This window comes from Roseibium sp. QJM3NY_11 (assembly GCF_056173175.1).
This window is the reverse complement of the sequence record NZ_CM149660.1, coordinates 5,335,584-5,450,926: the sequence shown is the minus strand read 5'-3', so window position 1 is coordinate 5,450,926 and position 115,343 is coordinate 5,335,584. Positions and strand designations below refer to the sequence as shown.

92 protein-coding genes, 1 tRNA gene and 1 pseudogene (2 of these 94 cut by a window edge) are annotated in these 115,343 nt (G+C 60.3%); 64 read left to right on the top strand and 30 right to left on the bottom strand.

The window, feature by feature from the left end:
- Positions 1–1,657 carry the 3' end of an FtsK/SpoIIIE domain-containing protein gene (locus tag AC0VX3_RS24920; RefSeq protein ID WP_475522767.1) on the top strand. 3,476 nt of this gene lie to the left of the window's left edge, so the window shows 1,657 of its 5,133 coding nt (coding positions 3,477–5,133); its start codon lies beyond the left edge, outside the window; it ends in the stop codon at positions 1,655–1,657.
- A 20-nt stretch (positions 1,658–1,677) separates the two neighbouring features.
- Here the strand turns inward: AC0VX3_RS24920 and AC0VX3_RS24915 are convergent, their stop codons facing one another.
- Complete coding sequence (locus AC0VX3_RS24915) at positions 1,678–3,210, bottom strand: DNA cytosine methyltransferase (RefSeq protein WP_475522766.1); 1,533 nt, start codon at positions 3,208–3,210, stop codon at positions 1,678–1,680.
- A gap of 67 nt (positions 3,211–3,277) precedes the next feature.
- Here AC0VX3_RS24915 and AC0VX3_RS24910 point away from each other — a divergent pair, with 67 nt between their 5' ends.
- Entirely contained in the window at positions 3,278–3,715 is a 438-nt protein-coding gene (locus tag AC0VX3_RS24910; protein ID WP_475522765.1) for a very short patch repair endonuclease, read from the top strand.
- A gap of 66 nt (positions 3,716–3,781) precedes the next feature.
- Here AC0VX3_RS24910 and AC0VX3_RS24905 read toward each other — a convergent pair whose 3' ends face one another.
- The 3 genes from AC0VX3_RS24905 to AC0VX3_RS24895 form a co-directional block, all read right to left on the bottom strand.
- On the bottom strand, positions 3,782–4,003 hold the full coding sequence (locus AC0VX3_RS24905) for a hypothetical protein (protein ID WP_475522764.1): 222 nt from the start codon (positions 4,001–4,003) through the stop codon (positions 3,782–3,784).
- 207 nt (positions 4,004–4,210) lie between these two features.
- Positions 4,211–7,183 carry a DEAD/DEAH box helicase family protein gene (locus tag AC0VX3_RS24900; RefSeq protein WP_475522763.1) on the bottom strand — a complete coding sequence of 991 codons (2,973 nt, stop codon included), beginning with the start codon at positions 7,181–7,183 and terminating at the stop codon, positions 4,211–4,213.
- Positions 7,183–10,146, bottom strand: a complete 2,964-nt coding sequence (locus tag AC0VX3_RS24895) for a hypothetical protein (RefSeq protein WP_475522762.1) — start codon at positions 10,144–10,146, stop codon at positions 7,183–7,185. Before AC0VX3_RS24895 ends, AC0VX3_RS24900 begins: the two co-directional genes overlap by 1 nt.
- A gap of 118 nt (positions 10,147–10,264) precedes the next feature.
- Between AC0VX3_RS24895 and AC0VX3_RS24890 the strand changes: the two genes are divergently transcribed.
- The 16 genes from AC0VX3_RS24890 to ptsN all read left to right on the top strand — a co-directional run bounded on the left by AC0VX3_RS24890 (position 10,265) and on the right by ptsN (position 31,176).
- Positions 10,265–12,640, top strand: a complete 2,376-nt coding sequence (locus AC0VX3_RS24890) for a UvrD-helicase domain-containing protein (RefSeq protein WP_475522761.1) — start codon at positions 10,265–10,267, stop codon at positions 12,638–12,640.
- A gap of 29 nt (positions 12,641–12,669) precedes the next feature.
- Positions 12,670–15,828: a helicase-related protein gene (locus AC0VX3_RS24885; RefSeq protein ID WP_475522760.1), complete on the top strand. Its 3,159-nt coding sequence runs from the start codon at positions 12,670–12,672 to the stop codon at positions 15,826–15,828.
- Entirely contained in the window at positions 15,825–17,645 is a 1,821-nt protein-coding gene (gene drmB / locus AC0VX3_RS24880) for a DrmB family protein (protein WP_475522759.1), read from the top strand. Before AC0VX3_RS24885 ends, drmB begins: the two co-directional genes overlap by 4 nt.
- Before the next feature lie 2 nt (positions 17,646–17,647).
- Complete coding sequence (locus tag AC0VX3_RS24875; RefSeq protein ID WP_475522758.1) at positions 17,648–19,324, top strand: NERD domain-containing protein; 1,677 nt, start codon at positions 17,648–17,650, stop codon at positions 19,322–19,324.
- Positions 19,325–20,376: 1,052 nt separating this feature from the next.
- Positions 20,377–21,018, top strand: coding sequence for a hypothetical protein (locus AC0VX3_RS24870; RefSeq protein ID WP_475522757.1), 642 nt, complete (start codon positions 20,377–20,379; stop codon positions 21,016–21,018).
- A gap of 410 nt (positions 21,019–21,428) precedes the next feature.
- The gene (locus AC0VX3_RS24865) at positions 21,429–23,801 is read left to right on the top strand and encodes a heavy metal translocating P-type ATPase (protein WP_475522756.1); all 2,373 of its coding nucleotides are present in this window, start codon (positions 21,429–21,431) and stop codon (positions 23,799–23,801) included.
- Positions 23,798–24,256, top strand: coding sequence for a Cu(I)-responsive transcriptional regulator (gene cueR, locus AC0VX3_RS24860; protein ID WP_475522755.1), 459 nt, complete (start codon positions 23,798–23,800; stop codon positions 24,254–24,256). The genes AC0VX3_RS24865 and cueR overlap by 4 nt, the downstream gene beginning before the upstream one ends.
- Positions 24,253–24,693: a c-type cytochrome gene (locus AC0VX3_RS24855; RefSeq protein WP_475522754.1), complete on the top strand. Its 441-nt coding sequence runs from the start codon at positions 24,253–24,255 to the stop codon at positions 24,691–24,693. Before cueR ends, AC0VX3_RS24855 begins: the two co-directional genes overlap by 4 nt.
- A gap of 15 nt (positions 24,694–24,708) precedes the next feature.
- Complete coding sequence (locus AC0VX3_RS24850) at positions 24,709–25,164, top strand: c-type cytochrome (RefSeq protein WP_475522753.1); 456 nt, start codon at positions 24,709–24,711, stop codon at positions 25,162–25,164.
- Positions 25,165–25,320: 156 nt separating this feature from the next.
- Positions 25,321–25,941, top strand: coding sequence for a ribonuclease D (locus AC0VX3_RS24845; protein ID WP_475522752.1), 621 nt, complete (start codon positions 25,321–25,323; stop codon positions 25,939–25,941).
- 54 nt (positions 25,942–25,995) lie between these two features.
- Positions 25,996–26,661 (top strand): LPS export ABC transporter periplasmic protein LptC, encoded by a 666-nt coding sequence (gene lptC / locus AC0VX3_RS24840; protein WP_475522751.1) that lies wholly within the window; start codon positions 25,996–25,998, stop codon positions 26,659–26,661.
- 3 nt (positions 26,662–26,664) lie between these two features.
- A complete protein-coding gene (locus tag AC0VX3_RS24835) occupies positions 26,665–27,249 on the top strand; it encodes an LptA/OstA family protein (protein WP_475522750.1) in 585 nt (194 codons plus the stop codon).
- 68 nt (positions 27,250–27,317) lie between these two features.
- On the top strand, positions 27,318–28,142 hold the full coding sequence (gene lptB / locus AC0VX3_RS24830; protein WP_475522749.1) for an LPS export ABC transporter ATP-binding protein: 825 nt from the start codon (positions 27,318–27,320) through the stop codon (positions 28,140–28,142).
- An 89-nt stretch (positions 28,143–28,231) separates the two neighbouring features.
- Positions 28,232–29,782, top strand: a complete 1,551-nt coding sequence (gene rpoN / locus AC0VX3_RS24825) for an RNA polymerase factor sigma-54 (RefSeq protein ID WP_475522748.1) — start codon at positions 28,232–28,234, stop codon at positions 29,780–29,782.
- Positions 29,783–30,061: 279 nt separating this feature from the next.
- Positions 30,062–30,649: a ribosome hibernation-promoting factor, HPF/YfiA family gene (gene hpf / locus AC0VX3_RS24820; protein WP_342891397.1), complete on the top strand. Its 588-nt coding sequence runs from the start codon at positions 30,062–30,064 to the stop codon at positions 30,647–30,649.
- 59 nt (positions 30,650–30,708) lie between these two features.
- A complete protein-coding gene (gene ptsN, locus AC0VX3_RS24815; protein WP_342891396.1) occupies positions 30,709–31,176 on the top strand; it encodes a PTS IIA-like nitrogen regulatory protein PtsN in 468 nt (155 codons plus the stop codon).
- Positions 31,177–31,316: 140 nt separating this feature from the next.
- Here the strand turns inward: ptsN and mdoH are convergent, their stop codons facing one another.
- Positions 31,317–33,092 (bottom strand): glucans biosynthesis glucosyltransferase MdoH, encoded by a 1,776-nt coding sequence (gene mdoH, locus AC0VX3_RS24810; protein WP_475522747.1) that lies wholly within the window; start codon positions 33,090–33,092, stop codon positions 31,317–31,319.
- Between the two features lie 147 nt (positions 33,093–33,239).
- Here mdoH and AC0VX3_RS24805 point away from each other — a divergent pair, with 147 nt between their 5' ends.
- From AC0VX3_RS24805 to AC0VX3_RS24765, 9 genes are all read left to right on the top strand, one after another.
- A complete protein-coding gene (locus AC0VX3_RS24805; RefSeq protein WP_475522746.1) occupies positions 33,240–34,262 on the top strand; it encodes a zinc-dependent alcohol dehydrogenase in 1,023 nt (340 codons plus the stop codon).
- A gap of 39 nt (positions 34,263–34,301) precedes the next feature.
- Positions 34,302–34,700 carry a 6-pyruvoyl trahydropterin synthase family protein gene (locus tag AC0VX3_RS24800; RefSeq protein WP_475522745.1) on the top strand — a complete coding sequence of 133 codons (399 nt, stop codon included), beginning with the start codon at positions 34,302–34,304 and terminating at the stop codon, positions 34,698–34,700.
- Positions 34,701–34,707: 7 nt separating this feature from the next.
- The gene (locus tag AC0VX3_RS24795) at positions 34,708–35,763 is read left to right on the top strand and encodes a glycosyltransferase family 4 protein (protein ID WP_475522744.1); all 1,056 of its coding nucleotides are present in this window, start codon (positions 34,708–34,710) and stop codon (positions 35,761–35,763) included.
- Positions 35,760–36,569, top strand: a complete 810-nt coding sequence (locus AC0VX3_RS24790) for a class I SAM-dependent methyltransferase (RefSeq protein WP_475522743.1) — start codon at positions 35,760–35,762, stop codon at positions 36,567–36,569. The genes AC0VX3_RS24795 and AC0VX3_RS24790 overlap by 4 nt, the downstream gene beginning before the upstream one ends.
- 282 nt (positions 36,570–36,851) lie before the next feature.
- Entirely contained in the window at positions 36,852–37,100 is a 249-nt protein-coding gene (locus AC0VX3_RS24785) for an acyl carrier protein (RefSeq protein WP_475525245.1), read from the top strand.
- A 3-nt stretch (positions 37,101–37,103) separates the two neighbouring features.
- Positions 37,104–38,285 carry an acyl-CoA dehydrogenase family protein gene (locus AC0VX3_RS24780; RefSeq protein WP_475522742.1) on the top strand — a complete coding sequence of 394 codons (1,182 nt, stop codon included), beginning with the start codon at positions 37,104–37,106 and terminating at the stop codon, positions 38,283–38,285.
- Positions 38,286–38,287: 2 nt separating this feature from the next.
- Positions 38,288–39,196 carry an amino acid--[acyl-carrier-protein] ligase gene (locus AC0VX3_RS24775; protein ID WP_475522741.1) on the top strand — a complete coding sequence of 303 codons (909 nt, stop codon included), beginning with the start codon at positions 38,288–38,290 and terminating at the stop codon, positions 39,194–39,196.
- Between the two features lie 16 nt (positions 39,197–39,212).
- Positions 39,213–40,238: a DUF1839 family protein gene (locus AC0VX3_RS24770; protein WP_475522740.1), complete on the top strand. Its 1,026-nt coding sequence runs from the start codon at positions 39,213–39,215 to the stop codon at positions 40,236–40,238.
- A gap of 32 nt (positions 40,239–40,270) precedes the next feature.
- The gene (locus tag AC0VX3_RS24765) at positions 40,271–42,727 is read left to right on the top strand and encodes a glycoside hydrolase family 2 protein (protein WP_475522739.1); all 2,457 of its coding nucleotides are present in this window, start codon (positions 40,271–40,273) and stop codon (positions 42,725–42,727) included.
- A 29-nt stretch (positions 42,728–42,756) separates the two neighbouring features.
- Here the strand turns inward: AC0VX3_RS24765 and AC0VX3_RS24760 are convergent, their stop codons facing one another.
- Positions 42,757–44,529, bottom strand: coding sequence for a hypothetical protein (locus AC0VX3_RS24760; protein ID WP_475522738.1), 1,773 nt, complete (start codon positions 44,527–44,529; stop codon positions 42,757–42,759).
- Positions 44,526–46,040, bottom strand: coding sequence for a lipopolysaccharide biosynthesis protein (locus AC0VX3_RS24755; RefSeq protein ID WP_475522737.1), 1,515 nt, complete (start codon positions 46,038–46,040; stop codon positions 44,526–44,528). Before AC0VX3_RS24755 ends, AC0VX3_RS24760 begins: the two co-directional genes overlap by 4 nt.
- Before the next feature lie 241 nt (positions 46,041–46,281).
- Between AC0VX3_RS24755 and AC0VX3_RS24750 the strand changes: the two genes are divergently transcribed.
- From AC0VX3_RS24750 to AC0VX3_RS24715, 8 genes are all read left to right on the top strand, one after another.
- Complete coding sequence (locus AC0VX3_RS24750; RefSeq protein ID WP_475522736.1) at positions 46,282–47,250, top strand: ATP-grasp fold amidoligase family protein; 969 nt, start codon at positions 46,282–46,284, stop codon at positions 47,248–47,250.
- Positions 47,247–48,374 carry a GumK N-terminal domain-containing glycosyltransferase gene (locus AC0VX3_RS24745; protein WP_475522735.1) on the top strand — a complete coding sequence of 376 codons (1,128 nt, stop codon included), beginning with the start codon at positions 47,247–47,249 and terminating at the stop codon, positions 48,372–48,374. The genes AC0VX3_RS24750 and AC0VX3_RS24745 overlap by 4 nt, the downstream gene beginning before the upstream one ends.
- Before the next feature lie 114 nt (positions 48,375–48,488).
- A complete protein-coding gene (locus AC0VX3_RS24740) occupies positions 48,489–49,667 on the top strand; it encodes a glycosyltransferase family 4 protein (RefSeq protein ID WP_475522734.1) in 1,179 nt (392 codons plus the stop codon).
- 154 nt (positions 49,668–49,821) lie between these two features.
- The gene (locus AC0VX3_RS24735) at positions 49,822–51,111 is read left to right on the top strand and encodes a hypothetical protein (RefSeq protein WP_475522733.1); all 1,290 of its coding nucleotides are present in this window, start codon (positions 49,822–49,824) and stop codon (positions 51,109–51,111) included.
- Positions 51,111–52,172 carry an acyltransferase family protein gene (locus tag AC0VX3_RS24730; protein ID WP_475522732.1) on the top strand — a complete coding sequence of 354 codons (1,062 nt, stop codon included), beginning with the start codon at positions 51,111–51,113 and terminating at the stop codon, positions 52,170–52,172. The genes AC0VX3_RS24735 and AC0VX3_RS24730 overlap by 1 nt, the downstream gene beginning before the upstream one ends.
- Before the next feature lie 50 nt (positions 52,173–52,222).
- Positions 52,223–53,275 (top strand): glycoside hydrolase family 5 protein, encoded by a 1,053-nt coding sequence (locus tag AC0VX3_RS24725; protein ID WP_475525244.1) that lies wholly within the window; start codon positions 52,223–52,225, stop codon positions 53,273–53,275.
- Between the two features lie 289 nt (positions 53,276–53,564).
- Positions 53,565–55,295 (top strand): GumC family protein, encoded by a 1,731-nt coding sequence (locus tag AC0VX3_RS24720; protein ID WP_475522731.1) that lies wholly within the window; start codon positions 53,565–53,567, stop codon positions 55,293–55,295.
- A gap of 203 nt (positions 55,296–55,498) precedes the next feature.
- Positions 55,499–56,278: a WecB/TagA/CpsF family glycosyltransferase gene (locus AC0VX3_RS24715; RefSeq protein ID WP_475522730.1), complete on the top strand. Its 780-nt coding sequence runs from the start codon at positions 55,499–55,501 to the stop codon at positions 56,276–56,278.
- Here AC0VX3_RS24715 and AC0VX3_RS24710 read toward each other — a convergent pair.
- On the bottom strand, positions 56,275–57,027 hold the full coding sequence (locus AC0VX3_RS24710) for a cobalt-precorrin-6A reductase (RefSeq protein WP_475522729.1): 753 nt from the start codon (positions 57,025–57,027) through the stop codon (positions 56,275–56,277). The two genes, AC0VX3_RS24715 and AC0VX3_RS24710, sit on opposite strands and share 4 nt — an antisense overlap.
- On the bottom strand, positions 57,020–58,120 hold the full coding sequence (locus AC0VX3_RS24705) for a cobalt-precorrin-5B (C(1))-methyltransferase (protein WP_475522728.1): 1,101 nt from the start codon (positions 58,118–58,120) through the stop codon (positions 57,020–57,022). Before AC0VX3_RS24705 ends, AC0VX3_RS24710 begins: the two co-directional genes overlap by 8 nt.
- A gap of 130 nt (positions 58,121–58,250) precedes the next feature.
- On the opposite strand from AC0VX3_RS24705, the gene cobA reads away from it, so the two are divergent.
- Both cobA and AC0VX3_RS24695 read left to right on the top strand, forming a co-directional pair.
- Positions 58,251–59,117, top strand: coding sequence for a uroporphyrinogen-III C-methyltransferase (gene cobA, locus AC0VX3_RS24700; protein ID WP_475522727.1), 867 nt, complete (start codon positions 58,251–58,253; stop codon positions 59,115–59,117).
- The gene (locus AC0VX3_RS24695) at positions 59,107–60,426 is read left to right on the top strand and encodes a cobyrinate a,c-diamide synthase (RefSeq protein ID WP_475522726.1); all 1,320 of its coding nucleotides are present in this window, start codon (positions 59,107–59,109) and stop codon (positions 60,424–60,426) included. The genes cobA and AC0VX3_RS24695 overlap by 11 nt, the downstream gene beginning before the upstream one ends.
- A gap of 1 nt (position 60,427) precedes the next feature.
- Here AC0VX3_RS24695 and AC0VX3_RS24690 read toward each other — a convergent pair whose 3' ends face one another.
- The 9 genes from AC0VX3_RS24690 to AC0VX3_RS24650 all read right to left on the bottom strand — a co-directional run bounded on the left by AC0VX3_RS24690 (position 60,428) and on the right by AC0VX3_RS24650 (position 68,185).
- On the bottom strand, positions 60,428–61,057 hold the full coding sequence (locus AC0VX3_RS24690; RefSeq protein WP_475522725.1) for a class I SAM-dependent DNA methyltransferase: 630 nt from the start codon (positions 61,055–61,057) through the stop codon (positions 60,428–60,430).
- A 308-nt stretch (positions 61,058–61,365) separates the two neighbouring features.
- Positions 61,366–62,142: a precorrin-4 C(11)-methyltransferase gene (cobM, locus tag AC0VX3_RS24685; RefSeq protein WP_475522724.1), complete on the bottom strand. Its 777-nt coding sequence runs from the start codon at positions 62,140–62,142 to the stop codon at positions 61,366–61,368.
- A complete protein-coding gene (gene cobJ / locus AC0VX3_RS24680) occupies positions 62,139–64,040 on the bottom strand; it encodes a precorrin-3B C(17)-methyltransferase (protein WP_475522723.1) in 1,902 nt (633 codons plus the stop codon). The genes cobM and cobJ overlap by 4 nt, the downstream gene beginning before the upstream one ends.
- The gene (cobI, locus tag AC0VX3_RS24675; RefSeq protein WP_475522722.1) at positions 64,010–64,735 is read right to left on the bottom strand and encodes a precorrin-2 C(20)-methyltransferase; all 726 of its coding nucleotides are present in this window, start codon (positions 64,733–64,735) and stop codon (positions 64,010–64,012) included. The genes cobJ and cobI overlap by 31 nt, the downstream gene beginning before the upstream one ends.
- Positions 64,732–65,931 (bottom strand): precorrin-6y C5,15-methyltransferase (decarboxylating) subunit CbiE, encoded by a 1,200-nt coding sequence (gene cbiE, locus AC0VX3_RS24670; protein ID WP_475522721.1) that lies wholly within the window; start codon positions 65,929–65,931, stop codon positions 64,732–64,734. Before cbiE ends, cobI begins: the two co-directional genes overlap by 4 nt.
- Positions 65,928–66,173 carry a hypothetical protein gene (locus AC0VX3_RS24665; RefSeq protein WP_475522720.1) on the bottom strand — a complete coding sequence of 82 codons (246 nt, stop codon included), beginning with the start codon at positions 66,171–66,173 and terminating at the stop codon, positions 65,928–65,930. Before AC0VX3_RS24665 ends, cbiE begins: the two co-directional genes overlap by 4 nt.
- Position 66,174: 1 nt before the next feature.
- Positions 66,175–66,816 carry a precorrin-8X methylmutase gene (locus tag AC0VX3_RS24660; RefSeq protein WP_475522719.1) on the bottom strand — a complete coding sequence of 214 codons (642 nt, stop codon included), beginning with the start codon at positions 66,814–66,816 and terminating at the stop codon, positions 66,175–66,177.
- A gap of 11 nt (positions 66,817–66,827) precedes the next feature.
- A complete protein-coding gene (locus AC0VX3_RS24655; RefSeq protein ID WP_475522718.1) occupies positions 66,828–67,946 on the bottom strand; it encodes a sirohydrochlorin chelatase in 1,119 nt (372 codons plus the stop codon).
- The gene (locus AC0VX3_RS24650; protein WP_348145927.1) at positions 67,943–68,185 is read right to left on the bottom strand and encodes a DUF6732 family protein; all 243 of its coding nucleotides are present in this window, start codon (positions 68,183–68,185) and stop codon (positions 67,943–67,945) included. Before AC0VX3_RS24650 ends, AC0VX3_RS24655 begins: the two co-directional genes overlap by 4 nt.
- Before the next feature lie 438 nt (positions 68,186–68,623).
- Between AC0VX3_RS24650 and AC0VX3_RS24645 the strand changes: the two genes are divergently transcribed.
- Together AC0VX3_RS24645 and AC0VX3_RS24640 are read left to right on the top strand one after the other, a co-directional pair.
- Complete coding sequence (locus AC0VX3_RS24645) at positions 68,624–68,995, top strand: hypothetical protein (RefSeq protein WP_342891364.1); 372 nt, start codon at positions 68,624–68,626, stop codon at positions 68,993–68,995.
- An 86-nt stretch (positions 68,996–69,081) separates the two neighbouring features.
- Positions 69,082–70,488, top strand: a complete 1,407-nt coding sequence (locus AC0VX3_RS24640) for a PepSY-associated TM helix domain-containing protein (protein ID WP_475522717.1) — start codon at positions 69,082–69,084, stop codon at positions 70,486–70,488.
- 134 nt (positions 70,489–70,622) lie between these two features.
- On the opposite strand, the gene AC0VX3_RS24635 is transcribed toward AC0VX3_RS24640, so the two are convergent.
- Positions 70,623–72,185, bottom strand: coding sequence for a PP2C family protein-serine/threonine phosphatase (locus AC0VX3_RS24635; RefSeq protein ID WP_475522716.1), 1,563 nt, complete (start codon positions 72,183–72,185; stop codon positions 70,623–70,625).
- A gap of 223 nt (positions 72,186–72,408) precedes the next feature.
- On the opposite strand from AC0VX3_RS24635, the gene AC0VX3_RS24630 reads away from it, so the two are divergent.
- Positions 72,409–72,927 (top strand): glycine cleavage system transcriptional repressor, encoded by a 519-nt coding sequence (locus AC0VX3_RS24630; RefSeq protein WP_475522715.1) that lies wholly within the window; start codon positions 72,409–72,411, stop codon positions 72,925–72,927.
- A 79-nt stretch (positions 72,928–73,006) separates the two neighbouring features.
- Here AC0VX3_RS24630 and AC0VX3_RS24625 read toward each other — a convergent pair whose 3' ends face one another.
- Together AC0VX3_RS24625 and AC0VX3_RS24620 are read right to left on the bottom strand one after the other, a co-directional pair.
- Complete coding sequence (locus AC0VX3_RS24625; RefSeq protein ID WP_475522714.1) at positions 73,007–74,299, bottom strand: Hsp70 family protein; 1,293 nt, start codon at positions 74,297–74,299, stop codon at positions 73,007–73,009.
- A 287-nt stretch (positions 74,300–74,586) separates the two neighbouring features.
- On the bottom strand, positions 74,587–77,256 hold the full coding sequence (locus tag AC0VX3_RS24620) for a M10 family metallopeptidase C-terminal domain-containing protein (protein ID WP_475522713.1): 2,670 nt from the start codon (positions 77,254–77,256) through the stop codon (positions 74,587–74,589).
- Between the two features lie 325 nt (positions 77,257–77,581).
- Between AC0VX3_RS24620 and AC0VX3_RS24615 the strand changes: the two genes are divergently transcribed.
- From AC0VX3_RS24615 to AC0VX3_RS24545, 15 genes are all read left to right on the top strand, one after another.
- A complete protein-coding gene (locus AC0VX3_RS24615) occupies positions 77,582–81,904 on the top strand; it encodes a hypothetical protein (RefSeq protein WP_475522712.1) in 4,323 nt (1,440 codons plus the stop codon).
- A gap of 199 nt (positions 81,905–82,103) precedes the next feature.
- Entirely contained in the window at positions 82,104–83,159 is a 1,056-nt protein-coding gene (locus AC0VX3_RS24610; RefSeq protein WP_475522711.1) for a 4-hydroxy-2-oxovalerate aldolase, read from the top strand.
- Positions 83,160–83,176: 17 nt separating this feature from the next.
- The gene (locus AC0VX3_RS24605) at positions 83,177–84,613 is read left to right on the top strand and encodes a class I adenylate-forming enzyme family protein (protein ID WP_475522710.1); all 1,437 of its coding nucleotides are present in this window, start codon (positions 83,177–83,179) and stop codon (positions 84,611–84,613) included.
- Positions 84,610–85,410, top strand: a complete 801-nt coding sequence (locus tag AC0VX3_RS24600; protein WP_475522709.1) for a hypothetical protein — start codon at positions 84,610–84,612, stop codon at positions 85,408–85,410. The genes AC0VX3_RS24605 and AC0VX3_RS24600 overlap by 4 nt, the downstream gene beginning before the upstream one ends.
- A gap of 10 nt (positions 85,411–85,420) precedes the next feature.
- The gene (locus tag AC0VX3_RS24595) at positions 85,421–86,086 is read left to right on the top strand and encodes a cyclase family protein (RefSeq protein WP_342891354.1); all 666 of its coding nucleotides are present in this window, start codon (positions 85,421–85,423) and stop codon (positions 86,084–86,086) included.
- Positions 86,087–86,374 (top strand): phosphopantetheine-binding protein, encoded by a 288-nt coding sequence (locus AC0VX3_RS24590; RefSeq protein ID WP_475522708.1) that lies wholly within the window; start codon positions 86,087–86,089, stop codon positions 86,372–86,374.
- Complete coding sequence (locus tag AC0VX3_RS24585) at positions 86,371–87,159, top strand: AAC(3) family N-acetyltransferase (RefSeq protein WP_475522707.1); 789 nt, start codon at positions 86,371–86,373, stop codon at positions 87,157–87,159. The genes AC0VX3_RS24590 and AC0VX3_RS24585 overlap by 4 nt, the downstream gene beginning before the upstream one ends.
- A gap of 63 nt (positions 87,160–87,222) precedes the next feature.
- Positions 87,223–88,266, top strand: coding sequence for a UDP-N-acetylglucosamine 4,6-dehydratase (inverting) (pseB, locus tag AC0VX3_RS24580; RefSeq protein ID WP_342891351.1), 1,044 nt, complete (start codon positions 87,223–87,225; stop codon positions 88,264–88,266).
- A 45-nt stretch (positions 88,267–88,311) separates the two neighbouring features.
- Positions 88,312–89,529, top strand: coding sequence for a UDP-4-amino-4,6-dideoxy-N-acetyl-beta-L-altrosamine transaminase (pseC, locus tag AC0VX3_RS24575; protein WP_475522706.1), 1,218 nt, complete (start codon positions 88,312–88,314; stop codon positions 89,527–89,529).
- Positions 89,526–90,317: a cytidylyltransferase domain-containing protein gene (locus AC0VX3_RS24570; RefSeq protein ID WP_475522705.1), complete on the top strand. Its 792-nt coding sequence runs from the start codon at positions 89,526–89,528 to the stop codon at positions 90,315–90,317. Before pseC ends, AC0VX3_RS24570 begins: the two co-directional genes overlap by 4 nt.
- Positions 90,318–90,346: 29 nt before the next feature.
- Positions 90,347–91,390, top strand: a complete 1,044-nt coding sequence (gene pseG, locus AC0VX3_RS24565) for a UDP-2,4-diacetamido-2,4,6-trideoxy-beta-L-altropyranose hydrolase (protein WP_475522704.1) — start codon at positions 90,347–90,349, stop codon at positions 91,388–91,390.
- A complete protein-coding gene (locus AC0VX3_RS24560; protein WP_475522703.1) occupies positions 91,383–92,045 on the top strand; it encodes a formyltransferase family protein in 663 nt (220 codons plus the stop codon). The genes pseG and AC0VX3_RS24560 overlap by 8 nt, the downstream gene beginning before the upstream one ends.
- Positions 92,046–92,074: 29 nt before the next feature.
- Positions 92,075–93,142 carry a pseudaminic acid synthase gene (pseI, locus tag AC0VX3_RS24555; protein WP_342891346.1) on the top strand — a complete coding sequence of 356 codons (1,068 nt, stop codon included), beginning with the start codon at positions 92,075–92,077 and terminating at the stop codon, positions 93,140–93,142.
- A gap of 27 nt (positions 93,143–93,169) precedes the next feature.
- Entirely contained in the window at positions 93,170–94,471 is a 1,302-nt protein-coding gene (locus tag AC0VX3_RS24550; protein WP_475522702.1) for a DUF4910 domain-containing protein, read from the top strand.
- A 242-nt stretch (positions 94,472–94,713) separates the two neighbouring features.
- Positions 94,714–96,195, top strand: a complete 1,482-nt coding sequence (locus tag AC0VX3_RS24545) for a hypothetical protein (protein ID WP_475522701.1) — start codon at positions 94,714–94,716, stop codon at positions 96,193–96,195.
- A 39-nt stretch (positions 96,196–96,234) separates the two neighbouring features.
- Here the strand turns inward: AC0VX3_RS24545 and AC0VX3_RS24540 are convergent, their stop codons facing one another.
- The 4 genes from AC0VX3_RS24540 to AC0VX3_RS24525 all read right to left on the bottom strand — a co-directional run bounded on the left by AC0VX3_RS24540 (position 96,235) and on the right by AC0VX3_RS24525 (position 100,200).
- A complete protein-coding gene (locus AC0VX3_RS24540; protein ID WP_475522700.1) occupies positions 96,235–97,332 on the bottom strand; it encodes a capsular polysaccharide export protein, LipB/KpsS family in 1,098 nt (365 codons plus the stop codon).
- A gap of 87 nt (positions 97,333–97,419) precedes the next feature.
- Positions 97,420–98,724: a KpsE/RkpR family capsule polysaccharide export protein gene (locus tag AC0VX3_RS24535; RefSeq protein ID WP_342891342.1), complete on the bottom strand. Its 1,305-nt coding sequence runs from the start codon at positions 98,722–98,724 to the stop codon at positions 97,420–97,422.
- 31 nt (positions 98,725–98,755) lie between these two features.
- Positions 98,756–99,415, bottom strand: a complete 660-nt coding sequence (locus tag AC0VX3_RS24530; RefSeq protein ID WP_475522699.1) for an ABC transporter ATP-binding protein — start codon at positions 99,413–99,415, stop codon at positions 98,756–98,758.
- Complete coding sequence (locus tag AC0VX3_RS24525; RefSeq protein ID WP_342891340.1) at positions 99,412–100,200, bottom strand: ABC transporter permease; 789 nt, start codon at positions 100,198–100,200, stop codon at positions 99,412–99,414. Before AC0VX3_RS24525 ends, AC0VX3_RS24530 begins: the two co-directional genes overlap by 4 nt.
- Positions 100,201–100,597: 397 nt before the next feature.
- On the opposite strand from AC0VX3_RS24525, the pseudogene AC0VX3_RS24520 reads away from it, so the two are divergent.
- Positions 100,598–100,892 (top strand): annotated as a pseudogene (locus tag AC0VX3_RS24520) (transposase); the annotation flags it as partial.
- A gap of 255 nt (positions 100,893–101,147) precedes the next feature.
- On the opposite strand, the gene AC0VX3_RS24515 reads toward AC0VX3_RS24520, so the two are convergent.
- Positions 101,148–101,237 (bottom strand) — tRNA-Ser (locus tag AC0VX3_RS24515).
- Positions 101,238–101,612: 375 nt separating this feature from the next.
- On the opposite strand from AC0VX3_RS24515, the gene AC0VX3_RS24510 reads away from it, so the two are divergent.
- From AC0VX3_RS24510 to pabB, 5 genes are all read left to right on the top strand, one after another.
- Positions 101,613–101,885, top strand: coding sequence for a hypothetical protein (locus tag AC0VX3_RS24510; RefSeq protein ID WP_475522698.1), 273 nt, complete (start codon positions 101,613–101,615; stop codon positions 101,883–101,885).
- Between the two features lie 175 nt (positions 101,886–102,060).
- Complete coding sequence (gene msrA / locus AC0VX3_RS24505) at positions 102,061–102,735, top strand: peptide-methionine (S)-S-oxide reductase MsrA (RefSeq protein WP_475525243.1); 675 nt, start codon at positions 102,061–102,063, stop codon at positions 102,733–102,735.
- Positions 102,736–102,770: 35 nt separating this feature from the next.
- Positions 102,771–103,757, top strand: a complete 987-nt coding sequence (locus tag AC0VX3_RS24500; protein ID WP_475522697.1) for a class 1 fructose-bisphosphatase — start codon at positions 102,771–102,773, stop codon at positions 103,755–103,757.
- 643 nt (positions 103,758–104,400) lie between these two features.
- Positions 104,401–105,891 (top strand): methyl-accepting chemotaxis protein, encoded by a 1,491-nt coding sequence (locus tag AC0VX3_RS24495; protein ID WP_475522696.1) that lies wholly within the window; start codon positions 104,401–104,403, stop codon positions 105,889–105,891.
- Positions 105,892–106,107: 216 nt separating this feature from the next.
- Positions 106,108–107,949: an aminodeoxychorismate synthase component I gene (gene pabB, locus AC0VX3_RS24490; RefSeq protein WP_475522695.1), complete on the top strand. Its 1,842-nt coding sequence runs from the start codon at positions 106,108–106,110 to the stop codon at positions 107,947–107,949.
- Positions 107,950–108,022: 73 nt separating this feature from the next.
- Here the strand turns inward: pabB and AC0VX3_RS24485 are convergent, their stop codons facing one another.
- Positions 108,023–108,676 (bottom strand): nucleotidyltransferase family protein, encoded by a 654-nt coding sequence (locus AC0VX3_RS24485; protein WP_475522694.1) that lies wholly within the window; start codon positions 108,674–108,676, stop codon positions 108,023–108,025.
- A gap of 214 nt (positions 108,677–108,890) precedes the next feature.
- Between AC0VX3_RS24485 and AC0VX3_RS24480 the strand changes: the two genes are divergently transcribed.
- Complete coding sequence (locus AC0VX3_RS24480) at positions 108,891–109,211, top strand: hypothetical protein (RefSeq protein ID WP_475522693.1); 321 nt, start codon at positions 108,891–108,893, stop codon at positions 109,209–109,211.
- A 482-nt stretch (positions 109,212–109,693) separates the two neighbouring features.
- Positions 109,694–109,939 carry a hypothetical protein gene (locus AC0VX3_RS24475; protein WP_475522692.1) on the top strand — a complete coding sequence of 82 codons (246 nt, stop codon included), beginning with the start codon at positions 109,694–109,696 and terminating at the stop codon, positions 109,937–109,939.
- Positions 109,940–110,057: 118 nt separating this feature from the next.
- On the opposite strand, the gene pheT is transcribed toward AC0VX3_RS24475, so the two are convergent.
- The 3 genes from pheT to pheS form a co-directional block, all read right to left on the bottom strand.
- Positions 110,058–112,475, bottom strand: coding sequence for a phenylalanine--tRNA ligase subunit beta (gene pheT / locus AC0VX3_RS24470; protein WP_475522691.1), 2,418 nt, complete (start codon positions 112,473–112,475; stop codon positions 110,058–110,060).
- Between the two features lie 62 nt (positions 112,476–112,537).
- A complete protein-coding gene (locus tag AC0VX3_RS24465; protein ID WP_342891330.1) occupies positions 112,538–113,191 on the bottom strand; it encodes a phenylalanyl-tRNA synthetase subunit alpha in 654 nt (217 codons plus the stop codon).
- A 24-nt stretch (positions 113,192–113,215) separates the two neighbouring features.
- Positions 113,216–114,298, bottom strand: coding sequence for a phenylalanine--tRNA ligase subunit alpha (pheS, locus tag AC0VX3_RS24460; protein WP_475522690.1), 1,083 nt, complete (start codon positions 114,296–114,298; stop codon positions 113,216–113,218).
- Between the two features lie 426 nt (positions 114,299–114,724).
- Between pheS and AC0VX3_RS24455 the strand changes: the two genes are divergently transcribed.
- Positions 114,725–115,343, top strand: the 5' portion of a protein-coding gene (locus tag AC0VX3_RS24455) for a YihY/virulence factor BrkB family protein (RefSeq protein ID WP_475522689.1). 335 nt of this gene lie beyond the right edge of the window; the window shows 619 of its 954 coding nt (coding positions 1–619); its start codon is at positions 114,725–114,727; the stop codon falls past the right edge of the window.

Sequence of the window (115,343 nt, the reverse complement as noted above, 5' to 3'; positions counted from 1 at the left end):
CGAGGCCCACGGGGCGGAGCAGGTGCGCAAGACGCTGCAAATGTTCAATTCAATCTTCCCGCAGGATCTCGAACTTGATCCAATGGATGGAGAGCTCTGGAGAGACACGATTCTCTCAGCAGTCGATACCGTCAGTGAAGACGCGGTTTTCATTTCTTTGGATGACGCATCCAGACAGACACCGCGACGCTCGAGGGTTTCGGAGGAAATCAGAAATCGCTTCCGGAAAGGGGACTTTGCTACCTTGTCGGTCGCCGGGCTTTATTCCATTTGCGAGTACTCGCATCCTCGAGAAATGACCATCGAATCATACGACGCAGATCCACGCGTTCAGATTGTCCAGACCGGAGGGGGCGCCCTGCTTGACAGGTCCACTGCAAGTTTGGTTATCAAGCCGTCTGACAAGGATGAAGAGTCAGAAACGGGTAAAGACCGGGAAAAGGAGCAACCGGTTCCGTCTGAGCTGGAAGATAGCGCGGTGGTTTCCACTGATGTCCAAGTCTCTCCCCAGCCTGCTTCCGAAGATGAAATCGTTGATGTCGTAGTCGCCGAGGATCAGACCAATACCGAGGCCGAGGACACAAATGTCGGCGAGGTCCGTGGTCATCTGGGCAAGGCAGAACTCGATCATAGGTATCAGATAATACTGGATACTTTTGGCCAGTACGGTATCAGCGTCAACAAGACCGAGCCTGGAATTGAATACGCCATCGAGGGGCCGGCATCGATCCTCTTCCGGGTCCTGCCGGGAAGGGGTGTCGAGCCGAAGAAATTGATTGAGAAAAGCGATGCGCTGAAACTTGCGCTCAAGCTGAATGCCTCGCAGGAAATTCGTTTCGCCATCGACGAGGGTTACATGACCATTGACGTGCCGAAGCTGGACAAGGACCGATATTTTGTCGATGCAGCGAGTCTCTGGTCTCGCTGGAAACGCCCGGAGTTTGGGCTGAAGGTTCCTTTGGGCGAGGATCGTTTTGGCAAGGTGGTTGAGATCGACTTTACCTCATCGAATTCGCCACATTTGCTGATTGGTGGAACGACCGGGAGTGGCAAATCGGAAGCCCTGAATACAATCCTTGCCGGGATGACAAAGCACTATTCTCCTGAAGAGGTGCGACTGCATCTTATTGATCCGAAAGGGACAGAGCTGCAACATCTCTCGGATACCGAACACGTGGATGGTGAGATTGGTTGGGATGAGGAGGATGCGATCGAGATCCTCTCCCGTGCCGTGGATGAAATGCAGGCGCGGTATGCGAAGTTCAAGAGCTCGAAAGTCAGATCGGTCGGCGATTACAACTCCCAGGCATCTGATGGCGATCGGATACCAAGGTGGGTGATCGTCCTCGATGAATATGCGGATCTAACATCGGAGCCGGATGCGAAAAAGACGATAGAGGCGCATCTGAAGCGATTGGCCCAGAAAGCCCGCGCAGCGGGAATTCATGTCATTATTGCAACTCAGAAGCCGGATGGTTCTGTTATAAGCACAAATCTGAGGTCAAACCTTCCCGCACAGCTTGCCTTGCGTGTAAAGAGCTCCAACGAGAGCCGGGTCATCATGGATGATCCCGGAGCGGAATCTCTGACCGGAAAAGGGGACGCATTCTTCAAAGAAAGCGGAATATTGACCCGGGTTCAGTGCGCCAAGATTTGATATGAAAGCAAACGATTTTTTCAAGCGAGTGCGCTCCGCAGCAACGCCGCAATCTGCCTTGCCAGATATGGAGGAACGGCGTTACCGACCTGGACGTACTGTTGTGTGCGATTACCGAGGAATAAATAGTCATCGGGGAACGTCTGAAGCCTGGCTGCCTCACGGACAGTCAGGCTGCGGCACTGCAAGGGATCGGGGTGGATGAAGTAGTGGCCGTCCTTGGATATGTGACTTGTTACGGTCGTCGAAGGCTGTGAACCTATCTGTACGCGGAACCGGTCGGCAAAGACCCCGCTATGCCAATTTCGGTGTTCCGGGCTGAGCGTCAGCGGAAACTCTGCCGCCTTTGGGCTGTAACCATGCATCTTTCCGAACATTGCGGCATACATGTACCGTCCAAGATCGGTAGCCATGTGGCCACGGGTTTCGTGCTGAGCGAGAGCGTCAAGCTCCGGGCGTTCCAGCCAGCGTATGAGCTCTTCGTTCGATTTGCCGTAGTCATGAGGTAGGGTGGATGACGACCGTGTAAGTGCAGTGGCTCCTTGTAGGCGCTGCACGAGATCGCCGAAGGCCACTTGCAGGTTCTTGCCATCTCTTCCAGGGCACTCGTTGGCCAGAAGGCTTGCCAAATCGACGACGACATTGCGCCATGCGTCGTTACTGTCCTTTTCGCGGCTTAGACCACTCCGGAGAATGGGCATGTTTCCAATTGTCTCTTCAACGGTACTCGGCGTTGCAGGGGCATTGATGCTTGCGCTCGCTGTTCGTGCTGCAATGTCTGACCGAATTCCCACGATGATCACCCGGTGTCGACGTTGCGGCACACCGAATGCTTCAGCCCGAACAATGAAGTTGGAAGGCTTTCGCGCTTCCTCGAGTGTCGCTCTGCCGTTTTCAAGGCGGATGGCATGCAATTCATACAAATGGCCGTGGCCAGTGCCGAGCGAGGACAGATCCTCCATCAGCATCTCGAATACCAACCTGCTCTCGACAGTGGAGGAGAGCATGCCTTTCACGTTTTCCATCACGAATGCTGCCGGTCGAAGCCGATCCAGTACACGAATGTATTCCCGGAAAAGGAAGTGCCGTTCGTCCTTTGCCGGTACATAATCCCGTTTGCCCTTTGCTCGAGCCCGGCCAACAAGTGAGTAGGCCTGACAGGGAGGTCCGCCAATCAGTATCGTGTCGTCGAATTCACTTTTCAGTCTAGGGATCGCATCATCGATGGATAAGGTAGTAGTCTCGTGCCCCAGTTCCAGACAGAGAGCTTCCTTGCATGCGGTCTTCCAGAGCTCTGGCTCCACTGAGGACCAGTCAGGTTCGGAGGTCCTCCCGGCATGAAATTCAATGAACTGTTTCGGCAGTCTGCCGTGTCGTGCCCGATATTCGCGTAGAAATGCGCGCAATCGCAGCGTGCGATGCGCGGAAGCCTCCTTCTCGATCGAGATTCCGATCTTGAATGGCGAATGTCCGTCGTGTGAAAGCGAGGCAAATCCTTCGCCAAGACCACCGGGGCCGGCAAAAAGATCAACGATACCTAAAGAGGTTGGCAAATCAGGCTCCTGAGGAAAACCAATCCCACGTTATATACCAGTTGCAGAAACGAAGGCCAGGACGTTAGTGACCGATATTGTAGACAAGCAGACCCGTTCCCGGGTGATGGCCGCGATACGCGGTAAGGACACAAAGCCGGAAATGATGCTGCGCCGCTCGCTGCATGCAGGTGGGTTTAGGTTTCGTCTGCATCGCAAGGACCTGCCTGGCAGTCCGGATCTGGTGTTGGCGAAACATGGTGCTGTCCTCTTCGTGCATGGGTGCTTCTGGCACCGGCACACGGGGTGCAAATATGCGACGACGCCAGCAACCAGACCGGAATTCTGGGCCGAAAAGTTCAAGGGTAATGTTGATCGTGATAGACGCAATCAGGAGATGCTTGCCGACCTGGGATGGCGCGTTGGCATCGTCTGGGAGTGTTCGCTGAAAGGCGAGAATGCCGCGGATACCATTAATGCAGTAACGGCTTGGCTGATGACTTCGGAAAAACAGTTCGAGACTTGAGCGCTGGGCGTACCGAAAGCGGTGTGGAAGGCAAAGGAGTACGCATGTATGGAAAACTATTGTGGTCTACTTGGGCACATTCTTCTTCCAATTCAGAGTAGATCCGCTGGTTTTGACGGGGTGCTGCCCAACGTATCCTCGCAGCGCAAAAGCCAATGCCTGCGCCGGTAGTCGTCGCGCAGGGCTGTCCGCCACCCGCTTTATCGCGAGGGAAATCGGCGGGTTACCAATGATATTTCTTTCGAACTCGAAACCTCGAAAATGGTAATTCACGACATCGTCGATCATTTCAATTTCAGCGCGACGACCGACGATGAAATTGTCGCAGAAATCCTTAACTGTTGGGATATCGAATTAGACGAACCAACTTCTAAGGAACTGAGCATGGAGACACGAGTCCCGGTACTTGCCCGATCTGCCGACGACGTTTTACGAGATGGTGACTTCAAATCACCGCTAGTCGGATACTGATTTGTTTGTCCTCACAGTGTATGTTCAGTCGTCAGCGATGAGCGCCATGAGAACCGTGCAAGGCTGGACCTCTCCGAAAGAGATGGTTCCTCCTACAAGCTCACGGAGGAAGTTGGTCACTTCCGAAAAGTTCAGGCGAGCCATCGCCAGTGATCTTTCCAAAGCTGCCACCTGCCCCCGCCATAGGTCGACTGGACCAGCTTCGGGTGGCATTTGCCTACGACGTTCCAAAGCCAGCTCTCGATTTCTGATTTCCGCCTGAAAGTGAGCGCTCACTTGATTTGTGAAGTCTGCAAGTTCATGTGGAATTTTATTCAGAACCGAAGCTCTGTATTGCTCCATCAGTGAGCCGATCGCGGCCACTTGTCGAGACCGGACCACATTCACAACCTCATGCCTTTCAAGAGCCACAAGTGGTGTTCGCCCCCTGGCTAACGCGTTGTTCGTGGAAGACGTGATTGGCTTCAGGCAAAGGTCCGCTTCTTCTTCAGTCAAATCTTGCCAGCCGTCTCGTGTCTTCCGCGCCCCAACACGTATGAGTCTAGCCGGCGCGGCAATCCTGATCTTGCGCTGGAGGGCGCGAAAAAGTGTGTGAAGCGAATGTCGATCGGCACTGAGTGCTCTCTTCTGAGGGTCTGTCGGCGCGGCCTCGAGCAATTCCTTTGCTTCGGGTGTCCACAGCGGCGGGAGAAGTCCATCCGGGCAGCTGTCGAGCTGCGCTACCGAAATTACTACCAGCGGGCCAACCTCTCTAGCAGGGTGGCCCTCGGGCAGCCTGACGCTCGTCTGCACTACTGGCTTCGCTGTTCCGAAAGAATTCAGGAAGGCGGCGGCGTAACCAGCAACCATAGCATCGTGCAGCTCTGCGCCGTGATCAAAAAAGCGGAGTGGGCGTCCTGATCTTGCGCCATCTCCTGAACGCTCCCCATCATCCGTGAAAACGTTCTTGCGAGGTGGCGCAGAAATGTCTGATCTCCGATAGATGAAAGGTACGTGCCCCGACATCCAGTTTTCCCCGGACACACCTGGTAGAGGGAATGGGCTCTCGATAGTACGCCCGCGGTCGCCAACGCCGTGATACCAGATCGTCCGGAACCCGTAGGCATCGACCTTGTCACGTCGGTTACTGATATCGAAGTCGCCAGAAGCTGCAATTGACTTCAGCCATGCCCCAATTGCTCTCTCTTCTCCCCGTATTGGTGTCTCCCTCGGGTGCGAGAGTTCAGACAGCATGGCCGGTGCGGGACAAATTTTCTCGCGCCAAAGATCGAAGTCGGCAGCTGCCTGTCGCGGTGTGAAGGGATCCGCTCCCTTGAAACAAGAAGGCAGGCCGGTGCCGTTTCCGGTGAGGGGAACGACCGAAGGAGCTGCCTTGCGCCTGATGGCAGCGCGTCCTAGAACCATCTGCAGCTCAGCCAGTTCCGAGGGAGAAAGTGGTGGCAGCGGAGCGTCGAATACGCCCAGTGCGGCGACTGTGTCCGCAATTGCGGCTTCCTGGGAATCTTCGATCAGGATTCGCCAGATATCGACAACACGCCTCGAGCCTTTACGGTCGCCAGCAGGCCCGAGACGGTCCACGCGGCCGATCAGCTGGTCGATTCCATCGATTTCCCAAGGCAGGGAAAAGAAGATGATCCCCCGGGCAACATGGTGAAGGTTAAGCCCAGCCTGCACCCAGTCGCCTACGAGCAGAAGGCGGTTCTCGCCAGACAGCAAAGGTGCGAGCGTTTCCTGAATTTCCCGGAGGTTCGTGACCCCTTCCACATCTGTCGCTGCGGGGCGCCGCAGCACAGAGATTCCGTCTGCAAGGAAAGGGAAGTACCTTGGAAGCGCTGCACGCAACATGTCGATGGTCGGATTGTCTCCACAGACGATGATAAATGCGCGATCCTCATCGCGACACCATTGCTCCGAAAGGATGTCGAGCAAGGCTTCCAGGCGGCTGTCACCTGGATCTTCGAGTGACTTGATGCGGGCGGCTTCTGCCAGCTGACCGAGGACCTCTCCCCGTGCCGCCAGTTCTGCGAGAACCGTTCTCGCCGCTCTCGCGCTGCGCTGCAGGGCTCGCGAAGCTGTCCACGCAGGTCCCTGGATGCCTTGGGCTGGGTCTGCACCCTCCAGCACCATGGCAGCGATCTCATGCCGCATTCGCTCGAACGTCAGCGGTTGCAGCCGAACCTGGTGATTTCGACGCTGCGGCAGATACTCACTCCAGTCGGAGCGACCGTTCCTGATGATGCGCCGTGCTGCTCCCGACTGCTGGAACCCACGCGTCCAGTCTTCTGGACTGTCCGACCCGTTCAGAGTTGCAATCGCCGCTTCCTCACGGCCCTGAAGAACGTCAGCGACGTTCCGGCCCTCCATCCGCGCAAGCGCAGCAGCCTCCGGCTCGATCATTCGCAAGATTGGTTCTCGCCAAGCAGGATCGCCTAGTCTCGGTGTAGCGGACAGAACAAGCACCTGCCGAAATTCATCCGATGCCTGTGAGATCGCCTGCATCGCTTCGCGCTGCATCGTCTGGGGCTCGTCAACGATGAGAAGATCGAAGACAGCAGGGTCCGCGATGATAGTTCGCGCCTCCTGTCCAAGACGTGTCATCAGGTCGCGTGGACGCGCCAGCGTGACTGGCGACAGTTCATCTTGTGTGCCATCTCCGACCGCACCGGCGATCGCGGGCATTACGTGACCTCTGATCCAGCACTCTTCCTGCCATTGCGACAACAGATTGTCTGGTGTAACCACGAGTGTCCTGTGTCCAGGGTGTTGCCAGCGCAGGGCATTGACGATCATCAACGCTTGCACGGTCTTGCCGAGCCCGACCTCGTCCGAAATCAAGTGGCGAATATGAGTGTCCTCAAGCACCCGACGCACCGTTGCAATCTGGTGCGGCAGAGGATCAGCGGCGACTCCAAGCGCGCCACCCAAACCGATATTGAGGGCCGAGACCCTTCGCCGCAACGCCTGAACACCATTCACGAACCTAAGGTAATGGTCCATCAGTTGGCACCCCCGTTTGGCAGGTCCCCAAGCGCGAGTTTCCTTCGAAGTGCAACGTAGCGAATGGCTCTGCTCGTTCGGACATCTGAGAGTCCCTTTGCCAGAAGCTCTTGCCAACCTTGAGTTTCCACCATCGCTTTTGGCGAAAGCCACAACTGCAACATGGTTCGGAGTTCAGAACGCCCAAGCCAGCGCTGCCCAGGTCGTCGGAAGGCGTCGACATGAATGGAGTCAAGCAGATCGATCAGATCGTCTTCGGTAAGCTCGCTGTAGAACGGCTTAACAAGTGCCGACCACCTCGCCTCAGGAAGAATGAACGGACGGAACATTGGAAGCAGCGGGATATCGCGGGATTGTTCCAGCGCTTCACGCCATGATTCTGCAGGACGGGCCATGTCAACTTCTTCGAAAGCTTCGACGCCATTCGTTTCCAGATGCTGACGCAAGTCTTCGTATGCGTCGATCACGGCGAGATCAAGTTCTCCGGCCAGATCATCATTCCACTCTAGAAGCGCTTCCGGAACATCTGGCACAACTTCACGAAACCGAACGACTAGACGATCTCGCAGAAACTCCCTGTCGGAAGTCGTCTCGATGTCTGGCAAGTCTTTACCCGAGACCAAACCGAGCGTATCAGCGCACCTCAGGAGCGCCCCATGCGGCGAAAGTATCGATTGATCGATGCCCTCTTCCAGCTTGCGCCATCTCGCTCCGCATAGTTGTTCTATCAATGCAGCTTCAAGCTCTTCGACCACCGTCCACCGCTGCCAGTTGCACAGCAGATCATTTGCCTCAGCGAGTTGCCATGCAACATTCGCGCGAGCCAATTCGATGAGCCCAACGCCGTTGTTGCTCGAGGTCGGCTCCCGGAGGAGTTTCGGAAGTGAGATCAAACTACGCTCCCCGAGACCCAGTCGAATGGATTCCGGTCCTGAAAGGATCAGGCCAACCGTCAGCGCCTCGTGATCGGGAGCATCCGGCAGAACCAGCCGAGTTATCTTATGATCACGATCCCCTGCCCCAAGAACCGGAGCAGTGATTGTGGCACTGATCGAAGGAAGTACCGGGCCCCCATCTCCGCTCTTGGTCCAGTTGCCCGTATCCCCGTCATAACGAATCTCGCGGCGGACCGGTGAAAGCAAGAAGACCTTCTCCAGAAGCCCCTCGACTTCAACAGACATTCGCAACCCGTAATCTTCTGCGCTTAACCCGGCCAACTGTGTCTGGATTTCTTGCAAGACCGGAGAACGGCCAGTTATCGTTGCGGGCAGTCGTTCAATCACACCTTGGGAAACGAGTGTCGACCCGTTAGGGGATATCGCCCGAAGTCGGATCGGGACGGCCTCAAGTGCCAGTGGTGCGGTTATTCGGATCTCGAGATACCCTGCTTCGAGATCGGAGACATTTGCGTTGGTGGGAAATACCTTCACTGCTGCAGGTTCGACATCTGGCGGCTCAATGACTTTAAACTCCAGCCTCTCGAGTTCTCGGCCATCAGCTGGTTCGGTCAAATGTCGGCCGATGTCGGGTCGAAGTGCTTTCCAGTCGACGCCGCGGATGCTCAGGACTTCTCCCGAGGCGATCGAACCATCAAGGAGCACTTCAGTGCTGGCTACGCCGCGATGAGTAGCCAGCACCGGAAAGCCTCCGAGGAACCGATTTGAAGATCCAGGCGCAGGTAATCCAATTAGTTGCAGGGTGGGAACGCGGTCTGCAATCAAAAACCCGCGACGTCGCAAAAACTCGATGTCCGAGGGGCTAGAGGTGTCCAGAGTGCGGGTTTCGAGATTTCCGTCGACACCAATGCACTGAATAACGCTGGAGTCAGGCTGGAGCTTTTCGTCCGGAAAAACCGCTTGAGCTGTGAGACCATTGGGCTCGACAATAAAGAATTCCGGTTCAAACGGCTGCAAACGTTCCATCGTGGCATCTGCTGCTCCCTCATCGACATCAAGGGCGTCGCCACGGCGCAATGGCGATAAGGGGAAAGGGAAGATCCTTTCCATGGCGATTTCACCGCCTGAAAGGAATGAACCGAGAGAGATCGCCTGAATCCCATCAACGGCCCGTATGCGGTCACCATGTATGCGCAAAGCGCCGATCACTTCGTCGCGCAGCTGGGCCGGCAATGCTGGCCCACGAATTACCAACTGCCTTGGCGCACCATCCTTCAGATCCAGAACATAACGGGATGACGTAATCTGTGCGAGGCGCGCTGATCTTCTTGCGATCGTCGTCCGTGCTTCAGTGATCGCCCGAAATGCCCCCCAATCCTTTCGGATATCTCGGTCGATTCGCAGCAGAAAACTCTCTGAAAGCCAGCCTGCTGACCCGGGGGCAAGAAGCCGCCGCATGACTTCAAGCGCAAGGTTCCCTTGCAGGAGCCAGTTCTCGAAGCGACGACTTGTATGTCCCGCCGCCAGTACCCTGATATATTCGAGCAGCCTGTCCGTGTCGTCGGCAGGAACTCCTGCCCTGACAGCACGTCTGAGAGCGTCTGTAAGCTGTGGCTGAATCTCAAGTGGCACCACGGCGTTCCCGATCGGCCATGAGATATGAGGGAAATGGCTTTCCCATGGGCTATTGCCGGGTCGCGCCAAGCGAAGCCTGGTGTGTCCGAGCTCGAACAACCGAGAAAGACCAGTTCGGAACGCCGGACCAGCTTCGGCCCGAAGCTCCTTAGAGAGCACTGGCCAGAAATCGGTTCCGGTACCCCGATATCTGTACCCTACCTCCGTGGCGATCACGACTAACGGCAGATAACTCCAGGACCACACGGCTCCCGCGAGTTGCGGATCTTCTTCAAGCTGTCGCGAAACCGTCTTTCTCAGTTCTTCGAGCGTCGGCTCATCGAGCCCGTGTTCAATGGCAAAGACTGGCAGCTCGCCTCGTTCTTTAGCCAAGGTTGCAAAACTCTCGGCAAGTGCTTTATGTCGATCGGTTAAGAGACTATCGCTTTGCATCTTTCCTTACGGTCGCTCAACAACGTAATCAAAACACCGGAAAATTTTTTCAACAAGAAGTTGGCTACTAACCATCTGATTGTCAATGATGTTTCCGCCTGACCTTGAAAGGCTTCGCATGGCTGATGTATCCCTGATTGATGAAGGTTCGTACACACCAAGGATACCGATTGATGGCAATCCGGGCGCAATCGCGGATCTGGTCCGGCGTATCGTTCATGCACGTCGCGGCCTCAGCCGCGCCGAGGTTGTAGCTTGGGTTTCGCAGTTCGTGGATGACGTGAACCGGGCAGACGCAGCGGCTCGCATCGGCAAGGTCATCAACACGATGTGCGAGTTGAAGGACATCGGCTATGGCACAATGCGGGGTGAGCCCGTGTTGGTGGCCGTACCGGAGCGTCGGATTGCACTTCCGGATGGTACGGTCGTGGCTCTCGGAGATCATGGTACCTCTGGAGGAACCAGTTCCGAACAACTGTTTCCTGAAGTTGCAGGCGGCGCGACCGAGAGCCTAGTCGAATTTCTTGCCTCGCTTGACGAACCTGTCTCAATGAGTGGTCATCGCGCGCTTGAACCCATCGGGCGCTGGACTGGCGACGATCCGATGCCTGCGGCATTGCGCATGGCGCTTTCGCTCAGTGGAGCTTTTGATCCTGTCGAGCAAAAATGGTCGATCAGTAAGGAGAACGCCTCCTTCCTGAACGAATGGTTCAATCTTACGCCCTCTCAATCTTCTTCCGGTGAGGTAGAATCTCCCGACGAAAGCCAGCGGCGCGTGATGCAAGCTCCTGCCGGCTCGAGAATGATTGTCGAGGCAGGCCCTGGGAGTGGCAAGACCCATGTAGCTAGCGAACGGGTTATGTCCCTTGTGGAAGACGAGGATCTTGCCCCTTCACGTATCCTTCTACTCAGCTTCAGCCGCATTGCAGTTGCAGAGTTGCAAGGCCGGATTAGTCGGCGGCTGCACGACACGCCGAATGTAGCGTCATTGCAGATCAGGACGTTTGACTCTTTCGCTGCGCGTCTGCTTGCAGGTGCGAGTGTGGGTTCTTCGGGTGGGCATGATGCCAGCATTCGGGCCGCGACAAGGCTGATGCGATCGGATAATCCACTCGTTGCGGATGCGATTGGTCAGCTGGAACACGTGATCATCGATGAGGCGCAGGACCTGGTCGGTGATCGCAAGGAGATGTGTGAGGCCATTCTTGCCTTGCTGGACCCTGCCTGTGGCATCACGATCTTCGGAGATTTCGCGCAATCAATCTACGGCTATCAACGCAGGGGCACTGCGGGATCTACGTTGCTCACAGAAGTCGCGAAGCGTGCCGATTTCACTTGCGATCAACTTGATCGCGACCACCGTACCCGGACTGAATCTTTGAGGGAAATGTTCAGCTCGGTTCGCGAGGCGCTGAGAGATGATCCGGTAGGTTCCAGAGATGGTTACTTTCGCATTCGAGAACAGATCAAGTCCGCCGCCATTGAACATGACATCACAGGGTTCGCTGTTCATCCATCGACAACAGGTGGCTTGATCCTTACGCGCAGCCGACGCGGGCTTTTCACTGCAGCTGAAGATATGCGCGCGGAAGGCAGAAGCTTCAAGCTCCGACTGCCCGACCGACCTCCGAGAATCGAAGCCTGGATCGGTTCATTGCTCGGAGGTTTACCGGCTGCAACCCGTTTGTCGCGAGACGATTTTCGGTCGATCCACGAGGCACTGAGACCAGCGCCATCGCGCGATCTTGAGGAGTGCTGGGAAATCCTTCTCGATCTGGATACTTCAGGTCGGGATCACATCTCGGTTGGTAACATCGCCGAAGGTCTTGAAGATCCGCCACTCGAACTTCTCAGCGATTATGAGGGGCTCTCGGGACCATTGCTCTCGACGATCCATGCGATCAAGGGGAGAGAGGCCGAAAGGGTCATGTTGCTGTTAACGCGGGCACCGAGTGGCGACCAAGTGGACTGGGCAGAAGAGTCCCGCACGCTGTACGTCGGTGCAACTCGCGCAAGCACGGAGTTGCGGACGGGGTGGCTCAGTCAGAAAAAGTACTACACGATTGGGGAACCGGAACGTTTCTGGGCAGCACGTCCCGATCATCGCCTTATCGAGATCGGCCTGGAGGGGGATCTCATCGACTGGGCCGAGTTCGTGCGTTCGGTTCATGTCACCATTGAGGCAGACGCGATCTCAAGCATATGGCGTTCGTCGAACGATGAGCCGAGAGCGGCAGCATATCCTGACCCGGATGGGCGTCTGGTCCTAAGGACCGGAGATCACGAAGGAACCGCGATCGGGTGTCTTTCGGATGGCTTCGTCGAATTGATGCAGTCGTTGCGCAAGGTCGAACCAGGGGCGGCGCTTCCGGAAGTCGTTTCGGGAATTTCTGTAGTGGGTGCAACCACGGTCGTCGTGCCGGGGCGGTCCGGAGAGGCTGCGAGCCTTGCGCTCATGCCGCTGCTCGGCGGCTTTGCCAGCATTCCTCGCTGAGCGATAATCCTGGTGTCTGGAGAACGTAAATGATTGATGCGCGCGACACACTCCTGGAACGGATGAAGGTCGATCTCATCGGCCCGGAGGGGCCGAATGAACTGATCTCGGATCGGCCGACTGATCGATACCTGACCGGAATCCTGTTCCCGCCTCGCACGACGATATCGCTGGAAGATGACGACGAAGCGAGCGAAGCTGACGATGCGGATGAGGTGGGGACCGCGCTGGATGGCATCAAGGCAGCTTCGGCATTCCGACCAAGTTCGGCTGGTCTTTCCTTTGCCGTCCGACCAAGCGGTTCGGCGTCCAGACTGCGGGTTCGGGTCGATGGGGCTCGTTACAGGCCCGAAACCGCGGCCGAAGATAGCGCCGGTCCAGCCAGGAAGCGGGTGCAGAGTTGGAGGCGAGATCCTCAATTCGCCGAGGTTTCGCTTGAACTCGTGGAACTGCGCGAGCAAGCAGCCCCCGTCATAAGCCTTGCAAGCAGCGGGCTTGCCGGAACGTCCTTACACTGCCGGATCGCCCCTTGGGGTGATATTCTGCTCGTGACGCTTGCGGTGACAAACGACGCGAGGCCGACCGAAGCAAGAAGTCGCGCAGCCAACGAGGAAGCAGCGCTTTTTCAGTTTTCGCTGAGTGTAGAATGCGAAGCCGATTGCAAGTTCGTTCCAAAGCCGGACAGGGCCGGATCGGCGAGCGACGAAGACGATGCCCGTGCGTCTGCGTTGCTGTATCGGCACGTGCGGCAATTCGCGGTAGGTCACACCTGTTCCGCGATGTGGGACGAGCCCGTTGATGGGGCTGTACGCCAAGTGAGGACAAGCTGGTTTCCGGAAGCCACCGTACATGTCGTCAGCGCGGAAGGCGATATCGAGTTTCGGCAGGACGAAGCTCGGTTGCCGCTCGCGGCGTCGTGGCTTGCATCCGAAGACGCTCCCAGTCTCTTCGCTGGACTGAAATCGTTCGTTGCAGCCTACACACAATGGGTTGCGAGGATGGAAGGGGCAGCGCTCGGCATGCCGCAGGAGCATTTCAAGCAGGCACAACTGCATATGCAACGCTGCCGAACCGCTGAACAGCGGATGCTAGCCGGTATCGCACTGCTGGAGTCGTCACCCGAGGCGCTGACCGCGTTCAGGCTCGCGAACACCGCTCTCGCGCTCCAGTACTCATGGCGCATCAATCCACAGCCTCCCGAACTGATCTGGCGGCCGTTTCAGCTCGGTTTCGCGCTCCTGTGTCTGGAGTCGATCGCAAACCCCGACTCCTCCGATCGCGAGACGATGGATCTGCTTTGGTTTCCGACCGGTGGTGGAAAAACCGAAGCCTATCTGCTGCTGACAGCTTTCACGATCTTCCTGCGTCGTCTCCGCGCAGCGGGGAACCCGAGCGGAGCGGGCGTGACAACGTTCATGCGCTACACCCTCAGACTTCTGACCATCCAGCAGTTCGAGCGCGCAGCTGCTCTGATCTGTGCCTGCGAGATGGTCAGGCGCGGCAAAGTCAAGCTGCAAAAGGTCAACCTGCCTGCACACTTCGCAACGGATTTGCCGATTTCCCTCGGACTTTGGGTAGGAGAAGGCGCCACACCAAACACAGTTTTGCAGGCGGAGCAGGTACTCGGTACAGAAGCCGATAGTTCGCCGGCTCAGTTGCGCAGTTGCCCATGCTGTCGTGAAGTCCTCGACTGGAAAATTTCGTCGGACAAGAGCCGTGTGGAGGTACGCTGCCTGACGAAGTCATGTGACGTGGGGCAGGAATTGGCATTGCTCCCGATCTGGACCGTTGACGAGGATGTCTATCGAGAGCGGCCGACATTGTTGATCGGCACAGTCGACAAGTACGCGCAGATCACGAGAAACCAGAAAACTGGCTGCCTTTTTGGCATCGGAACGGCGGCGGATTCCCCGGAGCTGGTGATCCAGGACGAACTACACCTGATATCGGGTCCCTTGGGCAGCCTAGCGGGGCTCTACGAGACCGCGATCGATGAATTGTGTCGCTCAAGAGCTGGCGTAAGGGCAAAGATCATCGGATCAACGGCAACGATCCGCAGAGCTGAAGAACAGATCAAGGCCCTGTTTGACCGCAGCTCCTTCCAGTTCCCCCCGCCCGGGCTGGATCACACCAATTCGGGTTTCGCGATCGAGAATCGTGATGTGCCGGGCCGTCGCTACGTAGGCATCTCGACCGTCGGTCGCTCGGCCAAATTCACTCAACAGGCTGTCGCTGCATCTCTGCTCCAGGCAGCTACCGACACGACGCTGCCGGCAGACAGGCGCGACGGATACTGGACCCTCGTCAATTACTTCAATTCGCTCAGAGAGCTGGGTGGCGCACTCGTTCTCATGCGCGACGACGTTGCGCGCAGTATCCGGGATTACGCCGCACGCAGACCAGGTGAGGTCGAGCGCGACGCAGGGATGCAGATCGAACTCACCAGCCGTGTCCGTTCCAGCGACATTCCGAAGTACCTCAAGGATCTGGAGCGTGCCTGGAGCGATTCCGACCACGTCGACATCGTTCTGGCGAGCAACATGATCTCGGTGGGGATGGATGTTTCTCGGCTGGGCCTGATGGTAGTCAATGGTCAGCCAAAGACAATTGCCGAGTACATCCAGGCCACTAGCCGGGTTGGCAGAAGCCAGCAGGCGCCCGGGCTTGTGATCACCTTGTTCAACGCGGCCAAGTCCCGCGATCGCAGCCGATACGAGACCTTCGCCAGTTGGCATCGCAGTCTTTACCGGGATGTGGAAGCGACGAGCGTGACCCCTTTCGCCCCGCGCGCACGCGACCGCGCACTTCATGCTCCGTATGTCGCAATGGTGCGCCATCTGGTTGAGGGGATGGAGAATCCAGGCGCAATCGAACACCATCAAGGAGAAGCTGAAACACTCTTGGAAACCGTAATTGCCCGCATCGAACGGATTGATCCGGTAGAGGCACAAGCTGCGCGCGCGCAACTCAACTCGTTCCTCGACGACTGGTTCGACCGACAGGGTCTGAAGAACTATTGGCAAGACTATGGAGAAGCACTTCTGACTTCGGCGGAAGCGGCAGCGGAGCGTGGGAACAAGGCACGCTTTGCCGGGCAGAAGCCGACCCCGAACTCGCTGCGTTCCGTTGAAGCTTCGGCATCGTATGTTCTTTTGGAAGGCGGATCGGACAGGGGGACAACACAATGAAGCCGATCGGCAAAATTCGCCGGAGTCAGGTTCTGACAGGCAATGGCCCAGGTGCGATCATCGACTTCAGAGGCGAGAACGGCGCGCCTGTCTCCGTAGTGGCGGCTGGCCTTGAGGCCTGGGATCAACTGGCCATCAAGAAAGGGCTTCTGAACGATCAACGCATTCATCATGAGCCACTTCAGGCGAGGCTCCAAGTGAACGGGTTCAGGTTACCTCCTGTCGGAGACGAAAAAGTCGGCAGGGAAAAGCGACCACGCCTCTTGCCCGCCTACAGGTTCCCGGATTGGCATGTCTGTCCGAAGTGCAACCTCCTGCAGCGTAGCCGCTTCTGGAGTTCCGAGATCGGGAAACCCGAGCTTTGGTGCCCTTCCTGCAGTTCCGGGCGAGGCAAGCGCATCAGGAAGGTATATGCAGTACCCGTCCGCTTCATCGTGACGTGCCCGGCAGGACATCTTCAGGACTTTCCCTGGATGTCATGGCCGAAGCACGCCGAATCCTGCTCCCGCAAGAAGCCTCTCACGCTCAACGGCGAAGGCGCCGGGTTGAAGGGGCTCAAGGTGCATTGTACCGAGTGCAAGTCCGAACGCGACCTGGATGGTGCCCTGTCCCCTGGCGCGTTGGGCAAGATTTCATGCGACGGCAGGTCACCCTGGCTCAGGAAGCAGCCAGAACCCTGCAACCATAAGCCAGTTGCCATTCAGCGTGGTGCATCAAACGCCTATTTCCCCGTAATTGAGTCCGCGCTTGACGTGCCGCCATTCGGTGGTTCCTTCCGGGATATGCTGGAGGATTTCTGGCCGGACATCATTTCGCTGGACGACAGGGCGCAGCTTCCCGACTTCGTGCGGAAGCGTATCCTTCCCGTGTGGCCTGAGCCTGACACGAAGCCGGAAGATCTGACCGCGCGGATATTGACCCTGCTGACAATGCTCGACAACAAGGCCGGTGACCTACGTCCCAACGAGCACCTGATGCTTTGCTCGGGCGGCCCGGACGGAGAAGAGTTCCCAGAGTTCCAGATCTCGCCTCAGGTGATCCCGAGCGATCTGAAGGGCGTTCTGGACCGTGTAGTCTCGGTTGAGAGGTTGCGCGAAGTCCGAGCTCTCAAGGCATTCACTCGTCTCAGCCCGGTGGAGGCCGCAGACAACAGCGCTTTCGTGGCGCCACTGTCCGAGAAGAAGTTGAACTGGCTTCCGGCAATCGAAGTCCGCGGAGAAGGCATATTCATCAACTTCGACGAGACAGCCGTACGTTCATGGGAGAACAACCCAAAGGTAATCGACAGGGCTGCGAAAGCGCATCAGGCCGCCGAGCGTGCGTGGCAAGACCACAACGGCAGCGATCACCTCTTCCCCGTGACGATCTCGGCGAGGTTGCTCCTGATACACACAACGGCCCACGCGCTGTCTGAGCGCCTGTCACTCGACAGCGGGTACTCGACTGCGTCCATCCGAGAGAGGTTGTACGTCTCGCCAAGTCCCGGCGGGATGTGTGGATTTCTTCTATACACATCCGCACCGGACTCCGATGGAACACTGGGCGGGTTGTCACGAAAGGGACGCACCAGCGAGATTGGCCCGATCCTGCTCGCCGCACTGCGAGATCTGGAGTGGTGCTCTTCGGATCCGCTTTGCAGCAGCGGCATCCTCTCGCTTTCAGAAGGATCTGGATCCTCGGCCTGTCACTGCTGCACCTTTCTTCCGGAAACCTCATGCGAGCATTTCAACCGCCACCTTGATCGCGGCATGCTGGTCGGAACACCCGCGAACCCAGAACTTGGTTTCTTCCGCAAGCTTCTGGATGGAAGGTCCTGAAGATGGCCCGTATGTATCCAAGGGAACTGCCACGTCATGTACTTGACAATCCGAAATTGTCTTCGGAGGTCCGCGTCTACGAACGCATGAGGGACAAACTGCCTGGAGATTACACCTGCTACTATTCGCGCTCCTGGCATGAAGCGGATCGCGACGGTGCCGAGTTCGACGGAGAAGCGGATTTCATCGTCGCGCATGCGGAACACGGGTTGCTGTTTCTCGAGGTAAAGGGCGGGAGGGTGAGCTGCCGCGAGGCCGACGGACAGTGGCTCAGTGAGGACCGTGACGGATTCAAGTTCCGGATCAAGAATCCATTGTCACAGGCACGCAGCAGCAAGCACCATTTCCTGAAGCGCCTCAATGCAAGCCGTGCGCTGAGCGGTCGTTTCGTCAGAGCACGCCATGGCGCTATCCTTCCCGGCAGTGTCCGACCTAGGCGAGCCCTGGCGCCAGATGCGCCGCTCGAGATCATCGCGTTCGGGGACGACATGGAAACTCTCGATCGCTGGATTGCCCGTCGGATGACGGAAGGTGACGACCATCGCGAAAGCCCTTTGGGATTGGGCGGCCTGAGAGCGCTGGAAGAGCTTCTTGCCAGCCATTTCGAACTAAGGGCCCACATCGGAGTCAGCCTCGCCGACGATGCCAGAACCATCGAGCGGCTGACTGCCGAACAGTCGTGGATCCTCGACTCACTCGCAGACAACAAGGAAATGGCAATTTCGGGCGGTGCGGGCAGTGGCAAGACTGTGCTGGCCGTTGAAAAGGCCACAAGATCGGCCGCTGACGGGCGACGTACGCTTCTGACATGCTACAACGCGCCGCTAGCCGCCCATCTTCGAACGGTCTGTCAGGGTAATGAAGGCCTCGTGGTAGCCAGTTTCCATGCGCTTTGCCGAGCCCTCGCACAAAAGGCTGGCATCGAACTGCCCTCAGATGGTGACCAATCGGTGTTCGACCACCTTCTTCCCGAGGCCCTTGTGGAGGCGGTCAGCAACAACCCCGATCTCGGCTTCGATACTGTCATCATCGATGAGGGGCAGGACTTTCGTGACTCCTGGTTGCACGCCCTACGCCTCACCATCAGAGATTCGGAAACTGGCGGCTTCTATGTATTCTACGACGACAATCAGCGCCTGTTTTCTCCGGAAAAGGGGTTCATAGACGCTCTCCCAGCATCGTCCATCGCACTTACAAGGAATCTTCGAAACACGCGACGGATTCATTCTCTCGTGGCAAATTGGTATCAGGGCCGACGAAGCATCCCTGCAGGACCTGAGGGAGAGCCGGTTGGAAACCTCATTTGTCGCAAGGGCGAAATGGCCCTTTCGCGCGTAAACGAACGGATTGCACAACTGCTGCGCTCCGGTCAGATCACGCCGGGCCAGATTGCGGTTCTTTCGGGAACAGGTAGCATCTCCGTTGTTCTTCCTGGCAAGATCGCTGGCTACACAACCTGCCGAGCCGATGATGTTCGGCCTGACCACATCGTTGTTGACACGGTCCGGCGCTTCAAGGGGCTGTCGCGTCCATGCGTCTTTCTTATCGGGATCGAAGGTCTGACCGACCCTAATCTGATCTATGTCGCAACAAGCCGCGCAAATGTACTTCTGGAACTCGTCGGGACAGCCGAGGACATCGCTCGCCTTGTGCAAGAAGTTAAGGCCAGCGAGCTGTAAACGCGGTCCGGTATATGCTCAGGTTAATTTTCAATCGTACCGATCTTTGTGTAATTGATCCTCGAATGCAATCACTTGATGTACCATGCAAAAGTAGATGCATTCGCGCACGATTCTTATACCTGCTCGTTCCCCAATGAGTTGATCCACGGTGATGTGAAGGACAACGGAGGATCAAAGATGGGAAACATGAAAATGATGAGCCAACCAACGCAACAAAAGCTTTCTTCCCAGTTTGTGCTGATCCTGTAGGTTGGTGCGCCTCTGGTCGCTTTCTTCAAGGCCCTCCATCAATGGTGCATGTTGTTGGTCTTTCTGTTGGTCTTCTGAAAATCGAACTAGAAAATAATAATATAAAACAGAAATTTATGAGTTAGATCACATGCCTCTCCTGGCACCAAATTCCCGTTTCGGACAGCCTGCCAACGTCCGAAACACTCAAAAAAAAGCTCCGGTTTTCCGGGGCTTTTTTTGTTTGTGGGTTTTGGTTTGCGGCGTTCGGTGCTGTCCTGCAGGGCCTGTCCTTCACGTCGCCCCGGCGCCTTCCCCGACTAGATCGGAGATCCATGCGACATCGCGATCTGGATGGGCTTCTGTTCAGTCCGCCGGGCGGCAGCGTCATCAACTGTTCCAACTGCCCTGCAAACGAATGGCCCCCGGTCGCGCTGCGCTTGCCGGGGGGGGCTCCGAGGGGAGGACCGCCATTGCGTTGCGTCCGGAACAAGTCATCTGGCAACGCGCCCTGTCCACACACTTCCGTGTCATCACCCGGCTTGACCCGGTGGTCCATGCCGACCAGGTGTTCAAAGCCGATCCAGGCTTTTGACCCGAAATGGCATGGATGCGATGGTCGAGCCGTGGCAGGCAGCATGGGGGGAGAGGAACAACAAGCGGCCTTGCCGAAATGCCGACATAGGTCCCGTTGACCACCTGAGTGGATGACGACGGCGAGAGCGGAATTGTATCGGCGGTCCGTGGGGCGTTTGGATGGTCCTTTTGAGGAAGCCGGAAGCGGAATTGACGGGTTTAACGATTTTTACAGGGAGCCACCCATGCGCCAACCAAGATCGATGAAAGGCCTCGAAACCCTCGGCCGGGTGCGCCTGTCGGAGAATTTTTTCATGCGGGATTTTCTCTATTCGGAGATTTCAAATTTTTATGGAATTCTGAACATCCCGCATTATCCGGATGTCGCGGTCGAGGCGGGCACGAAACTTTGTGAGAACCTGCTGGAGCCGTTGCGTGCCGCCTTCGGGCATGTGGCGATCCGCTCCGCCTACCGCTCGCCGGAGGTCAACGCCTTCGGCAATGAGAACGATCTCAATTGCGCCCGCAACGAGGCCAATCATGCCCATCACATCTGGGACTACCGGGACGGCGCGGGGCGTCTGGGGGCGACCGGCTGCATCATCGTGCCCTGGGTGCACGACCGATACAGCGCGGAGGGCGACTGGCGCCGCCTTGCCTGGTGGATTCACGATCACCTGCCGTATAATTCGCTCTGGTTCTTTCCGAAACTCTGGGCGGTGAACGTCAACTGGCGCGAGCAGCCGGAACGCCGCATCGACAGCTATGCCGCGCCCGTGGGCCTGTTGACCAAGCCGGGGTTCGACAACCATGCGGGTGATCACGCCGGCTGGTACGAGGGCTTTCCGGAGGGCCCGCAAGCGAAGCGCGGCGGCAGCGGGGTGTAGCAACCTCAATTGATAGGTACCTGCCTGATGGCATCGCCTCGATTTGCCGACGAGGCGCGCTGCGAAGGGCGGTCTGGTTGACCGTTCAAGCAGCGCAACGCTGCCCGGCGCGCCGGAACAAGCCACCGGAGGCCGTGTTGGGAGATTGTTCTGCTGCGTCGCACGTCTTTGCCAATGGCCCAAATCGCCCTGCGACGTGCTCCTTGCCGCCCACCTGTCCGCCCACCTGTCCGCCCACCCGTTGCCCGAAGGCCCGGTCAGGTCCAGCCCGGTCCGGTCTGGCCCGGTCAGACCTGGCGGCCGACCACGGGCGGCGCGGTTCCGGCTGCGTGTTTTCCCGTGCTTGACCTTCCAGTCACGGGAGGGTCTATCTGAAAGACCCGTCGATATTCAACAGAGCCCTCGAGACCATGCACGACACCGCCGTCAGGCCCGCAGAACCAACCGCCGAGACCACGGCCACCGACCCTGTCTGCGGCATGTCCGTTGCGCTCGGCCGGGGCAAGCCGTCGCTCAGCTACAAGGGCACGGACTATCATTTCTGCAGTTCCGGTTGCCACGACAGGTTCGAGGGCGACCCCTGGTTCTATCTGTCCGGCAACAGCGCCAGGAAAAAGGCGCGGGACGCGGAGCAGAGCCCGGGCGGCGCGCTGTTTTCCTGTCCGATGGACCCGGAAATTGTCCAGGAAGGGCCGGGCACCTGCCCGATCTGCGGCATGGCGCTGGAGCCGATGAGCGGCGTCTCCGATGAGCCCAATCACGAGTTGATCGATTTCAGCCGCCGGCTGCGGGTCAGTGCCCTGGCCGCGATTCCGCTGCTGATCCTGACCATGGGGCCGATGCTCGGCGTGCCGGTCCGGAGCTGGATCGGCGAAGGCCTGGCGATCTATCTGGAGGCATTGCTGGCGACGCCGGTCGTGCTGTGGGCGGCGCAGCCGTTCTTCAAACGGGGCTGGACCTCGCTGGTCACACGACATTTCAACATGTGGACCCTGATCATGATCGGGGTCGGCGCCGCCTATCTCTATTCCATGGTGGCCGCGTTCCTGCCGTTCCTGTTCCCCGAAACGCTGAAAGGCGAGAGCGGGCACATGCCGGTCTATTTCGAGGCCGCGGTGGTGATCGTCGCGCTGGTGTTCGTCGGCCAGGTGCTGGAACTGCGCGCCCGCGAGCGCACCGGCGACGCCATCCGCGCGCTGCTGGATCTTGCGCCCAAGACCGCGCGCCGGATCACGCCCGAAGGCGACGAATACGACGCGCCGCTTGAAAACATCCTGGCGGGTGACCGGCTCAGGGTCCGGCCGGGGGAGGCCGTGCCGGTCGACGGGGTTGTCGTGGACGGCGGATCGTCGGTGGACGAAAGCCTGGTCACCGGCGAGCCGGTGCCCGTCGAAAAGGCCTCTGGAGACAAGGTCACCGGCGGCACGCTCAACAAGACCGGGTCCTTCGTGATGGAGGCGAAGCTGGTCGGCGCCGACACGATGCTGTCCAGGATCGTCGACATGGTGTCGTCCGCGCAGCGCTCGCGCGCGCCGATCCAGGGCCTGGCCGACCGGGTCGCCACCTATTTCGTTCCCGCCGTCGTTGGCGCTGCCGTGCTGGCCTTTGCCGTCTGGCTGGCGGTCGGACCAAGCCCGTCGCTGGTCCATGCGATCATCGCCGCGGTGTCCGTGCTGATCATCGCCTGCCCCTGCGCGCTCGGTCTGGCGACGCCCATGTCGATCATGACCGCCACCGGGCGCGGCGCCCAGGCCGGCGTGCTGGTGAAAACCGCCGAAGCCCTGGAACGCCTCGCCTCGGTCGACACCCTGGTCATCGACAAGACCGGGACGCTCACGGAAGGAAAGCCGTCGGTCAGCGAGATCGTGCCGGCGCCCGGCAGGACTGAAGACGACCTGCTGCGTCTGGCCGGGGCGCTGGAGAAGGGATCGGAGCATCCGCTGGCGGAATCCATCCTGGAGGAAGTCGGCAGACGCGGCCTGGACCTGCCGGAAACGGCGGACTTCGAGGCGGTCACGGGCAAGGGCGTGCGCGCGCTGGTGGAGGGCAACGAGATCCTGTTCGGCAACGCGGCATTCGCCGCCGAAACCGGCGCCGACCTGTCGGACCTTGCAGACCGCGCGGGGGAACTCGCCGAGCTGGGCAAAACGGTGATGCATCTGGTCCGCAAGTCCGGCGGCGCCGCGCGGCTCATCGGGCTTGTCGCGGTCGCCGACCCGGTCAAGCCGAATGCCCGCGCGGCCATCGATGCGCTGCATGAGGACGGCATCCGGATCGTGATGGCAACCGGCGATGCGCCGCGCACCGCCGCGGCAGTCGCCGGTGCTCTGGGGATCGACGAGGTCCATGCCGGCGTGCTGCCGGCCGGCAAGAAACAGCTGATCGAGGATCTCAGGGCCGGTGGCCGCGTCGTGGCCATGGCCGGTGACGGCGTCAATGATGCGCCGGCGCTGGCCGCCGCCGATGTCGGGCTCGCCATGGGCACCGGCGCGGATGTCGCGGTGGAAAGCGCCGGCCTGACGCTTCTGAAGGGCGATCTGGAAGGCATTCGGCGCGCCCGCACGCTGGCGCGCGAAACCGTCCGCAACATCCGCCAGAACCTGTTCTTTGCCTTTGTCTACAATGCGGTCGGCGTGCCGGTCGCCGCCGGGGTGCTCTACCCGGTCTTCGGCATTCTGCTGTCTCCGATGCTGGCGGCCCTGGCCATGAGCCTGTCGTCCGTTTCGGTGGTCGGCAATGCCCTTCGCCTGCGCGGCCTGGACCTGGAAAAGGGGGAGAAATGAACATCGGCGCGGCTTCCTGGCAAAGCGGATTGCCGGTCAAGACCATCCGTTACTATGAGGAAATCGGTCTGGTGCGGCCCGCGCGCAGCGAGAACGGCTACCGGGACTTTCTGGAGACCGATCTTCAGCGGCTGAAGTTTCTGCAGCGCGCGCGCAGTCTCGGTTTTTCCATCGACAAGTGCCGTGAACTGCTGTCGCTTTACGAGGACCGCAACCGGGCGAGCGCGGACGTCAAGGAAATCACCCGGGCGAAAATCGATGAGATCGATCGCAAGATCGAAGAGCTCCAGTCCCTGAAACGAGTCCTGTCGGACCTGGTCCGGGCCTGCCACGGTGATGACCGGCCGGACTGTCCGATCATCGACGACCTGTCCGGAGCGCCGGGGGCGCAGGACAGCGGCGAGGCAGGAGGGGGCAAGGCGGAAGGGGGCAAGGCAGGAGAGAACAAGGCATGAGAAAACAAGGCCTGCTCGGAAAACTCCTGATCGTCTCGGCCGGTCCGTTATTGGCCGTTCTGGGTGTTCTTGCCTGGGGCTGGCTGACGGAAGACGGCGACAGGTCTGACAGGGCGGGTGCGGCCATGGTTGCCGTCAGCGTGCCCGAACTCGGCGGGCAGGCCCTTGAGGGCGAGAGCCTCTTCAAGGACAATTGCGCGGTGTGCCATGGCGTCAATGCAGCCGGCCGCGACGGGGCCGGCCCGCCGCTTGTGCACAGGATCTACGAGCCGGGCCATCATGGAGACGGCGCTTTTCTGCTGGCGGCGCTGCGCGGGGTGCGGGCGCATCACTGGCCGTTCGGCGACATGCCGCCGGTCGAAGGCGTCTCGCAAAGTGATGTTGAAAGCATTGTTGCCTATGTGCGCCTGTTGCAGCGGGCGAACGGCATCAACTGACGCGGAGGACTTTTGATGAAAAAATTGCGGGTTGGATCTGTCCTGCTGGCCGGGATTGTGGCGGCAGGAGCGGCCTGGGCCCATGGCGGCGCGACCGGCATCGTCAAGGAGCGCATGGACGCCATGTCGGACATCGGCGGACAGATGAAGGCGGTCGGACGGATGCTGAGGGCCGGTTCCTACGATCCGGCACTGGTGTCTTCGGCCGGCGCGACCATCGCGGGCCATGCCGGAAAGACGCTTGTCGACCTGTTTCCCGACGGCAGCCTGGAGGCGCCGACCGAGGCAAGCCCCGCGATCTGGACGGACCGGGCAAAATTCCAGGCCTATTCGGACGACCTGCAGGCAGCCGCAAGGGTGATGAAGCAGCTCGCCGACCGCGGCGCGGACACGCAGGAGGTCGCCGGCGCTTTCGCATCGCTTGGCGGAACCTGCAAGACGTGCCATGAGGCTTTCCGCATCAAGAAGTAGGCAGGCGGGCGGGTGAACTGGCGGGCGGGTGAACTGGCGGGCAGGTGAAGGCGTTTCAGCGGTCAAGATGCTTGCCACACGCGACGGCATGTTCTACCTGACGGTCAAATCGAAAGCTAAATTGCGAGCCGGAGCCGCCGAAGGAGACGAAACGTCATGACGATCCGCTATCACAAGGGCGATTTGCCGGACCTGAAAGCCTATGAGACGGCAAGCGCGGTGGCGGTCGACTCCGAAACGCTCGGCCTCAATCCCAACCGGGACCGCCTTTGCGTGGTGCAACTGTCTCCGGGAGACGGATCGGCGGATGTGATCCAGATTTCCAAGGGCCAGAAAACGGCTCCGAATCTGGAGGCGCTCATGACCGATCCGGCAAAAGCGAAGATTTTTCATTTCGCCCGGTTTGATGTCGCGGTGTTGCTGCACTATCTGAATATCCGGGTCACGCCGGTCTGGTGTACCAAGATCGCCTCGAAGCTGGTGCGGACCTATACGGACCGGCACGGATTGAAGGATATCACGCGCGAACTGATCGGTGTCGAATTGTCCAAGCAGCAGCAAAGCTCGGACTGGGCTGCGGAGACGCTCAGCGACGCCCAACTGGCCTACGCGGCATCGGATGTGCTTCATCTGCATGCCTTGAAGGAAAAACTGGAATTCATGCTCGCCCGCGAGGAGCGTGGCCACCTTGCCGCCGCCTGTTTCGAATTCCTGCCTGTCCGGGCGGAACTCGATCTCAAGGGGTGGGAGGAAACAGACATCTTTGCCCATTCGTAACTGTTTTGGGATAATGCGGTTCGCCGTGGAACAAGAGCGTGGTCGGAGACCTTGTTGAGCGCTGTCACTGATTTTCCGGGAGGGTCGGCTCCCAACGGGGCAGCTCCCACGAGGGGATTGAACCGCACGCAGCGGGCGGCGCGCCGGCACAGTGTGCTGGTGCGTGTCCTGCGCTGGCTCTTTCCCGGCATCGGTCTGCTGATTCTCGCCGGCATGATCGGACTGGTGGTCCTGTTCAACCTGCTCAACAGTTTCGGTGCCTCCAACGTCATGCTGACGAGTGAGGGACTGGTGATGGACCAGCCGGAACTGTCGGGCCATGACGGCGACCGGTCCTATCAGGTGACCGCGCGGCGCGCCATTCAACGGCTCAGCGATCCGCGCATCATCGATCTGGAGACCATCCGCGCCGACATCGTTCTGGGCAAGGACCAGAGCGCCGAGATCATCGCGCTCAAGGGCACCTACAACAATGCCGCGGAAACCCTCAGGCTGTACGAGGGCATCCAGATCGAGTGGAGCGAAGGCTACAAGGTCGATCTGTCCGAAGTGGGGATCAATCTGACCAACGGTGCGATGACAACGACAGAGCCGGTTTCCATCCGTTCAGATCAGGGTCATGTTGTCGCCGGTAAACTCGATTACGACAAGGCCAAGGGTCTCGTCCGGTTCTCCGACGGGATCAAGATGACACTCAACCCGGCCTCGCAAGGACAATAGGCGATGACATTTCTCAAGCGCATGATGATCGCAGGTGCTGCAATCCTGTTTGCCGGCTCCGCGCATGCACAGACCTTTTCGGATGCCTTCGCGGGCTTCGGGGCCAATGACGGTGAACCGATCGAGATCGAGGCCAGCGAACTGCGTGTCGAGGACGGCAACAACACGGCCACCTTCGTCGGCGACGTCGTTGTCGTGCAGGGTGAAACCAGTCTGAAGACCGAGCGGCTGAAGGTGTTCTACGCCGGGTCCGCGTCTGGATCCGGGTCCGGAGCCCAGCCTCAGGAAAGCGCGGTCCAGCAGCGCATATCGCGTCTCGAGGCCGCCGGCGGCGTTCACATCACCTCCAAGGACCAGACCGCCCGCGGCGATGCGGCCAGTTTCGATATGACCCGGGAAGTCATGGTGATGACCGGCAAGGAAGTCGTTCTCAGTCAGGGGCCGAACGTGGTGGTCGGCAAAAGGCTGACCGTGAATCTGAAGACCGGCCAGGCGAACCTGACCGCCGGCAGCGGCAATGTGTCGGGCAGTGGTGGCGGACGGGTCAAGGTGCGCATACAGCCCAACAGCGTGCAGAACGCCGAGTGAGCCGGTTTCCGGATCCTCACTCGACAGTCCGGGACGCAGACCTTATGTCAGGCCCCGGCAACGATCGGATGGACGGCGCATCAGTGAAGACAACTTCTCCGGACTATAACGGCCTACAAGGCGTCGCAGCGGGACCCGCGGATCAGTCCGGGGATCAATCCGCGGATCTGTCCCGTGCGCTGGTCGTCGACGGCATCGGCAAGACCTATGGCCGGCGTCAGGTGGTCAAACATGTCAGCCTGTCCGTGCGGCCCGGCGAGGCAGTGGGACTTTTGGGTCCGAACGGCGCGGGCAAGACCACGACATTCTACATGATCACGGGGCTGATCCGGCCGGATCAGGGCCAGATATCCCTGGATGGGCTCAACATCACCCGGATGCCGATGTACCGCCGGGCCCGTCTCGGCATCGGCTATCTGCCCCAGGAGGCGTCCATCTTCCGGGGGCTCACGGTGGAAGAGAACATCCGCGCCGTGCTGGAAGTGATCGAGCCAAGCCGGCACAGGCGCCGAGAGGAACTCGACTCGCTGCTGGCCGAATTCGGTCTGACACACCTGCGCAAATCGCCGAGCATCGCGCTTTCCGGCGGGGAGCGCCGGCGCGTCGAAATCGCCCGCGCACTCGCCAGCCGCCCGTCCTTCATGCTGCTCGACGAACCCTTTGCCGGCATCGATCCGATCGCGGTCGGGGATATCCAGCAGCTTGTGCGCCATCTGACCCAGCGCGGCATCGGTGTTCTGATCACTGATCACAATGTGCGCGAAACGCTCGGCCTGATCGACAGGGCCTATATCATTGCCTCCGGTGAAGTTCTGACCGAGGGCCTGCCCCAGGAAATCGTCACCAATCCTGACGTCCGGCGGCTTTATCTGGGTGAACAATTCACCCTTTGATGACAGGCGGTGCGCAACGCTATACACTGGCTCGACAAGGAATAAGCAAGAAGCAGACCAAGCGGGCATAGCGGGCACCCCAGAAACACATGGCCATTTCAACCAAGCTGGAAATGCGGCAGAGCCAGTCGCTGGTCATGACGCCGCAATTGATGCAGGCGATCAAGCTTTTGCAGATGTCCAATCTTGATCTGGTTGCCTATGTCGAGGCCGAACTGGAACGCAATCCGCTCCTGGAAAAGACCGACTCCGGAGAGACCGGCCCGGATGGCGACACCGGCTCCGAAGGCAACTCCGAGTCTTTCCCGGACAGCGCAGGCACACCGGCCGTCTCAGAGGAACCCGGTTCGGGCGACTGGATGCAGAACGACCTGGAGACAGGCTCGGAAGCCATCGCCGCGCGCATGGACACGGATCTCGGCAATGTCTTTCCCGACGAACCCGGCGTCCCGGCATCTCCCGACCCGGCATTGCTGAAAGGCGGCGACAGCTACAAGAACGTCTCCAGCGGCGGGGCTTCCGAGGACTACAACCTGGAGGCCTTTGTCGCCGAGGAAGTGTCTCTGGTCGGCACCCTGGAAGAACAGATGCACCTGGCGCTGACCGACGAGGCGGACAAGCTGATCGCCGGGCATCTGATAAACTCCCTGGACGAGAACGGCTATCTTTACATCGATCTGGGCGAGACCGCAGGGCAGCTTGGTGTCGGTGCCGACCGGATTGAAGCCGTGCTGTGCGTGCTGCAGACTTTCGAGCCCGCCGGAGTGTTCGCGCGCGATCTCGCCGAATGCCTGAAACTCCAGCTGATCGACAAGAACCGGTTCGACCCGGCCATGGAAGCGCTCATCGACAATATCGAGCTGCTGGCAAAGCGCGATCTCGCCGGCTTGAAAAAGGTCTGTGCGGTGGACGAGGAGGACCTCGTGGAAATGATTGCCGAGATCCGCGCGCTTGACCCGAAGCCCGGAAGCGTTTTCGGGTCCGCGCTGGTCCAGCCCGTTGTGCCCGATGTCTTCGTCAGGCCGGCCAACGACGGCACCTGGGCGATCGAACTGAACTCCGACACGCTTCCAAGGGTGCTCGTCAACCAGACCTACTATGCCAAGGTCATCAAGACGGCGCGCAACGAGACGGAGAAGGAGTACATGACCGACTCGCTGCAGACGGCGAGCTGGCTCGCCAAGAGCCTCGACCAGCGGGCAAGAACGATCCTCAAGGTCTCGACGGAAATCGTCCGTCAGCAGGACGGCTTCCTGACCTACGGCATCGCCCATCTCAGACCGCTCAATCTGAAGACGGTCGCCGAAGCAATCGGCATGCATGAATCGACCGTCAGCCGGGTGACGTCCAACAAGTTCATGGCGACGCCGCGCGGCATCTACGAGCTGAAGTATTTCTTCTCCTCGGCCATTTCGGCAACGGTCGGCGGCGACGCGCATTCGGCCGAATCGGTCCGCTACAAGATCAGGCAACTGATCGATGCGGAAGCGCCGAAAGCTATCCTGTCGGACGACACGCTTGTCAAAATTCTGAAGGATGACGGCATCGACATCGCGCGCAGAACGGTTGCCAAGTACCGGGAGGCCATGAAAATAGGCTCTTCGGTGCAAAGACGCCGTGAAAAAAATTCACGCCTTTAGGGGCGGCCCCATGTATTCCTCAGCGCAACTTTCGGAACGTTTCAGAGATGTCGGCTGAAACAATACCTTGGAATTCCAAGTTCCTTTTTGAAACTTGTTACATCGTTTCATAATCAATTGACTCTTGTCCAACACGCAATTATAGCACCGCCCTCGTGACGTAATGAGGGATGGCGCTTCGGCGCTGACTGGTCCATTCTGTAAGCTTGAAACGTATCGCGTTTCTGCACCGGCGGCACGCCGGTGACCTATCGGTCAATAGAAGAAGAAGAGGTCCCCATGGCTTTGCGGATTTCGGGTAAGAATGTTGATGTCGGCGATGCACTGCGCGTCCATATCAATGACCGAATCGAAGATGCGCTTGAGAAATATTTCACAGGCGGTTTTACAGGCCACGTCACGCTCAGCAGGGAAGGCACGGGCTTCAAGTCCGAGTGCAGCCTGCATCTGGACACGGGAATTGTGCTCCAGGTGTCCGCGCAGGATCAGGATCCGCGCAAAGGTTTCGATCAGGCCGCGGACAAGATCGAGAAGAGATTGCGGCGCTACAAGCGCAAGCTGAAGGATCATCACAGCCACAACGGCGCTGACCGTGAGGCGATGGATGCTGCGTCCTATGTGCTTGCCTCGCCGGAGGAAGACGAGGAAGTGCCGGTGGATTTCAATCCGCTGGTGATTGCCGAGACTTCCGCGAAAGTGAAGACGATGACCGTCGGCATGGCGGTTATGGAACTGGATTTGACCGAAGCTCCGGTCGTCCTGTTCAAAAATGCGGCAAATGGCGGTGTCAATGTTGTCTATCGCCGGCCGGATGGCAATATAGGCTGGATTGACCCGGCACTGGTGGCCAAACAGGCTGCCGAGTAGAGATACGACGAGGTCGGCTTCCCCCGGGAAGCCGGCTTCTGAAACGTGTAGGCGGACTAATGGATCTTAGTGATCTTCTGGGTAAAGACGCGGTGATTGCGAGCCTGAAGGCCAAAAGCAAAAAACAGGCGATCCAGGAACTTGCTGCCAGGGCGGCAGAGCTGACCGGTCTTTCGGAACGCGAGATTTTCGACACGCTCCTGCAGCGCGAACGCCTTGGTTCCACCGGCGTCGGCCACGGTATCGCGATTCCCCACGGCAAGCTCGTGCGTCTAGACAGGCTGGTCGGTCTGTTCGCGAAGCTGGACAAGCCTGTCGATTTCGATTCCCTCGACGACGAGCCCGTCGATCTCGTGTTTCTGCTGCTGGCGCCTGAAGGCGCCGGAGCCGACCATCTGAAAGCGCTTGCGAGGATCGCGCGCCAGTTGAGGGACGCGTCGGTCACCAAGGGACTGCGCGGCTCGGTGGACGCACAGGAAATCTACGATCTCCTGACACAGCCGCTGACCTCTTCCAACGCGGCTTAATCGGTTCAGTCTTCCCGACAGGACAAGGACCGGCCCACGTCGGTCCCGTTTGCGTCTGGGACAGGCCTTCGCTCACCATTTCAGTTTACACGATGACGCCTTGCGTCAGGCTGCCTGCGATGGCCGCAGCCGGCCGGGCCTCACGCCTTCGCCGGTTCCGCGTCGCCCTGACCGAGTTCCGGCTGGCCGGCCGCCGGGGCGGGGCCCCTGGTCAGGGCCGGCAGATGCAGGTCCAGAAGGTCCTCCGGCGGAGCGGTTTCTTCCGGGATCCGCCACAGGGTCGATGAGATGGCGAGCTGTCCGAGCGTGCGGGTCGAGGTGGTGACGGCGATCAGGCCGGCGAAGAGAGGCCCGATGGCAACGGGGATGACCGGCCACACAAGCCCGATCGGCTGCCCGGAGAGCCAGGCAAGGCCGGCCAGGCCGAAGAGCATCTGCGGCCAGAGCTTCTGCAGGGCCAGCGCGACCGGCAGTCTCTGCACGCCCCTGGCCTGCGCGCCCCAGCCGATTGTCTTGCCGAACACGAGGCCGCCCATGAAGATCGTGTGCGCCACCGCCATGATCGGCGCCAGCATGGCCGCATAGACAATCTCGGCACCGACACTCACAAGAATGCGCAACGTCCCGCCGAAGGCCTTGCGCAGATCCTGTCTCGCCAGCACGTCGGCCACTGTGGCAAGCTTCGGCGCGAACACCATCGTGAGCACCGTGAAGAACACGAGGGCGCCGGTATCCGCGCGGAACGGCGTGCCGTCGCTGACCAGGCCAAGCACGGCGGCGGCGGTCATGAAGCCGATCCAGGCCGGCGATCCCAGGAACATCAGGATGGCGAGAAAAAGCTGTGCACGGCTGACCGGCTTCAGGCCCGGCAGGCCGAGCAGCCTGCGGTATTGCAGGTTGCCCTGGCACCAGCGCAGATCCCGCCGGATGTATTCCAGTAGATGAGGCGGGTTGGCTTCATAGCTTCCGGTTTCCTGCGGCAGCACCCGGACCTCGTAACCGGCACGGCGCATCAGAACCGCCTCCACCTGGTCGTGGGACAGGATCGTGCCCGCAAGCGGTCCCTTGCCGGGCAGGTCCGGAAGCCGGCATTCTTCCTTGAAGGGCTTGATCCTCAGGATGGCATTGTGTCCCCAGTAGGGGCCGCAATCACCCTGCCACCAGGCGCTGCCGATGGTGTAGGAGCGCATGCCGAGGCGCATGCCGAACTGGAAAATCCGGGCAAAGGCACTGTCGGTCGGCAACCCGACCACCAGGCTCTGCAGAATACCCAGCCTGGGGTTGGCTTCCATGCGCCGGACAAGTCCCGTGATTGCGTCCGCCGACATGTAGCTGTCCGCATCCAGCACCAGCGCGAAATCATGCAGGTCGCCCCACCGGTCGCAGAAGTCGGCGATATTGCCGGCCTTGAACCCCGGGTTGGTGTCCCGGCGGCGGTAGACCACCTCCATCTGGCCGGCATGGCGTTCCTGAAGCCGCGCCGTCATCTGCTGCTCCTGCAGGGCGACATCGTCCAGGGAGGTGTCGCTCAGCACGTAAAGCGTGAACCGGCTTGCCTCGCCGGCGCGGGCCAGACGGGACATCATGGCGCTGAGATTGGTCTCGAGGCTTTCGGTATCCTCGTTGCGCACGCAGGAAAGCAGGGCCGTCGAACTTGTCAGCGGCCGGGAGGCGTCCCCATGCGCGATCGGGCAGACGGCGTCGACGGGATCCCGGGAAAGCCGCATCACAAGCAGGCCGATCACCGCGTTCCAGAACCCGATGATGGTCCAGGGGAGGGTCACCATGAAACAGGCGACGATCACCATGTCGAGCGCCGAATATCCCCCCGGCGACAGGGTTACGGTCATCAGCGCGGCAAGCGCCGCGAAACTGATGACAACGAGTGCGGCAAAAAGAACGCGCCTGGCGGTCATGGGGGCTGTTGATCCTTCAAATACACGCATGTCAAAAGCCTTGAACATTTTTTTGACTTCCAATCCTGGCGAACGTCGCAATAGTGCGCATGCCAAAATGTCCTAAGATTGACAGGAACCAGGGTTGATGACGGGAGAAGTTACATAATGATCGCGGAAACACCGGTGACGCGCGACACAGGCAAGGCGCAGGCGCTGTGGTACACCGGCCCTGGTGAATGCGCGATCGAGCCGGTTGCCGGCGCCGGTCCGCGCGCCGGCGAAGTGCTGGTGCAATCGCTTTTCAGTGGCGTCAGCCGAGGCACCGAGGGTCTTGTTTTCCGTGGAGAGATTCCGATGAGCGAATGGCAGCGCATGCGCGCGCCACATCAGGCCGGCGACTTCCCCTTTCCCGTGAAATACGGCTACGCCAATGTCGGCACGGTCCTGGAGGGGGACCCGGAACTTGCCGGACGTGTGGTCTTTTCGCTGTTTCCGCATCAAAGTGTCTTTGCACTCCCGTCAGCGTCCTGTGTGCCGGTTCCCGATGGCGTCCCTGCCGAACGCGCTGTTCTGGCTGCGAATATGGAAACGGCGATCAATGCTATATGGGACGGAAAACCATCACCTGGGGATCACATCTGCGTGGTCGGGGGTGGGGTTGTCGGTCTCCTGACCGCATATGTCTCAGGACGACTGCCCGGGTCAAGAGTGACGGTGATCGACACCAATCCGGGCCGTGCGGCGATCGCTGAGGCGCTTGGCCTGGCCTTCGCCCTGCCGGCCGACGCGCCCCGCGATCAGGATCTCGTTTTTCACACCAGCGCGTCGTCGGCGGGGCTTGCCACCGCGCTTGCCTGCGCCGGCGACGGAACGACTGTCGTCGAGATGAGCTGGTACGGCGCCAGGGCCGTGGAGGCGCCGCTCGGCGCCGATTTCCATTGCCGCAGGCTCAGGCTGATATCGAGCCAGGTCGGCACCATCGCCCCGGACCGGCGCGACCGGTGGAGCTACCGGCGGCGCCTTGAACTGGCGCTGTCCCTGCTCGCCGACCCGGTGCTCGACAAACTGATCAGCCACCGAATTCCCTTCGCGGAGTTGCCGCAGCAGCTTCCCGAAGTGTTGAACAAGGCGTCAGATGTTCTGGCCGCCGTTGTCCGCTATGAGAACGGGTCCGGCCACACCGGCTGAGCCCGACATCGAACAATCAGTCATTTCAGGATCACAAAGATGTTTGCAGTTGAAGTTCGCGACCACGTCATGATAGCGCATTCCTTCAGGGGAGAGCTGTTCGGCCCGGCCCAGGCGCTGCACGGGGCGACATTCGTCATCGACGCCGCTTTTCTGGCCGAGACCCTCGACGAAAACGGCGTGGTGATCGACATCGGCCGCGCTCACGAGGCGCTGAAGGAAGTGCTGCAGCCGCTCAATTACAAGAACCTGGACGAGGTCCCGGAATTCGCCGGTACCAACACGACGACCGAGTTCCTGACGAAGCACATTCACGATCACCTCGCGCGTGCGGCCCGCGACAGCCGTCTCGGGCGCGCCGGGGCGGAACTGTCCGCCATTCGGGTGACGATTTCCGAATCCCATGTCGCCCGGGCCTGGTATGAAGCCGGGATCTGATCCGCAGATGCAATCTGTCCACTTCGCATATCCGGGGGACCTGGCAACACCCAGCGGCGGGTATGGCTACGACCGCCGGATCATGGCCGGATTGCGCAAGCTCGGCTGGCACGTCGAGCCGTTGCCCCTGGGCGACGGTTTTCCGTTTCCCTCCCCGGAAACGCTGTCTGCGGCCGAAGTACGCTTCCGGGCCCTGCCGGCAGGGGCACGTGTCGTGGTTGACGGTCTTGCGTTCGGCGCGCTCGCGCATGCGGCGGCCGCCACGGATCACCTGCGTCTTGTCGCCTTGCTTCATCATCCGCTCTGCCTGGAAAACGGCCTTGCGCCGGACCGGGCCAGGGCCTTGCTGGAAAGCGAGACAAGTGCGCTGAAACATGCCGGCCATGTCATCGTCACCAGCCCGGCCACGGCGGCGCAGGTGCATGACCTGTTCGCGTTTCCCGAGGAAAAGATATCGGTCATTCTGCCGGGTACGGAGAAGCCGGACGCCTATGCGCGACCGGCATCGGACGTGACAAGGCTGTTGTCCGTCGGCACACTTGTTCCGCGCAAGGGCTATGATCTGTTGCTGGAGGCCCTGTCGGAGTTGCCCGCGGATGCCGGCGCCTGGCATCTGGACATCGTCGGCGGCCTGGACGCGGATCCGGCGTGTTATGGCGCCTTGTGGAAACAGGCCGCGGATCTGAACCTGTCCGGCCGGATAAGGTTTCACGGTGCCGTCCCGGAGGACCATCTGTCCGCTCATTACCGCGCGGCGCATATATTCGTGCTGGCGAGCCGCTTTGAAGGATACGGCATGGCCTATACGGAAGCGCTCGCCCACGGCCTGCCGGTGATCGGCAGCGGCGGCGGCGCGGTGCGCGAGACCCTGGCGGAAGGAGCCGCGCTCTATTGCGGCACGGAAGATGTCGCGGCCTTGCGCGCGGCCTTGCAGCGCCTGCTGACTTCTCCTGAGGAACGGGCCAGTCTCGGAGACGCGGCACGGTCGGCGGCACGGGCCTTTCCGGACTGGCAGGATGCCGCCGCCCGATTTTCAGACATATTGCGGGAGACAGGCCCATGAGCGGGTTTTCGACAACATGGCTTGCCTTGCGTGAGCCCCTTGATCTGGCCGCGCGGAACACGGACGTTGAGGCTGCGTTCCTGGACAGCCTGCCAACGGGGCCGGTTCGCATTCTCGATCTGGCAAGCGGCGCCGGATCGACCGTGGCCGCCCTTGCGGCGAAAGGCGTGGAGCCGGCCGGCTGGCTGCTGTGCGATCACGACCCCGCCCTTCTTGAGCACGCCGGGCAGCGCTGGCGGAAGCCGGTGGAGCAGGGCACCGGACGGATCGACCTCAGGCAGATCGATCTGGCCCGTGACCTGGAGCAATTGCCTTTCGCGGATGTGGCCGCGGTCACCACATCGGCGTTTCTGGATCTTGTGTCGGAGGCCTTTGTCGAACGGCTGGTCGAACAGGTCGTCAAGGCCCGCAAACCCTTTCTGGCGAGCCTGACCTATGACGGCCGCGTACGCTTCGATCCTGAAGCGCCGTTCGACGGCGACATCCTCGCCGCTCACGACCGGCATCAGCGCACCGACAAGGGTTTCGGCCCGGCCCTCGGGCCGGAAGCGGCATCGCGGGCGATTGCGCTGTTTGAAGCCGCCGGCTACCGGGTCGTGCAGGGCCCGTCCGACTGGCGGGTCGCGCCGCACGAAAACGATTTCCTGATGGAATTCCTGGGCGGTTGGGTCCGGGTCGGCGAGGACCTGAACCTGCCATCGCAGGCGCTCGAAACCTGGTGGCGGGATCGCGCCCGGCAAATCCGGTCGGAAGAACTGTCGGTGACCGTCGGTCACGTGGATTTCGCGGCCCTGCCGTCTTGCTGAAGCTTGCCGCCGGGTTTTTCAAGATGTCACGCACAGTGGGGGCGTCTTGAGACGCGCGTCCCGAGCAGATCTGCAGGGCCCGCACAGAACCGGTCGTTGAATGCGTCTGGAAGAAGTTATTGAAATCTTAAGATCAATTAACCTTAAGAAAATTTAATGCTATTCTTCTGTAATTTTTTACCATGCTCTTTAAGCGCAGTTTATTCTTTTTTGTACTATATTCCGCTCCGGAATGCAGGCGCAGGTTCTCCCGTGAACCGACAATTGATGGCAAGGATCATGATGAAACAGACCATACGGACAATTCTGGTGAAACACGGCAATCTTCCCGTCGCCGTGGAAGACATCGCCGACGCCGCGGATCTTTACGACGCGGGCCTCTCCTCCTTCGCGTCCGTGCAGGTCATGCTGGCCCTGGAAGAAGAATTCGACATCGAGTTTCCGGAGCATCTCCTGAACCGCAAGTCGTTTTCTTCCATCGACGCCATCGAAGCGGCGCTTTCCGAAATTGTCGAAGAGCAGGCGGCCTGATCAATGACCGCCGCCAGCAAAATCACCGCGCTGGCTCTGGCCGACCGCGCCAAGCGCGCCGCCAGGGTCGCCGCCGGATTCGCCGATCAGGTTGATACCGAAGGCCGGTTCCCGTCCGAAGGCATGGAAGCTCTGAAAGCCGAACGGCTTCTGGGGATCATGATCCGGCCGGAACATGGCGGCGAAGGCGCAAGCCTTACCGAGATCGCCGATGTCTGCGCGATCCTCGGACAGGCCTGTGCGGCGACCGCCATGACCTACGCCATGCACCAGATCCAGATTGCAAGCCTTGCCGACTACGCGGCCGGGAGCGCCTGGCACGAGGCCTTTCAGAAACGCGTCTGCGACGAGCAGCTTCTGATTGCGTCCGCGACGAGTGAGGCGGGCATTGGCGGCAATTTGCGTAATTCGCTTTGCGCGATCGAAGTCGAGGGCGACACGGCCCGCCTGACCAAGGACGCCACCGTGATCTCCTACGGCGCCAAGGCCGACGCCATCATGGTCACGTCCCGCCGTCATCCGGACGCCGCCCATTCCGATCAGGTCGCGACGGTTTTCCTGAAAGACCAGTATACGCTCGAGCAGACCAGCAAATGGGACACGCTCGGCATGCGCGGAACCTGTTCCGACGGTTACATCTTCAAGGCGGCGGCGCCCGCGGAGCAGATCCTGCCGCGGCCGTTCGCCGAGATTGCCGCCCAGTCGATGCTGGCCGTGTCGCATCTTCTGTGGGGCGCGCTCTGGTACGGGATTGCCGCCGACGCGGTGGCGCGTGCACAGAGCTTCGTCAAGGCCGCCGCGCGCAAGTCGCCGGGTCAGGTCCCGCCAGGAGCGCTTCGTCTCGCCGAGACGTCCAGCCTGTTGCAACTGGTCAAGGCCAATGTCGTTGCAGGTCTGAAGCAGTTTGAAAGCTGCAAGGGTGACGGGGATGCGCTCAACGCGATGAGTTTTTCCGTCGCCATGAACAACATCAAGATCGGCACATCACAGACCATCCTGACGATCATCAACCATTGCATGCTGATCTGCGGCATAGCCGGATACAAGAACGGCACGCCCTTCAGCCTCGGTCGCCATCTGCGGGATGCCCATTCCGCCCAGCTGATGATTTCCAACGACCGCATTCTGGGCAACACGTCGACCATGCTTCTGGTCAACAAGCAAGATACCAGCCTTCTGGGGTAATAATGGACGCGCAAGTTTCTTTTCTCGATCAATTGTTTTCCGAAGGCGTTCTGCATGACAGCGGCGTCGATGGCCTTTACGCGCGCAGCGGTGAATTCGAAAATGTCATTGCCCGCTTCGAGACCTTCGCCCTGAGCTACGGCCAGGACGAGATTTCCGAAGCGATGGTGTTTCCGCCGGGCATGACCATGCAGGATTTCGAGACCAGCGGTTACATGAAGAACTTTCCGCAGCTGGCGGGAACCGTTCATGCCTTCTGCGGCAACGATCACGACCAGATGGGTCTGCTGCAGTGCATTGCGGCCGGCGAGGACTGGTCGAAGGACCAGAAGCCGACCCAGGTCGCGCTGACGCCGGCGGCCTGCTATCCGCTCTATCCGATCCTGTCGAGACGCGGCCCGCTCGCCGCCGAAGGTGCCTATGTTGCCCTGCAGTCCTACTGTTTCCGGCATGAGCCGTCCAAGGATCCGGCCCGGATGCAGATGTTCCGCCAGCGCGAATATGTGCGTGTCGGTTCGGCGGACCAGACCATGGCGTTCCGCGAGACCTGGAAACAGCGCGGCCAGGACATGATGAAACGGCTGGAGTTGCCACATCATGTCGATGTCGCCAACGATCCGTTTTTCGGCCGGGCAGGCAGGATGCTGGCGTCCGGGCAGCGCGAACAGGAACTGAAGTTCGAAATGCTGGTTCCGATCACGTCGGAGGAAAAGCCGACCGCCTGCATGAGCTTCAATTATCACCTGGACAATTTCGGCAAGGCCTGGGACATCCGCCAGGCGGACGGCACCCCCGCGCACACTGCCTGCGTCGGCTTCGGCCTCGAGCGCATTGCCCTGGCCCTGTTCCGGCACCACGGCTTCGACACCGCCGCCTGGCCCGAAGGTGTCAAAGCGGCCCTTTGGGGTTGAGAGGATCGGGCAGACCATGACAGACGCCGTCTTTGATACCCTGAGCGCGGCCGGCTACGCGCGCAGCCCGCTTCATGCGCAGGACCGCGACTGGCCGGAGACCAACTGCTATCTCGATGTCTGGATCGAGGTTCTGCCCTCACTCGGCCTGCCGCCGGAAGCCTGCCTTGCCTATTCGCTCACCCAGGATTTCGAGGGCGACCAGTTCACCTTCTTCAAGGTGCCGCTGGAGGACCTGGAAGCCCTCTATGGCCTGAAGGTCACGGAACTGGCGATCTACGACCGGGTCGAATTCCATGTTCAGCAGCAGATCGAACGCGGCCGCCTGTCGCTGGTCGAGGTCGACAGCTTTTTCCTGCCCGACACCCAGGGCGTCGGTTATCACGCCAGCCATGGCAAGACCACGATCGCCGTCAACCGGATGGATTTCGAAAACCGGACGATGGAATATTTCCACGGGCTCGGCCTCCACCGTCTGGAAGGCGACGACTTCGACGGCGTCTTCCAGCGCGGCGCGCATGCCGGGTCGCTGCCGTTCCTGCCCTATACCGAATTCGTGAAATTTCCCGGCAGTCTGCCGTCCATGCAGCACATTGTGACTGTTTCGGAAGATCTGTTGCGCCATCATCTGAAACGCCGGCCTGCGGAAAATCCCGTGGCTGCGTTCGCTTCGGTGTTTCCGGCGCAGGTGGAGAAGGTCAGCCAGCGGGAGTTCGATTTCTTCCATCTTTATGCCTTCAACACGCTGCGTCAGCTCGGTGCGAATTTCGAGCTGTTTTCGAGCTATCTGGACTGGCTGGCGGGCCAGGGACGGACGGAGCTGGCCGAAGGCGCTGCGTTGGCCAGAACCATTTCCAACACCTGCAAGACCATGCAGTTCAAGCTGGCCCGGGCGGTCATGCGCAAGAAATTTCAGGGTCTGGGGGAAGGCCTGTTACCGGCGGTGGAAGCCTGGGACAGGCTGATGCGGCTCCTCGACCTTCAGTACGGCGAAGCGCGGGACACCGGTTTCACACCCGTCGTCAGCGCTGCCGGGGCATAGCGGCCGTGTTGCCGGGTACCGGCCCTGCCACCATGGACTGGACCCTCTCCGTCACGGAACCGGGCACCTTCGGGGTGCCTCCCGCCGCCGGAACCCTGCCAGACCCCGTGCCTGCCACGTTGCCGGGAACCGTGGCCGGTGCCCTCACGCGGGCGGGGCTGTTCGACCCGGACAATCCGGTGCCGCTGCACGGCAAGGACGTCTGGTACGAAGGCCGGTTCGACGCCGAGCCGGGCCGGTACCGCCTGCATCTGGACGGGTTGGCGACCGTCGCGGAGGTCTATCTCAACGGTGAGCCGGTTCTCGAGTGCCGTAACATGTTCCGGAAATTTCAGGTTCCGGTGAATCTTGCTGAGCGGAATGTCCTGACGCTCTGCTTCCGGGCACTGGCGCCTCATTTGACGGCGAAGGGACCGCGGGCGCGCTGGAAGCCTCAACTCGCGACGTCCCAGGGCCTGCGTCTGGTGCGTACCACTTTGCTCGGTCACATGCCCGGCTGGTGCCCGGAGATCCATGCGGTCGGACCGTACCGGCCGATCCGGATCGAGCCGGAGGCCGCAGCGCGGATCACGGAAAAGCAGGTGCTGGCCGATCTCGCGTCCGACGGGCGCGCCCGGTTGACCGTTTCCCTGAAACTGGAAAATTCCGACGCGGTTCCAGTTCTGGAGTGCGCCGGCAGTTCGGCGGAGATGGTGCGCCGGGAGGACGGCTCGTTGGCGGCATCGCTTTGCCCGGCGGGCATCGACCCGTGGATGCCGCACACCCATGGCACACCGGCACTCTACGAAATCACGGTTCAGGCCGGAGACCAGCGGTTCGGGCTCGGAAAGACCGGTTTCCGGCGTCTCGAGGTGGATCGTGGCGAAGACGGCACCGGCTTTGGCCTCAAGGTCAACGGAATTTCGGTGTTCTGCAGGGGCGCGGTCTGGACCAGTGCGGATCTCCTGAATCTGTCCGGCGATCCGGACACCTGTCGTCCGTTGCTGGAGGCGGCCCGCGATGCCGGCATGAACATGCTGCGTATCGGCGGCACCATGATCTACGAGACCCGGGCATTCTTCGAACTCTGCGACGAACTTGGCCTGCTCGTCTGGCAGGACTTCCAGTTCGCCAATTACGACTATCCGGTCAAGGACAACGTCTTTGTCGGCGAGGTGAGGGCAGAGGTCCGCGACCAGCTTTCCGACAGCATGGGGTCTCCCTCGCTTGCCGTTGTGTGCGGCGGCAGCGAGATCTACCAGCAGGGGGCGATGATGGGCCTGCCGGAGAACCGCTGGAAAGGGCCGCTCTGCGAAGAGATCCTGCCCGAACTCGCGGTTGCCCTTCGCCCGGATGTCCCCTACGCACCGAATTCGCCCTGCGGCGGGGTGTTGCCGTTCTCGCCGAACGCGGGCATCGCGCATTACTACGGCGTCGGCGCCTACCTGCGCCCGCTGGAGGATGCCCGGCGAGCGGATGTGCGTTTCGCCGGCGAGTGTCTGGCGTTTTCCAATGTTCCCTGCCGGCAGAGCCTTGAGGAGGGATTGCCTTCGGTCAGGCCCGGGCATGATCCGCGCTGGAAGGCCCGCGTGCCGCGCGACCGGGGGGCTGGCTGGGACTTCGAGGATGTCCGCGACCACTACCTGAAAGACCTTTACGGCGTTGACCCCGCAGCGTTGCGCACCGGCGATCCGGACCGCTATCTCGATCTCGGCAGGGCCGTGACCGGGGAGGTCATGGAAAGAACCTTTGCCGAGTGGCGGCGCGGGGGCTCCTCCTGCCGGGGCGCGCTGGTGTGGACGCTGCAGGATCTGGCCATGGGCGCGGGCTGGGGTGTGATCGATGCCGCCGGCAGGCCGAAACCGGCCTGGTACGCCCTGAAGCGGGCCTTCCGTCCGTTGCAGGTTTGTCTGACGGACGAAGGCACCAACGGGCTGGCCATCCATGTCATCAATGAACGGCCAGGGGAAAAGGCGGTCACGCTCACGCTGACCTGTCTGCGGGACGGACAAGTGCCGGTGGTCTCGGGGCAAAAGGAACTTGTGCTGGCGCCGCACTGCGCCCAGTCCCTCAACGCGGTCGACTTGATCGGCGCGTTTTTCGACGTCACTTATGCCTATCGGTTCGGTCCGCCCTCACACGATGTGACACTGGTGCGGATGCTGGACCGGGAGACGGGGCTGGTTTTGGCCGAAGCGTTTCATTTTCCGCTGGCAGACTCTGTCGCCAGGGTGTCGAAAACGGCGCTCAGGGCGCAGATCACGGCACATCGTGACGGACCACTTGCCGTTCAACTGGCGACGGAGGCGACACTTGCTGCCGTCACTCTGACACTTCCAGGATATGTCGCGTCGGAAAACGGTTTTCACCTGGCGCCCGGTCCGGAGAAGGAGATCGTCTTCAGGCCTGAACGTCCGGACGCGCCCGAAACGGTGCCGGAGCGACTGGAAATCGCCGCTTTGAACATGCAGGGCGTTCTGGCGGTGCCCCTGACCGCCGCCGACGGGTAGGCGCGCAACCCGGGTCCCCTCACGACTGCTTACTTTGCTTTTGCCAGGTCCTGCCCCACCAGATCGCCCAGAAATGTTTCGAGCACTTTTTGAGCCGGTTCGGGGGTCAGGTTGTGATCGGCGTTTTCGACCGTGAACACGCTCATGTTGGGGTAGGCTTTCAGTCCGCTCAGGTCCTGCCCGAAATGAAACTCGAGCAGTTCCAGGCTGCCGTCGCCGGCGCTGCAGAAAAAATGCACCGGAATGCCCCGGTCCCGGAGTTCAGCGAAGATCTCGAGCGCCTGCAGCTTGAAGCGGCCGTGTTTTGTCAGGCGGGGCAACACCTTCGACAGGACCGAGGCGAGTTTCATCCCGCCGAGCTTTGTCATGCCTCGCAGAACGGACCTGATGTTGATGTCGCCGGTGACGAGGCGCTTCAGCGTCCTGGGATCGGTCATCTTCTTGCGGTAGGCCTCGGCGGTCCGGAACCCGAGCCGATTGACATCGACCACTTCGTCAGGATCCCAGATATAGACCAGCGGATTGCACAGAACGACCCGGGAGATGGCCCGGCTGAAACGGGCCGCGTGAAGCGCGGCATGCGAGCTGCTGCAGCGCCCGACCAGTGTGACCGGACCGTCATGGTGTGCGTCGAGCCAGTCCACCGCATCGCCGAAATCGGCAACAGGACCGTCGGAATACAGGATTTCCGAAGCGATCCCGTCCCTGGGCGGACTGTCGCCCACATTGGCCATGTCGAAGCGCACCGTCTCCGCGCCGCCACGCGCCAGTGACCGGCAAATCTTGACCCAGCTCCGGGCCCAGCCGCCATGGTGGTCATAGCCGCCGGTATTGCCGAAAAGAAACACCGGCCTTCCGGCGCGCGCTTCCTTCGGCGAGCTTGAGACGGCGAAGAGCTGTTTGCTGGCCGGTCCGAAAAAGGCGGCGGTTTCGGTGAAACCGTTGCCCGCAAGCGCCGTCATGTCCTCAGGGTTTTCGCTTGCGCCGGTCACCGTCCCGGTCATCGCTCCGGGGGCCGTCAGCGTGCTTGCAAGCCAGTCGGCGATCCGTGACACGGTTTCTTGCGGCACCTTCGAACGCAGCGGATCAATCATCAGGTCCTCGTAGCCGCTGAAGCCGATGACGTCCAGGTCCGGCGTATCGCCGCGAAGGTGCTCCGCGAACGCGGTGTCACTGTCGAGATCGGGGCGCAGGCACAGAAGGGCCGGAACATCGCCGGGCAGGCCCGGTCCGGCGGGTTTGACAAGCGCGAGATCGGTTGCGAGCGGATCGGGCAGGGCGATGCCGGCGATGGAATATTTCGTTCGGGGCAGGCCCTCCGGCTGAATGTTCAACCGCTCGTAAAGGACCTTCGCGCGCAGATCGGTCTCGCGCAGGTAGCGCCTGCCGCTTGTCACCGGCGCGGCTAGGACGATGGCGGAAATGTCCTTGCGGGTCCGGGCGGCGTTCCGCGCGACCACAGCACCGACGCCCAGGCCGAAGAGAGCGATCCGGTCTACACCGGTTGACCGTTCGAGCGCATCGCCAGCCCTGTTCGCGGCTGCGGTCCAGTCGTCGAGACCGGAGCCTTCCGGGGTGTCGAGCGAATCGACCGTGTCCGGATAGTCGAACCGGAGGCTGGCCAGTCCGCGCTCCGCGAGCGTTTCGGCGAGAACGCGATAGAACTTGCGGCTGCACAATTCGTCAAAGCCCCAGGGCCGGCACAGCAACACCGCGCCCTGGCAGGGCACTTCGGGGGCTGGCCGGGTCAGCACGGCCGCGAGCCCGTCAAAGCACAGCGGAACGGACGGGACGAAACTCATCTGGTTGATCTTTCCTGTCGAACGAGCACGCGGAAAACGGCTTTCAGAAGCGGGGTCAGTCTTTTGGGAAGCACAGCGGAAAGCGTCCACAGAAGGACATCCGCATCTTCCTGCGGAATGCAGTTCAAGGCTCTGACTGCTGCGAAATAAACGAGGGCTCCCGCCGGCACCGCCACGAGAAGACCGGTTATCCCGCCGATGCTCCACAGGACCGCATAGGCGGTGATCGCGCATAACGCTGCAGCGGCGAAGCTGCCGAGCAGCCATCTGATGCCGACAGCCAGGTTCAACTGGCGTCCGCAGTAGATCATCAGCACGCTCAGCAGCAGTCCATGGAGAGCGATGCGTGCCAATGCCGCACCGATCAGTCCGGCATAGGGCACCACGACAGCGAATACCGCGATCGAGAGGACCGCGAAGACGGCACTGATCCGGACGATGACATGGCTGCGCTCGCGCGCCATCATGACGGCCCTGGGCACCATTTCCAGGGTGTTGAGAAACGCCGAGCCGACCAGGGTCGCGGCAACGACACGTCCGCCGTCAAACGCGTCGCCGAAGATCATCGGCAGAAGCTCGCTCATCACCGCCGCGCCGCCAAGGCATATCGGCAAGGTGGACAGCCCTATCCAGCGCATGGTGCGCTGATATGTTTTTTCTATACGCTCTGTGCTGCCCTTGTCGTGCAACTCGCCAAGATGGGTCGTCAGGGCGGCCAGCATGTGGCCGGGAAGCTGGGTCACAAGTGCGGCCAGCGACAGTCCGGCGGCGTAAAATCCGAGTTCCACCGGGGAAACGTAAAAGCTCAGGAACAGGTATTCGGTCCGGCCCCAGGCGATCGTGCCGAGCATGCCCGTGAACCAGGTGTTCCTGGCATAGCTGTAGATATTGCTGTCGAAGCGGGTTCCGGGCTCGGGAGCGGACGCGATGTACCTGCGCACCGCCAGCGCTTGCGGCAGGTGGCGGATGGCGTAGCCCGCAAGTGCACCGGCTGCGCCGAACATGAGGGATCCCGCAACGACCGCGGGGATCTGCAAGGCGCTGCCGATCACTGCGAAACGAGTGATTTCCGGGGACCGATGAAGTCCGCGAGAACTTCCTTCCGCGTAGCCGGCGATGGAATAAAACAGGAACACAAACGTGATGATCAGGAAGATCTCGGGAGAATAGACATCTGCCGACGCTTCTCCGGGGAAGAAATAGATGTAGGCCAGCAGCCCGAAGGTGGCGAGGGTCATCGGGATCAGGAACCGCGGCAGCAGGTGCCGGGCCAGCCCGCCGCCGCAATTGCCGGGCCGGTCGTAGCGCAGCATGTAGCGTTGCAAGGTGTTCGGGATGCCGAAATTGGCGATGGTGTAGGCGGTCAGGGCCGCCCAGACACCAAAGGCCACGATACCGGATCCATCAGGCCCGAGCGTGCGCGCAATGATCACGTTGCAGACGAAACCGGCCAGAAGAGAAGTCAGGCCGGCAAGCGTGCTGAAGATGGAAGAATTTACGAAACTGGCCATGGATGGAAGCAATTTGGCGTTGCGGTCGGATGACCCGGGTCGGAGGCTGGTTTACCCTGAAACACCTTAAGGGATTGCCTAAGGTGCGTGGAAAATCGGAATTTGGTCGAGATTCGCACCGCCGGACACGACGCTCGTTCGTCGTCTTTGCGGGCAACGGATCTGGCTGGAACCACACATGACGTCTCCCGCGTTCACTTCATTTAAACCCAAAATACCGTATGGAATTCTATCGGCATAAATGACAGTAACGAAAATGAAAACGATCGCGCAATCCTACAGGTTTTCAGACAGCCTGCTGCTTCGAATGAAGAGGCTTTTCTGGCGGCTCATCTCGCCGCTGCCGGACGGACCGTACCTCTATCTGAAATATGCCTCGATCTACGGCCGGTTCCCCGACACGAAAAATCCACGCCGGTTCTCCGAACTTCAGCATCTGCGCAAACTGCGGGACCGGAATCCGCTCTATCCGGTCATGGTCGACAAGGTCAGAGCGAAGGATGTCATTCGCGATCGGGTCGGGGCGCAGCATGTCGTTCCCACCTATTGGGTCGGGACGGATCTGTCGGAAGTGGACTGGGCCGGCATCGATCTGCCGGCGGTGGTCAAGCCGACGCACGCCAGCAAGTCGGGATATTTTCTGTCCGGACAATCGGACATCGACACATTGATGGCGCGCCGGCCGGAAGCGGAATGGCTTGCCGACGACCATTTCAGGTTCAACCGGGAATGGGCCTACAAGGACGTTCCCCGCCAGATCATAATTGAAAAAAGGCTTGGCCGCCCGGGCAAGGTGCTGCGGGATTACCGGTTTTATTGTTTCAGCGGAAAGCTGGTCCATATCGAACTCCGGGAGCCGAAAGACGGCCTGATGTTCGAGGCGGTCTATTCACGGGATTGGGAATTTCTGGATGTACATTTCGACTGGTATCCGCACTTGAGGGAGCTCATGCCGAGGCCTGCCGCGTTGGACAAGATGATCGCGATCGCGGAAAAGATGAGCGATGGCATCAGTTTCGCCAGGGTCGACCTCTACGACACGGACGAAGAGATCTATGTCGGCGAGATCACGCTTTATCCGAGCGGCGGTTTTGAAACCTTCGTGCCGGACAGCTATGACACCGTTCTGGGTTCGCATTGGAGCGACAAGAGCGCGCTGACGGGCGAGCGTTCCGCGCCACGTGATGACGGGCCGGAGGCGCGCGGATGAAACTCTTCAAGTGGACGGCGCAACCCTTCCTGCCGTCGGCACGCAAGGTGAGCACGCATTTCATCGCCGAGGAATGGGCGCGGGCGGGGCACGAGACCCACATCGCGACGGTCGGCTTGAGCTGGCTTTCAAAATTCAAGCAGGACGCAGTCTACCGTGCGCTGGCAGAGCGGCAGAAAAACCGGTTTCTTGAAATCGAGCCACGGTTGCATGCCGGGGCCTATATTCCGCCCCTGCATGCCTTCAGCTCCCGCAACCGGGTCCTGAACCTTCTCAACCGGCCGCTGTTCCGCATTTACGGCGGATATATTCCCGGCTTCTTGCGCCCCGCGCTGACCTCTGCCGACGCGGTCTTTTTCGAACCTGGAACCTGTCTCAGCTTTTTCCACTCCGCGCGGCGCCTGAATCCGGATGCTGTTTTTGTCTACATCAAGCGCGATTGGCTGACCACGATCGGTGCCGCGCCTTACCTCCAGGAACTGGAACGCCGGATCCTGCCCGAGTTCGATCTGGTCATCACCCCCTCCAGTTCGATTGCCGCGATGACATCGCAATCCTGCCGGACGGAAATCCTGCCGCAGGCTATCGACAAGGCCGCCTTCGACCTGTCGGCACCCTCGCCATACGAAGCCGGCACCAGGAACGCCGTTTCGGTCGGCAACATGCTGTTCGACGAGGCCGCCGTCAGGGCACTGGCCGCCGCCGACCGGAGCGTGACCTATCACGTCTTCGGCGCGACCTGTGCGGGAGACCTGCCGGACAACATCGTCGTCCATGGTGAAAAACCGTTCCTGGAACTGGTTCCCTATATCCGGCATGCGGATTTCGGTATCGCGCCTTACCGGATGCGCAAAGAAGATGTCTATCTGGCAGAGACCAGCCTGAAATTTCTGCAATATGCCTATTGCCGGCTTCCCGTGCTGACACCGGACCTGATCCCGGACAAGCGCGGCAACCTGGTGGGCTATTCGCTCGACGGGGAACAGGACTGGCCCGGCAAGGTCGCGGCGGCCCTGGCCATGGCGAAAAGCGAGTCCTTCGGGGCCGATATTCTCGGCTGGGACGAGGTTGCAGCCGGGATACTCGACCGCGCGGTGGCGGTTGCCGAAAAAACCGCGGCCTGACCCCGGCCGAATCCGGCAATCGCGACGCATATTTTGGGCCAGAACGCCTTTGTTAATCCACACCGGGTATACCGTTCTGAAACGGAATCCGCCGCAAGCAGCCGGGCTCATTCGATGACAATCGCCATTCAAACGCAATCGGAGACCGCGGAACAGCCGGACTTCTCGAAAGTGCATCTGGTTCACGTCGTCCGCCAGTATGTGCCCAGCGTAGGCGGCCTGGAAGACGTCGTGCGCAATCTGACGGCACTGCAGAAGGGGCGTTTTGCCAGCCTGAAGGTGGTCACCCTGAACAGGCTCTTCAAGGAGCCGGACATTGAGCTGCCCGCCCGGGAAGTGATCGACGGTGTCGACGTGCACCGCATCCCTTTCAGGGGCAGTACGCGCTACCCGCTGGCGCCCCGGGTGCTTGCCGAACTTGGCGGGGCGAATCTGGTGCATGTTCATGCGGTCGACTTTTTCTTTGACGCGCTGGCTCTTGCAAGGCCCTGGCATGGCCGCCGCCTGGTGGCGACGACCCATGGCGGTTTCTTTCACACCAGAAAACATGCCGCGTTGAAGACCGTCTGGTTCAATACGCTGACCCGCTTTTCCGCAAGCCGCTACGGGGCGCTTGCCTGCTGCAGCGAGAGCGACTTCCGACAGTTCCGGAAAATCGCCCCGGAGCGGGCCTGTCTGATCGAAAACGGTGTCGATATCGCAAAATTCAGGGCGGCCGCGTCCGAGAAACCGGTCAAGCGGCTGCTGACTCTCGGCCGCTTTTCGGCGAACAAGCGGCCGGACCGGTCAATCGAATTGCTGGCTGCGCTCCGGGCGCAGGACCCGGACTGGATGCTCGACATTGCGGGCATGGAGTCCGATCTGACCCGCGAGGATCTTCTTGCACGTGCCAGGGCGCTTGGTGTTGCCGACAACCTGCGCATACATGTCGGTCTGTCCGATGGTGAAATCCGCGCGTTGATGGGCCAATGCAGCTTTTTTGTCAGCGCATCCGAGTACGAGGGCTTCGGGCTGGCCCTGATCGAGGCGATGAGCGCAGGCCTGGTGCCTGTTGTCCATCCGAACGGCGCTTTCCGCGCGCTGGCCGAGAAGCATGCGTCGATCGAGCTGGCGGATTTTTCCAGGCCGGAGCAACCGGCAGCGGCCATTGCCGCCCGGCTCGCCGCGTCCGGCCGGTGGCCGGACCTCAGAAATACCCTGATCGCGGATGCCGAGGCGTACAGCTGGAAGTCTGTCATAAGCCGCTATGACGCACTGTACCGAAAGGTGCTGCCGGCGTCCGCGGACACCTAGGTCTCCGGCGTATCCTGAAGAATTCGCCTTCCGGCCCCGATTTCCGCCTGTCCAGGGGCCTGGGTCAGGTGAGTTCAGAAGTCGCCCGGCAGGGCCCACCGGGACGCCGGCCCGTCAGGCGTGCTGCTTGTCGAGGTCGGGAGAACCCGTTAACTTGTCACTCTTTTCAAGCGCTTGCGGCAGCAAAGCCTGGAGACCAGCTATAGAAACCGCAGACAAGAGAGATACGGCAATCGCGCTGGTGGTGCTGGCGGCCACGGTCTACAACGCCATTCTGGCGGTCGTGAACGCGCATGTCACCCCTCTCGGCTTCACCGGGGCCGCGGCGACCGAAATGCTGATCCTGCTGACGGCGCTGGTGATCATTGTGAACAGGGGCCTGTTCGAGAAGGACCTGGCACCGCTGTTCCTGTTGGTTGTCACGCTGGTCTTCTCCGTTTACGTGTCGGTCATCAACCGGGCGCCCGTCATCGACTTCTCCCGCAACATGCTCATCGTGTTCTGTTTCGCGGCTCTGGGAAGCCGGGCGGGGCTCAGGACGGTCAAGTTCGTGTTTCTCGCGGCGGCTTCGCTTGTCCTGCTGGTTCTCCTGATGGAAATGTTCTTCGTCAATCAGTATGGCGACTTCTTCTTTCCAGCGCTCTATTTCGAGAACACGCGCGGGCTCGAGCGATCCGGGTATTTCGATACCAAGCTGTTCGAAAACGCACTCGGCTTCGAGGGCCGTTTCAGTTTCGGCCTCATCAATCACAGGTCGTCGTCCATTTTTCTGGAACAGGTTTCGCTCGCCAATTTCGCCGGTGTCCTGATGATTGCGCTGGTGAGCCTCTGGGGGCACTTCACCAGGGCGCAACGGGCATTCTGCCTGCTGACCATTGTCCTGATCCTGCTGACGAACGATTCCAGGACCATGCTGATTTTTGCCTTCATCTGCATTGCGGGCTATTTCGTGTTTCCCTCGCTGCCCAAGATGTTCACGCTGCTGTACCTGCCGATCATTCTATTCCTCGGGTTCATCGTCTACCTGGTGGATCCAGACGCCGCGGGAGACGACATCCCCGGGCGCGTGGTGCTGACGATGTCGAAATTGAGTGAAATGGATTTGCTCACCTTGCTCGGGTTCTCGGCCGAAAAAGCCTCCACCCTGGCGGACAGCGGGTATGTTTACGTGATCGTGATCGGGACCGTTTTCAGCCTCATCCTGTTCTGGCTGTTTGTCTGTCTTTTTCCGGCGGGGAACACCACGGAGCAGCGACGCTTCGGGCACGCCTTTGCCGTATTCATCTTCATGAACATGATGATTGGCGGGACGGCCGTCTTCTCGATCAAGATTGCGGGTCTTCTGTGGATGCTCGCGGGGGCGATGAGGCACTTGCCGGCCCCGCGTCGGGCCGCCGCGCCACTGCGGCCGCAGACCCACTCACAACAGTTCAGGGGTGCGTGATGCTCGTGCAGTTACAGTACGTTCGGGCTATCGCGGCGTTGCTGGTCGTCTACTTTCACAGCGTACTTCAGTACGGGCGGTTCGAACCGGAGGCGGTGTCCTCGACGTTCCTGTTCGGAGAAACCGGCGTGGATCTCTTCTTTGTCCTCAGCGGTTTCGTGATGTGGCTGACGACCGCGGACCGGGAGACGGGCCCGATCGAGTTCTACCGCCGGCGCATCGAGCGCATCGTGCCGCTCTACTGGTTGTTCACGCTCAGCGCGGCGGCCATTGCGCTTGTGATGCCGAGTTACCTGAAATCCACGACCTTCGATCTGCCGCACTTGCTGGCTTCCCTGGTCTTTGTTCCATGGACCAATCCGGCGGACGGTACGGGTCAACTGATCGCCCCGGTCGTCATCCCCGGCTGGACACTGAATTACGAAATGTTCTTCTACTTGATCTTCGGAGCGCTGCTGCTGCTGCCGAAGGCGGTCAGGATCCATGCGCTTGCGGCGGTGTTGCTGGCGCTGTTCGCGGGTTTTCAGCTGTGGCCGGGAGACGGCGTCATAGTGCGTTTCTACGGCAACCCGATCGTGTTCGAGTTCCTGGCCGGGGTGATCATCGCCCGTCTCTATCTGGCCGGCCGGCTGATGCCGTCGCGGCTGGCGGTGGCGCTGGTTCCCCTGGCCTTCGCCTGTCTTGTCGCAGCGGACGGGCTGGACCTGCCGCTGCCGCGCATTGTTTCTGCGGGCGTCCCCGCCGCACTGGCGATCTACGCTCTGGTGTCGCTTGATTTCTCGAGATTCCGCGACGTGAAACTGCTGCATGCGATGGGAGATGCTTCCTACAGTCTCTATCTCAGCCATGTGTTCACCCTTGTCGCGGTACGGATCGCCTACGGCATGGTTCCATTCGACTGGCTGAAAAATGAAATATTGTTCATTTCCGTTTGCATGGTTGCTTCGGTCATAGTGTCCCTGTTGATCTACCGGTATTTCGAATTGCCGGTGGCACGGATTTTCAACGGCAGGCGACGTGGCCAAAGACCGGCGGTGGCCGCCGGCGGTGAACGCGTTTGACGGCCCGGCATCGATTGCAGGGCCGGGATTGATTGCAAGGCTTGAACGAGATGGTGAACGACCCCATACGCATGACCGCGCTGGCCACAGCCGCCGTCTGGATGCTGCAATTGCCTGCGGAAGCGGGCCCGGCGGCCGTCTGTTACAAGGGCGTCAACCTGTCCGGTGCCGAATACGGCGTCGATACCGACAACGTCTACGGCACCAATTACATCTACCCGTCGGAACGGACCGTGAAGTATTTCGCCGAAACCGGCATGAACATTGTTCGGCTGCCCTTTCGCTGGGAGCGGCTTCAGCCGGTGTTCGGCCGTCCGCTCGAGGCAATGGAACTGAAGCGCCTCAAGGAAGCTGTCGAACTGCTGCGGGCCTACGACATGACCGTGGTGCTGAACCCGCATAATTTCGGGTACTACGATGGCAAACGCATGATGACGCCGGACCTTCCGGCCCAGGTCTTTGCCGATTTCTGGATCCGGCTGGCGCTGGAATTCGCCGGTGACGCGGACATCGTCTTCGGTCTCATGAACGAGCCCTATGATATTCCCGCCGAGGACTGGCTGTCGGCGGTCAACCAGGCCATCACCGGGATCCGCGCGGTGGGGGCGGACAACCTGGTACTGGTGCCGGGCACCAACTGGAGCGGCGCGACAAGCTGGCTGAGCGACCGTCCGGGGGGAAACAATTCCAGGGTCATGTCCGGCGTCGTGGATCCTGCCGGGAATTTTGCCTACGAAGTGCATCAGTACATGGACGAGGATTATTCCGGAACGCATGAAACATGCCCGAAGGCCGCCGGTGCCCTTGAGGGGCTTGAACGGTTCACCGGCTGGCTTGCCGAACAGGGCGCCAAGGGGTTCCTGGGAGAATTCGGCGGTTCGAAGGATCCCGCCTGCCTTGCAGGTCTCACGGACATGGTCCGGTTCATGGATGCGAACCCGGATCGGTGGGTCGGATGGACCTATTGGGCTGCCGGCGAGTGGTGGCCGCAAACCGAGGGCAACAACATCCAGCCGGTTGACGGCAAGGACCGCGCGCAGCTCACCGAACTGATGCCGAACCTGCAAACGATCGGCGATCAGGCTTGCGAAACAATAAATTAACTATGTTTCTGCAGGCTGGGCGGGTCTGGGCGCGAGGTCTGTGAATGAGGTCTGCGAGTGAAGTCCGGGAATGAAGTCCGGGAATGAAGTCTGGGCGCAGTGTGGAACCAGGGGGCTCATTTCGGCGTCGAAAAGTCGTCAAAGGGAAAATCTCTCCCGGCGGCTTCGTTTCCTGAATCGGGCATTTTGCACCGAATGCCCGCGCACCGCGTCCCGCTTGGCTCGCTGGCGTCAACAGGGCTCGAAGCCGACCGCGTCGTGTCACAACAGAGAAGTCTGAAAAACGGAAATGAACGGGTACGAAGATGACTGGGACAGCCCGGAATGGGATCATGTCCACGGGCGGCGAACGCCCCAAGGGTCGTCCCGGCGCTCCGGCCGGCGGGAGCGCGGCCGTGACGACGCCCAGCAGGAGCTGGTCAGACTGGCCGGCCAGCGCCGCAGCGGTTCCCGCAAATACGACAGGCAGGTGCCGGAGCCGGGAGATCCTGCCGGACCGGCTGATCCGGATCGTCCGGCAAGGCGGCGGTTTTTCGGTGGCCGTCCGGACCCGCGCAAGAACGGGCCCGAAGCGCTCGCGCCCGAACCCGCCTACCCCGAATCCACCTACACCGTATCTGCATCTGCGCGCAGACAGGTCGCCCGAAATCCGCTGATCGACTCTCGCTATCAGGCGGAAGAGCCTATTCTGGATACGCGCACGATCATCGCCGCTCTTTACGAAAGCCGGCGGATCATCGCCGTCATCGTGGTGCTTTGTATGGCACTGGGTGCTGCCGCGACCCTGATGCTGCCACGCAAATATACCGCAAACGCAAGTCTTTACTTCGATCCGACCCGGCTTCAGCTCAGTTGGGACGGTCAGGCGACCAGCCAGATCTCGCCGCAGACCGTTTCCGCCCTGGTGAACAGCCAGATCCAGATCCTGACGTCGACCACGGTGATGCGCGACGTTGTGGACATGCTGTCGTTGACGGACGATCCCGAGTTCGGCGGCGTGCAAGGCGGCGAGGCGGGCAAATTCGCTGCGGCGGCGTCCGTCGCGGAGGCGGTGACCGCGAACAGGGTCGACGACTCGTTCGTGATCGCGGTCAGGGCAACGACGAGCAGCCCGGAAAAATCGGCCGGCATCGCCAACGCCGCGGTGGAATCGTTTTACCGGTACGAGACAACCACGGCATCCGATCAATATTCGACCATAACCTCGACGCTGGACAAGCGGCTGGAGGATCTGCGTGCCAAGGCGTTCGCCACAGAAAAGGCGGTTGAAGACTATCGTGCCCGCAATGATCTGGTCGCCTCCAAGGGCGTTCTGATTTCGGACGACCGGCTGTCGGCGCTGAACACGGCGCTGGTGGTTGCCGAACAGAAAACCATCGAGGCACGGGCACGTGTTGATGCCGCCAGCCGGCTCAGTCTGCAAGATGCCGTCGCGGGGACGAGCGATACGGAAGTATCCTCCGCAACGCTGGTGGATCTCCGCCGCCAGTATGCGACCGCGGCCGCGCAACTGGGAAGCCTGCGCAGTCAGCTCGGGTCCCGTCACCCATCGATCGGTGCGGCGGAAGCGTCGCTGAGCGGTCTGGGCAGCGAAATCCGGCAGGAACTGAAACGAATTGCGTCGACAGCCCAGACGGAACTGTCCCAGGCTCAAAAGGCACAGGACGAGATTGCCAAGGAACTGACCGCCCAGAAGGCTCTGAAACGCACCAATTCTCCGAACCAGGCGGCTCTCGAGAACCTGGTCTTGCAGGCGGCGACCGCCCGCAACATTTACGAGGCCATGCTGACGCGTACCCGCGAAGCGAACGAGGAATTCAACAGCCTTCAAAGCAATGTCCGTGTCATCAGCCAGGCGGAAGTTCCCATCTACGCGGACGGTCCCGGTCGGTCGACGCTTCTCATCGGAGGCCTGTTCGGCGGAGCGGTTCTGGGGTTTGGGCTTGGCCTTTTCCTGGCACTCGCCCGCCGGCTGATCCGCCATCCCGGGATCCGCTCCTATTTCACGGTTGCCGACTGACCATTCCTGGAACCAGACAGGGGGTCCTGCGTCGCTTGCGGTTGGTGCGCGCAGGCGTCCGGGAGAGTTTTGCCTCAAATCGTCGTTTTCGCATCGCGGTGCCTTGAAATGGGATAACCCTTTCTGCGACCTTGCTTCTTGAACCGTGCGGCGTGCACTCGAACCGCGACCTGATCCCAATTGACCACAGGCCTGGAGCCTTGATGAACAGCGCCGACCTGCAATCCGCTTCTGAAAATGACCCCATCGAGATCGGCCCGTTCGCCATCGCCTGCCTGACATCGGCGGACGCCATCGAACGCGTGAGCGGAGCCGTCCGTCAGCGGCAGCAACTCGACATCGCCATCTGCAACGCGCACACGCTCCTGACGGCGCTGGACAATCCGGCCTATGCCGACACCTTGCAGAACATGACCCTGCTGAATGACGGCATCGGTGTCGGCTTGGCAGGCCGGTTCCTGCATGGCCGGCACTTTCCCGAAAATCTCAACGGCACGGATCTCGTTCCGCGCCTGCTGGCGGAGATCGACATTCCACTGCGCCTGTATCTGATCGGTGCAGGGGAGGCGCAGGTGCTTGGCGCAAGAGCGCATCTGGAGAGCGTCCATCCCAGGCATAAGGTCGTGGGCCATCGCAACGGCTATTTCGACGACAAGGATCTCGCGGACATCTGCGCGGATATCAGCGCGAGCGGACCGGATCTTCTGCTGGTGGCCATGGGCAATCCGCGCCAGGAGTTTTTCATTGCCCGCAACCGCGCGCATCTGGATGTCCCGGTTGCCATCGGTGTCGGTGCCCTGTTCGACTTCATGTCCGGTTCGGTCGCCCGCGCGCCGAGGCTCGTTCAGAAAGCCGGCCTGGAATGGCTGTTCCGGCTGCTGCAGGAACCGCGCCGCCTGTTCCGCCGGTATATTATCGGCATCCCGCGATTTCTCGCCGTGCTCCTGAAACTCAAATACGGCCGACCTGCGGAAAAAGCCTAGGCGCTTCCGTCGAAATACGGCTGAAGCCGGTGCAACAGCGCGCTGAGGCTGTCGACTGTGTCGGCGGGCGGCAAGTGCGGCCGGTCGATCATGAAAACCGGCAGGTTCAGCTGCCGGGCCGCCTCGATCTTGGCAAAGGAACGCGCGCCGCCGCTGTTCTTGGTCACCAGATGGCTGATGCGGTGGGTTTCCAGAAGTTCGATCTCGTCTGCCGCCGCCTGCGCTGGCCGTGCCAGTATCAGGCGCCAGTGATCCGGCAGCACCACGCCGGGCGGCTCGATCATTCTGGCCAGTGCGAACAGATCGCTCCGCTGCGTGAACTGGCCGATTTCCTTGCGTCCGATCGAAAGAAAGACGCGCGCGGCCGGCGGCAGAGCACAGGCGGCCGCGTCGAGCGTGGGGAAGTGTTGCCAGTTGTCCCCGGCTTCAGGCCTCCACGGTGACCGCTCGAGCCGCAGCAGCCGAACACCGGTGGCTTCCGCAGCCGCTGCCGCGTTGCGGCTCATCCGGGCGGCAAACGGGTGGGTGGCGTCAATGAGGAGCGAAACGGCTTCTTCTTTCAGATACGTGCCGAGTCCGTTCGGTCCGCCAAAACCGCCGACCCGCGTCGGCACGCCGAGATCCGGCAGATCGTTGACGGCACCAGCGAAGGAAGCGGTGACCCGGACACCCGGGCGCATGGCCGCAAACCGCTCGGCGATCTGGCGGGCCTCGAACGTACCGGCGAGAAGAAGGATGTGGTCAGGCATTGGCGTCGAACCCGCATTTGCCAAGAACAGTGCCCTGCCGGTCGGTGATCAGCACCTCAACGTCAATCGGTGCGTTCCGCAAGATATGACGGACCGAAGATTTTACTTTCCCCGCAAGCGGACCGCTCAGGTCCAGCCCTTCGGCAAGCGCGTTGTCGAGCACTTCCTTGGCCGTATTGGCGGCGCCGGCGCCGCCGATCAGGTCCGGCGGAGCGCCGGCTTGCCGAAGCAGGTCCTGCAGGAATGCGAAGTCGACGGAGCTGCGGGCCGAATGAAGGTCGAGCGCGCCCTGGGCCAGCTTGGTGAACTTCGCGAACCCGCCGGACAGCGTCAGCCGGTCGACCGGATGGCTGCGCAGGTATTTCAGCAGCCCGCCGGCGAAGTCGCCCATGTCGAGAAAGGCGGTCTCGTCGAGCTGATAGCGGGCCCTGACCGCATCTTCGGAGGCCGAGCCGGTGGCGCCGACCACATGGGTCAGGCCGATGGCGCGCGCGACATCGACGCCCCGGTGGATGGAGGCAATCCAGGCCGCGCAGGAAAACGGTCTGACGATACCGGTCGTTCCCAGAACCGAGAGGCCCCCGACAATGCCGAGGCGGCCGTTCATGGTCTTGAGCGCCAGCTCGCGGCCGCCGTCGATGGACACCTCGATTTCCACATCGCCAGGCGCGCCCGCCGAGGCGGCAAGCCCGGCAATGGCGTCCCGCATCATCTGGCGCGGCACCGGATTGATGGCGGGTTCGCCGGGCGGGATCGGCAGGCCGGGACGGGTGACGGTGCCCACGCCGTCGCCGGCCTTGAACACGACGCCGCTGGCCGCAGGCAGCAGCCTGACGGTCGATGTGATCAGGGCACCATGGGTAACGTCCGGATCGTCGCCGGCATCTTTGGTGATGGTGGCCATCGCCGTTGCGCCGGAAAGGCTGTGCCGGGTCAGAACGAAGTCGGCTGTTCCACCCCGCGGCAGCGTGATTTCCACCGGGTCCGGAAAGGAGCCGGTCAAGAGCGCGCTGTAAGCGGCCTTGGCGGCCGCTGTCGCGCAGGCCCCCGTGGTCCAGCCCCGCCGCAATTCTGTTGGCTCCGGTGTCGACATCAGGCTTCTATAGCCGAAGATCGGCTGCTTTGCCTCCCCTGCAGTGTCTGCGCGATGAAATGTCGTAATCCTGACCTTTTTGAGCGTTGAAGCGCTTGGAGGTTTTCGATCGGGCGGGTAAACAGGAACCATGACGGTCAAGGAACATGATAACTCCCTGCCGGCAGGTTTGCCGGTGTTCGAGCCGGGATGGGTCTGGCTTGCAGGTGCGGGTCCGGGAGACCCGGGCCTGCTGACCCTGCACGCGCTCAACGGCCTGCGTCAGGCGGACGTGGTTGTCTATGACGCCCTGGTCGATCAAAGTATTCTGGACTGGGTGAAGCCGGGCGCATCCGCCGACTATGCGGGCAAGCGCGGAGGCAAGCCGAGTCCGAAGCAGCGCGACATCACGCTGAAGCTGATTGAGCATGCCCGGGCCGGAAAAAGAGTTCTGCGCCTGAAGGGCGGCGATCCCTTCGTGTTCGGCCGCGGCGGTGAGGAAGCGCTGGGCCTTGTCGACGCGGGGGTTCCCTTCCGCATCATTCCCGGGATCACCGCCGGTATCGGCGGCCTGGCCTACGCGGGCATTCCGGCCACCCATCGCGATTGCAATCAGGCGGTCACCTTTCTCACAGGTCATGACCAGACAGGTCTGACACCGGACGCGGTCAACTGGGACGGCATTGCCAGGGGGTCTCCGGTGATCGTCATGTACATGGCGATGAAACACCTGGAAACCATAGCCGGCAAACTCATTGCCGGTGGACGGTCTGTGGATGAACCTGTGGGCATCGTGTGCAATGCCTCGTTGAAGACCCAGCGCGTCCTGGAAACGACGCTCGGCAAATGCTCCGCCGAAACCGAGGCCGCCGGGATCGAACCGCCGGCGATCGTGTGTGTCGGCGAGGTCGTCCGCCTGCGCGGCGGGCTCGACTGGCTCGGCGCGCTGTCGGGCAGGGTACTGGACAGCGATCCGCTGGGGCTGCGCGCAGACCGCCTCTCGGCCGATGCCGGCTGACCGGGGCAAGGGCTTGCCGCGCGGAGTTCTGATTGCCGCGCCTTCCTCGGGCGCCGGCAAGACCACGCTGACCCTGGCGCTGCTCAGGGCCCTGCGGTCCACCGGGTGCTCGGTGGTCTCCGGAAAGTCCGGCCCGGATTATATCGATCCGAAATTCCACGAAGCCGCCAGCGGCGTGCCCTGCATCAACCTCGATGCCTGGGCGATGACGCCCGCCACGCTGCGAACGCTTGCCGCCGGACAGGCAGACGGGCACGATCTGTTTCTGGTCGAAGGGGCAATGGGGCTGTTTGACGGGGCGGCCGGCGGCGGCGGCTCCGCGGCGGATCTGGCGGCGACGCTCGGTCTGCCCGTTGTTCTGGTCGTCGACTGTGCCAGGCAGGCGCAGTCGGTCGCCGCCCTGGTGCATGGCTTTCAAAGCTTCCGCCAGGATATCCGTCTTGCCGGCGTGATCCTGAACCGGGTCGGCAGCGCCCGGCACGAGACCATGCTGCGCACCGCGCTGGCGCCGCTCGATATCGAGGTGGTCGGTGCCCTGCCGCGCTCCGACGATCTGATCCTGCCCGAGCGCCACCTGGGCCTGGTTCAGGCGGGCGAGCACGAGGATCTGGAAGCCTTTCTGAACCAGGCGGCCGCGCATTGCCGGGCCCATGTCGATCTGGCCGCTCTGGAAAGCCTGGCGTTGCCATTGGCCCCCGCCGGTCCCGACGACGTTCATCTTCCCGCGCCGCTGGGGCAGCGAATGGCGGTGGCCCGCGATGTCGCCTTCGCCTTCGCCTATCCGCATCTGCTGGATTTCTGGCAGAGCGAAGGCGTGGACCTGTCCTTCTTTTCTCCGCTTGCCGACGAGGCGCCCGATCGGCACGCCGATGCGATCTATCTGCCGGGCGGCTATCCGGAGCTGCATGCGGGAAAGCTCGCCCGGGCTGATACCTTCCGCACCGCGATGACGCGGGCAGCAGGGTCCGGAAAGCTGATCTACGGTGAGTGCGGCGGTTACATGTGCCTTGGGGCAGGGATGGTCGACGCCTCGGGCGAACGCCACCGGATGCTCGGCCTGCTGCTGCTGGAAACATCCTTTGAAAACCGGCGGCGGCATCTCGGCTACAGGGTCGTGCAGCCGCTCGGCGGACTGCCATGGCAGGGCCCGCTTGCCGCGCACGAGTTCCATTATGCCTCGATCGTTTCCGAAGGACCGGCGGAGCGGCTTTTTGCCGCCGAGGATGCCGAGGGAACCGCGCTCGATCAAATGGGGTTGCGCGCCGGATCGGTCATGGGCTCCTTCGCCCATGTGATCTCTTCTGGCTGACTTAAATTACCTCCAGCACCACCAGCTCGCAGAAGACATCTTCCTTGGTGTGGTAGGGGCTGTGGCTGATTTCAACGGTCCGGGTCTTGCCGCTCTCTTCAAGCTGCTCGACCTTGTCCTTGAAGCCGTCGGCCTCCCAGGCGCTGTCGCGCACGGTCAGGACGACAGGAGCGCCGGGTTTGACGACGCGGATCAGTTCGTCGATGCCGTCCGGGCCGACATGGCCGTTCGTGAACACGCCCGCGCAGACGGCGCCGTCATAGACATTGTCGTCGATCTCGAAGAGCGGCCCGCACATGTCCGCGATGTTGAGCTTGCGGTAGGCCCCCTTGCTGCGCGATTGCTCGAGCATGGCGGGGGTCAGGTCGATGCCGTCGATGGTCAGGTCGAAATTCCGCTTGATCAGTTCGATGCCGACCAGCCCCGTGCCGCAGCCCGCGTCAAGCACGAGCGCCGTCTTGCCGACCCGTTTCGCCAGGGCCTCGGCGGCAATTTCCGGCCCCACATACCCGATGGCCAGCAACAGGTCGCTGTCATAATCGCGCGACCAGTTCTCGTAGAACTCGCGGATGGCATCCGGGTCGCCGCCAAGCGAAACGGCCTGTTTCAAAAGCTGGTTTTCATCCGGCATCGCGGTCTCCTGTCCGATTGGGAAACTGCAGCTTATACCAAGTGTCCCCGATAGGCATCCGCCTGATGGGCTTGCCGAAAGAGAACGCCTGTCGAGACGATGGTCCGAGCCGGAAATCTTCTAGGGTCTGTGGACATTTAGGATTTGGCCTTGGTTTGAGCGCAAATTGCTCCGCTTCAAGAAGCGAAGGCACGGGAAGGGTTATCCCTTTCAAGCTTTCGCGACGCCGAAGGGGGCAATTTGCGCCAAATCCCTTCGGGACCGAAATCCGACACGCGCCAAGGCCGAAACCTAATTGTCCACAGACCCTAGGTTTTCGCCTTCTTCTTCTTCGGCCGGAGCACGTGCACGTGGTCGGCGTCGTAAAGTGCGCTGTCGCGAAAGTCCTCGCCCGGCTTGAGGGCGTGGCCGACAAAGATCAGCGCGGTGCGGGTGATCTTCGAGGCGCGGACCTTGCCGGCGATGGTCGCGAGCGTGCCGTGGATGAAGGCCTGGTCCGGCCAGCCGACGCGGTAGGCGACGATCACCGGGCAGTCTGCTCCGTAATGTGGCGTGAGCTGGCGCTCGACCTCGCGCAGGTTCCGGATCGACAGATGAATGGCGAGCGTCGCACCGCTTTTGCCGAGCGTGTCGAGATCCTCGTTGTTGGGCATCGCGGAGGATTGCATGGCCGTGCGGGTGACGATGATCGTCTGGGCAACCTCCGGAATGGTCAGCTCCGTTTTCAGCGCCGCGGCCGCAGCCGCGAAGGCAGGAACCCCTGGCGTGACATCGTAGTCGATGCCGAGCGCATCCAGGCGGCGCATCTGTTCGGCCGTGGCGCCGTAGATCGACGGGTCGCCCGAATGCACGCGCGCGACATCGAGCCCCTTGCCATGAGCGGTCTCGATCTCGGTGATGATCTCGTCCAGGGTCAGTGGCGCCGTGTCGACCACACGGGCGTCGCCCGGGGCGGCGGTCACGATCTGTTCGGGCACCAGCGATCCGGCATAGAGGCAGACCGGGCAGGACTGGATGAGCTTCAGGCCGCGCACGGTGATGAGGTCCGGGTCGCCCGGTCCGGCGCCGATGAAATGAACGGTCATGTGTTGTCTTCCGTGTCCTGAACGTCCGCCTGGGCGGATTTTTCTTCCGTGGGTGCCGGCTGTGAAGCGGCGGGTGCCGCGCCGGGGGCATCGATGCGCTTTGCGTAGCCGCGCGGCGTGTAGACGAAAGGCTTGCCGTCGCCCCGCATCACCGTTCTTGTATTGGTCGAACCGACCAGAACGGTGGTCAGCATGTCGACGTCGTCGACGCTGAGCGCGTGCAGGCTGGTGACGCGGATGCTCTCTTCCGGCCGGCCCAGATTGACCCCCAGAATGACCGGCGTCGCCGCGGAGCGGTGTTCCAGCAGGATCTCCCTGGCGGCAGCCAGCTGGGTGCGGCGGCGCTTGGAGACGGGATTGTAGAAGGCGATCACGAAGTCACCCTCGGCGGCGGCCCTCAGGCGCTTCTCGATCACCTCCCAGGGCGTCAGCAGGTCGGACAGGGAAATGGCGCAGAAGTCATGGCCGAGCGGGGCGCCGATGCGGGCCGAACAGGCCTGCAGCGCGGAAATGCCGGGTGCGTTGGTGACGCTGACCCGCTTGGCCGCGTCCGAAACGCCGCCATACTCCTCGTTGCGGTGAAGCAGTTCGTAGACCAGCGACCCCATGGCGTAGATGCCTGCGTCGCCCGAGGAAATCAGGGCGACGTTCTTGCCCTTGCCGGCTTCCTCCAGCGCGAACCTGACCCGGTCCTCTTCCGCGCCGAGCGGGAAGTTGTGATGGGTCTTGCCGGTGATATGGCTCTCGACCAGATCCAGGTAGAGCGAATAGCCGACAACGTCCGACGCCTCGGCCAGCAGCCGGGTCGCCTCCGGTGTCCGCCAGTCGTCCTTTCCGGGGCCGATGCCGATGACGGAAAGATGTCCGCGCGACCGGCCCGAGGCCGTGATGTCGATGGTCTTCGGCGATCGGGTGATGGCGCATGTGGCGTTTTCGGTCTTCTGCTTTTCAACCTTGAATGTGCCGAACGGACCGGCGGCCGCCAGCGCTGCCCCTTCCGCCACACCGTAGCAGCCGACTTCCTTGAAAACGACATTGGACGGGTTCTTGAGCCGGGGGGTCTCGCGCTGCAGCTCTTCCGCCGAAAAGACGCGCAAGGGCACGTCGAGATGGCTGGCCAGCGCATTGACCGCGGCCTCGTCGGCCTTCAGGTCGATGGTCGCGACGCAGGCAACAGCGCCCCTGGCGATCCGGGCTCCGGCGAGCTGTGCCTCGACCAGGTCAATCAGTTCCCGCGCATCGCAGCCCCTGGCGCAGCCAACGCCGAGGGCATATTTCTGCGGGTGATAGACAAGCTGCGTCGGGCTGCCTTCCTCGGGATGTTCCGTGACGACCAGGGAGATGGCCGCATCGTCGGCTTCCGTCAGCCTGGCTTCTTTCAGCCAGTCCGCCCGGCCTTCAATGCGCACGGACGCGCCGGACAGGAGTTCGGCCATCACAGGCTTGGCGTCTTCCGGGTTCGCCAGACGCCAGCCGTCGGGCGGCGCGTCCAGCGCGACGCCGAGCCTGGTGTCGCCCGCGGTGGTGATCGCCGCGTGACCACCAAGAGCCTTCGCCAGCAACCGCGCCAGTTCATTGGCGCCGCGGTGTCCACCGAGCAGCGGCACGATGCTGGAACCGTCCTCGGAGACGGCGATCACCGGCGGCTCGGTGGTCTTGTCCGCCAGCAGCGGAGCCAGCGCGCGGATCAGGATGCCACTGGCGCAGAACCCGACGATCGGGTGGCCGGCCTGAAACAGCAGGCGGATGTGGTCGATGGTCTCGTTGAACTGGGTATCGGCGCTCGGCACCCGCCCGGCAAGCCCGTGGATGCGGGCGGTGGAGAACCGCCTCGCGATGTCTTCGGCGGCACCCAGGCCGGCTTCGTTCAGGACGAGAAGGATGGGGGAAGCGTCCACGCTTCGTCTCCCTTGTAAATGAGGATCATGGAAAAATATGGAGCAGTGTCGGTCTCAAGGTCGATGAGCCGGTGAACCTTCTGTTCCGGCAGGCTGGCGCGCTCCACGTAACCGGCGGCTTCAAGCAGCCCCATGTCCTCGAGCAGCGCTTTCAGACGCGGCAGGTGCCGGCCGACCTTCATGATGGCCACCGCCTGGGCCTGTTCGATCCGGCCACGGATGTCCGTGTCCGGCAACGGGCCGGGTATGACCGTCAACACGTCGTTTCGAGCTGTCAGCGGCCGGCGCAACTGGGCCGCGCAGGCGGTGAGCGACGTGACCCCTGGCACGATCTCGATCCTGAACCGGTCCGACAGACGGTCGAACAGATACATGAACGAGCCGAAGAAGAACGGATCGCCCTCGCACAGGGTGACGACATCCTCGCCGGTTTCCAGCACGGCGCCGATGTCACCGGCCGCCTTGTCGTAGATTTCCTGCGCGGGAAACCGGTCGACCCGCATCGGCACGACAATCGGGATTTCCCGGATGCCGGACCCGATTGAACTCGCCGCGATGGAACGGGCGAAACTCTCGCCGGTGTCCGGTGCCGGATAGGCGATCACCCTGGCACCAGAAATCAGCCGGTGCGCTTTCAGGGTCATCAGTTCCGGATCACCGGGGCCGAGGCCGACGCCATAAAGGGTTCCGCTCATGACTTGGTAAAACTCCACTGGGTGACCGGCATCTGCGGACGCCAGCCCGTCAGCCCGCCGACCGCCGATGCCCTGTGCACGGAGAGTTTTTTCAAGGTCCCGCCGAGGCTCGCATAGGTCGTCAGCAGCACCGCTTCGCTTTCCAGCGTCACGGCGTTGGCGACCAGACGCCCGCCGGGTTTGAGCGCCGCCACGCAGGCATCGACAAGACCGGGCGCCGTCAGTCCGCCGCCGATGAAGACCGCATCCGGGTCCGGCAGGCCGTCAAGTCCTTCCGGGGCCGTGGCGTCCTTCAGCTCCAGGTGCGGCACACCAAGTGCCGCCGCGTTTTCTGCAGCCATTCGCCGACGCTCCGCATGAGGTTCCAGGCCGATGGCGGACGTTTGCCGTGCCGCCCGCAGCCATTCGATCGAGACCGAGCCGCATCCGGCGCCGATATCCCACAGCAGGGCGCCGGGATGCGGTTCCAGTTCGGCAAGCGTCACGGCGCGGATATCCTGCTTGGTCATCTTGCCGTCGTGGCGGAAGGCATCATCGGCAAGTCCGGGCACGAGGCTGCGGAAGCGGGTGCCCGGATCGGCGACAACGTCCAGCGCAAGCGTGTGAAAACCGGCGACCGTCTCCGACCAGGTTTCAGCAGTGCCGTGAACGACCCGTTCCTTGTGGCCGCCAAGATGCTCCAGCACACTCATCGCGCTGCTCCCATAGCCTTCGTCGGCGAGCAGGTCGGCCACCTGGCGCGGTGTCTCGGCGCCGCCGGTCAGGACAAGCAGGCGCGCGCCGGGATAAAGCGCGGCGCGAAGAAGATCGACAGGGCGGCCATGAACCGACAGGCACTCGGTGTCCTGGATCGCCCAGCCCATGCGCGCGGCGGCCAGTTGGAAGGCGGACAGGGACGGCAATACGGTCATCTCGCCGGGTTCGAAATGCTTCAGCAGCGAGGACCCGATGCCGAACCACATCGGATCGCCCGTCGCCAGGATCGCAACGCGCCGGTCGTTCAGGTGCGCCAGCTCCTGAAAGACGGTGCCGAACGGGCTGGGCCAGAGGCGCTTCTCCGCCAAAATGTCTCCGGCAAGGTCCAGGTGACGGGCGCCGCCATAGACGATATCGGCCTGGCCGAGAGCTTCCGCCGCGCCGGGCGCGAGCGTGCCGTCCTCGCCAATACCGGCGAGCGTGAGCCAGGGCAGGGTCATTTGTCCACCAGTGTATAGGGCCGGATACCGGGCTTGACGACAAGGCTCTCGGGCGTGCCTGCGGGCGAGGCCGAGGCCTGGCGGGTGCCCCGGGACTGGCTTGAGGTCCCGGCTTCCGCCGGATCGCCGCATCCGCCGTCTTGTACGGCAGGGCCACCCGGCTGCGACAGGAACCCGCGCGAGCGCAGGGGCGTGTCGCGGGCAACCGACTTCAGGGTTTTCTTCGGCGTGTCTTCCGCCATCCTAAAGCTCCTCCGGCAGACCGGCTGCCAGCGCATTGACCGCCGCCGCCGCCATGGCCGACCCACCCCTGCGGCCGTTGATCGCAAGAAACGGCAGGCCGAAGGGATTGTCGGCAAGTGCCTGCTTGGATTCCGCAGCGCCGACAAAGCCGACCGGGAAACCGAGCACGAGTGCCGGTTTCGGCCCGCCGTCCGCGATCATTTCCAGCAGATGGAACAGGGCGGTCGGCGCGTTGCCGATGGCAACCACGGCTCCCTCCAGCCTGTCACGCCAGAGCCGCGTGGCCGCCGCCGACCGTGTCGTGCCAAGTTCAGCCGCAAGACTAGGGACGTCCGCCTCGTTCAGCGTGCAGATCACGTCGCAGCCCTGCGGCAGGCGGGACCGGATGATGCCGTGGACAACCATCTCCACGTCGCACAGCACCGGGGCCCTGGCCGAAAAGGCAGCCCGCGCGGCGTCCACTGCGTCCGGCGACCAGGTGAGGTCCTGCGGCACGTCGGTCATGCCGCATGCATGGATCAACCTGACGGCGACGGGCTTCAGCCCGTCCGGAAGATGCGACAGGTCGGCCTCGGCCCGCACGGTCGCGAAGGATTGGCGGTAGATCGCCGCCGGATCCTTTTCGTAAGCGTAGCGCGCCATCGGATCCGTGCTCACCCTTCGCGGTTCAGCGATTTTGGTCCGTGCGGATGGTCCGCGTGCGGGTAGGGGTGGTGGTGATGACCATGATCGTGGCTATGTCCATGCGCATGGTCGTCGCCGTGTGAATGTCCATGGGAATGATCGTGGGAATGACCGCCGGGCTCATGCGGGTGCGCATGATGATGTCCGCCGGACTGGACCAGTTTTTCGCAGGCACCGGTGCAGATTTCCGCGCATAATTGGCATTCGGCTTCCGCGCCGAGGCCTTCCACATGGTGATGGTGGCTTTCCTGCGCCTGGCCGACTTCGGCCTCGAAGCCGAGCACCTGCTCGCGGTATTTGCACATCTGGCAGTTCATCAGGTTGGCGCCCTGGAGGATCTCCTGCACCCGGTCCGCCATCGTGTCGATCACCTGCGGGTGGTCGTTGAGATAGCCGGCCTGAAGAAACTCGATATCGGGATGTTTCGCCGCGACCTCGTCTGCGGTGTTGTAGATCCGCTGCACCAGCACGCCGGTAAACAGAAAATAGGGAAACACGATGATGCGCTTGTAGCCAAGCTTGGCCGCGTGCTCCAGGCCGGGTCCGACCAGCGGGAACGTGACGCCGGAGTAGCAGGTCTCGGCCCAGCCGAAACCGAAACCTTCCCAGAGCATGCGGGTGATCTTGGCGACGTTGGAATTGGCGTCCGGATCGGAGGACCCGCGCCCGACCACCATCAGCAGCGTGTCGTGCAGGGGCACGTCACCGGGCGCGGCGTCGATGGCTTCCTGGACGCGCGCCGCGGCCGCCTTGACCATCCGCGTGTCGACAGCCAGTTCCCGGCCATAGGAGATCGTCATCTCCGGATGCATCGCCTGATAGGTGTTGAGCACCGACGGGATGTCGTTCTTGGCGTGTCCGGCGGCAAACAGCATGCCCGGCACGGCCAGCACGCGGGTGCAGCCCTGTTCGCGCAGGCGGTTGAGCCCGTCATGAATGACCGGATTGGCGAATTCCAGGTAGCCATATTCCACCGGCCAGTCCGGGAACCGCTTCGTCAGGCCTGCGGCAAGCTGTGCGAACTGTTTCACGGCGCCCTTGTTGCGGCTGCCGTGACCGCAGATCATCAGTCCGAGTTTTTCACTCATTGAGCTGCGTTCCCGGCGGTATCCGCATCTTCGGCGTCCTGCTCGGCGCTGTCGTCTTCCTGTGCCCGTTTGCGGCCCTTCAGGGCGATCACGCCGGCAATCAGCGCGGCGCCGGCGAGGGCGGCGACGCCGACCCAGTGGGAATGCCCGGCAAGGTCACCCAGATGTCCGCCATGGGCGAAAGCGGAAGTCGGCAGAACGGCGGCGGCGAGGCCGGCGAACACAGTTCGATGGGTCATGGATCTCCCCCAGTGGCAGGCGCCGGTCAAGGCATTTGGCGTCGACGGCGACACGGTTTGGCGACACGTTTTGGCGACATGGGGAATGAAAGCAAACGGGCGAAGGCACCGGTGTGAACCCGGCGATCCGTCAAGGCCGTGGACAGCTCCGGCCTTGGTCCCCTGGGTGGGTCAACCGCATCCGGAATCGCTTTCAGTCCCATGACAGGGACGCCGTCAGTTGGTGGCAACCATATGGGAGGCACTGCACCGGATCAAGCATGAATGCGACACCGATGAGCGCTTATGACCACCTGCGGCAGTTCGGCGCGCGCGCTCGGCCCGCCGCCGCACCACGCCAGACGCAGGCAATTGTCTTCCGATCGGAACTGGATTAGAGAACGGGGGGTGAAACAAGGGGCAGAGACCGTGAAACGGGGCCGGCGGACATTTCCTGAAATGAGAAAGACGGCTGCCTGCCTGCTGCTGTTGCCGTTCCTGCTGCTCGCCCTGCTGCCGCGCGGCTACATGCCGACGGTGCAGGAAGACGGTGTTTTCACGGTCACGCTGTGTACCAGTTCGGGTTTGAAGACCCTTGCGCTGGATGCCGCGGGCAACGAGGTTCCAGCCAGTCCCGCCGGTGATGATGACGGCGCTGAACGCCCCTGCATCTTTGCCGGCCTGACAACCCTTGCTCTTTACCAGGGCACACCGGATCTGCCGGCCGCGAATGCCGGAAACAGCGCCGCAATCGGATTTGCCTCACCGGGTCCGTTCGGCTCGGTGCGCACCGGGCGGCTCGGTGCCAGGGCGCCGCCACTCGGGACCTGATTTCCTATCACTTTTTTCGAAATCAGATTGATCCGAAGTTTTGTCCGGTCCGAAAGGCCGGAGTGAAGCCTCGGTGAGGAGATCCCGTGAACACATTTTCTTCGGGCGCCGAGCGTGCGTCCACACCCTCCCGTTTTTACCTGGCGGCCTGGCGCTGGCATTTTTATGCCGGTCTGTTCGTCATCCCGTTCCTGATCACGCTGGCAGTGACCGGCATGACCATGATGTATATCGGCTATTTCGATGGCCGTGACGGCGAGAATATCACGGTCGCCGTACCGGAAAATGGCCGGGCTTTGAGTCTGTCGGCCCAGGCCGGGGCGGCTTTGGCCAGCCAGCCGGGTGGAACGATCAGCGAATGGCTGAAGGGACGTTCCGACGACAGCGTATCGGTGTTCCGCGTTGGCGGCGATGGCACCCAGACCATGGTCGCCGTTGATCCCTTTACCGGTGCTGTCACCGACAGTTGGGAGCGCCGCAAGGGCTGGTACGATTTCGCCGACGGCATTCATTCGGACCTGTTGCTGGGAACGCTCGGCGACCGGCTTCTGGAAATCGCCGCCGGTCTGTCGATCGTGCTTGTGGTGACCGGTCTTTATTTGTGGTGGCCGCGTGACACGAGCGTCCTGGCAGCGATGGTGCCCAATCTGACCCAGACGGGCCGGGCCCTGTGGAAGTCGCTGCACGCACAGGTCGGCATCTATGTGTCGGTCCTGCTGTTGCTGTTCCTGATTACCGGAATGTCCTGGACCGGGATCTGGGGCGGCAGGATAATGCAGGCCTGGAGCACCTTTCCGGCCGAGAAGTGGGACGCCGTGCCGCTGTCCGACTCCACGCATGCCTCCATGAACCACGGCGCTGTCTCCGATGTTCCCTGGGCGCTCGAACAGACCCCGATGCCCGCGTCCGGATCGCAGGCCGGTGTCGAGGGGACCGCGCCGGGTACGCCGGTCACCATCGACAGTGTCGATGCGCTCGCGCGGGAAATCGGGTTTCAGGCCCGCTACAGGATTGCCTTTCCCAAGGGCGACGAGGGCGTCTGGACCATCAACCAGGACACCATGAGCGCGGATGCCGAGGATCCGTTTTCCGACAGGACCGTTCATGTCGACCGCCATACCGGACGTATTCTGGCAAATGTCGCTTTCTCGGATTATTCCCTCGCCGGCAAGGCGATGGCGGTCGGCATCCCTTTCCACATGGGGCTGATGGGCCTGTGGAACCTGATGCTCAACACGCTGGTCTGCCTGTCGGTGATCTTCCTGTGTGTCAGCGGGCTGGTGATGTGGTGGCTGCGCCGCCCCAAGGGTGCGTCCTTCAGGGTCTTCGCACCCAGAACACCGGACAACCTGCCGCACTGGCGCGGGGCCATGATCCTGATGCTGTTCCTGTCCCTGGCATTTCCGCTGGTCGGCATCACGTTGCTCTGCGTGCTGGCGCTGGACTATCTTGTCGTCAAACGCGTGCCGGTGCTGCGCCGGACCATCGGATAAGGACTGATCCGGGCACCCTCGGGTGCCCGGATCTTGACAAGGAGATGTCCGGGCGCCCTTGGGTGCCAAGATCTTGAAGACCGGGCACCTTCGGGTGCCCGGATTTTCCTCAGCCCTCACAGGCAATGGCAGGTCTAGTTGTGCCGGATCACCAGAAGGGTGATGTCGTCAAAAACGGTCTGGGTGTCGATATGCGCCTTGACGTCGGTGAGCAGGCCTTCAAGCACGCGTGCTGCGCTCGGCGCGTTGTGGCGGCGGGCGCTGTCGACCAGCCGGTCGAGCCCGAAGAGGTCGCCTTCCGGGTTTGCGGCTTCCGTCACCCCGTCCGTGTACAGAATGATGATGTCGCCGGGACCGAAAACCAGCTCCCTGGTCTCGATGAACGGTTCGATGTTGTCGTCCAGACCGATCGGAAAACCGAGATCGACCGTGTCGATGATGTCGCAGCCACCGTCCGGTCTCAGGACAATCAGTTCCTCGTGCTGGCCTGAGAGTGTCACCTTGTCCGCTTCGAAATCGAGGAAGGACAGGGTCAGGTGCTTGTCGGTCTTGGTGCGTTTGATGTTGCGGCAGATGGCGCTGTTGAGGGCGGTCAGGAACTGGCGCGGATCGCTGGGTCCGCGCTCCTGCAGCGCCACCGCGACCGACTGGACCATGAGCATCAGCACGCCGCTTTCCAACCCGTGCCCGGTGACATCGCCAATGCCGATCTTCACCCGGTCATCCAGTTGCAGCACATCGTAATAGTCGCCGCCGACCTCGTCGGCCGGTTCCATGAAGGCGGCGATTTCCAGTTCGCGGATGCCGCCGAGTTCGTCCTGGGTGGGCAGCACCATCATCTGGATCTGCCGCGCCACCTCGATTTCCGCGCCGAGCCGCAGGTTTTCCGAGGTCAGCCGCTCGTTCAGGCTGGCGATTTCGGTGTTGGCCTTTTCGAGATTCCGGTTCATCCGGTGGAAGCGGGTCGCCTGGTGCCATTGCAATCCGGTGACCGCTGCGCCGATGGCGCCGGCGCCGGCAAAATAAAGCAGCAGATACCTGAAGGCCCAGAGGTTCTCTGCGATCGGCTGGCTGATGGTGATCGCCTGAATGCCGCGCACGTCGCCGACCGTCCAGTCCGTCTTCGGGCTTTCCGGATGGGAGTTGTGACAGGCCACACAGGCTTCACCGAGCATCACGGGCGAGGCGATCCGGATCTTGCGGCTGAAGATCGAGCCCTCGTATCCGATCTCGATATCCTCCGGATCCCTGCTTTGCCGGAAGTCCTCCAGCGCCTGAATCTCGAACGCGGTGAGATTGTGGGACACCCGGTCTTCGAACGGCAGATCCGAGACGAACCGGTATTCGAGATTGCGCGCATTTCCACCGATCACTTCTCCGAGTTCGATGGACAGTGTCGCCGGGATCGGGATGCCGCCGGGCGTGTCGTGATACTCATGGGTCGGCGTGATGTCGCCGGGAGCGTCCTGTACCCGGGCAATGATGTTCTGGGCGTAATAGTTGCGGATCTTGCTGATCGTCTGATCAAGGTCGATCGCCTGGGCTTGCAACGAGGCATCCGATATCGAGCGCAGGTCCATCCACACCGCCACCGGCAGCAAGGCGAGACCGATGACCACCAGCAGCAGGAACACCGCCGGGCGTTCAATGAGCGTAAGCCAGAACTTGTCGACACGGCGGGGTTCGGTCTGTTGCATCTTGAACCTGATTGTTGGTGCACGGGCCGGCGGGGCCAGAGGCAAACATACTTGAAACGGCTGCAATGTCGCTATTATGACGGCGATCCGCCGCCTGGACCACAACGTCCGGCCAGAATATGCACTCTTGTATCCAGCGCGTTGTAATTGTGTAGTAATGCCAAGCGAAATGAATGGGAACCCGCCAAGGGGTTTTCATCGACAAATCAGAAGCGGGGAGCCCATGCAGACCCATCTCGTTTTCACGGTCATCGCCACGGATCGCCCGGGCCTCGTCGGACGGATGGCCGACATCATAGCGGCCGCGGGTGGCAACTGGATCGAGAGTTCCATGGCCCGTCTCGGCGGCGAGTTCGCCGGTATCGTGCGGATCGCAATCGAAGGAATGCACGCGGATGCGCTGGTCGGGGAGCTTCGCGCCCTGTCTTCCGACGGCATCGACATCACGCTGCGCTCCGACCAGGCGGGAGCGGAGCAATCAGGCGGATCGTCCGCCCGTCTCGACCTGGTGTCGCAGGACCATCCGGGCATATTGCGCGACATCACCCGGGTTTTGAGCGCGCAAGGCGTCAGTATCGAGCATCTGGAGACCGAGGTGGTGTCCGGGTCGATGCAGGGCGAGGCGCTTTTCAAGGCTTCTGCCGACCTGCGGCTGCCTGCCGGGCTTCAGCCGGCGGCCCTGAGCGAGGCGCTGCAGGAAACGGCCGGCGACATGATGGCGGATGTCACCCTGCTTGACTGAGCCGGGCGGCAGGGCGGAACCTGCCGCGACCGGTTAACATTCCCGCAAAATAGCGTAGGGCGAAGCGGTGTGGCGGCATTCAGGCCGCGACCGCCCAGTCCGCCGCGTCTTCCCGAGCGCCGATCAGTGCCAGGCCGTTGGCGACGGAGGTCAGCTCGTTGCCGCCGGAGATCCGTTCCTGTCCGAAGCGTTCCGCGAACAGGCGCCGCACCGCCGGTACGAAGGAGGTGCCGCCGGTCAGGAACACCCGGTCGATGCCGGTGTCCTGCAGGCCGGCCTTGTCCAGCGTCGCGTCGAGCGCCTTGTTCATCTTGTGAAGATCCGGTGCGATCCAGCGGTCGAAATCCCGGCGCGAGACCGAGGCCCTGAAGCCGGCACCGAGCGGCGCGAAGCTGAGCTCCACCTCGTCTTGCGAGGACAGCCGCGCCTTGGTCTCCGAGACCGACTTGTAGAGCGGGTAGCCCTGATCCTCCTCGACCAGATCGATAAACAGCTCGATCTTCTCCGGTTCCAGGCTCCAGCGCAGCAGCTTCTTCATTTCCTTGAAGTCGTCCGAGGTCTTGAACACGGACAGCATGTGCCAGCGGGCGAAATTGGAAAAGAGATTGGGCGGGATTTCCAGTTGCTTGCCCATGCTCTGGTAACTGGATCCCTTGCCGAGTTTCGGCAGGATCACATTGTCGATGATGCGGTAGTCGAACGTGTCGCCGGCGATGCCGATGCCGCCGCGCCCCAGCGGCGTCGCGCTCAGGTGACCGGCATGGGTCTCGAAGCGCATCACCGAATAGTCGGTTGTGCCGCCACCCAGGTCGGCGACGAGGATGGTCGTGTCCTGCGTCAGGGACTGGGCGAAGGAGAACGCCGCACCAACCGGTTCCATGACGAACAGGATGTCCTCGAAACCGGCTTTGGCGAACGCCTTGCGGTAACGTGCTATCGCGAGCTCCTCGTCCGGATTGTACCCGGCGAATTCGACCGGACGGCCGACCACGAGACGCACTGAGGCCGGATCGAACGTGTTGCCCGCGCGCCTGAAGGCAAGCGTCAGGAACGTCGCCATCAGGTCCTCGAAGTCCATGCGCTTGCCATAGATGCCGGTGCCCTGGAAGGCCCGGCTGGCCGCGAAGCTCTTCAGGGACTGGATGAAGCGCACGTCGCCGGTGCTTTCCAGGAACTGCCTGATTGCCCAGGGCCCGACTTCCGGCTGCGCGGATCCGCTGGGCCGCCGGTCGAGGAAACTCAGGACCGTGGCCAGCGAGGTGAAACTGTCCTGGCCGTCGGCAAAACTCACCGGAACCGTCGCGTTCCCGCCGTCCGCAATCACGGCAACCGTGTTCGAGGTACCGAAATCAAGGCCAATCGTCTGGGGCATGAAAGCAGGTCTCCAAAAAACAACCGTCGCGGAATCACGAGTTGCGACGGGCTGTCGTAGCAGGGGCGACATCTGAAAAAAGAACAGCGGGCTGAGTAAGCGGGACACGCGGCAAAAAAAAGGTGAAATTCTGAATTTCAGATCCAGGCAATAGCATTCCGCGGCATGCTCGGGTCAAAACCCATCAGGGCGGGGTCGGACACGGGCCGGTGACCATCCACTGGACATCCAGCTCGCGCGCTTGGATTGGCCGCCGGAGCGTGCCGCAGGCGCGCCCGATTGTGTTTTCATACGAAATTGAAGTCGTCTGCTGCCAGCAGTGCAAAGTTGAAGTTTTCAAGCAGGATCGAACCGCCGGAATAGCTGATCAGCGCATCTCCACCACTGTCTATAATCACCATATCGCCGAAGGACGCGGCCCCGGCAGAAATTTCGATCAGGTCAATCGTGTCCTGAAAGTCCGTTACTGTGTCGTCGTAACCGGTTTCGTTGAATACAAATGTATCTGAACCACCTCCGCCGGTAAGGCGGTCATCGCCCTGGCCGCCGACAATAACGTTGGTCTCGCTGTCGCCGATGAGCGAATCGGCAAATCCACTTCCCGTAATGTTTTCGACATCAATCAGGCGGTCGCCCTGCGCGTCACCACCGCTTTCGACGGTTGAGTCGCTGATGTTGACGCTGACCGCCGAACTGGACGTGCTATAGTCGGCCGTATCTGTACCCGCGCCGCCCTCCAGGCGATCCGAGGAACTGTTTCCAGTCAAAGTGTCATTGCCGTTGCCGCCTCGCAATGTGTCGTTCCCGCCCCGGCCGGAGAGGGTGTCGTTGCCGTCACGACCCTCCAGAACATTGTCATCATTCGAGCCGATGAGCGTGTCATCGGACTTGGACCCCAAGATAGCCTCTATGCTGATCAACCGGTCGCCCTGCGCGTCGCCGCCATTTTCAACTTTACTGTCACCGAGGTTGACAGTAACGGCAACTGAGGAGGCGGAGTAGTCGGCATAGTCATAGCCGCTGCCACCGTCGAGGCGATCGGAAGATGCGCCACCGGAAAGGTAATCGTTACCGGTCAAGCCACGCAGAGTGTCATTTCCCAAGCCACCGAAAAAAGTGTTCGAACCGGAATCGCCGTCAAACATATCATTGAAGTTTGAGCCGTTGGCGCCCTCGATGCCGATAAGTTTGTCCCCTTGAGCCCAACCGCCGCTCTCGACTTTGTAGTCGCTCAGATGGATTGTGACACCGCTCGTGGATTGGGCGTAGTCGGCGATATCGTAACCGTTGCCACCTTCCAGCCGATCGCTGTCGGCACCCCCGCGCAGGAAGTCGTTGCCATCGCCTCCGCGCAGGGTGTCGTTGCCGTACCAACCATACAGCATGTCGTCACCGCCAGCGCCCTCTATCGTATTGGAAGACGAGGATCCGGTGATCACATCATTGTGGTGTGAACCGTAAACGCCTTCGATGCTGATCAGCCTGTCGCCTGCGGCGTCGCTGCCAGCTTCAACGCTGCTGCTGCTCAGATTGATGAGTACGCTGCCAGCTGCATTCAGATAGTCGGCAATGTCGAAGCCCGAACCGCCATCCAAACGGTCGGTCGAGGAACCGCCGCGAAGAATGTCGTTGCCGCTGTTGCCGAGCAGCGTGTCGTTGCCGGACAGCCCGTAAAGCATGTCGTTTCCAGACCGGCCGTCAAGCGTGTTGGCGTTTGAATCGCCGACGATTAGGTCGTTGTAGTTGGAACCGTCGACATATTCGACGCTGCTCAGTGTATCGCCCTGCGCGTGTCCGCCGCTCTCGGTGTGGACATCTCCCAAATTCAAAAGGATTCTGCTGTTGGATTGGCTGTAGTCGGCAGTGTCGTTTCCGGAGCCGCCGTTCAGCGAGTCAGACCCCAGACCGCCGAGCAACTGGTCATCACCGCCATTGCCGAGAAGGCTGTCGTTGCCACTTCCACCCGACAGAAGATTTGCGACACCGTTGCCAGTTAACGTGTCGTTGCCGCCACCAGAAGTCGCATTTTCAATGACTGTGCCGCGTGAAATGATCAAGTTGCCGGTATAACCGCGAACACTGGAAATGCTTTCAGCGTTCAGATTGATCGACTGTCTCCCGCCAAAGGAACTGAAATTGAGTGTATCGGTGCCGCCATCATCGACGATCGTGAAGCTGATGTAGCTGTTCAAAGAACTGACTTGCTGCATCAGGTCGCCGGAATTTGCGCCGTCGCCATATACCGTGTTGCCGGTTCTTGTTGTGCCTGAGGTGCCGTAAAGATTTCGTACGGCAATGATATCTGCGATTTGCGGAGATATCGCATAGACATAACTGGCGTTGACATAGGTGTTTTCGTTTTGGCTGAAATACGACATTACCGACGTTTGCCAGGAATCGTTGGCGTAGTGGTTGTCGATACCATATGTGGCCGAAACATTGTAGTTGCCACTGTGCCCGAGCCCCAGGGCGTGACCGATTTCGTGAATGTAGGTTTGGAAAGAATAGGTGTTCAGGCCTGAGCCATAGTAGTCTATCCAGCTGGTGCCAACGTTCACAAAGCTATAAGTGATGTTCGCGCCGCTGAGAGAAGACCCGCTATAGGCGCGGTTGGCATCCGAGTCGCCGAATTCGATCTGAGCGCCTCCATTGGTGAACGAGAAATTCAGCCCCGTAGCATCCGACCAAAGTTCCAAAGCGTTGCGAGCCAGAGATTGTGCCGTAGAGGGAAGGGCGGATATGTTCACCGATATCGTGCCTCCGACGCCAACGTTAAATGAGCGGTCCGAACCGCCCCAAAAAACATTGGTCAATTGGTAGGCGATCTGGTCGTTGTTGTAGACGGGAGTCGAGGCAGCCACCGGCACTTTTTCGGCCGATTCTACCTTGCTACAGGAAAACCCCGCGACAATGGGTAATTCTCTCGTGCGTCCGGTCGCATCGCAAAGTGTGCACATTTCAACAGCTCTGAAGTTGAAGACGATTGGTCCGTCTCTAACGGCTCGTTCTTGACAACATATAAAATATCGCGACTAAACATATCTGAAAAGAGCCTGCATCACAACTTTACGCTATTTCTCAACTGCCGCGCTTCAGTGTTTTTTGCAAGTTAGCTGGTCAACCAAATTTGTGCCGTTTCTCCTACAAGAAAAACGGCTTGTGCCGAGCGGTGACTGCTTCGATTGAGCCTCCATTCGTCGTTTGAATCCAAGGTGCGAGCCGGCATGAACTGCGTGAGTTGGGCGCGTCTGTTGGCCAATTGTGCCTGTGAGCAGTTGCGACATGGTGGCGCACAAAACTGCCGGAAGGCAACTGCGAACACCGTTTCAAAAGGTTCGGACAGGCCGGCTAGTTAGCTTTGACGGGTTCCGTCACATCGACAATTTGATCGTGCTGACAAGACTTGCAATTTTCGTCAAAAACTGGACAAGAGGGCCTGCAGCTTGCTGCCGACAGCAATTGCTCCGGTCGGCTCACAGCGGCTATCGCTGCGGCATTTTTTTAATTCGGAGAATTCAAGTGCAGTTTTCTAGGGTATTGGACAAATTTAAAAGATTTAGAAAACGTGGACTTGAGACGGTCGCTTTCAAGGCGGCGCCTTCGTTGGGACACGACGATCTGCTTTGCGTCGCCCTGCCGGACAACTTGGAACGATGTTTCAGTCAGCTCGCGGGCGTGAGCGGTCGAGTCATATTCTGTAGCATAAACACATTTCTGTCCGAGAAATCTCAGGCTTTCTTCGAGAATGCAGGCACGCTCATTGTCAGCGAGATGGTTGCGGGAGCGCTTTGCGACGAGATCGAGAGGCTCAGATCTGAAGGCACTGTTGTTCACATTGCCATCTGGTCGCCGTTGAACGATCACATCAGGCATATTGAACAATGCTCACCGGTGGATCATTGGTCGGGCCGGCTTGTCCGGGTTCCGGACGATGCGGAACTGAGATCATACCTTAAAGATTATCGGGTCGACGGAGAGGAGTTCCAAAATCGCCGCGACGGGGGATGCGATCTGGCGCGGGAAAAGGATATTTCCCTGAAGCTCAAGGATCTTGCGCAGCAAAAGGTGTCGCTGACATCCGGATTGGCTCGCTCTCACGTGCAAAGCTACCGTGATGTTCTTGCCGAATTTTTGCCGGTTGGCGAGGACTACGATCTGGTGGTCTTGTGCAGCGGAGCCAGGGGAGACGACGCCGGGAACAGGCGTATTGAGATTGCAAAAGAGCTAAAAGCCAAAGACAGCGGTCGCAAACTGCTTTTCTTGCTCTATGGCGATTGGGAGATGAAAAGCCGGCTGGAGAGCCTCGGCTACGCCAGCGAGGGCGACCATTTCCTGTTTAGAAACGTACCGGCAAGTGCGTTGTTCGCGCACGTCGGAACTGTCTATAGTGATATCCCGCATATATGCGTGGAAGCTAGGCTGCATGGAAAGGCCGCTCAAAATCTTGATGATTTGACCGCAGCGCGTGAGAGCGCAGTCGACAGATCAGCTTGTTCAAGCGTTGAAACAACACCTTCCGAGACCTCGTTCGCCACGCAGATACTGAATCCGAAAACCTACTTCTTCGACTGCGCCGCCCAAGAGTTCGTCAGCCTCGAAACGACGCTGTCCCGGCTCGAAGAGCTCAATAAACTGCAGCCTCTTGACGATTTCCGCCAATTTGTCAGCGAGCGCGTGGCGCGGACCTGGTCAGAACGTGTGTTCGTGCTCGGACGAGCTGGTTATTTCGACCAGGCGGTCGAACTGGCGGCTTATTTGGCGCGCCATTATCCCGGCACCAATATTGGTCCTGGCTCTGTGCATTCTAAGACCATACTGCAATATCTCAACCAGGACTACGACGGTTTAAGCCGGAGCTTGTCGGTGCTCGACGATTTGTCGACCTTCGACCGCTACCTGCCGATCATTCTATATGCCCGTTTCCAGGCCGGCGAGTTCGACGAGATCCAAAATATTTCAAATGCCTATGTCCGGCACAAGGTTCTAAGGGTTCACAAGGATTCTTCGGTTAAGAACCTGAAAAGCTTGGAACGGACCCTGAACTGCATTTACGAACTTGATCAGCTGCTGTCGTCATATGGGCAGAGTTGCTTTAACCACGAGAGCCGTGTCGCTATCGCGCAATGCTTGACAGCGTTATTCACGAGCTGGAGCAAGTTGTGGGTTGCCGAACGAATTGCCACCCGTTCGGTTTCCCGCTCTGCGATCAAGCTTCTGCATCGTGAAGACTTTGATATTCCCGAAGATCTTGTAAAGATTTTTGTACAGAACAACAAGAATGCAATAATGTATCATGTCTCTTTGCTGAATCTCTTGAACAATAATGAGATCATCACTGCAGAAAACATGTCCGGGCGGCAGCGGATCATGGTCGATCTTGCTGAGCACACCGCGAAGGAATTTCTGCGTCAGGGCCTTGTCAGAAAGCTCGATCCGGTTTTCTGGGCAAATCTGATGTCCTTCATAGCCGTCGGTTACGATTGCCGGGCGATCAGGTCCGACCGCTTTTACGAGTTGGAAAAACGCCTTGAAAAGCACCTGACCGGCGGGCCGTCACGGGTTGAGGCGGGTTTTCTCTATTCGGGCATTGCTAAACTGATGAGCGGCTATATCAGGGCGCTGGAGCAGTTGTCGGTGTCCAATTCTCCAACGTCTGCACTGGCCTGCGATTTTCTGCAGGAAGTGTTGAAAATCGCCGAGAGTAGATTCAAGTCGAACACCCAAATTCAACAAGATCTGATCCGGGTTTATGCACGCTTGCGTAACCGGGAAGAAGTCGAAAGACGAGTCCAGTCGGCTGCGCGGAACGAGTTTTCGCTCAACGTTCACATCAAACGCATCTTCAGTGACCACCTGTTCGCCGAAGAGCGAATGTCGGAAGGCCTTGAGCAACTCGAGCAGTGCGAAATCCAGCTGAGGACGAATTTGCTGAAGCGGGCCGACAATCCGTCGTTCTTCAAGCAGATGAACGACTTGAGCCACGACCATGCCCGCAAGAGGTTTTACAGATCCAGCGCTGACCTGCTGTCCTCCTGTCCGCAACCCCAAGCGCCGAAAGGCGTGGTTTTCGTGCTGCCTTACGATGCGCAGAACACTCTTGCCATGGGTGTTCCGATGATGGGCGAACTGCGCAAAAAAGGATATGCGACTGTCTACTTGGGAACCGGGATCTTGCCGGAGGATCCGACCGGCATCGAAGGGATCGACAAGTATCACGGCATCATCAGCTACGATTACACGACACTCAGCGATGAGTCTTACTACGATCGAGCACTCAAGAACGAGTGGAAGATCGACTGGAAAAACAAGATACTGGAATGCGAAGGGGTCAACTACTTCCAGGGGGTTTTCGAGTATCTGGCTAACCGGTACCGCCGCTTCGACATCGACATCGAAAAAGCACCAATCTGGAAGTTTTTCTACACCCAGCTGCTGAAGTGCGACCGAGCGGTCACGATCTGCAAGGACATCCGGAACAATCCCGCACTAAAGGATCTACCGGTCCGGTTCATGGCGGTGTCGGCCCAGACATCGCCTTCCTATATCTACAAAGAGTTCTGTGCAGAAGTCGGTTACAGAGACGACATGCACCTAATTTTCCATATCAACGGATACGAGAATTATTTCTCCAATCTGGGGACGAAAATTGCCTCCACGATGGGGGTTCGGGATATGACCGTGCGTCCGTTTATCCGTTCGCCACTCATCGTGCGTCGGGACATACTTGAATTTCCGGCGGACACCGCAGTTGAGAAGGAACGCCTCAAGTCGGTGCTGACGGCGGACCGGGTGGGCGTTGTTGGCCAGACACCTGTTGTGGCTGCTGTGGAGAAACGCATCCGCGAGCACCGGGCAAAGGGAGGCAAGGTTATTGTCTGCTACGGCAAGGTTCTCTGTGATCTGGGCGTGCCTTATGACGGCGGACCGGCGCACAGGGACATTCTCGATTGGGTGAACCACACTGTCGAATGCGCTCGCAAGAGCGAAGCGCTGGTTCTTATCAAGCCCCATCCGCATGAGATGCGGCCCGAAATTGCTCGTCACCTGACGCAGACGCTGTTTGACGGCATTACCGGCGAGATTCCGGACAATGTCATTCTCCTGGGCCACGATTGGTTTAACAATTCCCGGCTCAAGGACATGATGGACGTTGCCATCTTGTGGAACGGTACGTCCTGCCTCGAAATGAGTGTTTGGGGTCTGCCGGTCGTCATTTGCGCGCATTTCGGCATGATTGATTACCCGGTCAACCTGATCACTCCGGAAAGCAGGGCCGACTATGAGCGGATGATCCGCGAGCCGGAGACCCTGCAACAGGACGCCGACAGCGCCGGCCTCGCGATTGACTACCTCCAGAAGATGGGCGGTGAGACAGTGTTTTCGCCTTACAGATACTGTCCACGCCCGGCCACCAACGACCCCGTCGGCCATTATTTCTGGGTGCAGGAAGACATTCAAAGCTGGCAGGCCGGTTCAGACCCTTGGGTCGGGAAAATGGCTGATGAATATCTGCGTAGCTTCACGCCCGGCGAAAAGGGGGTGGCGACTGAAGAGGATTACCAACAGTACCGCGCCTTCAAACACGGACATGGTACCGCGATCTAGTCAAATTGCGCGAATGCGTTTGGAGGGGGCGCTGCAATATCGGCCGGGCGTACAGCACCTGGGCAGGCTGTGCTTGCATCGGGCGGAAATACCGCTTAGTTGAAACAAACTTTTCGGGGAACTGTCGGCTGGCTGCGCGATTGACGGTCAAGCTAGGATCACTTGGGTCAGCAAAAGACTGACACACAGGACATTTGTTATGAAACTTTTGGACACGACACTTCGCGACGGATCATACGTCATCAATTTTCAGTTTTCAGTGGACGATACACGCCAGATCGCCAAGGAACTGGATCTGGCCGGGATCGAATTCATTGAGGTTGGACACGGTGTTGGGCTCGGAGCGAGCCGAAAAGGTGAAGGTGTCGCACGTGAAACCGACGAAGCGTACATGACGGCAACGGCTGAGGCCGTCAAGAATGCGTCCTGGGGCATGTTCTGCATCCCGGGTATTGCCGAGATGTCTGATCTCGAGGCTGCTATTGAGCACAATATGGGATTTGTGCGGCTTGGTGTGTCCATCGACAGGGTTGACGCAGCCAAGCCGTTTGTTGAGCGGGCGAAAGACGCCGGTCTTTTTGTTGCGGTCAACTTCATGAAAAGCTACACGCGCCCGCCGGCCGAGTTCGCGCAGGCCTGCGCAACGGCCGGTTCTTTTGGAGCCGACATCGCTTATCTGGTCGATTCCGCTGGCAACATGCTTCCTCAAACCGTTGAGGAATACATGAGGGCGACGAAGGACACGACCGATGTCGCACTCGGCTTTCATGCGCACAACAATCTTGGGATGGCGAATGCCAACGCCCTCAAGGCCATGGAGATGGGGGTCGAGATCATTGATGCCTCGTTGCAGGGCATGGGGCGTTGCACAGGCAACACCGTTACTGAACATTTTGTCGCAATGCTCGACCGGATGGGGCGAAAACACAATTATGACCTCTTCCGCCTGATGGACACTTCGGAACTTTATGTACGGCCGTTTCTAACCCAGGTCGGCCTGGATTCTGTCGACCTGGCTTGCGGTCTCGCCGGCTTTCACTCCAGCTATATGTCGGTTGTCCGGGACGCCTGTATTGCACACAATGTCGACCCGCGTGCATTGATCATGGATCTGTGCAAGCAGACCCGGGATGTTGCACCTGCGGACCTCGTCGACGACCTTGCCCGGAAGATTGCAGCGAAGGATACGGAAAACAATTACCGTCATCGCTTCCCGCTTCGGCAGTACTTCGGGCATGAGCAGGACTTTCTCTGAAAGGACTTGCCAACAAGATGTTGCGATCCTCATTTTTCGACAAGATCCGGACTGCGACCGAGCGTGAAACGGTCGTGTCACTGATTGACGACACGTCCGTGTCCGGAGTGCAGATGCTGCACGCTGCGGACCGGATTGCCGCGTATCTGACGGAGCTCGGCGCCGGGCCGCAAAGCCGTGTTCTTGCGGTGCTGCCCAACGGACTTGCGCTGCTGATGCTATATGTCAGTTGCCTTCGCCATCGGTTCATTGTCTGTCCGGTCAGTCCGGATAGTCCGAAGCAGGACGTTGACTACATCTGTTCTGTCTACCGGCCGGACGTGATCGTTGATCCCGTTGCTCTGGAAGCATGTCTGCGGAGAAGCCTTGAAGAAGTGCCTGTCGCTTTGTCGCATCCCGAAGGCGTTGTCTATGACGAACGTGATATCTTCTCGGTGAATTTCACATCCGGTACAACGGGCCGGCCGAAGGGCGTGGCACATTTTGCCGAGCGGATTCTGGACAACGCCCAGTCCTTCAACAGTCGGCTTGGCTGCACAGAAAACCAGCGCATGATGCATGCCATGCCCATGTACTACATGGCAGGCCTTCTCAACACCATCTTGTGTCCGATCATGGCAGGCGGCGCGATCATTGTTGCACCGGCCTTGTTGCCGCGGACAGCCCTGTCCTTCTGGCGTCAGTTTGTTGACAACAGGGCGACAGCCTTCTGGCTGTCTCCAACGATGTTGCGCATGGTGATGAAGCTGGATCGTACCAAAGATTCCAAGAGTTACGCCGCCGCGGCCCTACAGCACGCGTTTGTCGGCACCGCGCCGATGTCACCTGCGCTCGGACAGGAGTTCTTGGACAGTTACCGTGTCAGGCCGTTGCAGAGCTATGGATTGTCGGAGTTGCTGCTGGTCTCTTGCGACGAGACAGGCTCTGGTGATCTTGGCGGTGTCGGCATGGCGCTCTCGGGGGTTTCAACCCGCCTAGCGCAAGATCAGGAGCTGGAAATCCTTACGCCCTATCTCTTTGCGGGGTACCTGGACCCGGAGACGGGCGCGATTGACTTTGCAGACAGGCGGCAGCCGTTCAAGTCCGGTGACCTGGCCGAAATCGACGCGCAGTCCCGATTGCGAATTACCGGCCGGAAAAAGGACCTCATCGTCGTCGGCGGCATAAATGTCAGTCCGGCCGCGATCGAGGAACGTCTCCAGTCCATCGAGGGTGTCACGGAGATCGCGGTCGTTGGCGAGAGCGATGACATTTACGGTGAAGTTCCGGTGGCTTTCGTGCAGATGGAATCCACCGCGATCGAAGCTGAGGTGATCGAAAAGCTTCGCGCGGGCGCCCGGGACGGGTTGCCGATGGCAAGCCGCCCCGCAAGATTCTATACGGTCGACAAGATGCCGACCGGTCCGACCGGCAAGGTGCAGAAGCGACTCCTGAACCGGCCTGCCACGTCATGATCGTCGGGGTGGATCATATCGCGCTGGCGTGTGCCGATCTTGAAGTTGGACAGCGTGCGCTAGAAGAATTGGGGCTGACTGAACGTTTTGCAGACCGCGATGTCCGGAATGCGCTGCAGAAGCGGGATCTCCTGCACGACTACGGGCCGCTGCACGACATTGCCGTCTATGACCCCCAGTCTGGAACGGCAATAGAACTCACTGCTCATAATGTGGCGCGAAAGTCCGCTCAGAACGGCTTTACCCCAGTTCTTGACGTGAACGTGGAGGCCAAGGGCGAGCAAGGCGGTGGCGAGCTCGACTGCGTGGCCGCCGCATATGGCGATGGATACGGACTGTATCGGTTTCCCGATCTGGACACTTACTGCTATCTACGTCCTGGAGGCGAGACCAGCAGTTTGCGAGCCGGCGTCTTCACCGTTGCTGGTTTCGACGCGAGCCTTGGCTTTTTCACAGCGGGTCTGTCGGGAAAAATCGACCGGCAGGGCGCCACCTCCGGGCGACGCTGGGCCACAGTCAAACTTCCGGGGCTCATGTCCAAATGGCGCCTGGAGCTGCTAGTCGTCGAAGACCTGGCGTGCCTTGAGCGAACGAGGCTGTTGGACGACGCCGGCTGGCCTTGCCTTGCCTGTCTGACCACGTCGATCGAAGCGGATGCAGAAAAACTGAGACAAGCCTCTGCGGATCGGGTCGGCGAGATCTTTGATTTGAAAGTCAATGGCAAGGCATTGCGAATTCTTCTTGCTACCGGACCGAACGGCGAACTGGTAGAGCTTATCGAAATTTCGAAGAAATAGGATCACAGATATGTCTGAAGTGGTGGATCTGACACTCACCTTGCGCGAAGGAATGACGACGTTCCCGGTCTATTGGCATCCGCTGGTGGAGATCAGCCAGCTTGGCCGTCTACACTATGAAAAGCGTGAAACCCGAAAGCTTGTGCTCGGCACCCACACGGGCACCCACATGGATGCGCCGCGGCATTTCATTGTCGGTGGGAAGACCATCGACGAACTGGATCCGGCACTGTTCGTCGGCGACTGTGTCCTGCTGAACATGACGGACTTCAGCCCGTTCACCGAGGTTTGCAAAGCCGATATGGAACAGCGCTTGGCCGGCCGCACGCCGCAGCGTCTCATGCTGCGTTTTGACTGGTCCGATCATATCAATTCTACAGAATACTACACAGACCATCCGTTCCTTTCGGAAGAGTGTGCGCAGTATCTGGTCGAAATCGGCGTCAAGGTGCTGGCGATGGATACACCGATGCCGGACAATCCGAAGAACGGCCGAAATTCAGACAATGATTCTCCTAATCACTACATCCTGCTGGGCAAAGATGTGATCCTCGTGGAATATGTCACCAATCTTCGAGCCCTCGGTGATGTCGAATCATTCGAACTCATTGTTCTGCCACTTAAAATCCACGAGGGCGACGGCGCTCCCGTACGTTGTCTTGGAAGACTTGGCTAAATGGAGCAGCAGATGGAAACTGGAGCACAGGAGCGCACAGTTGAACTGGCCTGGCTGATCAACTGGTTCCGCGAGCAGAATCCCATGCTTGCGTCGCTGACGGACCAGGAAATGGAAGCAGCAGATTTTTTTGCGGCAGAGTATATCGATTCCTTTGGCGTCATCATGCTAATCGAGGCCGCCGAACAGGAATTCGGCATTTCGTTCGATGAAGATGATTTCCAGAACAGGGCGTTTGCAAGGGTGATCGGCCTTGCGGACCTCATCCGGGACAAGCAGGCGGCATGAGTGCTCCCTATACAGCAGAACAACTTGTCGAAGCCGTTTCACGTTGCGGCATCAAGTCAGGTGACGTGATCTTCGTTCATTCTAATGTTGGCTATTCCGGCAGGATGGTGGGCGTGAAATCGCTTGATGATCTGTGCGGCAGGACCGTCAGGGCACTTCTTGAGGTCATCGGGCCGGAAGGGACGCTCGTGGTTCCGACCTTCAGCTACTCCTTTGGCTCCGACAAGCCTGAACGCCGTTTCGACCCCGCTGTAACGCCCTCCTCATGCGGCGCTCTTTCTGAATATGTGCGCAAGATGCCGGATGCCGTAAGGTCACTGGAACCCATGTTCTCTGTCGCTGCCATTGGCGCAATGAAGGATGACCTGACGCGCAACGTATCGAATGACTGTTTCGGTGCAGGCAGCTTTTGGGAGCGGTTTCTGGCTGCGGACGGCAAGGTCTGCAATCTCAATTTCGATGCCGGATCGACGTTTATTCACTATGTCGAGCGCAAGCTGAACACGCCCTACCGGCAGGACCGGATCATGTCTGGTGAGCTTTGGGACGGTTCCGGCTGGCAGCCTGCCGAGTTTGTTTTCTTTTGCCGTGACATGAACGATCCGAGCGCGGCTGCGCGGTTCGAGCTGTTTGACAAACTGGCTCGCGAAGCAGAAATCGTTGCAACGCAACCGGTTGGGCGAGGCAGTGCGGTCGTCATCAGTGCACGGGATACGCAAGACTTTGTCCACCGCCAGATCACCAGGACGCCCGATTTTTTGACCCTGCGCGGAATGCCTACTTGACAGGTCCCGGCTAATACGGGATGCACACGTCGCCCGCGATCATCCATAGAGAAGTAAATTTCAATGTATCGTATTTTTGACGCCGAACACTCTGCCAAGTTCGAAGATGCAACAATTCTTGTCACCGGGGGCACGGGGTCCTTTGGCAAACAGTTCGTTAAGACCGTTCTGCAGAACCAAAATCCGCACAAGATCATCGTTTTTTCCCGCGACGAGCTGAAACAGTTTGATTTCAACATGGAGCTTCAGGCGCTTTTCCCGCCGGAAAAACTCCGCGCTGTCCGGTTTTTCATTGGCGACGTACGCGACCAGGCTCGGCTTCAGTTTGCCATGCGCGAAGTGGACTACGTGGTCCATGCCGCAGCCCTGAAACAGGTGCCGGCCGCCGAATACAATCCTCAGGAGTGTGTACGCACCAACATCCAGGGTGCTGAGAACGTGGTGTCCGCGGCTTTGGCAAACCGGGTTAAGCAAGTTGTCGCGCTGTCAACCGACAAGGCTGCCAACCCGATCAATCTTTACGGTGCCACCAAACTCGCCTCGGACAAGATTTTCGTCGCGGCCAATAACTTCAGCGGCAACATCGGCACCCGCTTCTCGGTTGTTCGTTACGGCAATGTCGTCGGGTCGCGCGGATCGGTCGTACCGTTCTTCCGTAACCTTCTCGATCGCGGTGTCACAGAGCTGCCGATCACGGATGATCGCATGACCCGATTCTGGATTACACTGGAACAGGGTGTCGCTTTTGTGATGTCTTCCTTCGCCTTGATGCGCGGCGGAGAGATCTTTATTCCGAAGATCCCGAGCATGAAGATCACTGATCTCGCTTCAGTGCTCGCACCTGGCCTGCCGCACAAGGTTGTCGGCATCCGTCCGGGTGAGAAGCTGCATGAGATCATGATCTCGGAAGACGATTCCTACGTCACTGTCGAGTTCCCGGATCGGTACGCCATTGAGCCTGCTTTCAACGAATTCAATCGGGAAAGTTTCCTTGATCTGGCTCATGTGAAACGCGTTGGCGACCGCTTCTCCTATACCAGCGACAACAATTCGGAGTGGCTTGATGGTGCCGGTCTCGAGGACCTGCTGAGCAAAAGCAGCGTCTGAGATATCCTGCTGCCATCGTAGTATCCTGAGCGCGAGGCTTGGTGAATGGCTGAATTCCTGCCTTATGGTCGTCAGACGATTGACGACGACGATATTTCCGCTGTGTGCGATGTCCTGCGAGGCGATTTTCTGACGTCAGGGCCGGCGGTTGCCGGCTTCGAGGCGGGGCTGTCTCAAGTTTTTGGCGACCCGCATGTCGTTGCCTCGGCAAACGGCACGACGGCGCTGCATCTGTCGATGCTGGCGCTCGGTGTGGGGCCCGGCGATGTCTGCATCGTTCCCTCGGTCACGTTTCTCGCCACCGCGAATGTAGTGCGCTATGTCGGTGCCGATGTGATCTTTTCTGATGTTTGCGCCGACACCGGCGTGATGCGGGCGCAGGATCTGGAAGATGCGCTGCAAAGGGCTGCGGGCCGCCCGGTCAAGGCTATTCTGCCGGTGCATCTTGGCGGACACGTTGCTCCGATGGAACAATTGGCCGGGATAGTCGCGACCTTTCCGCAGAACAAGGTGCCGGCAATCGTCGAAGATGCCTGTCACGCAATCGGAAGCCGGTACACTACCTCCGAAGGCGAGTTCACGGTGGGCGACTGCCGTCACTCGACGATGGCGAATTTTTCGTTTCACCCGGTCAAGACGATCGCCTGCGGCGAGGGCGGCGCAACGTCCACGCGTGACCCGGAGCTGACAAAGGTGCTTGCGGAACTGCGTTCGCATGGCATGGTGCGGGATGCTGGCCGGTTCCAAAACAAGGATCTTGGATTTGACGGGGAAGACGCCAATCCCTGGTTCTACGAGATGCATGCGATCGGCTACAATTTCCGGATTACCGACATGCAGGCCGCGCTTGGAGCGAGCCAGTTGAAAAAACTGCCGGAATTTGTCGCCCGGCGCCAGACGCTGGTGGCCCGCTACAACGAACTCCTCCAAGATTGTGGTCCCCTGATCGAACCAAATGCTGCTCTTGCAGGCAGTACGCCGGCTCAGCATCTTTACGCCGCCCGCATAGACTTTGAAGCTGCCGGGCGGTCACGCCGTCAGGTTATGGCCGCCATGCGCGATGCGGGAATCGGGACGCAGGTTCATTACATCCCCGTTCATACCCAGCCCTATTACAAGGCGCTGTATGGAGAACATGCGCTTCCGGGGGCGGACAGGTTCTATGCCAGAACCCTGTCGCTGCCGCTCTTTCCGGCGATGGAACCCGGCGACGTTGACCGTGTCGTGGGCGCCTTGAAAAAAGCCGTTGGCGTGAATTCATGAACAGCGGATCGCATGTGCGAACCGTTGCGATAGTGCAGGCCCGCATGGGCTCTAGCCGCTTGCCCGGCAAGGTGATGATGCGTCTGGGGCCAAAAACCGTGCTGGCCCACTGCCTGGACAGGTGTAAGGCCATATCGAATGTGGACGAGGTGGTCTGTGCAACCGTGGACACACCGGATTGCGATCCGATTGCCGATGAGGCCGAACGGCTCGGCTGTTCGGTCTTTCGGGGGAACGAAACAGACGTTCTCGCGCGCTATGTCGGAGCTGCCCGGGCCGCAGAGGCAGATGTGGTGCTGCGTGTGACGTTGGATTGTCCCGTCATCGATCCACAGGTCTGCGCGGAAGTTGTCTACGCCCTGATCCAGTACCAGGCGGATTTTGCGACCAACAACGCCCCACCGAGCTTCCCTCATGGCATGGATGTGGAAGTTGTCCGAACGTGGGCGCTTGAGGCCGCCTGGGATAACAACCCGACCACGCATGAACGGGAACACGTCATGCCCGCTGTACGCGGAAATCCGGGTCTCAAGAAACTGAACGTACATGCCGCCAGCATGCCGGGTGCGGAGAATTTGCGCTGGACGCTCGACACACCGCAAGATCTGGAATTCTTTGAGCTTCTGATGAAGGTCGTGCCGGATCTCCCGGATCGCAGATGGCGGGAGCTGGTGAATATCTGCCGTGCGTCACCGGAACTGTTGCGGCATAGCCCGCATGCTGACCAGGACACGCGTCAGCGTGTTTTTGAAGGATTTGAACAGATCGCTTATCAGGCCCGAGCCTGAAACAAACGGAAACCAGGGACACGGGGTCAATGACCAGTCGGGTAGGGTTTAGGGTTGATGCGGCAGTGATGCTGGGCGGCGGCCACGTAATGCGCTGCCTCACGCTGGCCCGCATCTTCCGTGACCTGGGTCACATCTGTACCTTCCTGTGCTCTGAAGAAACGCTTGAAGTCATTCCCGAGGACCTTTGGGATGGGTTCAACGTTCGCACGATTGCGTCGCTGAACTCATATGAAACGGATGAGCGATATGATCTGCTGGTGATCGACCACTACGGCATTGCAGAACCGGAAGAACGGAAATGGCGGAGCCAGGCCGGAACGCTGATGGTAATCGATGACTTGGCGGATCGCCGCCATGACTGCGATCTGCTTTTAGATCAGACCTACGAAGTCAAGGCCGCGGACTATGAGGCACTGGTGCCTGCCAATTGCCGCATGCTGCTGGGCACAAACTATGCGCTCCTGCGCGAGGAGTTCGCGGCGCATCGTTCGGCCTCACTGGAACGACGGATGGACCGCCCGATCGGTGGCAGGGTGCTGGTGTCCCTTGGCATGACCGATGTCGGTGGGATTGCCGGGCGGGTTTGCACTCTTCTGAAGAATATCGGCAATCTCCGCAATGTCGATGTGGTCCTGGACCGCAAGGCGGCAAGCCATGCCCAGATCCGGGACATCTGCGCCAGTGACGGCCGGTTCCAGATTCACTGCGACGTGCGCAACATGGCCGAGTTGATGCTGTTGGCGGATGTTGCAATCGGTGCCGGTGGAACCACGACCTGGGAGCGCTGCGCCATGGGGGTACCTTCCATTGTCTTGGTCCTTGCGGACAATCAGACCAAGATTGCCGACCTGATGAACAAGGCCGGCGCTATCGGGCTTCTCGGTGATGTACGCAAGGATACCGATTTGCAGCTGTCAGACCGGTTGACGCAGTTCCTGTCCAATGCCGAACAGCTGCGCGCTTTCGGCAAAAGGAGTGCAGCTCTGTGCGATGGTGCTGGTGCCCGGCGGGTTGTTGAAGACGTGCTGCAGCTTGTTGCGATGAGGAAAGGGATTAACGGATATGTCTGAGGCATGGTGGACGCATAAGCGAACCGTTTCCGTCGTGACCGATACGGAGGGATGGTTCGATCCTTTCGCGCAGGATCTGGTCGAGAAGGCCCGTGAAAACGGCGATACCGCGCAGTTTGTGCGCGACCCGGATCAGACACCGGAAGGGGAGGTGGCCTTCTACCTGAGCTGTCTGAAACTGACACCGGATGCGGTCCTTGCCCGCAACAGGATCAATCTGGTGGTGCATGCCAGTGCGCTGCCCGAGGGGCGTGGGTTCTCGCCGATTGTCTGGCAAGTCCTGGAAGGTCTGAACGACATTCCGCTCTCCCTGTTCGAGATGGACGGTACCGCCGATACCGGCCCGATCGTGAAACAGAGCACGATCACCTTCCAGGGTCACGAACTCAACGACGAAATCCGGGATGCGCTCGGTCGTTGTGTTGTTGACATCTGCATGAATTACTTAAAGGCGGAAACGCGGCCGGTTGCCGTCGCCCAGTCGGGCGATCCCACCTGGTATCGCAGACGCAAGCCGGCTGACAGTGAACTAGACCCGCATAAATCGATTGCCGAGCAGTTTCAGCTGTTGCGGGTGGTGGACAATGAACGATATCCGGCATTCTTTACCATCAATGGTCATAGATACACTTTGAAGATCGCAAAAGCGGATTAATCGCGTCATTCAGTTGGAGGTTACCAGTCATGACACAGCAGAAAGAGGCACGGTGTATTGAGATCGACGGCCGCAAGATCGGCCCGGCTCATCCGCCCTACATCATCGCCGAAATGTCGGGCAACCATAACCGGGACATCACCCGTGCGTTCCGCCTGATCGATGCCGCCAAGGAAGCCGGCGCAGACGCAGTCAAGCTGCAGACCTATACGGCCGATACCATCACGATTGACCATGATGGACCGGGGTTCACCCTGCAAGGCGGACTGTGGGACGGCCGCAAGCTTTATGAGCTTTATCAGGAAGCCAACACCCCTTGGGAATGGCACAAGCAGCTGTTCGACTACGCCAAGTCCGTCGGCATTACGATTTTTTCCTCACCGTTTGACTTTACGGCGATTGATTTCCTGGAAGAGCTTGGAGCACCGGCCTACAAGATCGCCTCGTTTGAGGCCATGGACATTCCATTGGTCAAGAAGGCTGCCAGCACAGGCAAACCGGTGATCATCTCCATTGGCGTGTCCAGCCTGGCCGAGGCGGCCGAGACCGTCGATGCGGTGCGCGCAACCGGGCATGACGACATCTGCCTCCTGCATTGTGTCAGCGCCTATCCGAGCAAACCCGAAGACGCCAATCTCGCGACCGTTCCACATCTCGGTGCCGCATTTGATGTCGTTGTTGGTCTGTCCGACCATTCTCCCGGCACCGCGCTGCCGTCTGCGGCGGTCGCGCTTGGCGCCTGTGTGATTGAAAAGCACTTCACGCTTGCGCGCGCGGATGGGGGACCGGATTCCGCGTTTTCCCTCGAACCTGACGAGTTGAAGCGCCTGGTGGAGGATACGCGTGCTGCCTGGGCTGCAAAGGGCAGCGTCAACTATGGCATAAAGGGATCGGACGAAGCAAAGATGGGCATGCTGCGCCGTTCGCTTTACATCGTCAAAGACATTGCCGCCGGTGAACCTCTCACGGAGGCCAACGTCAGGTCGATCCGTCCTGGCTACGGTCTGAACCCGAAGTATCTGCCCGACGTTCTGGCCAGAACCGCAAGGCGCGAGCTGAAGCGCGGCGAGCCTCTCGCCTGGGATCTGCTGGGTTAACGACAGCACCTTGGAAAAGGACACAGAATGCCGCTCGGATTTGATACACCGGCTATCGGCGAAGTCGCTCATGCGCGCGCCCGGGATCTATGGCCGATCTGCCGATCACTAACCGGCCCGGGTGTACGCGAGACTCTGGCCTATCTGAAGGCGATCCTGCCTGAACTGCAGGTTCACGAAATTCCGAGCGGCACAAAGGTGTTTGACTGGACCGTGCCGAGGGAATGGCATATGCGTTCCGGCCGGTTGACGGGGCCGGACGGCCAGATCGTCGCCGATTTCGCCGACAACAATCTTCATGTTGTCGGCTACTCGGTCGGCGTCGACAAGGAACTGTCCCTGGAGGAGCTGGAAGGTCATCTCTATTCCCTTCCGGATCAGCCGGACGCCATCCCTTACATCACCTCCTATTACAATCCGCATTGGGGCTTCTGTGTCTCGCAAAGGGTCAGGGACACGCTGCAGCCGGGTATCTATCGTGTGGTCATTGACGCGGAACACGTGGATGGCGTGCTGAATTATGCGGATCTGGTCATTCCGGGAAAATCGGACAAGGAGATACTGATCTCCACCTATGTCTGCCACCCATCCATGGCTAACAACGAATTGTCGGGGCCTGTCGTGGCAACGGCGATTGCCGAATGGATCTCCGCCCAGAACAATCATTACACTTACCGTTTCGTTTTCGTGCCGGAGACCATTGGGGCGATTGCCTATGTTCACGAGCGGATTGCCCTGCTCAGGAAAAAGACTGTCGCCGGCTATGTTCTGACCTGCATTGGTGACGACCGGTCGTATTCCTTCATGCCTTCTCGCGAAGACGGAACGCTGTCCGACCGAGCGGGACGTCTTGCGCTCAAATCGGTTGCCCCGGACTACGAGGAATACAGTTTTCTGACGCGCGGTAGCGACGAACGCCAATATTGCAGTCCCGGTGTCGACCTGCCAGTCGCCTCGATCATGCGTACCAAATACACGGTCTATCCAGAGTATCACACCTCGCTGGATGACCTGACTTTGGTCACGCCCTCCGGTCTACAAGGCGGTTTCGAGGCGGTCGCCCAGGCGCTTGCGATCATCGACAACAACCGGGTGTGGCAAATCAAGCGGCCATGCGAGCCGCAGCTCGGCGCGCGGGGGCTGTATCCATCCGTCAGCACCAAGAACAAGGCCCGGCAAGTGCGCACATTGTTGAACATCAACGCCTATGCGGATGGAAAACGGGATTTTATCGACCTGTGCGAAACGATCGAGGCAGCCCCTGCCGAAGTGTTGCCTTTGATTAAAAAACTCGTCGAGGGCGATGTTCTGATTGAAATCGGCTTTTGAATATTGTCCAAGGGTGGACTCGGCAAAGATTTTCCGCCTGCGATTGAAGTTTGCTGGACCTCATGTCTTCGTCGGAATTCGGCAGACCCTGCGGACAGGATCGCAATGCTCTGCACAAATTCAAATCATAAGAAAGTTCTTTTCAGATTGGAATCTCCGCCGTGTTGGATTAGTGACATAGCCTCACGATACTCATAGCAAAAAGCCGATTTGACAGATCGAATCCGGACTGCGGGACCAAAATGAACAGAGAACTTAAGTCGGCGTTTACTCTTGACGCGATTGAGGCAATTGAAAATCTGAAAGAACTGGAAACGCTGGAAATCGCCGTTGTCGACGATGTCATGATTGATTGCGTGGAAGGGAAATATATAGCGTTCCTTGACAGCGTTCAGGAAGGCGCGTTTCGAACCCTCAACTTTCTCTGGAAGCGACGGGCCATGTCGGCGCTATCGCACCGTCTTGCAGGCTATCTTGATCGCTATGGTGACGAAGATGTCAGGGTCAAGCGCTTGGTTGTTCAATTTCTCTTTCACACCGGCAAGAGAAACCGGCTGCGAGAGATCTTTCGAAGCGACGAATACGCCCAGGCCAATGATGAGGCTATCTCTACGATCCGGGAAGAAATTCTTGCCGACGCATCAGCAGTTGAGCCACTGAAAGGCACGTTCTCAGTCGCTGGTCACCATATTGGTGTCATCAACGTACAGAAGAAGGCTCCGCGTACAACTGAACAGGTTCTGCGCGAATACAAGAAGACCTGGGAAACGGAGCACCGGAACATCCGTCGCCTGGTCGCTCTGGATGGGATGAACTCTCAGTCCCTGCTGAAATTGAAAGCCCTGAAGAAAAAGTCGAATTTTGGATTGTTGAATGATCCGGCGATCGGTGATTTCCTGCGTCAGGACTTTCTGGAGCGAGATCTGGCTTATCAGCAGGTGAAATCCGATTTTCGCATAAGCGCATTCGACGAGAGCTATTACGCTCATTCGGTTCTGGATGTCGCTTTTGCCGCCAAGCGCTTGGTGGAGGAGCGTTTGGTTGATGTCATAGTCGAACTCGGTTCGGGTTCGGGTGACAATCTGTTCAAGTGTTTCAACTCAATCGAACCGGAATTCAGGCCGTCAGTTGAATTTTTTGGCGCAGAGTTCACGCCAGAGGGCCGCGAAGCCGCCGACCTGATCCATCAGGTGCAGCCGGACATGCGGTTCTCTAGCGTTCCCTTCAACTATTATGAGCCCGACTTCAGCTTCATTCCCGACCTGGAAAACAAAAAGGTTCTTTTTCTAACCAATCACTCGATCGAGCAGATTCCGGTTCTGCCCACGGAACTCTTTGCCAAGATGTTGGAGTGGCCCAGGAAAACCTACTGTGTTCACAATGAGCCGGTCGGCTGGCAGCTGATTTCGGAATTGCTGCAGGCACGCGAGAACGGAGACAGGGCATTTTTTGATGAAATCAAATTCAATATGACCACCAGTCCGGTCAAACCGTTTAATGGGCCATCAACACGCTTTTTGCGCAGATATGCGAAACATCAAGTGTCTTACAACTCGGCTTGGTGGTCGTATTACAAAGACTACAACAAGAACCTCGTTCCGACGCTGCGCAATCTTGAGCAAGAAGGCAAGCTTCGGATCGCCAGGATCTTGAAAAACCATGCAGGGTTGAACCCGATGAATGCATCGACCTTCGTTGAATGGGAAAGCACCAGCGATAGCTAAGTGGGTCTGTCTGCAGGCAGGCGCACGCGGCGCCGCGCCTCAGATTGCTTCTGTCAGTTGTTGGTTCAGGATGTCGATCACGTTGAATACATCCGTGGTCTCGATCGCGCTTGTGAAATAGATCGGGTATTCGCCATAGGCAGCCCAAAGCAGGCTTTCGGGAGAAAGGCCTTCTACTTGTTCCTTGTCGACGTTGCGGTCATCCGTAAGTCCCCAGCCTGCATACCACGGCCCGCCCAGCGTGGTCACGGGCGCACCGCGCAATAGCATTTCGAACCCTGCAAGCGACGAGATTGTGTAGATGCGTTTGAAGGCATCGGCATAAGAGAACATGTTCACGCTTTGCGGAAACTCATGGAGCTTGGGAAAGCGCCGGAACGGTGCGCTGTAGGGTTCAGCAATGCCGCGGTGAACTTCAGGATGCGGCTTGAAATAGATGGTTTTCCCGGGGTTTTCCCGGATTGCAAGCTCGACCAGTTGCTCGCAGGTCACATAGGGGTCGGGACCTCGGCGGATCGATTCGTCCCGCTCGACCTGACCAAGCACCAAAACGCTGTCGTCGGCAACCTGAAACACGTCACCTGTGGACTTGAAATTGTACTTGGACAGGTTCTGCTCAAGGATCAGTTCCTTGAGCTTTGCACCCCGCTCCTGAAACTGCTTCTTCCGGTCCGGATCGAGCGAACGCAGCAACTTGTGCAATGTGCTGGTACGGGACTTGTGAAAATAGAGGTCGGTCTCGCGCTCGATGATGATAGAAAGAGGTTTGATCCTCTGAGCTCCCAGGCCAACCGATCTCAGGAAGCCGTCTTCTACCCTGCAGATGCGGCAATTGTTCGTTCCGCTCAAAGCCGAGAGCCAATAGGGGTCCTTGTAGGACCACACATAGATGTCTTGGTTTCGTATACAGTCAAACGCGGCCTCGATTATCTGTAAGCCGCCATAATGCTCTTCGCCGATGAACTGGATGTCCTTGTCGGTAAAGACCGATCTGTAAAAGGCACGCTTCCACCCGGTAAATCCGAAGAAAAGCGCCTTGTTGCCCGATCGGATCGACTTGGCGAGCCTGCGGTCTATTTTGCTCGAAATCAGATCTTCGGACAGCGACACTGCTCGTTCGGCAAGTTTCAACAACATGGCAGCTGTGCTCGTTCGGTGGTCGTTGACAGGCAAGGGCAGAACCGGAACACTGCCGCCCCGGATATCATTGTCTGCGTCAACGGGTCACGTTCTGTCGCGGATATTGTAATACATCAGGACGCCGACGATCCAAATACCCAGCAGCAAGAGAAAGAAGCTGAGGGAATGGATGGCCCGATTCGGATATTGAGGCGCTTCGGAAAGTGTCGGCTCAATGAAAGTTGCGAGATAAAGGTGTTTGCTGTCGGCATCCTGGCGCGCTGATTCGAGACCAGCCAGCGCTGTTGTGTAAAGTTTTTGTGCAAACTCTTCCTCAAGCGCCAGATCAGAATAGTCTGCGATCCGGTAAGAGATTGAATTCCTGCCTGAACCGTCTACCGCGCTACCGCCACCGAGCCTTTGGCGTTCCTTAGTGATCTGTTCCCTCAAGGCGTTGATTTCGCCAGTGAGCAGTCGAATTTTTGGCGAATCTGAATCCAGATGGTCACTCAATGTGGCCCGTTCCGCTTCTTTGACGACGACGTCCTGGTCAAGCCGCGCAATCATTTCCATGGCCAGTTCGGCGTTGCTTTCCGGATTGACTTCCTGCGTCGCCTCCCGGTAGGCGATCATCTGCTTCCGGATAGCTTTCAGCCGGGCCTCAGCCCGGGCAACGCCTTCAGCGGCATATTTGACGGATTGCTTTCGGTTTTCCAGCGAGAGCTGGTTCACGAGAGTCTCCGACCGGCCCAAGATCGTTCGTGCCAAGAGCAGGGAATCCTGTGCGTCGAAGCTGCGCGTTTCAATGTAGATCACACCCGAAGTGGAATCGTAATCCACGTCAACCTTGCTGTTCCAGTAGCTGACCTTTTCCTCAATCGACAGGTCGCTTCCCATTCTAAACAGCCAGTCGGCGCTATCGCGATTGTAGATTTCCTCCAGGTTCACTTCCTCGGGCAGGTCCTGAACGACGGCCTGGCTCTGGAGGTAGTCGTGAACGATGTAGCTGTTGGAGGCTGTCGACTCACCACCGGAATCGAGCACCATCCCCAGAATTTCGGTCGCCGGTGTCTGGTTTGCACTGCGCAGCGCGAAAGCCGTCACGCTGTGGTATTGGTCACTGGCGATAAAGAACATGTAGAAGGTGAAAGCCAGCGAGGGCAGCGCAACAATGAATGCGAAGCCAAGGGCGATCAGCCGGTGCCGCGTTTTTGTCGACGCCTTGCCTGAGTTCCCCGGTAGCGTCAGGTCGAGCAGCTTGTGCGGGTCGAGCCCGGACTTCTTCAGCCGATCGACGATCGAGAGCTCTTTGGGAGCAACCACGTTACCGCTCTTTTCCGGCACCTGTACAATGGAGCTGTCTGCGTCTGCCACATTGTCAGCTTTGGTCGGCTTTACTGATCCCGACATTTAGTCACCTTACCTTTAATTCTGCTGACTGCTAGCGGCGTGCCATATTCTCGTCGTGCATCCGAATTGCATCATCAATATTCGCAAAATACGTTAACTGTCCATCCTCAAGTACGACACCGGTCGTACAGTAGTCCTTCAAAGCACCAGACGCGTGGGACACCATGATAATGTCCAACGTCTGCAATTTTTCTTTAAAAACGCTCTTGCATTTCTGTTGAAAATTCTTGTCGCCCACGGCGGTGATCTCGTCCACGAGATAATAATCGAAACTGATACCCATGCTGACACCAAAGGCAAGGCGTGCCTTCATGCCGGAAGAATAGGTTTTTACAGGCATTTGATAGGCTTTGCCAAGCTCGGCGAAATCCTGAACATACCAAACAAGGTCTTCCGTGTCGTGACCATAGATGCGTGCGACAAATCGCACATTCTGTTCACCGGTCAGACTGGGATTGAAACTGCCCTGAAAACCTAGTGGGAAAGAAACGTTTGATCTTCGGATGATCCGGCCGGATGTGGGTTTGATGGTGCCGGAGATCAGCTTCAACAGTGTTGACTTGCCGGCACCATTTCGGCCGAGCAGACCAATGCTTTCGCCTCTTGGAATCGTGAACGATACGTCCTTGGCAATGTAGCGGAACTCGCCCTTGTGCTTGAAAGCCTTGGTCATGTTCTCGAGACGGATCATTTGGGCTCCCTCAGGCGGGCATCGAACAGCCAGACCAGAAACAGACCAAACACGACGGAAAAAATGGCCAAACCTATCACGTAGGGCAAGTTGACATAGGATGCTCGATAGGTCGGGTAGAAACCCATACGGAACAGCCCGACAAGGTGCACGAGAGGGTTCCACATCAATACATCACGATAGGGCAGGGGAATCGATTCCGGAAGGAAGAAGACCCCCGACACCATAAAAGCGGGTCGGTTGATGACGCCCCAGATATGCTGATACGTGCTATTGAAATGGAACCAGACGATGTTGGAAATTCCGACGCCTGCTCCAAGCGTGATCCCAATGGCGCTGGCGGCAAGAATCGGTCCCATCCGGATTGGTCCGATCTCGACAAAAAATGACATGGCCCCGAAGAGCATGAGGTTGACCACGAACAGCGTTGCTGCCTGTAGCAGCACGCGCGAGATGATGGCGTCATACGGTCGCACAACGGGATAGTTGAGTAGGGCGCGATTGGCTTCGACTGCGTTGGCAACCTGATCCGCTGTCGACCGGTAGATGTAGAACGAAGCGTAGCCGGTTGCGAAAAACAGCATGAAGCTTCGGCCGAGCGGTGGAATATGTGCCACCGCGGAGAACACGACCGTCAAGATCGCAATGAACAGCACCGGGTCAAGGACGGCCCACATGTAGCCGCCGAATTTGTTGCCATAGCGGGTGGTCATCTCGCGAATGATCAATGCGGAGATGATCGCAAACTGCTGTTTCAAGCTGTCGTTAAACGGTTTTGAATACATAAAAGCTATTTTTTACAGTCATTCGGATCGCGGGTTTCAACGTCGTTGTTCGTCAGTATGAATGACCATTCTGGCAATTTTGAGCCTTTTAGCTCGCTCTCCATGCGGTCAGAAAAACGTCGGTCCCATCCTGTGATTTTGGTGGGCCATCAATAATTGATCCGGGCCCGTTATGCAATCGTCTGAAACTGGGTCTCATGGCCGCATCGCTGCGCAGATCAACGTTGGGAGCTAAGGGTTTTGATCCCAAGGCTCAGACAAATACCAGTAGCAGATGGTTGGCGAAAGCCAGTGTCCCGACAGAAAGTTTTGGCGTTTCGGTCATGTGCAATCCCGTAGCTCTCTGAACCGCACCGGGTTTGCCGGAGGCTCCAACTCCTGAGTAGGATGGAGCACCATGAGCAAAACGACGAACCAGTTTTCCCCTGAAGTACGCGAACGAGCGGTTCGCCTTGTGCTGTATAATGAGAGCCAGCACGGATCTCGCTGGCGGGCGATCGTTTCGATATCAGCCAAGATCGGCTGCTCGGCGCACACACTGAACGAATGGGTCAAGAGGTCCGAGGTTGATAGGGGTGCCCGGGCCGGCATTCCGACGGAGATGGTCAAGAAGATGAAGGCTCTTGAGTTGGACCCGTGAGCTTCGTCAGGCGAACGAGATCTTGCGCAAGGCGTTTGCATTTTTCGCCCCTCCTCTCGGTGATTGCGTTGCAATCACCTGCCGGGCAATGGGACGGAGCTCGACCGCTGCGGTTCAATTAGCTAATTATTCGAAGCACAAGTGGCTAATGTGGCTATCATTTTGCGTGGGCAGTAACACTGTCAGTGCCGTACCTATAGACTGATATTCCTACTACATATAATCATCGAATTTAGGGGGTGTGTTAAGGGATAACTCGCTGAGCTACTTAATATTCAATAAACGACAAGGGAATGAAAAGGGAAAATGGCGGACAGAGAGGGATTCGAACCCTCGGAACGCTTGCACGCTCACACGCTTTCCAAGCGTGCGCCTTAAGCCACTCGGCCACCTGTCCGTTCCAAGCGTCATCCGCTGGAGTTGGCGCAATATACTCAGGACTTGGCCAAGCGCAAGCACTTGCAGAATTTTTTTTGGGGGCGCCGCGCCGGCTGTGGAATTCGGTGCGATCCGGGTTGGAACCGGCGCCCGATTCATTCGTTTTCGAAATGAAGCCTGACGGGTGCATAACTCACAGGATTGTGTTGTAGATCAAATCTTGTGCATATAAAAAGCACTATTACCCTAAGGTAGGCTCAATATTAAGAAGCCATCATATTATGGCTGTCTGGTGCCGGATCTTTCCGTGTTTTATGTCTAGAGGACTTGAACCGAAGCGATGATCAGTGTTGTGAAATTTTTATTCCGTTTGCTGGGATACGGGCTCCTTGCAGTGGCGATTATTGCCGGAATCTCCGATGCGAGTACTTCCATCGCGCTTTCGCAGATCCGGCTGGCTCCGCTCGGCAACGTCTGGTTCGATCTGTCGCCCGAAACTCTCAACCTGGCGCAGGCGGTTGTTCAGCGCCACATCCATCCCGCGCTTTGGGACCCGGCCATCCAGACCGTGCTGACCTGGCCTGTCTGGGCGGTGCTTGCCCCGCTGGGGCTGGGCCTGCTGTGGCTCGGGTCCAAGCGGCGCCGCCAGCGTGCGCAATTCGCCTGACCGGACCTGCATGCGCCTGACGGGCGGGCGCCGTTCCCGATGCCCGCCTTGCACATCCGCACGACACGGCACTTGGAATGCGTGCACGGCTGCGCCACATTGGACCTTGAAATCAGGCCGCGCCGGTCGCTTGTCCACCCACGGGACGCTGGCGATGCCCAGCTTGGAGGTCCACATGTCGTTCATGACCATGTTGTCAAAGAAATTCTCTCTGCCGGGGAAGGACGAGGCGTTGCCGGGGCGCGCCACCGCGATCCGTCCGTCGGAGGCGCATTTCGTCAACGGGCGTGCGTTGGAAGGTCCGTATCCGGACACGATGAAGACGGTTCTGTTCGCCCTGGGGTGCTTCTGGGGTGCGGAACGGATCTTCTGGCAGTTGCCGGGCGTTCATGTCACCGCGGTCGGCTATGCGGGCGGTCATACGCCCAATCCGACCTATCATGAGACCTGCACCGGACGAACCGGTCACACGGAAGCGGTTCTGGTGGTTTATGATCCGCAGGTGACCACCTTCGCCGCGCTGCTGAAAGTGTTCTGGGAGAACCACGACCCTACCCAGGGCATGCGCCAGGGCAACGATACCGGCACACAGTACCGGTCCGCGATCTATGTCGGCTCGGCCGACGACCTTGCCGTCGCCGAACGCTCCGCGGAGACTTATCAGGACGCGCTCCGGCAGGCCGGGGTCTCGGCGTCGATCACAACGGAAATCCGCCAGCTCGACACCTTCTACTTCGCGGAAGATTACCACCAGCAGTATCTGGCCAGGAACCCGTCGGGCTACTGCGGCATCGGCGGCACCGGTGTCACGTGCCCCACGGGCTCCACGGTCCTTGGGCAGGAAGCCTGACCGGCACACGGCCGCAGGCCGGGAGACAAGCAAACGTGCTGAGATTGCCCGACGACAGGGACAGCAACGCCGAGACGTTGAGAACATTCCTCGACAGGCAGCCCGGGAACGGCGCTGCCGCCGCGGTGATCATGGCCCTTGCCGACTGCACGGCGTCCATTGCGGAGCGACTGGCGCTGGGAAGCCTTCCGGGGGATCCCGGGGCCGTTGTGGGCACCAACGAGAGCGGTGACCGGCAAAAGGCGCTCGACGTGGCAGCGCACCTTCACGTCGTCGAGGGACTGCGCTCGGCCGGTGTCAGGCTGCTTCTGTCGGAAGAGGCGGAAGATGTGTTGACGCTGAACCCGGAAGGTTCCCTGGACGTGGCCATTGATCCGATTGACGGATCGGGCAGCATCGGCACCGGAGCCCCGCTCGGGACGCTGTTTTCGATACTCCCGGCATCGGAAGAGGGCTTTCTTCGAACCGGCCGGAACGTGATCGCGGCCGGCTATGTCTCGTTCGGCCATTCCGTCGATCTTGGCTTCAGTCTTGGCGACGGCCTGCACCTGGCCGTGTTCGACCGCTCGGCGGGGGAATACCGCATGTGGCTTGAAAACCACCGGGTTCCGGAAAAGGCCCGCACACTGGCCTTCAACGCGTCGAACATGCGCCACTGGCCCTCCGGGATAAGGCGGTTCTCCGAGGATGTCCTTGCCGGTTCCGAGGGGCCGCTCGGCGAAAATTTCAACATGCGCTGGCTGGCCGCCGCCGTGGGCGAATTCCACCGGATTTTGCTTCAGGGCGGGCTGTTCTTTTATCCCGGTGACCGGCGTCCGGGTTTCGAAAGCGGACGCCTGCGCTTGATTTACGAGGCCGTGCCGATCGCGTTTCTGATTGAACAGGGCGGCGGCCAGGCGACGGATGGCATCCGGCCGATCCTCGACCGGATGCCCGGCAGCCTTCATGAGAACGTGCCCCTGATTTTCGGGTCGTCTGAAAATGTCGGACTGATTGCCACCTATCTCGCCGAGCTGTCATAGGCTCGCACCCTCCTGGCCGGGTCTGCTCATGCTGCTTTCGCCCCGCTCCGGATGATTCCGCTCCGGATGATCCCGGTCCGGTTGCCTTGCAATGCCGGGGCATGCTGTCACTTGCCTGACCATCTGAATGCAGCGTCTGCGGAGAGGTGCTTTCGCGGTCGCGCTTCCTTTTGGGCACGCAAGTTCTGCATGGCAGATTTTTCACTGGGATTTTTACGCTCGCACAGGTCTCTTTCAACAAGTAACCGCTAAAACTTCAGGGTTTTTTAAAGATGAGGTGCAATCTTGCAGACTACGCGCATCTGCATCAGAGGATGGATACTGTGTCCCGCTCGGCAAAGATTTTCGCCGTGGTTTATTTCGCCGCCTGCAGCGTTCTGGTCTCGCTCGCATCGGTGATACCCGCCGGCGACGGCCCCGTTGCGGTTTTTGCAAGTCCCTGGGGCGGGTCGCCTCTGGAAGTCATTGCAAGGGCGGATGGCAGGATCGTTCATGTCGGAAACGCGTCCTGGGTGGCGGTGACTGAACCCACGGATCAGGATTTTATTGCCCGGCTGTATCGGGCGGGCGCAGGTTTTGTGGCGTCCACGGCAGTAGCGAGCGCCTGCGCGGCCTTAAGCGGCGGATCATTGGAGAGTACACTATGAATGAAGAAACGGCTGAGGTTTCCGGTCTCGACTTGCTCCGCGAGAGATTCGCCAGGATCGTGATCTACTTTATCTGGTTCAATGTTTTCCTGGTCATGGCGACGGCCCTCCTGGTCGGCCATGTGTCGCTGGTCGCAGTCTGCGGCGGGGCCTTGCTGCTCGGTGTGGCGGCGACCGGAAGCTGGTTGAAATTCGGCGCGGGGCTGGAAACCAGACTGGCGACCTCCATGTCTCTGGCCGGGCTCGTCGCCCTCTTCGTGGCCGCGCTGGCAACGCCGGCGGGGCAGCCCTCCTACCAGCTCGACGGCCATATGTATTTCTTCGCCGTGCTTGCGATCCTGGCGGCCTGGGTCGACTGGCGCGCCCTTCTGGGATACGCGGCCGTGGTTGCCGTCCACCACCTGGTTCTCAATTTCGCCTTGCCCTGGGCGGTGTTTCCCGGTGGCTCGGATTTTGCCCGTGTCGTCCTTCACGCGGTCGTTATTGTCGCCGAGGTCGGGGCCCTCTGGTGGATGACCGGCAACCTCGCGAATGCCTTCGAATCCTCGGACCAGGCCCGTCACGAAGCGGAAGCCGCACGCCAGGAAGCCCTGAAGTTCCAGGAGCTCACCGCCGAGCAGGACGCGCAGGAACGCAACAAGCAGGCGGTCGTCAATGAGCGGATCGGTGCTTTCCAGGACGAAATCTCGGCCAAGCTCAACGGGGTCGGCTTGAAAGTGCAGGAAATGCGCCGCGCCGCCGAGGAACTGGGATCGGTTGCCCAGGACACATCGGGCCAGGCCGCATCGGTGTCCGATGCATCGGAAACGGCGTCTTCCAACGTCCAGATGGTGGCTTCCGCCGCCGAAGAGCTGTCTTCATCCATCGCCGAGATTTCACGCCAGGTCGAGCAGACAACGGTCGTTGTCGACAGGGCGACGGAAAACGCGCAGACCAGCAACCAGAAGGTCGCCGGGCTTGCGGAAGCCGCGAACAGGATCGGTGAAGTGGTCACACTCATTCAGGCCATCGCCGAGCAGACCAACCTGCTGGCATTGAACGCGACCATCGAGGCCGCCCGGGCGGGTGAAGCCGGCAAGGGCTTCGCGGTCGTGGCCGCGGAAGTCAAGGAACTGGCGACCCAGACCTCCAAGGCAACCGAGGAAATCGGCGCACAGATTTCCGCCATTCAGGGGGAGACCAAGGACGCGGTGGAATCGATCGGCGCAATCGCCGCCACCATGGACGAGGTCAACAGCTACACGGCCGCCATCGCCGCGGCGGTTGGCGAACAGGGATCGGCCACCCAGGAAATCTCGCGCAATGTCGCCGAAGCCGCCAACGGCACTGGCCGGGTGGCGGCCAACATCGGCGGTGTGCGCGAATCGGTGGAACGGACCAACAAGTCGGTCGGAGGCATGGCCGAATCGGCCGAAACCCTGGAGCAGGAAACGACGGACATGCGCCAGGCCATTGACGCCTTCCTGAAGGATGTGGCGGCAGCCTGACGCTTTTCCGGCGAGCCCAATGCCCGGCGAGCCCAATGCCCGGCGAGCCCAATGCCCGGCGAGCCCAATGCCCGGCGAGCCCAATGCCCGGCGAGCCCAATGCAAAGACCGGCCGGACAACGGCCGGTCTTTTTTGTGGTCCGGTTCCCGGAAGGCCGCCTCGGCTTGACTTGACGCCCTGCGGATGCGACGAGCCGCTCCCTGCGGGCCCACGGCATGCCGATTGCGTGGACCTGGCACCCGACTGCCATTCCAAACCGGGTCAACCTGATGTCCGAGAGCGCGTTTCAGCCTGGGTCCATCCTGCTTCTGGATGTTGTCCGGCAGCAATCCGCACTGCTGTTCCAGGCGCCGCGCGAGATCGTCTCCTGCACGCGCCTTGACGAGGTGAAGCCCGCCCTGGCCCGCCTGGAGGCCGCTCAGGCCGCCGGGCGTCATGCTGCCGGATACCTGGCCTACGAGCTTGGGTTCGCCTTCGAGACGAAGCTGCACCACCGGTTCAGGGCAACAGGTGAGCCGCTGCTCTGGTTCGGTGTTTACGACCAACCCGACCGGCTCGGTCTCGATGAGGCACGCGCCCTGCTCGAGGCATCGGCCACCGGAGAGGCGGCGGCCATCGGCGCGCCGCGCTTCGACATGGACCGGAGCACCTATGAGGCCGCCTTCGGCCGGGTCCGCAATCATCTGGCCGCCGGCGACAGCTATCAGGTCAATCTGACCATGCGCGCCGGGTTCGCCCATGACGGCGCGCCGGAGCGCCTGTTTCTGGACCTGCTGGTCCGGCAGCCGGTCGAGTATGCGGCGTTCCTGCGCATGCAGGATCGCACGATCCTGTCCCTGTCTCCGGAGCTGTTTCTGGAACGGCGGGGGACACGGCTGACAACGAGACCGATGAAGGGAACGGCGCCGCGGGGCCGGTTTGTGTCCGAGGACGCGGCCATCTCGCGTGGGCTGGCCGCAGACCCCAAACAGCGCGCGGAAAACACGATGATCGTCGATCTGATGCGCAATGACCTGTCGCGTATCGCCGAAACCGGATCCGTGAGAGTGACCAGGCTGTGCGAGGTCGAGCGCTACCGGAGCCTGCATCAGATGACGTCCACGGTGGAGGCGGACGTTCCAGCATCCATCGGCTTCGCCAACCTCTTTCCCTGCGGATCCATAACCGGTGCGCCCAAGCTGCGCGCCATGCAGATTGCCCATGACCTGGAAAGCGGACCGCGCGGTGTCTATACGGGGTCGATCGGCTGTCTGGAGCCCGATGGCGATTTCCGGCTGAATGTCGCGATCAGGACGCTGGTGCTGCACCGGGACGGGACCGGCGCGGCCGGCAGCGGGTCCGGTGTTGTCTTCGACAGCGGCGCAGCGCCCGAATATGACGAATGCCTGCTGAAGCTGAAGTTTCTGACCGACCCGGTGCCGGATTTCGATCTCCTGGAGACACTGGCCTTCGATCCGGAGGCCGGATACCTGCTGCTGGAGCGCCACTTGCGGCGGCTGGAAGACTCCGCCGCCTATTTCGGCTTCGCTTTCGACGGGCAAGACATCCGGGCCGAGCTGACACGGGCAGCCGCCGCTTTCCGGGGCCCGAAGCGCGTCCGGTTGCTGCTGAGCGCCGATGGAAGGCGTGCCATTTCGGCGACAGCGCTGGTCCCGGCTGACGGAGCCGCGGTCTTCAGGCTGGTTCTGGCCGATGAGACAACCCGATCGGGCGACAGGTTTCTCTATCACAAGACCACAAACCGGGCCTTTTACGACGAAACGAGGCAGCGCTATCAGGCCGAGACCAACTGCCAGGAAGTTCTGTTTGAGAACGAGAACGGGTTCCTGACCGAGGGCAGTTACACGACACTGTTTGTGAACAGGAACGGCCGCCTGCTGACGCCCGCCCTGAAACATGGCCTCCTGCCGGGCACCCTGCGGGCCGGGCTTCTCGAACGGGGCCTTGCGGCCGAGGCTGATCTGACACGCGCGGACCTGGAAGCCGCGGACGGGATATTCGTCGGCAACTCGGTGCGCGGCCTTGTGCGCGGCCATCTGCAGGCGCCTGGAAAATGACCCCTTCGAACCCGCGGCTGGAACAGATGCCCGCAACCGGAAAATCCGAACATCCGGTCGCAGGTTGCGGGTGTCACGAGGCAGGAGTTGTCCACGGAACCACTTCCAGCTCCGGCCACAGGGCCTTCATCCGCTCCGCCTTTTCGACATAAGTCTGCTCGTTCGGCTGCACGTGATTGGGCACGAGGCGCATGGCGAAGAGATTGGCGAGGCCGAAGGGCGCATGAAGGCGGAGGCGGTCCTCTGCGTCGAGGCACGCCGCGACCGCATGCGTGCGGGCCGCATAGGTGGTCAGGGCGTCCATGGAACAATCCAGCGGCCGGTAGGGCCGGCCGAAGCGCTGCGCGTACCACAGGTGGACCCGTGCCTGGTTGCGGACTTCCAGAAGGTCCGCGATCTCCGGCAAAGCGGCATTGACCTGTCCGATCACAACGTCCTCGGCCTCGTAGGACAGATCCGTGCCGTCGAAATATATGATGTCGAAGTCCTTGATGCCGTGCAGGAGCGGACGGTTCGTCAGCACGTTCCAGGCCGTCTGGTAGATGCCTCCGGAGACCAGCCAGGCGTCGGGCAGGTTCAGATCGCGAACAGCGCCCAGCATGCGCATGACATGCGGTACCGACCCGAGGATCCGCGCCAGTCCGGCGAGGCGTTCATCTTCGCTGGCCGCGTAGGGGTCGGCGAACCGGCTGACCGCGGCGGCCGGCAGATCGGTTCCACCGTTCATGAAGAGGTCCTCTTGTTGTATCCATGCAGGCTAGCTGATTCCGGTGTGCGGCACAGCGCATCATTTTGCCGGCAGGAGTGATTTCGAACAGGGGGCGCCGGGACGAAAATGCCGCGGCGGCCTGTCTGCGTGCCATCGGGCCGCACCCCGGGCGCCTTGACACGGCACCGGTCAAGGCCATCTGATTGAGGACGAGGTTCAAAGGGATAACGAGATGAAAAGCTTGCTGAGCAGACTGGCGATTGTCGCCCTTACGGGTGGTGGGGCGGCCCTGGCGGGCATACAGGCTTCTGAAGCCCAGTCCGGGCGGCCGAATTCGACAACCATGACCTGTTCGCAGGTCCAGGCCATGATCACCCAGCGCGGAGCTGTGGTGATGAGCACCGGCCAGTACACGTTCGATCGTTATGTGGCCAATTTCAGTTATTGCCAGCACGGCGAATTTCTAAGGCGGGACTTCATTCCCACAAAGGACAACAACAAGTGTTTTGTCCGGCGGTGTGATCCAAGCCGGCCGTTCATCTTCAACGACTGATCGACGGATCCGGTGCGCATGATGCAGGCCTTGGAGCCGGTCTCTGCGCGTGCCGCCAATGTCCGGACCGATGGCTGTCTCCGTGGCGCCTTGTGCGACCACGGGGGTGCGACAGGGCAACATGGGGGCACTGGACGACTCGACTGCAGGCGATCACCTGATGGCTGACCCGCGTGATGTCTCGTCGCGCGCGCACGGAGCCATGCGATCACCCGTCCCCTGTTTTCTACGATTTTCAGTCAATTCCCGAATTTTCCGACGCCTGCCAATGCAATGATCTGTTGCAATTCAAGGACACTTCCCAAATATGAGTTTGGGATTGCACGGATCTGGAATCGATCGACATTTTTTTACATGAATTCGCCTGAAAAATCAGGAAAGGCCTTGCGATGAGCGGGAAGAATACAAAAAAACAACTTTCAATGGCATTTTGTACCCTGCGGGCCTGCCTGATTCCGGGCCTCGTTGTGACGTCTGTGCAAATGGCGGACGCGCAAACACGGCGGCAGCCGGACACGACGAAACTGACCTGTTCGCAAACGCAGGAACTGGTCGCCAAATTCGGCGCAATCAATCTGAAGTCGGGGCCCTACAAGTTCGACCGCTATGTGACCAACCGCAACAAGTGCTATGCGAACGAGTCCGTGCGCACGACATATGTGCCGACGCTGGACACCCCCAGATGTTCGGTTCAGGTCTGCGTGGAGCGCGATCGCAACCGGCGCTGACTGGCGGCGTCATTCCAGCCCTCGAAGATAACTGGCCCTCGCGGAAAGCCCGATCAGGTGCGCGTGACGCGGCCGTGCGGGTCTTCGCCCGGCCGCGTCAATTCTGCCGCAGAATGGCCTAGCCGCGCAGGGCGCCGCCTGTCGCTTTTTCGACATTGGCGATGATCTTTTTCGCGACGGCATCGATTTCCTCGTCCGTCAGTGTCTTGTCTCTTGGCTGCAGGACGACGTCGATGGCAATGGATTTCTGACCGTCCGGCACGCCTTGACCCTCGTAGACATCGAACAGCGTGACATCGCCGATCAGCGTCTTGTCAGCGCCGCGCGCGGCCTTCAAGAGCTTTTCCGCGGCAACGTCCTTGCCGACCAGGAAAGCGAAGTCGCGGCGCACCGGCATCAGGTCGCTGGCCTTGAGCGCACCCTTGGACCGGCCGCCCTTGCCCCGTGGCTGCGGCAGTGCGTCGAGAAAGATCTCGAACCCTACGATCGGGCCTTCGATATCCAGCTTCTGCAAGGTGCGCGGATGAATTTCTCCGAACACGGCGAGGATGTTCTTCGGCCCCAGTTTCAGGCAGCCGGAGCGGCCGGGGTGAAACGTGTCCGGGGCGTCGGTATGGACCTGCAGCTTGTCCACCGGCGCTCCGGCGGCGGCCAGGGCGGCCTCGGCGTCGGCCTTGGCATCGAACACATCGACTTTTCCCGACGTGCCGGACCAGTGCCGGCCAGCCCCCTGGAGCTTCGCGGTGCCCCGGCGGATGCCCGTTGCAACCGTTTTCTGTCCCTGAGGGGTATCGTCTTCAAACACCTGGCCGATCTCGAACAGGGCGACATCGCCGATGCCGCGGTCTGCATTGCGTTGGGCAGCCGCCAGCAGGCCCGGCAGCAGGCTCGGGCGCATGTCGGACATCTCGCCGGAAATCGGGTTGGCCAGCGCCAGGGCGGCACTGCCGCCGCCGAACAGTTCCGCCTGGTCCCGGGAAATGAAGGACCAGGTCACGGCTTCGTTGAAACCGCGAGCGGCGAGCGCACGCCGCGCCCTGCCGCGACGGATCTGTCCGGTGGTCAGGACCTTCTGGCCGACGGTGCCGGTGGGCGGCAGCGGCGTGAACGGCACCCGCTCCAGACCGATGATGCGCACGACCTCTTCCACCAGGTCCGCCTTGCCCTCGATGTCAGGGCGCCAGCTCGGCACGGCGACCTTGACCGTTTCACCCGCGCCCGAGACCCAGAACCCGAGCGACTTCAGCGTCACGTTGGCTTCGGCCGGAATGACGTTGACACCGGACAGGCGTTTGATTTCCGAATACGGGAACTCGATGATGAGGCTGTTGTCCGGGATTTCACCGGCCTGGATGGGTTCCGAGGGCTCGCCGCCAACGAGATCGAGCACCATGCGCGTCGCGTATTCCAGGCCCGGCATCATGTAATCCGGGTCGACGCCGCGTTCGAAGCGGTAGCGGGCGTCGGTGTTGACACCGAGCTTGCGGCCGGTGGCGGCAATGCCGTCCTCGTCCCAGAGCGCGGATTCGATCAGCACGTTGACGGTGTCCTCCGTGCAGCCCGAAGGAACGCCCCCCAGAATGCCGCCGAGGCTCTCCACGCCGTTGTCGTCGGTAATGACGCAGATGGTGTCGTCAAGCTCGTAGGACTTGTTGTTGAGACCTTCGATCTTTTCGCCCTTTGCGGCGCGCCGGACCACCAGATCGCCATGAACCTTGTCCGCATCGAAGACGTGCAGCGGCCGGCCCTGGTCGAAGGTGATGTAGTTGGTCATGTCGACAAGCGCATTGATCGGTCTGAGACCGATGGCGGTCAGCCGGTCCTGCAGCCATTTCGGCGAGGGGCCGTTCTTGACGCCCCTGACCATGCGCAGGCCGAAGGCCTTGCACAGGGGCTTTGTGTCGCCGAAGTCGAGGTTGACGCTGACCGGGCAGGGGTAGCAGCCGCGAACCTGTTCGTGGCTGCGTTCCTTCAGCTTGCCGAGACCTGCGGCGGCAAGATCGCGGGCGATGCCGTAGACCCCGGTGCAGTCGGGGCGGTTGGGCGTCAGGCCGATCTCGATCACCGGCTCGTCCAGTCCCGCCCATTGCGCATAGCTCATGCCGACCGGCGCGTCTTCGGGCAGATCGATGATGCCGTCATGCTCTTCGGACAGTTCCAGCTCGCGCTCCGAGCACATCATGCCGAAGCTTTCCACGTCCCTGATCTTGCCGACCGAAAGCGTGATGTCGAGCCCGGGAATGTAGTCGCCGGGATTGCCCAGCACGCCGACCAGGCCGGTGCGGGCATTGGGCGCGCCGCAGACGATCTGGACCGGATCGCCGCTGCCGGTGTCGACCTTCAGGACGCGCAGGCGGTCGGCATTGGGATGCTGGGTGGCTTCCAGAACCCGGGCGATACGGAACGGCTTCAGCCGGTCGGCCTGGTTGGTGACCTCCTCGACCTCGAGGCCGATCATGGTGAGACGTTCAACGATCTCTTCCAGGCTGGCGTCGGTGTCCAGGTATTCCTTGAGCCAGGAAAGGGTGAATTTCATCGGTCGATCTCTTTAGATTTCAGGCTGCGGCATGATGCCGCGAGAAAGGGCTGTCGGGCGGATCAGTTGCTGAACCGGTCCACCTCGGGCAGAGTGGTCGCGGCGCCGTAGTTCTCCGCGAAGCGGCGGCCGATTTCGGAAAAATCCTGCGTCCATCGCCGCACCATGTCCGGTGTGATCTGCTGCTTGGTCGCAATCGCCTGGGCGGCTTCCGTTTCGATCCTGTCACGCAGAATGCCGAGTTCGAACTGGGCGGCATATTCCGCCCGGTACTTGCCGAGCCAGCCCATTGCGACGATGACCACCATCACCAGAAGGGCGGCGGTGCTGGTCAGGCCCGCCCATTTCGCGGTGCCGCCGATGCGCCGGTCGCTGGCGATCAGCACGATGGTGGCAATGGTCAGGAACGCGACGATATAGATGGCCTGCAGGAAGCTCTCGTATTTTTCCGCCGAGCTTGCCTCGTGACCGGCACGCAGTCGGGTGATCCGGTCCCGGAGATAGAGCAGGGCATCGGCTTCGACCCCGAGCTTGTCGCGGAAATAGGTGTCGCAGAACCGAAGCCGGCCGCGGCTTTCGATCTTTTCGGCGCAGGCTTCCAGGAAGGACGTTGGTGTCGCCACCCGCGCAGCCTGGTCCGCCGTTTGCGCGGCGGCCGGGAATCCGGCGGCAACAGCCAGCATTAGGAAGAGACAGATGCGGATCATCAAGGTCATGGGTTGTCGCCCCGTTCCTGAAGGTTAGCTGGAGAGGCCGCCGAACAGCGTCGGCAGGTCGAGGGGGCGGAAACCGTAGTGCTGGATCCAGCGCACGTCCGCGTCGAAGAAGGCGCGCAGGTCGGGCATGCCGTATTTCAGCATCGCGATGCGGTCGATGCCCATGCCCCAGGCAAAGCCCTGATAGACATCCGGGTCGAGGCCGCAATTGCGGATGACATTCGGGTGCACCATGCCGCAGCCGAGAATTTCCAGCCAGTCGTCGCCCTGGCCGATCTTGACCTCGCCGCCGGAGCGTTCGCACTGGATGTCGACTTCCATGGACGGTTCGGTGAACGGAAAAAAGCTCGGGCGGAACCGCATCTTGATGTCGTCGACCTCGAAGAAAGCCTTGCAGAATTCTCTCAGGACCCATTTCAGATGGCCGAAATGGCTTTCCTTGTCGATCACCAGACCTTCCACCTGATGGAACATCGGCGTGTGGGTCTGGTCGCTGTCGCAGCGGTAGGTTCGGCCCGGAATGATCACGCGGATCGGCGGTTCCTGCTCGCGCATGGTGCGGATCTGCACCGGCGACGTATGCGTGCGCAACAGCAGCCGTTCGCCGTCTTCCTTCGGATTGAAGAAGAACGTGTCGTGCATTTCACGCGCCGGGTGGCCTTCGGGAAAGTTCAGGGCAGTGAAGTTCAGCTCATCGGTCTCGATGTCCGGCCCCTCGGCGATGGAAAAGCCCATGTCGGCGAAGATCGCGGTCAGTTCGTCGATCACCTGGCTGACCGGGTGGATCCGGCCGGTCTCGGACGGCGCGGGACGCAGCGGCAGCGTGACGTCGACGGTTTCGCCGGCGAGACGGGCTTCCAGCGCGGTCTCGGCCAGAACGTCCTTGCGTGCCGAAATGGCGTCGGTGATCCTGGCTTTCAGGCCGTTCAGTGCGGGCCCCATGACCTGGCGCTCTTCCGGGGTCATCTTGCCGAGCGTTTTCATCTGCTCGGAGATCTTGCCCTTCTTGCCGAGGGCATGGACACGAAGGTCTTCCAGGGCGGCTTCCGTTTCCGCTCCCCCGATGGCGCCAAGGAGATCGGATTCGAGAGTATCGAGATTGGACATACGTAATCAGCTACCGGTTCGCGCGCGGCGCGCGCTTGAAGTCGAAACAGAAAGTCGGGGTCTTTTAGCGAATAATGGCACCGATGGCCACGGCCTGGATCGCATTAATGCGTGAGACACCGTTGAGGAGAAAAACGCCGGATTTCTTGCGCGTCAGCGCATAAATCGTCCGCAGGCGGGGCCCTGTGGCGCAATGAGGCGCAAGCCGACGCCCGCAATTGCGCGCAAACCGGCGGCGGGTCCGGAACGTTGGATATGTGCGGTGCGCTCACTCATGCGCATCAATCTACTCAACGGACAGGCGATGGCAAGCAAAAAGGCACTTCACGGAACTTCCCGCCGGACCGGACGTTTGCCTGTGATATGTGCCCCCGCAAGAGGGAGCGTTCCGGCGGATGGCTTCGCCTGCTTGCGCGAGAGGATCCGATGGCGATTGGCCGAAATGCAGACAGTCCGGCCGGGATCCCGGCGGCAGGATGGCGTGACATTATCTACCGTGTCTGGCGCGCGGTGCAGAAAGATCACGTCGGTCTGGTGGCGGCGGGCATCGCCTTTTACGGGCTGCTGGCGATCTTTCCGGCGCTTGCTGCCCTGATGGCAATCTCCGGGCTGGTGGTGGAGCCAGCCGAAATCCACAATCAGCTTGCAACGATCAGAACCTTCATTCCTCAAAGGGCGTCCGAGATCATTCTTGAACAGGCGGAAAGCGTGGCCGGTTCCCAGGATGCCGGCCTCGGCATCACCTTCATCGTCAGTCTCTCGCTCGCCCTTTATTCGGCCTCAAGAGGCATGTCGAGCCTGATCGAGGGGCTGAACGTCGCCTATGACGAGCATGAAACCCGGGGTTTCTTCAAACGCAAGGCGCTGACGCTGGCGTTGACAGTCATTCTCGTGCTCGCACTCCTGCTGGGACTGGCCTCCGCGCTCCTGCTGCCCGTCATCCTGAATTTTCTCTATCTGCCGGACTGGCTCACAGGTGTTTTATCGACGGTGCGCTGGATCCTCATGGGCCTGCTGACCGTCATGGGGTTGTCGCTCGTCTATC

Excerpts from the sequence above, each read along its gene's own strand:
- AC0VX3_RS24905 (WP_475522764.1), bottom strand. The coding sequence starts at position 4,003 with ATGATCGACGATGTCGTGAATTACCATTTTCGAGGTTTCGAGTTCGAA.
- AC0VX3_RS24900 (WP_475522763.1), bottom strand. The coding sequence starts at position 7,183 with ATGGACCATTACCTTAGGTTCGTGAATGGTGTTCAGGCGTTGCGGCGA.
- AC0VX3_RS24895 (WP_475522762.1), bottom strand. The coding sequence starts at position 10,146 with ATGCAAAGCGATAGTCTCTTAACCGATCGACATAAAGCACTTGCCGAG.
- AC0VX3_RS24890 (WP_475522761.1), top strand. The coding sequence starts at position 10,265 with ATGGCTGATGTATCCCTGATTGATGAAGGTTCGTACACACCAAGGATA.
- AC0VX3_RS24885 (WP_475522760.1), top strand. The coding sequence starts at position 12,670 with ATGATTGATGCGCGCGACACACTCCTGGAACGGATGAAGGTCGATCTC.
- drmB (WP_475522759.1), top strand. The coding sequence starts at position 15,825 with ATGAAGCCGATCGGCAAAATTCGCCGGAGTCAGGTTCTGACAGGCAAT.
- AC0VX3_RS24875 (WP_475522758.1), top strand. The coding sequence starts at position 17,648 with ATGGCCCGTATGTATCCAAGGGAACTGCCACGTCATGTACTTGACAAT.
- AC0VX3_RS24870 (WP_475522757.1), top strand. The coding sequence starts at position 20,377 with ATGCGCCAACCAAGATCGATGAAAGGCCTCGAAACCCTCGGCCGGGTG.
- AC0VX3_RS24865 (WP_475522756.1), top strand. The coding sequence starts at position 21,429 with ATGCACGACACCGCCGTCAGGCCCGCAGAACCAACCGCCGAGACCACG.
- cueR (WP_475522755.1), top strand. The coding sequence starts at position 23,798 with ATGAACATCGGCGCGGCTTCCTGGCAAAGCGGATTGCCGGTCAAGACC.
- AC0VX3_RS24855 (WP_475522754.1), top strand. The coding sequence starts at position 24,253 with ATGAGAAAACAAGGCCTGCTCGGAAAACTCCTGATCGTCTCGGCCGGT.
- AC0VX3_RS24850 (WP_475522753.1), top strand. The coding sequence starts at position 24,709 with ATGAAAAAATTGCGGGTTGGATCTGTCCTGCTGGCCGGGATTGTGGCG.
- AC0VX3_RS24845 (WP_475522752.1), top strand. The coding sequence starts at position 25,321 with ATGACGATCCGCTATCACAAGGGCGATTTGCCGGACCTGAAAGCCTAT.
- AC0VX3_RS24835 (WP_475522750.1), top strand. The coding sequence starts at position 26,665 with ATGACATTTCTCAAGCGCATGATGATCGCAGGTGCTGCAATCCTGTTT.
- lptB (WP_475522749.1), top strand. The coding sequence starts at position 27,318 with ATGGACGGCGCATCAGTGAAGACAACTTCTCCGGACTATAACGGCCTA.
- rpoN (WP_475522748.1), top strand. The coding sequence starts at position 28,232 with ATGGCCATTTCAACCAAGCTGGAAATGCGGCAGAGCCAGTCGCTGGTC.
- hpf (WP_342891397.1), top strand. The coding sequence starts at position 30,062 with ATGGCTTTGCGGATTTCGGGTAAGAATGTTGATGTCGGCGATGCACTG.
- ptsN (WP_342891396.1), top strand. The coding sequence starts at position 30,709 with ATGGATCTTAGTGATCTTCTGGGTAAAGACGCGGTGATTGCGAGCCTG.
- mdoH (WP_475522747.1), bottom strand. The coding sequence starts at position 33,092 with ATGACCGCCAGGCGCGTTCTTTTTGCCGCACTCGTTGTCATCAGTTTC.
- AC0VX3_RS24805 (WP_475522746.1), top strand. The coding sequence starts at position 33,240 with ATGATCGCGGAAACACCGGTGACGCGCGACACAGGCAAGGCGCAGGCG.
- AC0VX3_RS24800 (WP_475522745.1), top strand. The coding sequence starts at position 34,302 with ATGTTTGCAGTTGAAGTTCGCGACCACGTCATGATAGCGCATTCCTTC.
- AC0VX3_RS24795 (WP_475522744.1), top strand. The coding sequence starts at position 34,708 with ATGCAATCTGTCCACTTCGCATATCCGGGGGACCTGGCAACACCCAGC.
- AC0VX3_RS24790 (WP_475522743.1), top strand. The coding sequence starts at position 35,760 with ATGAGCGGGTTTTCGACAACATGGCTTGCCTTGCGTGAGCCCCTTGAT.
- AC0VX3_RS24785 (WP_475525245.1), top strand. The coding sequence starts at position 36,852 with ATGAAACAGACCATACGGACAATTCTGGTGAAACACGGCAATCTTCCC.
- AC0VX3_RS24780 (WP_475522742.1), top strand. The coding sequence starts at position 37,104 with ATGACCGCCGCCAGCAAAATCACCGCGCTGGCTCTGGCCGACCGCGCC.
- AC0VX3_RS24775 (WP_475522741.1), top strand. The coding sequence starts at position 38,288 with ATGGACGCGCAAGTTTCTTTTCTCGATCAATTGTTTTCCGAAGGCGTT.
- AC0VX3_RS24770 (WP_475522740.1), top strand. The coding sequence starts at position 39,213 with ATGACAGACGCCGTCTTTGATACCCTGAGCGCGGCCGGCTACGCGCGC.
- AC0VX3_RS24765 (WP_475522739.1), top strand. The coding sequence starts at position 40,271 with ATGGACTGGACCCTCTCCGTCACGGAACCGGGCACCTTCGGGGTGCCT.
- AC0VX3_RS24760 (WP_475522738.1), bottom strand. The coding sequence starts at position 44,529 with ATGAGTTTCGTCCCGTCCGTTCCGCTGTGCTTTGACGGGCTCGCGGCC.
- AC0VX3_RS24755 (WP_475522737.1), bottom strand. The coding sequence starts at position 46,040 with ATGGCCAGTTTCGTAAATTCTTCCATCTTCAGCACGCTTGCCGGCCTG.
- AC0VX3_RS24750 (WP_475522736.1), top strand. The coding sequence starts at position 46,282 with ATGACAGTAACGAAAATGAAAACGATCGCGCAATCCTACAGGTTTTCA.
- AC0VX3_RS24745 (WP_475522735.1), top strand. The coding sequence starts at position 47,247 with ATGAAACTCTTCAAGTGGACGGCGCAACCCTTCCTGCCGTCGGCACGC.
- AC0VX3_RS24740 (WP_475522734.1), top strand. The coding sequence starts at position 48,489 with ATGACAATCGCCATTCAAACGCAATCGGAGACCGCGGAACAGCCGGAC.
- AC0VX3_RS24730 (WP_475522732.1), top strand. The coding sequence starts at position 51,111 with ATGCTCGTGCAGTTACAGTACGTTCGGGCTATCGCGGCGTTGCTGGTC.
- AC0VX3_RS24725 (WP_475525244.1), top strand. The coding sequence starts at position 52,223 with ATGGTGAACGACCCCATACGCATGACCGCGCTGGCCACAGCCGCCGTC.
- AC0VX3_RS24720 (WP_475522731.1), top strand. The coding sequence starts at position 53,565 with ATGAACGGGTACGAAGATGACTGGGACAGCCCGGAATGGGATCATGTC.
- AC0VX3_RS24715 (WP_475522730.1), top strand. The coding sequence starts at position 55,499 with ATGAACAGCGCCGACCTGCAATCCGCTTCTGAAAATGACCCCATCGAG.
- AC0VX3_RS24710 (WP_475522729.1), bottom strand. The coding sequence starts at position 57,027 with ATGCCTGACCACATCCTTCTTCTCGCCGGTACGTTCGAGGCCCGCCAG.
- AC0VX3_RS24705 (WP_475522728.1), bottom strand. The coding sequence starts at position 58,120 with ATGTCGACACCGGAGCCAACAGAATTGCGGCGGGGCTGGACCACGGGG.
- cobA (WP_475522727.1), top strand. The coding sequence starts at position 58,251 with ATGACGGTCAAGGAACATGATAACTCCCTGCCGGCAGGTTTGCCGGTG.
- AC0VX3_RS24695 (WP_475522726.1), top strand. The coding sequence starts at position 59,107 with ATGCCGGCTGACCGGGGCAAGGGCTTGCCGCGCGGAGTTCTGATTGCC.
- AC0VX3_RS24690 (WP_475522725.1), bottom strand. The coding sequence starts at position 61,057 with ATGCCGGATGAAAACCAGCTTTTGAAACAGGCCGTTTCGCTTGGCGGC.
- cobM (WP_475522724.1), bottom strand. The coding sequence starts at position 62,142 with ATGACCGTTCATTTCATCGGCGCCGGACCGGGCGACCCGGACCTCATC.
- cobI (WP_475522722.1), bottom strand. The coding sequence starts at position 64,735 with ATGAGCGGAACCCTTTATGGCGTCGGCCTCGGCCCCGGTGATCCGGAA.
- cbiE (WP_475522721.1), bottom strand. The coding sequence starts at position 65,931 with ATGACCCTGCCCTGGCTCACGCTCGCCGGTATTGGCGAGGACGGCACG.
- AC0VX3_RS24665 (WP_475522720.1), bottom strand. The coding sequence starts at position 66,173 with ATGGCGGAAGACACGCCGAAGAAAACCCTGAAGTCGGTTGCCCGCGAC.
- AC0VX3_RS24660 (WP_475522719.1), bottom strand. The coding sequence starts at position 66,816 with ATGGCGCGCTACGCTTACGAAAAGGATCCGGCGGCGATCTACCGCCAA.
- AC0VX3_RS24655 (WP_475522718.1), bottom strand. The coding sequence starts at position 67,946 with ATGAGTGAAAAACTCGGACTGATGATCTGCGGTCACGGCAGCCGCAAC.
- AC0VX3_RS24650 (WP_348145927.1), bottom strand. The coding sequence starts at position 68,185 with ATGACCCATCGAACTGTGTTCGCCGGCCTCGCCGCCGCCGTTCTGCCG.
- AC0VX3_RS24645 (WP_342891364.1), top strand. The coding sequence starts at position 68,624 with ATGAGAAAGACGGCTGCCTGCCTGCTGCTGTTGCCGTTCCTGCTGCTC.
- AC0VX3_RS24635 (WP_475522716.1), bottom strand. The coding sequence starts at position 72,185 with ATGCAACAGACCGAACCCCGCCGTGTCGACAAGTTCTGGCTTACGCTC.
- AC0VX3_RS24630 (WP_475522715.1), top strand. The coding sequence starts at position 72,409 with ATGCAGACCCATCTCGTTTTCACGGTCATCGCCACGGATCGCCCGGGC.
- AC0VX3_RS24625 (WP_475522714.1), bottom strand. The coding sequence starts at position 74,299 with ATGCCCCAGACGATTGGCCTTGATTTCGGTACCTCGAACACGGTTGCC.
- AC0VX3_RS24620 (WP_475522713.1), bottom strand. The coding sequence starts at position 77,256 with ATGTGCACACTTTGCGATGCGACCGGACGCACGAGAGAATTACCCATT.
- AC0VX3_RS24615 (WP_475522712.1), top strand. The coding sequence starts at position 77,582 with ATGGTGGCGCACAAAACTGCCGGAAGGCAACTGCGAACACCGTTTCAA.
- AC0VX3_RS24610 (WP_475522711.1), top strand. The coding sequence starts at position 82,104 with ATGAAACTTTTGGACACGACACTTCGCGACGGATCATACGTCATCAAT.
- AC0VX3_RS24605 (WP_475522710.1), top strand. The coding sequence starts at position 83,177 with ATGTTGCGATCCTCATTTTTCGACAAGATCCGGACTGCGACCGAGCGT.
- AC0VX3_RS24600 (WP_475522709.1), top strand. The coding sequence starts at position 84,610 with ATGATCGTCGGGGTGGATCATATCGCGCTGGCGTGTGCCGATCTTGAA.
- AC0VX3_RS24595 (WP_342891354.1), top strand. The coding sequence starts at position 85,421 with ATGTCTGAAGTGGTGGATCTGACACTCACCTTGCGCGAAGGAATGACG.
- AC0VX3_RS24590 (WP_475522708.1), top strand. The coding sequence starts at position 86,087 with ATGGAGCAGCAGATGGAAACTGGAGCACAGGAGCGCACAGTTGAACTG.
- AC0VX3_RS24585 (WP_475522707.1), top strand. The coding sequence starts at position 86,371 with ATGAGTGCTCCCTATACAGCAGAACAACTTGTCGAAGCCGTTTCACGT.
- pseB (WP_342891351.1), top strand. The coding sequence starts at position 87,223 with ATGTATCGTATTTTTGACGCCGAACACTCTGCCAAGTTCGAAGATGCA.
- pseC (WP_475522706.1), top strand. The coding sequence starts at position 88,312 with ATGGCTGAATTCCTGCCTTATGGTCGTCAGACGATTGACGACGACGAT.
- AC0VX3_RS24570 (WP_475522705.1), top strand. The coding sequence starts at position 89,526 with ATGAACAGCGGATCGCATGTGCGAACCGTTGCGATAGTGCAGGCCCGC.
- pseG (WP_475522704.1), top strand. The coding sequence starts at position 90,347 with ATGACCAGTCGGGTAGGGTTTAGGGTTGATGCGGCAGTGATGCTGGGC.
- AC0VX3_RS24560 (WP_475522703.1), top strand. The coding sequence starts at position 91,383 with ATGTCTGAGGCATGGTGGACGCATAAGCGAACCGTTTCCGTCGTGACC.
- pseI (WP_342891346.1), top strand. The coding sequence starts at position 92,075 with ATGACACAGCAGAAAGAGGCACGGTGTATTGAGATCGACGGCCGCAAG.
- AC0VX3_RS24550 (WP_475522702.1), top strand. The coding sequence starts at position 93,170 with ATGCCGCTCGGATTTGATACACCGGCTATCGGCGAAGTCGCTCATGCG.
- AC0VX3_RS24545 (WP_475522701.1), top strand. The coding sequence starts at position 94,714 with ATGAACAGAGAACTTAAGTCGGCGTTTACTCTTGACGCGATTGAGGCA.
- AC0VX3_RS24540 (WP_475522700.1), bottom strand. The coding sequence starts at position 97,332 with ATGTTGTTGAAACTTGCCGAACGAGCAGTGTCGCTGTCCGAAGATCTG.
- AC0VX3_RS24535 (WP_342891342.1), bottom strand. The coding sequence starts at position 98,724 with ATGTCGGGATCAGTAAAGCCGACCAAAGCTGACAATGTGGCAGACGCA.
- AC0VX3_RS24530 (WP_475522699.1), bottom strand. The coding sequence starts at position 99,415 with ATGATCCGTCTCGAGAACATGACCAAGGCTTTCAAGCACAAGGGCGAG.
- AC0VX3_RS24525 (WP_342891340.1), bottom strand. The coding sequence starts at position 100,200 with ATGTATTCAAAACCGTTTAACGACAGCTTGAAACAGCAGTTTGCGATC.
- msrA (WP_475525243.1), top strand. The coding sequence starts at position 102,061 with ATGTCGTTCATGACCATGTTGTCAAAGAAATTCTCTCTGCCGGGGAAG.
- AC0VX3_RS24495 (WP_475522696.1), top strand. The coding sequence starts at position 104,401 with ATGAATGAAGAAACGGCTGAGGTTTCCGGTCTCGACTTGCTCCGCGAG.
- pabB (WP_475522695.1), top strand. The coding sequence starts at position 106,108 with ATGCCGATTGCGTGGACCTGGCACCCGACTGCCATTCCAAACCGGGTC.
- AC0VX3_RS24485 (WP_475522694.1), bottom strand. The coding sequence starts at position 108,676 with ATGAACGGTGGAACCGATCTGCCGGCCGCCGCGGTCAGCCGGTTCGCC.
- AC0VX3_RS24480 (WP_475522693.1), top strand. The coding sequence starts at position 108,891 with ATGAAAAGCTTGCTGAGCAGACTGGCGATTGTCGCCCTTACGGGTGGT.
- AC0VX3_RS24475 (WP_475522692.1), top strand. The coding sequence starts at position 109,694 with ATGGCGGACGCGCAAACACGGCGGCAGCCGGACACGACGAAACTGACC.
- pheT (WP_475522691.1), bottom strand. The coding sequence starts at position 112,475 with ATGAAATTCACCCTTTCCTGGCTCAAGGAATACCTGGACACCGACGCC.
- AC0VX3_RS24465 (WP_342891330.1), bottom strand. The coding sequence starts at position 113,191 with ATGACCTTGATGATCCGCATCTGTCTCTTCCTAATGCTGGCTGTTGCC.
- pheS (WP_475522690.1), bottom strand. The coding sequence starts at position 114,298 with ATGTCCAATCTCGATACTCTCGAATCCGATCTCCTTGGCGCCATCGGG.